The 115343-nt window shown below is 36.3% G+C and carries 110 protein-coding genes, 2 pseudogenes and 2 riboswitches (1 of these 114 cut by a window edge); of the genes and pseudogenes, 21 read left to right on the top strand and 91 right to left on the bottom strand.

The annotated features are described in order from the left end of the window. From uvrA to HNR27_RS02735, 3 genes are all read right to left on the bottom strand, one after another. Positions 1–1907: the 5' portion of an excinuclease ABC subunit UvrA gene (gene uvrA / locus HNR27_RS02745; RefSeq protein WP_429338659.1), read on the bottom strand. Its footprint begins 970 nt before the window's first position; 1907 of the gene's 2877 nt are visible here — the first part of the coding sequence; its start codon is at positions 1905–1907; the stop codon falls past the left edge of the window. A gap of 7 nt (positions 1908–1914) precedes the next feature. Next, positions 1915–3900, bottom strand: coding sequence for an excinuclease ABC subunit UvrB (gene uvrB / locus HNR27_RS02740; RefSeq protein ID WP_429338658.1), 1986 nt, complete (start codon positions 3898–3900; stop codon positions 1915–1917). A 169-nt stretch (positions 3901–4069) separates the two neighbouring features. Beyond that, positions 4070–5221 (bottom strand): MGDG synthase family glycosyltransferase, encoded by a 1152-nt coding sequence (locus HNR27_RS02735; RefSeq protein WP_429338657.1) that lies wholly within the window; start codon positions 5219–5221, stop codon positions 4070–4072. A 30-nt stretch (positions 5222–5251) separates the two neighbouring features. Here HNR27_RS02735 and HNR27_RS02730 point away from each other — a divergent pair, with 30 nt between their 5' ends. After that, on the top strand, positions 5252–6073 hold the full coding sequence (locus tag HNR27_RS02730) for a metallophosphoesterase (RefSeq protein WP_429338656.1): 822 nt from the start codon (positions 5252–5254) through the stop codon (positions 6071–6073). 10 nt (positions 6074–6083) lie between these two features. Here HNR27_RS02730 and HNR27_RS02725 read toward each other — a convergent pair whose 3' ends face one another. Together HNR27_RS02725 and HNR27_RS02720 are read right to left on the bottom strand one after the other, a co-directional pair. After that, positions 6084–6623, bottom strand: coding sequence for a YkoP family protein (locus HNR27_RS02725; protein ID WP_212919876.1), 540 nt, complete (start codon positions 6621–6623; stop codon positions 6084–6086). A gap of 196 nt (positions 6624–6819) precedes the next feature. Further along, entirely contained in the window at positions 6820–7995 is a 1176-nt protein-coding gene (locus HNR27_RS02720; protein ID WP_212919877.1) for a PDZ domain-containing protein, read from the bottom strand. A gap of 326 nt (positions 7996–8321) precedes the next feature. Between HNR27_RS02720 and HNR27_RS02715 the strand changes: the two genes are divergently transcribed. Beyond that, positions 8322–8600 carry a hypothetical protein gene (locus tag HNR27_RS02715; RefSeq protein ID WP_429338655.1) on the top strand — a complete coding sequence of 93 codons (279 nt, stop codon included), beginning with the start codon at positions 8322–8324 and terminating at the stop codon, positions 8598–8600. Positions 8601–8977: 377 nt separating this feature from the next. Here the strand turns inward: HNR27_RS02715 and HNR27_RS02710 are convergent, their stop codons facing one another. From HNR27_RS02710 to HNR27_RS02590, 25 genes are all read right to left on the bottom strand, one after another. Then, on the bottom strand, positions 8978–10441 hold the full coding sequence (locus tag HNR27_RS02710) for a S41 family peptidase (RefSeq protein ID WP_429338654.1): 1464 nt from the start codon (positions 10439–10441) through the stop codon (positions 8978–8980). Between the two features lie 256 nt (positions 10442–10697). Then, the gene (locus HNR27_RS02705; RefSeq protein ID WP_429338653.1) at positions 10698–12056 is read right to left on the bottom strand and encodes a murein hydrolase activator EnvC family protein; all 1359 of its coding nucleotides are present in this window, start codon (positions 12054–12056) and stop codon (positions 10698–10700) included. Between the two features lie 43 nt (positions 12057–12099). Beyond that, the gene (ftsX, locus tag HNR27_RS02700; protein WP_429338835.1) at positions 12100–12993 is read right to left on the bottom strand and encodes a permease-like cell division protein FtsX; all 894 of its coding nucleotides are present in this window, start codon (positions 12991–12993) and stop codon (positions 12100–12102) included. After that, complete coding sequence (gene ftsE / locus HNR27_RS02695; RefSeq protein ID WP_429338652.1) at positions 12983–13669, bottom strand: cell division ATP-binding protein FtsE; 687 nt, start codon at positions 13667–13669, stop codon at positions 12983–12985. The genes ftsX and ftsE overlap by 11 nt, the downstream gene beginning before the upstream one ends. Before the next feature lie 251 nt (positions 13670–13920). Further along, a complete protein-coding gene (cccB, locus tag HNR27_RS02690) occupies positions 13921–14265 on the bottom strand; it encodes a cytochrome c551 (protein ID WP_212919881.1) in 345 nt (114 codons plus the stop codon). A 164-nt stretch (positions 14266–14429) separates the two neighbouring features. Next, positions 14430–15528 (bottom strand): peptide chain release factor 2 gene (gene prfB, locus HNR27_RS02685; protein ID WP_429338651.1). Its coding sequence is split into 2 segments (ribosomal slippage): positions 14430–15464 and positions 15466–15528, totalling 1098 coding nucleotides; the frame shifts between segments, so codons are not numbered across the junction. Positions 15529–15705: 177 nt separating this feature from the next. After that, on the bottom strand, positions 15706–18225 hold the full coding sequence (gene secA / locus HNR27_RS02680; RefSeq protein ID WP_429338650.1) for a preprotein translocase subunit SecA: 2520 nt from the start codon (positions 18223–18225) through the stop codon (positions 15706–15708). Between the two features lie 234 nt (positions 18226–18459). After that, positions 18460–19005, bottom strand: a complete 546-nt coding sequence (gene hpf / locus HNR27_RS02675) for a ribosome hibernation-promoting factor, HPF/YfiA family (RefSeq protein ID WP_429338649.1) — start codon at positions 19003–19005, stop codon at positions 18460–18462. 221 nt (positions 19006–19226) lie between these two features. Next, the gene (gene fliT / locus HNR27_RS02670; RefSeq protein WP_429338648.1) at positions 19227–19580 is read right to left on the bottom strand and encodes a flagellar protein FliT; all 354 of its coding nucleotides are present in this window, start codon (positions 19578–19580) and stop codon (positions 19227–19229) included. After that, positions 19580–19981: a flagellar export chaperone FliS gene (fliS, locus tag HNR27_RS02665; RefSeq protein WP_429338647.1), complete on the bottom strand. Its 402-nt coding sequence runs from the start codon at positions 19979–19981 to the stop codon at positions 19580–19582. The genes fliT and fliS overlap by 1 nt, the downstream gene beginning before the upstream one ends. 30 nt (positions 19982–20011) lie before the next feature. Next, positions 20012–21547, bottom strand: a complete 1536-nt coding sequence (locus HNR27_RS02660) for a flagellar hook-associated protein 2 (RefSeq protein ID WP_429338834.1) — start codon at positions 21545–21547, stop codon at positions 20012–20014. A gap of 20 nt (positions 21548–21567) precedes the next feature. After that, positions 21568–21921 (bottom strand): flagellar protein FlaG, encoded by a 354-nt coding sequence (gene flaG, locus HNR27_RS02655; RefSeq protein WP_429338646.1) that lies wholly within the window; start codon positions 21919–21921, stop codon positions 21568–21570. 77 nt (positions 21922–21998) lie between these two features. Further along, the gene (gene csrA, locus HNR27_RS02650; RefSeq protein WP_212919888.1) at positions 21999–22220 is read right to left on the bottom strand and encodes a carbon storage regulator CsrA; all 222 of its coding nucleotides are present in this window, start codon (positions 22218–22220) and stop codon (positions 21999–22001) included. A gap of 2 nt (positions 22221–22222) precedes the next feature. Beyond that, positions 22223–22663 carry a flagellar assembly protein FliW gene (gene fliW, locus HNR27_RS02645; protein WP_429338645.1) on the bottom strand — a complete coding sequence of 147 codons (441 nt, stop codon included), beginning with the start codon at positions 22661–22663 and terminating at the stop codon, positions 22223–22225. Positions 22664–22684: 21 nt separating this feature from the next. Next, complete coding sequence (locus HNR27_RS02640) at positions 22685–23257, bottom strand: DUF6470 family protein (RefSeq protein ID WP_429338644.1); 573 nt, start codon at positions 23255–23257, stop codon at positions 22685–22687. Between the two features lie 54 nt (positions 23258–23311). Further along, positions 23312–24190, bottom strand: coding sequence for a flagellar hook-associated protein FlgL (flgL, locus tag HNR27_RS02635; protein WP_212919891.1), 879 nt, complete (start codon positions 24188–24190; stop codon positions 23312–23314). A gap of 7 nt (positions 24191–24197) precedes the next feature. Beyond that, entirely contained in the window at positions 24198–25673 is a 1476-nt protein-coding gene (flgK, locus tag HNR27_RS02630) for a flagellar hook-associated protein FlgK (RefSeq protein ID WP_429338643.1), read from the bottom strand. Between the two features lie 31 nt (positions 25674–25704). After that, a complete protein-coding gene (locus HNR27_RS02625; RefSeq protein ID WP_429338642.1) occupies positions 25705–26199 on the bottom strand; it encodes a flagellar protein FlgN in 495 nt (164 codons plus the stop codon). A 16-nt stretch (positions 26200–26215) separates the two neighbouring features. Further along, a complete protein-coding gene (gene flgM, locus HNR27_RS02620) occupies positions 26216–26479 on the bottom strand; it encodes a flagellar biosynthesis anti-sigma factor FlgM (RefSeq protein ID WP_212919893.1) in 264 nt (87 codons plus the stop codon). 85 nt (positions 26480–26564) lie between these two features. After that, complete coding sequence (locus HNR27_RS02615) at positions 26565–26987, bottom strand: TIGR03826 family flagellar region protein (protein ID WP_212919894.1); 423 nt, start codon at positions 26985–26987, stop codon at positions 26565–26567. 43 nt (positions 26988–27030) lie between these two features. Next, complete coding sequence (locus HNR27_RS02610; protein WP_429338641.1) at positions 27031–27711, bottom strand: ComF family protein; 681 nt, start codon at positions 27709–27711, stop codon at positions 27031–27033. Between the two features lie 2 nt (positions 27712–27713). Then, the gene (locus HNR27_RS02605) at positions 27714–29108 is read right to left on the bottom strand and encodes an ATP-dependent helicase ComFA (protein ID WP_429338640.1); all 1395 of its coding nucleotides are present in this window, start codon (positions 29106–29108) and stop codon (positions 27714–27716) included. 84 nt (positions 29109–29192) lie between these two features. Next, positions 29193–30035, bottom strand: a complete 843-nt coding sequence (locus HNR27_RS02600; RefSeq protein ID WP_429338639.1) for a DegV family protein — start codon at positions 30033–30035, stop codon at positions 29193–29195. 296 nt (positions 30036–30331) lie between these two features. Continuing rightward, positions 30332–31024, bottom strand: a complete 693-nt coding sequence (locus tag HNR27_RS02595; protein WP_212919898.1) for a response regulator — start codon at positions 31022–31024, stop codon at positions 30332–30334. Positions 31025–31114: 90 nt separating this feature from the next. After that, positions 31115–32260, bottom strand: a complete 1146-nt coding sequence (locus HNR27_RS02590; protein ID WP_212919899.1) for a sensor histidine kinase — start codon at positions 32258–32260, stop codon at positions 31115–31117. A gap of 198 nt (positions 32261–32458) precedes the next feature. Here HNR27_RS02590 and HNR27_RS02585 point away from each other — a divergent pair, with 198 nt between their 5' ends. Beyond that, the gene (locus HNR27_RS02585) at positions 32459–33109 is read left to right on the top strand and encodes a YigZ family protein (RefSeq protein WP_429338638.1); all 651 of its coding nucleotides are present in this window, start codon (positions 32459–32461) and stop codon (positions 33107–33109) included. 86 nt (positions 33110–33195) lie between these two features. On the opposite strand, the gene nagB is transcribed toward HNR27_RS02585, so the two are convergent. The 9 genes from nagB to HNR27_RS02540 all read right to left on the bottom strand — a co-directional run bounded on the left by nagB (position 33196) and on the right by HNR27_RS02540 (position 39346). After that, on the bottom strand, positions 33196–33924 hold the full coding sequence (gene nagB / locus HNR27_RS02580) for a glucosamine-6-phosphate deaminase (protein WP_212919901.1): 729 nt from the start codon (positions 33922–33924) through the stop codon (positions 33196–33198). Between the two features lies 1 nt (position 33925). After that, positions 33926–35107, bottom strand: a complete 1182-nt coding sequence (gene nagA / locus HNR27_RS02575; protein WP_429338637.1) for an N-acetylglucosamine-6-phosphate deacetylase — start codon at positions 35105–35107, stop codon at positions 33926–33928. A gap of 106 nt (positions 35108–35213) precedes the next feature. Then, positions 35214–35369 carry a hypothetical protein gene (locus HNR27_RS02570; protein WP_212919903.1) on the bottom strand — a complete coding sequence of 52 codons (156 nt, stop codon included), beginning with the start codon at positions 35367–35369 and terminating at the stop codon, positions 35214–35216. Positions 35370–35735: 366 nt separating this feature from the next. Continuing rightward, the gene (locus HNR27_RS02565; RefSeq protein ID WP_212919904.1) at positions 35736–36065 is read right to left on the bottom strand and encodes a helix-turn-helix domain-containing protein; all 330 of its coding nucleotides are present in this window, start codon (positions 36063–36065) and stop codon (positions 35736–35738) included. A gap of 80 nt (positions 36066–36145) precedes the next feature. Beyond that, positions 36146–36277: an anti-repressor SinI family protein gene (locus tag HNR27_RS02560; protein ID WP_212919905.1), complete on the bottom strand. Its 132-nt coding sequence runs from the start codon at positions 36275–36277 to the stop codon at positions 36146–36148. Between the two features lie 195 nt (positions 36278–36472). Next, positions 36473–37219: a hypothetical protein gene (locus HNR27_RS02555; RefSeq protein ID WP_429338636.1), complete on the bottom strand. Its 747-nt coding sequence runs from the start codon at positions 37217–37219 to the stop codon at positions 36473–36475. A gap of 4 nt (positions 37220–37223) precedes the next feature. After that, positions 37224–37814, bottom strand: a complete 591-nt coding sequence (gene sipW, locus HNR27_RS02550; RefSeq protein WP_212919907.1) for a signal peptidase I SipW — start codon at positions 37812–37814, stop codon at positions 37224–37226. A 49-nt stretch (positions 37815–37863) separates the two neighbouring features. Continuing rightward, a complete protein-coding gene (gene tapA, locus HNR27_RS02545; RefSeq protein WP_429338635.1) occupies positions 37864–38541 on the bottom strand; it encodes an amyloid fiber anchoring/assembly protein TapA in 678 nt (225 codons plus the stop codon). A 172-nt stretch (positions 38542–38713) separates the two neighbouring features. Continuing rightward, complete coding sequence (locus HNR27_RS02540) at positions 38714–39346, bottom strand: CalY family protein (protein WP_212919909.1); 633 nt, start codon at positions 39344–39346, stop codon at positions 38714–38716. Positions 39347–40194: 848 nt separating this feature from the next. Between HNR27_RS02540 and HNR27_RS02535 the strand changes: the two genes are divergently transcribed. Continuing rightward, a complete protein-coding gene (locus HNR27_RS02535; protein WP_212919910.1) occupies positions 40195–41142 on the top strand; it encodes an LCP family glycopolymer transferase in 948 nt (315 codons plus the stop codon). 66 nt (positions 41143–41208) lie between these two features. Here the strand turns inward: HNR27_RS02535 and HNR27_RS02530 are convergent, their stop codons facing one another. The 14 genes from HNR27_RS02530 to motA all read right to left on the bottom strand — a co-directional run bounded on the left by HNR27_RS02530 (position 41209) and on the right by motA (position 54439). Further along, positions 41209–41643 (bottom strand): IDEAL domain-containing protein, encoded by a 435-nt coding sequence (locus HNR27_RS02530; RefSeq protein ID WP_429338634.1) that lies wholly within the window; start codon positions 41641–41643, stop codon positions 41209–41211. Positions 41644–41780: 137 nt separating this feature from the next. After that, positions 41781–42215, bottom strand: a complete 435-nt coding sequence (locus HNR27_RS02525) for an IDEAL domain-containing protein (RefSeq protein WP_212919912.1) — start codon at positions 42213–42215, stop codon at positions 41781–41783. Positions 42216–42386: 171 nt separating this feature from the next. Beyond that, positions 42387–43436: a hypothetical protein gene (locus HNR27_RS02520; protein WP_429338633.1), complete on the bottom strand. Its 1050-nt coding sequence runs from the start codon at positions 43434–43436 to the stop codon at positions 42387–42389. Positions 43437–43624: 188 nt separating this feature from the next. Next, on the bottom strand, positions 43625–43807 hold the full coding sequence (locus HNR27_RS02515) for a cold-shock protein (protein WP_212919914.1): 183 nt from the start codon (positions 43805–43807) through the stop codon (positions 43625–43627). Positions 43808–43975: 168 nt separating this feature from the next. Then, positions 43976–45157 (bottom strand): MDR family MFS transporter, encoded by a 1182-nt coding sequence (locus HNR27_RS02510; RefSeq protein ID WP_429338833.1) that lies wholly within the window; start codon positions 45155–45157, stop codon positions 43976–43978. Positions 45158–45311: 154 nt separating this feature from the next. Further along, complete coding sequence (locus tag HNR27_RS02505) at positions 45312–45923, bottom strand: pyroglutamyl-peptidase I (protein WP_212919915.1); 612 nt, start codon at positions 45921–45923, stop codon at positions 45312–45314. A gap of 14 nt (positions 45924–45937) precedes the next feature. After that, positions 45938–46885, bottom strand: a complete 948-nt coding sequence (locus tag HNR27_RS02500) for a 5-oxoprolinase subunit C family protein (protein WP_429338632.1) — start codon at positions 46883–46885, stop codon at positions 45938–45940. A 6-nt stretch (positions 46886–46891) separates the two neighbouring features. Next, positions 46892–47662: a LamB/YcsF family protein gene (locus HNR27_RS02495; protein WP_429338631.1), complete on the bottom strand. Its 771-nt coding sequence runs from the start codon at positions 47660–47662 to the stop codon at positions 46892–46894. A gap of 6 nt (positions 47663–47668) precedes the next feature. Further along, positions 47669–48373, bottom strand: coding sequence for a 5-oxoprolinase subunit PxpB (pxpB, locus tag HNR27_RS02490; RefSeq protein ID WP_429338630.1), 705 nt, complete (start codon positions 48371–48373; stop codon positions 47669–47671). A gap of 14 nt (positions 48374–48387) precedes the next feature. Beyond that, positions 48388–49590, bottom strand: coding sequence for a CynX/NimT family MFS transporter (locus tag HNR27_RS02485; RefSeq protein ID WP_244853356.1), 1203 nt, complete (start codon positions 49588–49590; stop codon positions 48388–48390). Between the two features lie 377 nt (positions 49591–49967). After that, entirely contained in the window at positions 49968–50603 is a 636-nt protein-coding gene (locus tag HNR27_RS02480; protein ID WP_429338629.1) for a response regulator transcription factor, read from the bottom strand. A gap of 137 nt (positions 50604–50740) precedes the next feature. Continuing rightward, positions 50741–50825: riboswitch (cyclic di-GMP riboswitch) on the bottom strand. Between the two features lie 137 nt (positions 50826–50962). Next, complete coding sequence (locus tag HNR27_RS02475) at positions 50963–52657, bottom strand: methyl-accepting chemotaxis protein (RefSeq protein ID WP_429338628.1); 1695 nt, start codon at positions 52655–52657, stop codon at positions 50963–50965. 245 nt (positions 52658–52902) lie between these two features. Continuing rightward, on the bottom strand, positions 52903–53661 hold the full coding sequence (gene motB / locus HNR27_RS02470) for a flagellar motor protein MotB (protein ID WP_429338627.1): 759 nt from the start codon (positions 53659–53661) through the stop codon (positions 52903–52905). After that, positions 53648–54439, bottom strand: a complete 792-nt coding sequence (gene motA, locus HNR27_RS02465) for a flagellar motor stator protein MotA (RefSeq protein ID WP_212919921.1) — start codon at positions 54437–54439, stop codon at positions 53648–53650. The genes motB and motA overlap by 14 nt, the downstream gene beginning before the upstream one ends. A gap of 395 nt (positions 54440–54834) precedes the next feature. Between motA and HNR27_RS02460 the strand changes: the two genes are divergently transcribed. The 3 genes from HNR27_RS02460 (at position 54835) to HNR27_RS02450 (ending at position 59713) form a co-directional block, all read left to right on the top strand. Next, entirely contained in the window at positions 54835–55557 is a 723-nt protein-coding gene (locus HNR27_RS02460; RefSeq protein ID WP_429338626.1) for a GntR family transcriptional regulator, read from the top strand. A 109-nt stretch (positions 55558–55666) separates the two neighbouring features. Beyond that, complete coding sequence (locus HNR27_RS02455; RefSeq protein ID WP_429338625.1) at positions 55667–57124, top strand: APC family permease; 1458 nt, start codon at positions 55667–55669, stop codon at positions 57122–57124. Between the two features lie 138 nt (positions 57125–57262). Then, entirely contained in the window at positions 57263–59713 is a 2451-nt protein-coding gene (locus HNR27_RS02450; protein WP_429338624.1) for a YheC/YheD family protein, read from the top strand. A 252-nt stretch (positions 59714–59965) separates the two neighbouring features. Here HNR27_RS02450 and hag read toward each other — a convergent pair whose 3' ends face one another. The 7 genes from hag to HNR27_RS02415 form a co-directional block, all read right to left on the bottom strand. Continuing rightward, a complete protein-coding gene (gene hag / locus HNR27_RS02445) occupies positions 59966–60802 on the bottom strand; it encodes a flagellin Hag (RefSeq protein WP_212919925.1) in 837 nt (278 codons plus the stop codon). 268 nt (positions 60803–61070) lie between these two features. After that, entirely contained in the window at positions 61071–61640 is a 570-nt protein-coding gene (locus HNR27_RS02440) for a PilZ domain-containing protein (RefSeq protein ID WP_429338623.1), read from the bottom strand. Between the two features lie 106 nt (positions 61641–61746). Further along, positions 61747–61832: riboswitch (cyclic di-GMP riboswitch) on the bottom strand. A 205-nt stretch (positions 61833–62037) separates the two neighbouring features. Further along, complete coding sequence (locus tag HNR27_RS02435) at positions 62038–62889, bottom strand: ABC transporter permease (RefSeq protein WP_212919927.1); 852 nt, start codon at positions 62887–62889, stop codon at positions 62038–62040. Continuing rightward, positions 62873–63670 carry an ABC transporter permease gene (locus HNR27_RS02430; RefSeq protein WP_429338622.1) on the bottom strand — a complete coding sequence of 266 codons (798 nt, stop codon included), beginning with the start codon at positions 63668–63670 and terminating at the stop codon, positions 62873–62875. The genes HNR27_RS02435 and HNR27_RS02430 overlap by 17 nt, the downstream gene beginning before the upstream one ends. Positions 63671–63948: 278 nt before the next feature. After that, a complete protein-coding gene (locus HNR27_RS02425) occupies positions 63949–65013 on the bottom strand; it encodes an ABC transporter substrate-binding protein (RefSeq protein WP_212919929.1) in 1065 nt (354 codons plus the stop codon). 62 nt (positions 65014–65075) lie between these two features. Then, the gene (locus tag HNR27_RS02420) at positions 65076–66152 is read right to left on the bottom strand and encodes an ABC transporter ATP-binding protein (protein ID WP_429338621.1); all 1077 of its coding nucleotides are present in this window, start codon (positions 66150–66152) and stop codon (positions 65076–65078) included. 525 nt (positions 66153–66677) lie between these two features. Beyond that, a complete protein-coding gene (locus HNR27_RS02415) occupies positions 66678–67127 on the bottom strand; it encodes an AraC family transcriptional regulator (RefSeq protein WP_429338620.1) in 450 nt (149 codons plus the stop codon). Positions 67128–67402: 275 nt separating this feature from the next. Between HNR27_RS02415 and HNR27_RS02410 the strand changes: the two genes are divergently transcribed. The 5 genes from HNR27_RS02410 to HNR27_RS02390 all read left to right on the top strand — a co-directional run bounded on the left by HNR27_RS02410 (position 67403) and on the right by HNR27_RS02390 (position 72340). Next, entirely contained in the window at positions 67403–69475 is a 2073-nt protein-coding gene (locus tag HNR27_RS02410) for a methyl-accepting chemotaxis protein (protein ID WP_429338832.1), read from the top strand. Positions 69476–69767: 292 nt separating this feature from the next. Continuing rightward, a complete protein-coding gene (locus HNR27_RS02405; RefSeq protein WP_429338831.1) occupies positions 69768–70706 on the top strand; it encodes an ABC transporter ATP-binding protein in 939 nt (312 codons plus the stop codon). After that, positions 70706–71452: an ABC transporter permease gene (locus HNR27_RS02400; RefSeq protein ID WP_429338619.1), complete on the top strand. Its 747-nt coding sequence runs from the start codon at positions 70706–70708 to the stop codon at positions 71450–71452. Before HNR27_RS02405 ends, HNR27_RS02400 begins: the two co-directional genes overlap by 1 nt. A 26-nt stretch (positions 71453–71478) precedes the next feature. Continuing rightward, complete coding sequence (locus tag HNR27_RS02395; RefSeq protein ID WP_212919934.1) at positions 71479–71937, top strand: LytTR family DNA-binding domain-containing protein; 459 nt, start codon at positions 71479–71481, stop codon at positions 71935–71937. Then, entirely contained in the window at positions 71930–72340 is a 411-nt protein-coding gene (locus HNR27_RS02390; RefSeq protein WP_429338618.1) for a DUF3021 domain-containing protein, read from the top strand. The genes HNR27_RS02395 and HNR27_RS02390 overlap by 8 nt, the downstream gene beginning before the upstream one ends. A gap of 236 nt (positions 72341–72576) precedes the next feature. Here the strand turns inward: HNR27_RS02390 and HNR27_RS02385 are convergent, their stop codons facing one another. From HNR27_RS02385 to HNR27_RS02375, 3 genes are read right to left on the bottom strand one after another with little or no spacing between them, the layout of a single operon-like run. After that, positions 72577–73419: a carbohydrate ABC transporter permease gene (locus HNR27_RS02385; protein WP_212919936.1), complete on the bottom strand. Its 843-nt coding sequence runs from the start codon at positions 73417–73419 to the stop codon at positions 72577–72579. Between the two features lie 43 nt (positions 73420–73462). Beyond that, positions 73463–74356 carry a carbohydrate ABC transporter permease gene (locus HNR27_RS02380; RefSeq protein ID WP_429338617.1) on the bottom strand — a complete coding sequence of 298 codons (894 nt, stop codon included), beginning with the start codon at positions 74354–74356 and terminating at the stop codon, positions 73463–73465. Positions 74357–74414: 58 nt separating this feature from the next. Next, entirely contained in the window at positions 74415–75713 is a 1299-nt protein-coding gene (locus HNR27_RS02375; protein ID WP_429338830.1) for an ABC transporter substrate-binding protein, read from the bottom strand. Positions 75714–75970: 257 nt separating this feature from the next. Here HNR27_RS02375 and HNR27_RS02370 point away from each other — a divergent pair, with 257 nt between their 5' ends. Next, positions 75971–76783, top strand: coding sequence for an alpha/beta fold hydrolase (locus HNR27_RS02370; protein WP_429338616.1), 813 nt, complete (start codon positions 75971–75973; stop codon positions 76781–76783). 141 nt (positions 76784–76924) lie between these two features. Here HNR27_RS02370 and HNR27_RS02365 read toward each other — a convergent pair whose 3' ends face one another. From HNR27_RS02365 to HNR27_RS02305, 13 genes are all read right to left on the bottom strand, one after another. Next, on the bottom strand, positions 76925–77227 hold the full coding sequence (locus HNR27_RS02365; RefSeq protein ID WP_212919939.1) for a DNA-binding protein: 303 nt from the start codon (positions 77225–77227) through the stop codon (positions 76925–76927). Positions 77228–77598: 371 nt separating this feature from the next. Beyond that, complete coding sequence (locus HNR27_RS02360; protein WP_429338615.1) at positions 77599–78354, bottom strand: class I SAM-dependent methyltransferase; 756 nt, start codon at positions 78352–78354, stop codon at positions 77599–77601. Positions 78355–78399: 45 nt separating this feature from the next. Further along, the gene (locus HNR27_RS02355; protein ID WP_429338614.1) at positions 78400–79446 is read right to left on the bottom strand and encodes a serine hydrolase domain-containing protein; all 1047 of its coding nucleotides are present in this window, start codon (positions 79444–79446) and stop codon (positions 78400–78402) included. Between the two features lie 2 nt (positions 79447–79448). Then, the gene (locus HNR27_RS02350) at positions 79449–80402 is read right to left on the bottom strand and encodes a GNAT family N-acetyltransferase (protein ID WP_212919942.1); all 954 of its coding nucleotides are present in this window, start codon (positions 80400–80402) and stop codon (positions 79449–79451) included. Between the two features lie 64 nt (positions 80403–80466). After that, the gene (locus HNR27_RS02345; RefSeq protein ID WP_212919943.1) at positions 80467–81336 is read right to left on the bottom strand and encodes a MurR/RpiR family transcriptional regulator; all 870 of its coding nucleotides are present in this window, start codon (positions 81334–81336) and stop codon (positions 80467–80469) included. 27 nt (positions 81337–81363) lie between these two features. Then, a complete protein-coding gene (locus HNR27_RS02340) occupies positions 81364–82311 on the bottom strand; it encodes a GNAT family N-acetyltransferase (protein ID WP_429338613.1) in 948 nt (315 codons plus the stop codon). A gap of 1 nt (position 82312) precedes the next feature. After that, positions 82313–83233 (bottom strand): N-acetylmuramic acid 6-phosphate etherase, encoded by a 921-nt coding sequence (gene murQ, locus HNR27_RS02335; RefSeq protein WP_212919945.1) that lies wholly within the window; start codon positions 83231–83233, stop codon positions 82313–82315. 40 nt (positions 83234–83273) lie between these two features. Continuing rightward, positions 83274–84239, bottom strand: a complete 966-nt coding sequence (locus HNR27_RS02330) for a carbohydrate ABC transporter permease (RefSeq protein ID WP_429338612.1) — start codon at positions 84237–84239, stop codon at positions 83274–83276. An 11-nt stretch (positions 84240–84250) separates the two neighbouring features. Further along, positions 84251–85168: a carbohydrate ABC transporter permease gene (locus HNR27_RS02325; RefSeq protein WP_429338611.1), complete on the bottom strand. Its 918-nt coding sequence runs from the start codon at positions 85166–85168 to the stop codon at positions 84251–84253. 178 nt (positions 85169–85346) lie between these two features. Further along, on the bottom strand, positions 85347–86705 hold the full coding sequence (locus tag HNR27_RS02320; RefSeq protein WP_429338610.1) for an ABC transporter substrate-binding protein: 1359 nt from the start codon (positions 86703–86705) through the stop codon (positions 85347–85349). 76 nt (positions 86706–86781) lie between these two features. After that, positions 86782–87963, bottom strand: coding sequence for an anhydro-N-acetylmuramic acid kinase (locus HNR27_RS02315; RefSeq protein WP_429338609.1), 1182 nt, complete (start codon positions 87961–87963; stop codon positions 86782–86784). Between the two features lie 14 nt (positions 87964–87977). Beyond that, entirely contained in the window at positions 87978–89570 is a 1593-nt protein-coding gene (gene nagZ / locus HNR27_RS02310) for a beta-N-acetylhexosaminidase (protein WP_429338608.1), read from the bottom strand. A 5-nt stretch (positions 89571–89575) separates the two neighbouring features. Continuing rightward, positions 89576–90307, bottom strand: a complete 732-nt coding sequence (locus tag HNR27_RS02305; protein WP_429338607.1) for a PIG-L deacetylase family protein — start codon at positions 90305–90307, stop codon at positions 89576–89578. Between the two features lie 346 nt (positions 90308–90653). Here HNR27_RS02305 and HNR27_RS02300 point away from each other — a divergent pair, with 346 nt between their 5' ends. Beyond that, positions 90654–92195 carry a SpoIID/LytB domain-containing protein gene (locus tag HNR27_RS02300; RefSeq protein WP_429338606.1) on the top strand — a complete coding sequence of 514 codons (1542 nt, stop codon included), beginning with the start codon at positions 90654–90656 and terminating at the stop codon, positions 92193–92195. 236 nt (positions 92196–92431) lie between these two features. Here the strand turns inward: HNR27_RS02300 and HNR27_RS02295 are convergent. The 5 genes and pseudogenes from HNR27_RS02295 to HNR27_RS02275 form a co-directional block, all read right to left on the bottom strand. Next, positions 92432–92683 (bottom strand): annotated as a pseudogene (locus tag HNR27_RS02295) (ATP-binding cassette domain-containing protein); the annotation flags it as partial. 122 nt (positions 92684–92805) lie between these two features. Then, positions 92806–93318 carry an SRPBCC domain-containing protein gene (locus HNR27_RS02290; protein ID WP_429338605.1) on the bottom strand — a complete coding sequence of 171 codons (513 nt, stop codon included), beginning with the start codon at positions 93316–93318 and terminating at the stop codon, positions 92806–92808. Between the two features lie 20 nt (positions 93319–93338). Beyond that, on the bottom strand, positions 93339–93689 hold the full coding sequence (locus HNR27_RS02285; protein WP_429338604.1) for an ArsR/SmtB family transcription factor: 351 nt from the start codon (positions 93687–93689) through the stop codon (positions 93339–93341). A 168-nt stretch (positions 93690–93857) separates the two neighbouring features. Continuing rightward, the gene (locus HNR27_RS02280) at positions 93858–94070 is read right to left on the bottom strand and encodes a hypothetical protein (protein WP_429338603.1); all 213 of its coding nucleotides are present in this window, start codon (positions 94068–94070) and stop codon (positions 93858–93860) included. A 40-nt stretch (positions 94071–94110) separates the two neighbouring features. Beyond that, positions 94111–94818, bottom strand: a complete 708-nt coding sequence (locus HNR27_RS02275) for a GAP family protein (RefSeq protein ID WP_212919955.1) — start codon at positions 94816–94818, stop codon at positions 94111–94113. A gap of 86 nt (positions 94819–94904) precedes the next feature. On the opposite strand from HNR27_RS02275, the gene HNR27_RS02270 reads away from it, so the two are divergent. Further along, positions 94905–95498, top strand: coding sequence for a TetR/AcrR family transcriptional regulator (locus HNR27_RS02270; RefSeq protein ID WP_212919956.1), 594 nt, complete (start codon positions 94905–94907; stop codon positions 95496–95498). 572 nt (positions 95499–96070) lie between these two features. Then, positions 96071–96184: pseudogene (locus HNR27_RS02265) on the top strand (IS3 family transposase); the annotation flags it as partial. A gap of 211 nt (positions 96185–96395) precedes the next feature. On the opposite strand, the gene HNR27_RS02260 reads toward HNR27_RS02265, so the two are convergent. The 9 genes from HNR27_RS02260 to HNR27_RS02220 all read right to left on the bottom strand — a co-directional run bounded on the left by HNR27_RS02260 (position 96396) and on the right by HNR27_RS02220 (position 106568). Then, positions 96396–97268 carry a MurR/RpiR family transcriptional regulator gene (locus HNR27_RS02260; RefSeq protein ID WP_429338602.1) on the bottom strand — a complete coding sequence of 291 codons (873 nt, stop codon included), beginning with the start codon at positions 97266–97268 and terminating at the stop codon, positions 96396–96398. 30 nt (positions 97269–97298) lie between these two features. Further along, a complete protein-coding gene (locus HNR27_RS02255) occupies positions 97299–98252 on the bottom strand; it encodes an N-acetylglucosamine kinase (RefSeq protein ID WP_429338601.1) in 954 nt (317 codons plus the stop codon). Positions 98253–98264: 12 nt separating this feature from the next. After that, positions 98265–99137, bottom strand: a complete 873-nt coding sequence (gene murQ, locus HNR27_RS02250; RefSeq protein ID WP_244853363.1) for an N-acetylmuramic acid 6-phosphate etherase — start codon at positions 99135–99137, stop codon at positions 98265–98267. Positions 99138–99150: 13 nt separating this feature from the next. Further along, the gene (locus HNR27_RS02245) at positions 99151–100317 is read right to left on the bottom strand and encodes an exo-beta-N-acetylmuramidase NamZ family protein (protein ID WP_429338600.1); all 1167 of its coding nucleotides are present in this window, start codon (positions 100315–100317) and stop codon (positions 99151–99153) included. Positions 100318–100332: 15 nt separating this feature from the next. Then, complete coding sequence (locus HNR27_RS02240; protein ID WP_212919960.1) at positions 100333–101184, bottom strand: carbohydrate ABC transporter permease; 852 nt, start codon at positions 101182–101184, stop codon at positions 100333–100335. A 12-nt stretch (positions 101185–101196) separates the two neighbouring features. Next, on the bottom strand, positions 101197–102063 hold the full coding sequence (locus HNR27_RS02235) for a carbohydrate ABC transporter permease (protein ID WP_212919961.1): 867 nt from the start codon (positions 102061–102063) through the stop codon (positions 101197–101199). Positions 102064–102185: 122 nt separating this feature from the next. Beyond that, entirely contained in the window at positions 102186–103487 is a 1302-nt protein-coding gene (locus HNR27_RS02230; RefSeq protein ID WP_429338599.1) for an ABC transporter substrate-binding protein, read from the bottom strand. Between the two features lie 567 nt (positions 103488–104054). Further along, entirely contained in the window at positions 104055–104816 is a 762-nt protein-coding gene (locus HNR27_RS02225; RefSeq protein WP_429338598.1) for an acyl-[acyl-carrier-protein] thioesterase, read from the bottom strand. 258 nt (positions 104817–105074) lie between these two features. Then, positions 105075–106568, bottom strand: a complete 1494-nt coding sequence (locus tag HNR27_RS02220) for a peptide MFS transporter (protein ID WP_429338597.1) — start codon at positions 106566–106568, stop codon at positions 105075–105077. 308 nt (positions 106569–106876) lie between these two features. On the opposite strand from HNR27_RS02220, the gene HNR27_RS02215 reads away from it, so the two are divergent. From HNR27_RS02215 to HNR27_RS02195, 5 genes are all read left to right on the top strand, one after another. Next, on the top strand, positions 106877–107881 hold the full coding sequence (locus tag HNR27_RS02215) for a tetratricopeptide repeat protein (protein WP_429338596.1): 1005 nt from the start codon (positions 106877–106879) through the stop codon (positions 107879–107881). A gap of 103 nt (positions 107882–107984) precedes the next feature. After that, a complete protein-coding gene (locus HNR27_RS02210) occupies positions 107985–108557 on the top strand; it encodes a TetR/AcrR family transcriptional regulator (protein WP_244853365.1) in 573 nt (190 codons plus the stop codon). A gap of 112 nt (positions 108558–108669) precedes the next feature. Continuing rightward, entirely contained in the window at positions 108670–111132 is a 2463-nt protein-coding gene (locus tag HNR27_RS02205; protein ID WP_429338595.1) for a YhgE/Pip family protein, read from the top strand. A 138-nt stretch (positions 111133–111270) separates the two neighbouring features. Next, complete coding sequence (locus tag HNR27_RS02200) at positions 111271–111618, top strand: hypothetical protein (protein ID WP_429338594.1); 348 nt, start codon at positions 111271–111273, stop codon at positions 111616–111618. 386 nt (positions 111619–112004) lie between these two features. Next, positions 112005–114071 (top strand): thioredoxin domain-containing protein, encoded by a 2067-nt coding sequence (locus tag HNR27_RS02195; RefSeq protein ID WP_429338593.1) that lies wholly within the window; start codon positions 112005–112007, stop codon positions 114069–114071. 307 nt (positions 114072–114378) lie between these two features. On the opposite strand, the gene HNR27_RS02190 is transcribed toward HNR27_RS02195, so the two are convergent. After that, a complete protein-coding gene (locus HNR27_RS02190; protein WP_429338592.1) occupies positions 114379–115032 on the bottom strand; it encodes a pyridoxine/pyridoxamine 5'-phosphate oxidase in 654 nt (217 codons plus the stop codon). Positions 115033–115343: the final 311 nt, after the last annotated feature.

Raw genomic sequence — 115343 nt, 5'->3', positions numbered from 1 at the left:
ACAGTAAATAGACCAATTGGAATTTTTGCGGAAACATTTTTCAAATTGTTTTCCGATGCGCCAATTACCTCAATATATCGTTTATCCGGTTTTCTCCTTTTGGCTGGTAATGGAATAAACTTTTGTCCAGATAGATATTGTCCTGTAAGGGAAGCCTTATTCTTCATTACTTCCTCTGGTGTTCCACTGGCAATTATTTGCCCACCGTGCTCACCAGCACCTGGTCCAATATCAATTAACCAATCGGCAGCCATCATGGTATCTTCATCATGCTCAACGACGATTAACGAATTATCCAAATCTCGCATTTCCTTTAATGTATGGATTAAGCGATCATTATCCCGTTGGTGTAAACCGATAGAAGGTTCATCAAGAACATAAAGTACCCCTGTTAAAGATGAACCGATCTGGGTTGCTAATCGAATGCGCTGTGCCTCTCCACCTGATAAGGAACCAGCTGCCCTTGATAATGTTAAGTAATCTAGACCAACATTGTTTAGGAATTCCAAGCGATTATTAATCTCCTTCAATAAAAGCCTTGCTATCTGTTTTTCCTTCTCGGTTAGGTCTAAGCTATGGAAAAAGTTCATGGCTTCGGTAATTGAAAACTCTGTTACATTACTAATATGAAGTCCATTTATTAATACTGCTAGTGCTTCTTCCTTCAAGCGATTTCCTTTACAGGTTGGACAGTCTTTCTGCATCATATATTTTTCTAGACTTTCCCGAACATAATCTGATGAAGATTCCTTGTAACGGCGTGCAATATTATTTAGTACACCCTCAAACTCTATCATGCTATTTCGGACATTGCCAAATTCACTTTCATAATAAAAATGAATTTTTTCCTTACCACTTCCATATAAAATCTTATCCATTTGCTCTTTCGGAATATCCTTCACTGGGATATCCATGTCAATTTTATAATGATCGCATACACTTTTTAATAGCTGTGGATAATACTGTGAACTTATTGGTTCCCAAGCAGCAATCGCATGCTCATTTAAGGTCTTCGTCCAATCTGGAATAACTAGATCTAAATCGACAACTAAATTTGTACCTAAACCATCGCAACTAGGACAAGCGCCAAATGGACTATTGAAGGAGAATAATCTTGGCTCCAGATCACCAATGGAGAATCCACAAATAGGACAAGCGTGATTTTCACTAAAGACCAGTTCCTCTTCCCCCATTACGTCAACGATTATTTTTCCTTCACCAAGATTCAATGCGGTTTCAATCGAATCACTTAATCTTGCCTCGATGTCAGGTTTTACTACCACACGGTCAATAACTACTTCAATGGAGTGTTTTTTATTTTTATCAAGCTTAATTTCTTCTGTAACCTCTCGCATTTCTTTATCCACGCGAATTCGGACATAGCCTTCCTTCTTAAGCTTCTCTATTACTTTCACATGCTCCCCCTTACGTCCAGATATTACTGGTGCTAGGATTTGCATTTTTGTCCTTTCAGGGTATTCCATAATTCGGTCTACCATCTGTTGAACTGTCTGGGAAGAGATTTCAATACCATGCTTTGGGCAGGTTGGGTGACCAATTCTTGAATATAGCAATCTAAGATAATCATAAATTTCCGTAACGGTACCAACTGTGGAGCGGGGATTTCTGCTAGTTGTTTTCTGATCAATGGCAATGGCCGGTGATAGCCCTTCTATCGTATCGACATCTGGTTTATCCATTTGCCCCAAGAACTGGCGGGCATATGCAGATAAGGACTCGACATAACGCCTTTGTCCCTCGGCATAGATTGTATCGAAAGCTAATGATGATTTTCCCGATCCAGACAAACCAGTTATAACTACTAGTTTATTCTTTGGAATGGATACATTAATATTCTTTAAATTATGTGCTCTTGCACCTTTTACAGTAATCATTTTCTCAGCCATACATTGGTCATCCTTCCGCCTTAAGTTCAAACACGATATCACGAAGCTCAGCAGCTCTCTCGAAGTCAAGCGCTTTGGCAGCTTCTCGCATTTCTTTTTCCATGTTTTCGATTACGTTTTCCCGTTCTTTTTTGGTTAATTTTGAATAGCTCTTTGTCTTGCTTTCCAATTCTGGTTGTTCCTCTGCCACTGATGTTGCTCGAATAACATCACGGACATCCTTCTTAATTGTTTTAGGAGTGATATGATGTTCCTCATTGTATGCCATTTGTTTTTCACGACGACGCTCTGTCTCTTCGATGGCACGTTGCATGGAATCGGTTATCTTATCTGCATACATAATTACCTGACCGTTCTCATTACGTGCTGCACGTCCCATTGTCTGGATTAACGAACGTTCTGAACGAAGGAAACCTTCCTTGTCAGCATCCAATATAGCTACTAGAGATACTTCAGGAATGTCTAAGCCTTCACGTAGTAGGTTAATTCCAACTAATACATCATATTTCCCTATCCGCAAATCACGAATAACTTCAATTCTTTCTAGCGTTTTAATTTCAGAATGTAAATATGCAACTTTAATCCCAATGTCCTTTAAATAGTCAGTTAAATCCTCTGACATCTTTTTCGTTAATGTCGTAATCAGTACACGTTCATTTCGCTCTGTCCGCTTATTTATTTCTCCAATCAAATCATCAATCTGTCCTTCGATTGGTCGCACCTCGACCTTTGGATCTAATAATCCAGTAGGACGTATAATTTGCTCTGTCATGACTGGTGTATGTTCCAATTCGTATGGTCCAGGAGTTGCCGAAACAAATATGATTTGATGAACCTTTGATTCAAACTCCTCAAACTTTAAAGGTCTATTATCTAAAGCAGATGGTAAGCGGAACCCATGATCCACTAAAACCTGTTTTCTAGCTTGGTCACCATTATACATTCCACGTATCTGTGGTAACGTAACATGGGACTCATCTATTACGACGAGAAAGTCTTTTGGAAAGTAATCCAATAGTGTATAAGGTGTTGCACCAGCTTCTCTTAGGGTTAGATGTCTAGAGTAATTTTCAATTCCTGAACAAAATCCCATCTCACGCATCATTTCCAAATCGTAATTTGTACGTTGTTCTAAGCGCTGTGCTTCTAATAATTTATTTTGACTACGTAGTTCCTTTAATCGCTCTTCTAGTTCTTTTTCAATATTAGCGATAGCTAGCTTCAACTTCGCTTCACGAGTAACGAAGTGAGATGCCGGAAAAATTGCCACATGGTCACGGTCACCGATAATTTCCCCTGTTAATGCATCAACTTCTCGTATTCGATCTATCTCATCTCCAAAAAATTCAACGCGAATACAATGCTCTTCATGAGAAGCTGGGATAATTTCAACAGAGTCTCCACGTACACGAAATGTTCCACGTTGAAAGTCAATATCATTCCGTGCATATTGAATATCAACTAATTCTCGCAGAAGCTGATTTCGGTCCTTCTCCATTCCCATTCGAAGCGATAATACCTGGCTTCTATATTCCTCAGGAGAACCTAATCCATATATACAGGATACGCTTGCCACAATCAATACATCATTTCGTTCAAAGAGCGAAGACGTTGCAGAGTGACGAAGCTTATCAATCTCATCATTTATACTTGCATCTTTTTCAATAAACGTATCTGTAGAAGGAACGTATGCTTCTGGTTGATAATAATCATAGTAGCTGACAAAATACTCTACCGCATTGTTTGGAAAAAACTCTTTAAATTCACTATATAATTGTCCAGCTAGTGTCTTATTATGGGCAATAACTAATGTAGGTCTATTTATTTCTTTTACCACATTGGAGACAGTAAATGTCTTACCTGTTCCAGTCGCCCCTAATAATGTTTGATGACGTTGTCCAGCTAATATCCGTTCTACCAACTCATCAATTGCTCGCGGTTGATCCCCACGTGGTTCATATTTTGAAACTAATTCAAACTTGTTATTCTCCATACCTTCGCCTCCGTTCCTAAATCTTTTATTAGTTTATCACAGAATAAATCTATTTTAACATAAATACGAACTAACATTCGATTATTTTGCATTATATTCTTACTATTATTTTATCCAATCTTTTAAACACAAAAACAACTGCCAATACGGTTAGCAGTTGAAATCTTGACTACAGGCAAATTTCCTGCAATATTTCTGGTAAAGATTTTTTATCTAGATGACGATGAAAAACATTTACAGCTTCCTCATACAACGTTTTTGCTTCCTTATTTTGAAAGAAATCTTTAATATGTGATTCGACATTTCCTAATCCTATATTAATTGGATAGATTACTCCTAATTCTTTTAATTCAAGCTCATTCACCTTTTCCTGGCCTGGTAGCGCGGAGCAAGTGAAAATAGGTTTACGCTTCATCAAACACTCACTAACTGTCACCCCACCTGGCTTTGTAACAACGGCATCTACTTGATCATAAATTCCATTCATTTTTTCTTTATTTTCGATATAATTTATTGGGGTAATCAAAGGATCATTTTTTTGCTGTAATCTTTGATACAGTTTCTCATTTTTCCCACATAGAACGATATAGTGAATCGTTGGTTTCGTAGGAATTAGCTTCTCAATTGCACCCATTCCAAGACTTCCTCCTGTTATCAGAACAGTTAACCGTTTATTCCTTGAAAGACATTGGCTTGTTTTCTTAAAAATAGGATGGATAGGAATACCAGTAACGTAAATAGTTGATTCATCAACACCTAGTTCTAGTAAAAAATTCTTCATCCTTATAGAGGGTACTAAGTGATAATCAATCCCTGATATTCCCCAAACACGGTTAACAAAGAAATCGGTATATACATTTACAGTAGTCGCTTGCAGTTGATTTTTTTGCTTTAAGACACTTGCTAGATTGGAGGGGAGGGAATGGGTGCAAAAAAGAATTCTAGGCTGATTTTTTTCCATTAACCTCTTAAAAAATGAAGTAAACAATACTTCATAGACTAATTGTCTTGAACGGTTCGTTTGGTTGTTAACTGCAAGATACTGATACAATTTATCATAAGCTTTTGGCATTATCTTAATCCAGCTTATATAAGCTGTAGAAACAAGTCTCTCTATTGGTCCGTAACTATAAGAGAGTATATCTACCTTTTCACAATTCAGCGTTTGAAAGGTATTTTGTAATTCCTTCATGACAGCATCTGCCACATGATGGTGACCAGTAGGAAGCTTTAGAAATGGTAGGAATAGAGCATTTTCTTTTTGCCTAATTTCCATATTTTCAATCCCTTCAATTACCAATGCCACAAAGAACTTTAACATGTTATAATCCTTCTCGAAGGAGGATTACCAATGATATATATTATTTCTTTGCTAATATTGCTATTTATACTTTTGAGTATTTTCTTATATAAAGCTAATCAGAATACAAAGGACATAAAGCTCAATAAAATCCAATTATCTACCAAGCATTCATCCAACCATTCTTATCTATCTATCCTACATTTATCCGATTTGCATTTAGAGAATATCTCTATAACTGCTAATGAACTGGCAGAAAAACTTCAGTATGAAAAACCTGACATCATTGCATTAACAGGTGATTTTCTCGATCGAAAACGTTCCATCCCTAAGCTCGATGCTTATTTAAAGGTCCTACAACAAATAAAGCCAAAACACGGTATTTATGCTGTTCTCGGTAACCATGACTATGTACTAAATCAATACAATTTACAGAAGCTTATTCAATGCTTAACTCGATATGGCTGTCATGTGATGCAAAATTCGAGTTTAACGATTGAAATCAATAAACAGCTCATTAATATTATTGGAGTGGATGATTACAGTACTAATCGTAGTGACCTAAAAAAGTCTTATCAAAGTATCCAAGAAGGTATAAATCTTGTTTTAACCCATGACCCAAATTTAGTATTAGAAATGGATAACTATCCGTTTGATTATTTGTTAGCAGGTCATTTCCACGGAGGTCAAATTCGGTATCCAAAGGCCTATCATCTTGCTAAAATGGGTAAGCTGCCTCGCCTTAACATGATTAAAGGCATGCAGATGCATAATGATTCCCCATTTTACATTAGTGAAGGATTGGGCCAAACAGGAATTAATATTCGAGTTGGTAGCCGTCCAGAAATCACCTTTCATGAAATTGCAATTTAGTCCCTCTTTTTCATAATCCATATCTACTGATTAGCTCATCCTTTGACATAAATAAATAGACTGGCTCTTGATGAAGGGATGAGCTAGCAAGATAATTTATCGGTGAAAATGTTAGTCTTTTATAATTGCGATACAATGCGTTTGAAATGTTTACATTATCAAAACCGAGCCTTGCTGAACCCTTGTGTAAAGTTGTAATTCCAATGATGCCTTTAATTTCATTTGCTCGTTGATGATTATTTACGTACTCCGCGAGCATGGGAAGTGCTTTTTTCACCATGTGATAAATATACACAGCTCTTTTCGTATCACTAGTAACCGCATAAAGTTCATTCATTATTTTGACGTTATGTAGATGAATCTTAATCAATAGGTCATCTTTATAAATAACTGTGCCATCCTGTAGAATTGTACTTCTCCCTTTGTATTTTGTTAACCGCACGCGAAACAAGGTGCGTCTCTGTTCTTCATCCATAACATATCTTAGTCTTGTTAATGAATAATAAACAGGATCTAATACACGCCAAACCCCTAATAAATAGCTTTTCATTCATACGATTATCCTTCCTGTAAAAATTTACATATTTAGTTTGTGTGAAAAACAATAAATTATGACTAGAGGAGTACACAATTTAAAATCTTATCTATCCTTAAGCTTAATAAGTTTTATAGGAAGGAAAGCTATATTTCACTTTACTAAAAAATCCGTACCACAATGAATGTGGAACGGATTTTAAGAATTCTACCTACTTATTAAGTTTTCGATAAGGTTCTCCAGCAAAAATCAGCCCTAATTCATGATGATCGCCTTCATACATAGCACTTTGAACAAAGCGAATTTCTCCATCCAAATCAAATAGCTCCATTTTGAAAAATGAACCAGTTTGCTGTAAAGCTTCGTAGAGCTCTTCTTCACTTTGAATTTTTATACCATTCACTTTCGATATTGTTTCACCTATCAATATGTTTAATCGGTCTGCTGGTGAGCCTGGAATAATTCCAAGGACCCTTAAACCATCATTCGTATGGTTGAAAAAGGGACTTTTCTGAAGATCCTTCACACGTTCTCGATAATTAATCCATTCTCTTCCTACAATAGCTACCATAATTGAAACGCTGGATAACGCTGGGATAAAGATACTGCCTACTGCAATTCCGAAGACAACCATTGCCAAGCCCAGCATAGACATGGATAACTTTTGTGCAACCTTATGTGGGAGCCCACCTCTTATACCATGCTCTATTCCAAGTAAGAATGGAAAAAGAATTAGAGCATAATGCTCATCTCCGAATGAAAGATATGGCCAGTAGGAGGCAAATGGTTCAATGAGTCCGGTTGGAACTAATAAAAATACGGGTATTATAGCTGTTTTCTTGATAAAATGCTTACCAACCCAGCCTCCACGCTTTCCCTTTACAAGTGTTGGAAACGTACCATTTCGTTTAACCCTATTGATAAAATGGGCCTCTACAAATAAGAATAACCCTCCTAAAATAGCCAGTCCGATAAAATTAACCTCTCCATCCATCTGTAAGAAACGAAAATACTCTGGATAACTAGATATAATAAGTAAAACAACATAGGTTATCCCTATCGTATAACTTGGGGAAAGGAATGAAAATCGAAAAGATAGGCTAAGTAATATCATTACTACACTCAATATGAGAATCGTTTCATATGTAAAAACCATACCAAAACCGACAATAAGAATGGAGTATACAATCCCTATTAAAATTGAGAAACTCCATGTATCCTTCCATTCAAAAAGTATATCAAATACCTTCGTACCAAAGTACTTTCGCTCTTCTTTAATACGCTTTATCCCCGACAAAATTATAAAAATAATTGCCCAATAGAATAGTGGATTTACAAATAATTTACCAATCCCTTTTCCTATTTCTATTAACCACTCCTGTAACATAGCTAATCACCTTCCGATGTACATACCTAAACCTAATTATAACCCTATATATTCTCCATTTGTCGAATTTTTTCCTGCTTTTTTGGAAAAGATTTCGTACGAGATACTTGTTTGTATAGAGAATCGTTAAAAAATGAGTTGCCAGCCGAGTTTTTTTTCTATTGGATTTTCATTTATGATTACAATTTAAGTTTGTAAGTGATATATTGGTTTAAAACTGATTTTAGGCTATTGATATTGTTCGTGGCGCTTATTTTGGGGAGGTAAAACAGCTTTTCGTTACCGTTTTTGTTTGCGGTGCAGGTTTTCGGGAGCAATACGAGCTTTTGGTTACCGTTTTTGTTTGCGGCATATGTTTTCGGGCGGTAAAACAGCCTTTGGTTACCGTTTTTGTTCGCGGCACAGGTTTTTGGGAGCAATACGAGCTTTTGGTTACCGTTTTTGTTTGCTGTGCATGTTTTAGGGCGGTAAAACAGCTTTTGGTTACCGTTTTTGATCGCGGTGCAGGTTTTCGGGTGGCAAAACAGATTTTGGTTACCGTTTTTGCCAGTGGCACAGGTTTTCGGGAGCCAATACCAGATTTTGGTCACCGTTTTTGCCAGTAACACAGGTTTTCGGGAGCTAAAACAGATTTTGCTTACCGTTTTTGCCAGTAACACAGGTTTTCGGGAGCTAAAACAGATTTTGATTACCGTTTTTGCCAGTAATACACGTTTTCGGGAGCTAATACGAGCTTTTGGTTACCGTTTTTGATTGCTGTGCATGTTTTCGGGCGGTAAAACAGCTTTTGGTTACCGTTTTTGATCGCGGTGCAGGTTTTCGGGCTGTAAAACAGCCTTTGGTTACCGTTTTTGTTTGCGGCGCAGGTTTTCGGGAAGCAATACTACCATAGTCTATTGATATTACTCTCGAACTTAGTTATCAAGTAACTTAGTTTTAAAAAGAGACTGACCCCCCTGGGTCAATCTCTTGTCAATAAGTATTATTTATACAACTCTTGTTGTGCTTTTTCTAGTTGGAGGTCGTCTTCTCCGTTGCGGATTTTTTCAATTACTTTTGCTTCTATTAATCCGCCGGTTTCTTTGTCCACAGTACCTGTAACCTTCAGATTATTTTTCTTTTGAAATTCCTTAACAGCTTCTTCCGTAGATTTACTGAAATAGCCATCTTTTCTATCTGTCTTATATCCAAGACCATTTAACATCAGTTGTATATTTTTGATTTTAACATCTGACTCATCATATGCAAGTGGCTCTTCTATTTGTACCGGGTTTGTATAATAATATTCTGGTTCCTTTACTTTAACAGTTGGCTCGACACCTTTTTTATGAATCCAATTTCCTTCGGGTGATAACCATTTAAAGAAGGTAAGCTTAAGAGTACTTCCATCTCCTAGTGGTACTGTTTGCTGAACGGTACCTTTACCAAAGCTATTCATACCAACTATATCATAACCAACCTCTTTCATCGCTACTGCTAAAATTTCCGATGCAGATGCACTGCCCTCATTAATTAACACACTAATTGGGTATGATTTTTTCTTTTTCAAGTCTGAATAATAAGGCGTTTTATTCCCTTCTTGATCCTCTATTTGAACATATGGTACATCTTTCGGAATGAAATTCGATAAAATCTCTTCTACAGAGCTTAATAAACCACCTGGATTACCTCGAACATCAATGATTAACCCTTCCATACCATCATCTTCTAAAGCTTTTAATTGTGTATTAAAATCCTTCGATGTCGTCTCTGCAAAATTTGTAACTTCAATTATACCTGTCTTCTTTCCATTAATTGTTTCCATTTTAGAATAAACCGTTTCAATTGGAATAGTATCTCGTACAATTGTTACATCAAATGGCTCGCTTGAACCACCTCTTAAAATAGTAACGACAACCTCTGTGCCTTTTTTACCACGTATTTTCGAAACGGCTTGATTTAAATCAAGCCCCTCAAGTGATTTACCATCTACCTTTAATACTTGATCGTTTGGTCGTAATCCCGCTTTTTCTGCTGGAGAATCTTTTATTGGGGAGACAATTGTAACTACGCCATTAACCATACTTACTTCTGCTCCGATGCCTTCAAAAGAGGACTCAATTTGCTCATTAAACTGTTTCATCGTTTCGACATCCATGTAAGTACTGTATGGATCTTCTAAGGTCGAGAGCATTCCTTCAATTGCACCTGTCATTAGTTGTTGTTCATCTGCACCCTCTAAATAATTTTCTTTTATTAAGTTGTATGCTTGTGCAACCTTCGACCATTCTGCAGGTAAATTTGCGCTCTGATCAGTAGAATCCACCTTCTCTTTAGAAGAGCTATCCTCTATCTTCTGTTCTGCTTGATCTGGATTTGCTATAAGTACTCCTACATAGGCCCCTACAAATCCAAGTACAAGTGCACCGACTAATATGAGCACAATATGTATTTTATTTAATCTCATGCGATCACCCCAATGTTATTAATATGTGTCTGAAACGCTTTAAAACCCAAGTGAAATTAATGAAATCACCTTCATCGAAAATCTATTTACTCTTTTGGTCTTCTATAAAATGTGTATACACTATTCTATTATCATAACGAAAAATTCTTACTTACGCCAAATTTTTTCTCTTTTCATTTTTTTGAAAGCCCCCAAAAATAGGAGGAGCAAAGGAATTGCTTGTACTTGCAATACCTTTGCTCCATTCATTTAATCTTTATGGTAAATAATCTAACGGATTAACAACATTTGAGTTAGGTGGATAAAAACCATTCCAACCACCTTTATGTACTTCAAAATGTAGGTGAGGTCCTGTTACTCTTCCAGTAGCACCCATATAACCAATTAACTGACCTTGTTTGACTACTGTACCATCAGCAACTGCAAACCCACTCATATGGGCATATAGTGTAGTATAATCGACGCCATTAATTGTCGTAACAATTAATATATGGTTACCATATGTACTTGATAAATTTCCACGTACTGCAACACCATTAGTTGCTGCAACAATTGGTGTTCCAACAGGTCCTGAGATATCAACACCTAAATGGAAGCTCTTCGAATTATTAATTGGATCTACTCGCCAACCATAGTTAGATGCACGATACCCTGCTGCTGGCCAAATGAATCCTGTACTACTAGTACCTCCAGCGTTCCCGTTGTTGCCACTACTATTTGATAATTGGTCTAGTTTTTGTTTTGCAACCTCTTTTGCCTTGGCAACAGCCTGCTGCTGTGCACGTAGCATAGCTTGCTCATCCTCTAAAGTGAACATATACTCTTCCAAATGCTGATGTTCCTTTTCAAGCTTTGCTAGCAAGGTCTGGCGTTCTGCCATTTGATTATCCAGTTGACCTTGTAGTGCTAGTAGTTCCTGCTTTTGGCCCTCTAGTGCTATTTTCTTCTTTTCAACCTGGTCTTTATTTTCTTCTACTTTCTTTTTGTTACCCTCAACCGTTTGTTTTTTTGTTTCTACTTCCTTTTTATCACGAACTAACGAATCAATGATTGTCTTATCCTGGTCCATCATAATATTGACAGCTGCTGTTCTCGTAATAAAGTCAGAAAAACTAGTAGAACCTAAGAGGACTTGCAAATATACCATCGGTCCTCCACTTTTTTGAATCGCTCTGAGGCGCTCAGCAAGTAATGCCTCGCGATCCTCAATGCGATCTAACAGTATTTCAATCTCTTCTTTTAGTTGTTCAATCTCTTTTTTTAAAGCATTTATTTTTGCTTTTAAATCATTAATCTCATTATTAGTGGTATCAATTTCACCTTGCTTACTTTGAATCGATGCCTTCGTTTCGGCTAGCTTTTCATCAAGAGAATCAATTTGACTTTGAACAGATGCCTGTTTATCTAAATTTTCTTCAATTTTTCCTTCTGTCTCGCTTTTTGAACTCTGTATATCCTTATTCTGTTCCTTTAATTGTAACTGTTCCTTCTCTAAATCTTTTAATTCCTGCTCATATTCTTCCTTTGTCTTCGCGGACACATGGATCCCGTTAACTGGTACAGATCCTAGGAAGATAAGACCAATTAACATACTTATTCCTAGCTTCTTCCTCAATGAAAATTCCCCTGCCCTTCAAGTAATCTATCTATATAGTCTTTTAAACTTTAAGGAACTTACGAACACTCATGAGACTTCCCCAAATTCCAATTCCTGCACCAACGATTAAAATAATGGCAGATAGTTCCCAAGCGAATGGGTTAAACGGTAGTATTTCAACAAATCCTATCGAACTTACCCCAGTGATACTATTTTCAACCAATTTGTAGCCTGCGAGAACACCAACTATTGGTATGATGGAGCCTAATACTCCAAGCAGCAATCCTTCGACAAAGAATGGTCCACGAATAAATCCATTAGTTGCACCAACTAATTTCATAATCCCAATTTCTCTACTTCTTGCCATAATGGTTAGTTTAATAGTATTAGAAATTAAGAAGATCGCAGTTAATACTAGTCCAGCAATCAAAATAATTCCTATTGTTCTAGCATAACTCGTAAATTTAAATAAATTTTGGGCTACTTCTTGTCCATAGGTAACAGAATCTACATGGGCCAAATTTGTCACTTGTTTAGCGATGTTTTCTGTTTCCTGTGGTTTATCAGCCTTTACAATATAAGCATTATTGAGTGGATTTTCCTGCTCGTACAGCTTCCATACATCTCCACCTTGCCCCATGCTATTAATTAAACTTTGTAGCTCATCATCCTTGGAGGAGAATACGACTGTTTCTACCCCTGGTAGCTTTTTGATTTGATCACCTAGACTAATCACATCATCATCTGTTGCTGTCAAATCAATAAGAACCTTTACAACAACATCATCTTCTATTTTTTCTGCCATATGATTCAAGTTTAAAATTAAGCCTAAAAAGGCACCAACTAATAATAATGTCATGGTTACTGCACCAACTGAAGCTACAGTCATCCATCCATTACGGAATATGTTCCTAACACCTTCACGGAAATGTCTTTTAATTGTTCTAGCTCTCATATCCGTAATCACCTCGATGTTCGTCTCTAACAATTAAGCCATCCTCAATTGCAATAACACGTTTCTTTATTGTATTAACTATTTCTTTACTATGAGTTGCCATGATAATGGTTGTCCCACTATTATTTATTTCTTCAAAAGCGCGCATGATTTCCCATGATGTATCTGGATCAAGGTTACCAGTCGGTTCGTCAGCAATCACAATCTTTGGACGATTGACAATCGCACGAGCAATCGATACACGTTGTTGCTCACCACCAGATAACTCACTAGGGAAAAATCTTGCCTTACTTTTTAGACCTAATAGATCTAATACTTCCATCACACGTCTACGAATATTTTTCGGAGGCTCTTCAATAACTTCTAAAGCGAAGGCAACATTTTCATAGACTGATAGTTTTGGTAGCAAACGGAAATCTTGGAAGATAACCCCGATATTACGTCGTAAATATGGTACTTCTTTTTCCTTTAGTTCACTTACATCCTTATTACTGATAAAAAGTGTGCCACGAGTTGGCTTAATTTCGCGATACATTAATTTAATAAATGATGATTTACCTGCACCACTTGGGCCAACAATATACACAAACTCTCCCTGTTCAATCTCAACATTAATTCCATTTAATGCAGTAACACCATTTTCGTATGTCTTATATACATCCTTCATTAAGATCATAATTAATCACCTTTTAAATTTATAGTCAAAAAGTCTGAGTCTAGATACATTTCCTATATATTATAACATTATTCAACAATTTTTTTAGACATAATTATATTACAATTATATTTCAAAGGAGAAATATTAATGGGTTTTGTGGTTATTTGTCGAATTTTTTGAAAAGTGGGTAAAAAGAAGTGGGATTATAGTAGGAAAAAGGACAATCCCATGTATAAATCATACTGGAACTGTCCTTTTATTCAACCATATTATTTTTTTGCAGCTAACCAATCAGCAATCTGTTGAGCTTCATCATCAGAAACTCTATTACCTTGTGCTGGCATTCCACCTTGACCATTTAGAATGATATTTTTGATATCATCAGCAGAATGATCGGCACCAACTTTTTGAAGGTTAGGTCCTGCTGCACCAGATAAATCTGCACCATGACATGCTGCACAGTTTGCCTCAAATAAGTCTTCAGCTGCAGATGCTGTTTCGCCACCATTGTCACCTGTATTATTAGTTGCGCCATTGTCGTTATTATCATCGTTACCACAAGCACCAAGAACTAATACAGAGCCAAATAATACAGCAAAAAGCCATTTTTTCATTTGAAAACTCCCCCAATCATTGTAAAGTTTAGAACTGTCATATATAGTATATCCTTTACACAAAAATATAAAAGCCACAGAAATGCCACAATTTGGTTAAACATGAAGTATTATCTAGGTTCTTGGCACTTTTTGACAATTTCATTAACTTTTGAGGAGATATTTTAAAGCTGTGAACGAAGATATGCATCGATAAATGGATCTAGGTCACCATCCATCACTGCCTGTGTATTACCTACCTCTACATTTGTTCGATGGTCCTTAACCATAGAATATGGATGGAATACGTAAGAACGAATTTGGCTACCCCAACCTATTTCCTTATGCTCTCCACGTATTTCAGCTAGCTCTTGCTGTTGTTTTTCAATTTCCAGCTGATAAAGCTTTGATTTTAGCATTTTCGTTGCTGCTTCACGATTCTTTATTTGCGAGCGCTCATTCTGACAGGTCACCACAATGTTAGTTGGAATATGTGTAATACGTACTGCCGAATCAGTCGTGTTAACATGCTGTCCACCTGCACCACTAGATCGATACGTATCCACTTTAATATCCTCTGGACGGATTTCGATATCAACATCATCTGTCATCTCTGGTGTCACATCACAGGAAACAAAGGAAGTATGTCTTCTGCCAGAGGAATCAAAAGGAGAGATACGAACCAAACGGTGTACGCCCTTTTCTGCTTTTAAATAACCATAGGCATTATGTCCTTTAATCAGTAGGGTAACACTTTTTACTCCTGCCTCTTCACCTGGTAAGTAATCTAAGGTTTCGACGGTATATCCTTTATGATCCGCCCAACGTTGATACATTCGTAAGAGCATACTCGCCCAATCCTGTGATTCCGTTCCGCCTGCACCAGGATGTAATTCCAATATTGCATTATTAGCATCATATGGTTCACTTAAAAGCATTTGCAGTTCAAAGTCACTTATATCCTTTTTAAGGGCTGTGATTCCTTCTTCTAATTCTTCTGCTAGCTCAGGGTCATTTTCTTCTCTTGCAAGTTCATAGGTAACTTCTAAATCTTCATACCGATTATTAATCCCCTCAAAGCTATTCACAAAGCTTTTTAGTCCATTCGCTTCATTAATGACAGCTTGTGCTGCTTGTTGATCATCCCAAAATCCAGGAGCTGTCATATCATGCTCCAGCTCACTAATCCGAGCCTTTTTAGTATCTAAGTCAAAGAGACCCCCTAAATTCCGATATACGGTTATTTATTTTCTCTAACTCATTTTTAATTTCTGCAAACTCCATATCTTTCACCTCTATATAATATTATGATTCACTTTTTATTTTTCTCATCGTTCAAAACCAATGGGCTTTTCGAATGTCAATTAGTGAATAATGAACAGCTAAAGACATTTGAAAGACTTTTCCTTCACCTAAAAAGGTCTGACACCCAAAGGGGTCAGACCCTCCTAACTTAATTTCTTATTCGCTCTTTCCATGACAATTCTTATATTTTTTACCGCTTCCACACGGACAAGGATCATTTCGGCCAACTGTTTCCTTCTTGACATAAGGCTTTCGTTTTTGGGCTTTTTCTTCCCCACCACCTGAAACAGCTTGGGTATTTTTTGCAACAGCTTGTCGTTGCATATTTTCTCGTACTTGTGCCTTCATAATATAACGAGATACCTCGTCCTCGATGCTTTCAATCATGCTTTCAAACATGGCGAAGCCCTCAAACTGATATTCCCGTAATGGATCATTTTGTCCATAAGCGCGTAAATGAATTCCTTGACGGAGTTGATCCATTTGGTCAATATGATCCATCCACTTCGTATCAACGGTACGAAGAAGAATAACTTTTTCAAATTCACGGATATGCTCTGGAGAAATTTCCTGTTCTTTTTTATCATAGCGTTTCCGGACTTTTTCTAAAATTAGTTGTACCATTTCCTCTTGTTCTTTTCCTTGAAGATCCGAGATAGTCAGATCTTCTTGTTCAAGAAGATTACCATGGACATATTCAATGATCGCCTGTAATTCCCACTTATCTTCATCATCATCTTGTGTATGCGTATTAATTACTCGTTGTAATGAAGACTCGATCATTTTCTCAATTATTTCTCTAAGCTCATTTCCCTCTGAGTCAATAACTTCAAAGCGTTGCTTATAAATGATTTCACGTTGTTCCCTTAAAACATCGTCATAGGATAATACGTTTTTACGTGCATCATAGTTATTACCTTCAACTCGTTTTTGAGCTGATTCTACTGCTCGAGAAACAAATTTATTAATAATCGGTTGGGAATCATCCATACCCATTTTATCCATCATTGATTTCAAATTATCAGAGCCAAATCGGCGCATTAATTCATCTTCCATGGATAGATAGAATTGTGACATACCTGGGTCACCTTGACGACCTGAACGACCTCGTAGCTGATTGTCAATACGTCTTGATTCATGACGTTCTGTACCAATTACCGCAAGTCCTCCTAGCTCTTTTACACCTTCACCTAGCTTAATATCCGTACCACGACCGGCCATGTTTGTTGCAATTGTAACTGCACCTTTTTGACCTGCCTGCTCAATAATTTCGGCTTCACGATAATGATTTTTTGCGTTCAGTACATTGTGTTTAATTCCAGCTTTTTTAAGTAGCTGGGAAATTAATTCTGACGTTTCTACAGCAACTGTACCTACAAGTACAGGTTGACCTAATTTATGACGTTCTTTAATTTCTTCTACAACGGCAGTAAATTTACCATTCATCGTACTGTAAATCTTATCTGGATGGTCCTCACGAGCAACTGGTCTATTGGTCGGTATGGCAACCACATTCATATTATAAATTGCCCGGAATTCCTCTTCCTCAGTTTTTGCAGTACCAGTCATACCGGCAAGTTTTTTATACATTCTGAAATAGTTCTGGAATGTAATAGAAGCAAGTGTCATGCTTTCATTTTGAATTTTCAAGCCTTCCTTAGCCTCAATTGCTTGATGTAGACCATCACTATATCGACGGCCCTTCATCAAGCGACCGGTAAATTGGTCTACAATAACTACTTCGCCATCCTCAACGACATAATCTGTATCACGATGCATAGCAACATGAGCACGTAACGCCTGACCAATATGATGTGTTAATGTCACATGATCTAAATCAAATAAGTTCTCTACATTAAAATATTGCTCTGCTTTGTTGATTCCCTCTTCAGTAAGCTGAGTTCCTTTCGTTTTCTCATCATACGTATAATCTACTTCTCGCTTCAATGTTGTAACGAAGGAATTTGCCTGAGTATATAATGAAGCTGACTTTTGCGCTGATCCGGAAATAATTAATGGTGTTCTCGCCTCATCAATTAAGATAGAGTCAACTTCATCGATAATGGCAAAATTTAAAGGACGTTGAACCATTTGTTCCTTATAAAGGACCATATTATCTCGTAAATAGTCAAAGCCAAATTCGTTGTTTGTACCATAGGTTATATCAGCAAGGTAAGCTTCCCGTTTTTCTTCCTTGGTCGAGCCATTTGTATTCAAACCAACAGTTAATCCTAAATATTCAAATAACTGACCCATTTCCCTAGAGTCACGCTCTGCTAAATATTCGTTCACCGTTATAATATGAACGCCTTCACCTGAAATAGCATTTAAGTATGCTGGCATTGTAGAGGCTAATGTCTTACCCTCACCGGTTTTCATTTCTGAAATATTTCCTTCGTGAAGTACAATTGCACCCATTAATTGCGCCGGGAATGGCCGCATACCAAGTACTCTCTTAGATGCCTCACGAACAACGGCATAAGCTTCTACCAATAAGTCATCAAGACTTTCTCCGTTCGAGTATCGTATTTTAAATTCCTCAGTTTTCTGTTTTAGTTGTTCATTCGTTAGTTTTTCAATATCTGGCTCCAATGATTCGATTTGGTCAACCATACCTTGAAGTCGATTTAATTGTTTTTTATTACCATCAAATAATTTTTTAAGAATTCCTGCCATATGTTACGCTCCTCAATCCTTTAGTGGAACATGAATAATTGTTATTCGTACTAAACTGTTCACTAAACAAATTCATGAAACTCTTTCTACCATTTTTTACTTTTTTACATATATTAAATAATAACACTACTTAATTCGATATGCCAATATCAGATATATGCTATAAGTCTTGATTCCATGTAGGTTTACAATTCAAAGGCGACCTCATAAAAGAGATCGCCATAGATGGTGTTATTAATTATTTGGTTCAATCAAGCCATATCTACCATCTTTACGTCGGTATACAACATTCGTATCCCCTGACGTAGCGTTTTGGAATACATAGAACGCATGCCCTAGCATATCCATTTGTAATACAGCTTCTTCTGAATCCATTGGCTTTAAGTCAAAACGTTTTGTTCTTACAATTTCTATATCATCAGCTTCGTCAAAATCATTTCCTTCAACTTGTAGGTCCTCTATCCCTTTAGGAATTCCATTCTGACGAAATTTGCGATTTACTTTTGTTTTATATTTCCTAATCTGCCGTTCAAGCTTATCCACAACTAAATCAATTGCTGCATATAAATCAGTGTGCTCTTCCTCAGCTCTTAATAGAAGGCTAGTCATTGGTATCGTTACTTCGATACGCTGTTTTTCATTATAGACACTTAAATTCACATGTACATCAGAGGTAGGTTTACTCTCAAAATACTTATCTAGCTTACCAATCTTTTTTTCTACGTAATCCCTAATTGCCTCGGTAACCTTTAGATTCTCACCACGAATGTTGAATTTCATAAAGTGTCCTCCTTTTCTATCTTTATATATATTATACTATGTTTCCCTGCAAAATTCCTGCTTAAACGTTTATATTTTGTAAATACTTAGAAGAATATTCATAAAAGCTTCAATCAAGACATGTTTCGTCCCATAACTCATTATTTTTGTTGTGTAAATTAAAAATGTCTCTATAAGAGATATTCCCCTATAAAGACATTTTTATATCTACTATATATCTATTATTTCTTCTTATCCATAAACATACCGTCTATGGTATGAATATTTTCATATGGATTAATATATTTACGATTAGATTGCTTTTGTTTTTTTACTTGCTTCATTTCATCTTTTATTTCTGCAAAAATAGATTCCATTTTTCTTTCAATTACTTGATTAATAGATAATAGTTTTCTCCCGAGCTCCAGCTCTTCTTTTGTAAATGGTTCAGAAGCGTGCTCCATATATGTACCTCTTTCAAGCAATAGAGTGTTTATTTGATCAATAACCTCTTGTCGCATATTGGCAGAGATGTCACCTTCAAGTATCCTCTGTATTTTTATTGTAATATCATAAATTGGTTGAACTCGATTCATTATACATGCTCGCCTTGTGTATATTGCATTTGTCTCGTCTTTTGAATAACCTGTTTCCAAGTATCCCTGAATTCTACAACAAAGCCTTGAATCTCTTCTAAAATCGCGACATCATTCTTGATATTTGCTTCCATTAGACGGTGGTACATATAATCGTATAAAGGCAAAATTTGCTGTGAAATATCTACCTCTTGGTCTAGCGTAAGCATTAATTCTTGGATAATTGCTTGTGCCTTTTGGATATTGGTATTTTTTGCTTCCATATTTTTGTCTTGTATATCCTTCTGAGCATGCTTGATAAATTTTAAACAGCCGTTATAAAGCATAAGGGTCAATTCCCCGCCAGTTGCAGTATTAACTGCATTATTCTGGTATGCCTGAAATGGTTTATTAATAGCCATTTGGTAAAACTCCTTTATCATTTATTGGATTTACATTCCACCGCCAAATTGGGAAAGTAACTGAGACGATTGATTGTTTAAACGCGCAATAGCTTGTTCCATTGCACTGAATTGTCTCCAATATCGACTCTCAATCCGTAATAAACGATCCTCAAAATCAGATATTCTAGTATTAAGATCCTTGATACTCTTTCCTAAGGTATAATTTTCAAGTGTACTCGTAGTTTTACCGGCACGTTCTTCGATTTTTTTCATTGTTGATTCGATGGAATCTTCTAATCGATTAATTAATCCACGGCTCTTATCATTTTTATCCTCCGTATTATTAGAGAATAACTTATAAACTCCCTCAGGGTCATTTCTTAAAGCTTCTTTCAGTTTCTCCTCGTCAATTACAAGCTTTCCACCATTCATATAATCGGCTGATGTTTTTATACCTACTTGCGTAATCGAAGTGATTTCCCCACCTGTTTCAATCTTGGAGAACCATGATTGTCGCATATCAAAGAGACCAGAAGATAAAATTGAATCACCACGTAGAATTCCACTTTTTGCTTTTTCTTCCCATAGCTGGATTTCCCTATCTTCCATTCCCTTTTTCTGAAGATCTGTTAATGGCTTATAGTCTCGATATCTTTCTTCTGTTTGTGTCTTATTGATCATTTCAACTATTTCGTTATATTTGTCAACAAAATTCTTGATGGCGTCAAATGCGGCATCGACATCATTGCTGACTGTTAAATTCACGTTTTGACCGTTGGTAACATTTTTAAATTCAAACGTTATTTCTCCTAATTTATAACTATTAGATTTTGAAGTAAGGGTGAGACCATTATAAACAAACTCAGCGTCTTCTCCACCCTTCTCCTGGTCAACTTTAAGCCCTAATACATCTGTAAAAAAGCTATTAGAAGTATTATCAAATCCGATTTCAGCCCCACCAAATTCTGTAGTAGTATTGTTGTTTCCCGTTTTGGTAGATTCTAAAATAATTCGACCTGAAGTATTATCATATAAAGCTCTTACATCACCATCGGCAGAAATTTTCTTTAACACATTATTTAACGAATCGCCCTCAGCAATTGAAAATTTATGTGTTTGCTTTTCTCCCTTTTCATTCCATGTATAAAATTCGTAATCTCCAGGAGCAAAAGCATCACCATTCACAAGATTAGCTTTCTGCTCACTTAATGGCTTACTCGGATCAAACGTTTCCCCAGGCTTAACGATACTGCTTTCACTAGAATTGATTGCTGCTGTAGCTAGCTTGTTTACCTGAATACTGTAAGTCCCATTAGAAGCACTAGAATTAGCCGTAGCTGTAACTGCATTCTCCATAGAAGAGCTAACAAATTTTGGCTTATATGTACTACTCATTTTCATGTTTAAAAACATATTAGTATCCATGTCATACATTTTTTGATAGATTTCTCTAAATCCATCACGTTGCCACTCTAAAAGGGTACGACTCTGCTGCATTCGGTCAAGAGGCAGTCTTTCCGCTGACATTAATTTTTCTATTAACTCATCTGTATTTATACCGGACGCTAATCCACCTACACGCATTACCAATTTAACTCACCTCTTTAAATCTTTTTATCAATCAAAAAACCCATATAGTCTGCCATAGCTGCATACATATCCAACATTTTCTTAGGAGGTATTTCTTTAATTACCTCATTTGTAATTGGATTCACTATCGCAACATAATACTCATGAAGCTCCTCATGAAATTGGAATTTTAGATTTGTTTCTAATGGTTCAATAAAGTCATTCATTTTTTTTATGGCCGTTTCCACCTTTGAAACGGTTACTTCTTTTGGATTACCTTCTTGTATTTGGTATGAATCTTGCACAACAGTTCTATTCTCTGTTAGTAATCTATCGCTGTTGCTGTTTTGCAAGGTCTCTATTCCAACTGAAAACGAATCAACTCGCATCCAATTCACCCCTTACAAACATTTTTTTTTATTATCGGCATAAAAACCAAAAAGTTTAGTGATAGATATGGTCTACTCTATCCATTTTTCTTTAGTATTTTTAATAAATCGAAAGGCATATTTGCGGCTTCATTATTTTGATTTTGAATATCTTGATAAATTTCCTTACGATAAATCTCTACTGACTTTGGGGCATTAATTCCAAGTTTAATTTGATCTCCTTCTATTGCCAGCACTTTTATTTCTATTTCATCCCCTACTTGGATTGCTTCATCGAGTTTACGTGTAAGTACTAGCATCACTATACCCCTTTCCCAACAGTAGGTTTGATCGAAGCCTTACTTGGATATACATCCGTGTTAAGTATATATTGTTTACCAAGCATTTTCTTTTGATTAATGACTAGAGGTGCTTTTAAATTGATTGTACTTGTCTCAAATGGATCCTTCAGTGTAACAATACTTACTATTAAAACATCGTTCACACTTTTAATTTGTAGTGACTCTAATGTCCCCTCATCTAGTTCAAAAGAATAGTCCTGATAAAAATGGTATGGATTTGTTACAACGAAAGCTAATGGAACTGTATTTACTGATTGTAAAAACTGAAAGACTGAATTTCCTGGTATATCTAACAGCACAAATTCGGACTGTTCCAAAAATCCAGGTATTCCTCCTGGAAAGTGAATAATCATTTCATCATCAATTGTAACTTCACCTAAGTATTTCGTTTGTATGTTCATATCTGTCACCCTAACATATAATTATTTTTCTTCCGGAAACAGATTAATAAAGTCTATCTCTAAGCTCTGATATTGCGCCATAGATATATCAACAGAACCTGGGACATAAGTGACTTCCGGTTTGTTTGATTGAGCATGAATAATCGGCTTTTTAGGTTGTATATCTATCTCAACATTAGATGGTTGATAATGAGTTTTTACTGAAAACGGAGATGGTACAAACTTAATTCCTAATTCCCGCATCGGCTCATATGCATTTTGGAACGACTGACTTATTAAAGGTTTACCCTTGTTTTCAATTTTCATAAGTTCCGTACCTTGGGAAGACCTTCTGCCTATTCCCTCTAAAACAGCCTGTTTTCCATCCTGGGCATATTTTTCATTTAACCGTTCCACAGATAGTAAATTCATTTCTTCCCATGCCCGTGTTTGATCAATGGTTAATTTCGCTGGGATAGTCCTCATCGAAATTTCTGCATGTGGCTGCTGAATGGATAAATCTGCTTTTGGTTGTCTAATCGCTTGTCTGGCTGGTTGAGAAACCATATAGATTTTTGCCATTTGAGATTGCATTCGAATTTGAGGTAGCTCCATCCCAATCCCCCTCTAAAGAAAAATCCCTGAACCCTAATTCGGGCCAGGGTCAAATTAACGTAGAAAATCTAATAATGTTGGCTGAATAATTCGTGATCCAGCTGATAATGCTGCACGATGGATACTTTCTTGGGTAATCAATTGTGTAATTACCTTTTCATAATCGATGTCTTCATTTTTAGACATCATATCTGTAGCAGAAATCTCCTGTGAATCTAAACGGTTTTCTATTAAGTCTAGACGATTCATTCTTGCACCAAGATCCGCACGAGCGTTTAGGACATTATTAATATTCCCATCAATTGCATCGATACTTGCTTGAATAGCGCTTTGATCGTCAGAATCTAAAGCACCAAGTAGATCATCGATATTGTTAAAAAGATTACTACTAGGTCCAAAAATATTTTCTGCATTGACATTTGCCTGAATTTGTATTCCTGAAGAAACTTCAATATTCACAGGACTTTGATTGAAGCCTGTTATGTTATCTGGATCAGTAATTGGTGGTGTGTCTGTTTGTGTTCCATTAAATATATATCTATCATTTACCTTCGTGTTAGCGATATCAACTAAATGTTGTTTTAATTGCTCGATTTCTTCTTTTATATTTTTTCTTTCCGTTTCATCGTATGTGTCGTTACTTGCTTGAACTGTAAGCTCTCTAATACGTTGAAGCGCTTTAGTAGCTTGGTCAAGTGCATCATCTGTATTATCCATCCAATTATGCACTTCACTTGTATTACGCTTATATTGTTCTACTTGTAATACCTGGCTTCGATAATCCATCCCTTTAACTGCAACTACTGGGTCATCTGATGGACGGTTAATTTTTTTGCCTGTTGTAAGCTGGTCCATATATGTACCTAGGTTTTTGTAGCTATTCGATAGATTAGTTAGCATGCTATTTGATAACATAGACTGTGTTACACGCATCTACATCCTACCTCCCAACAATTCCCATACTGTTTATAATTTTATCAAGAATCTCATCCATTGCAGTCATGCTTCTTGCAGCCGCATTATATGCATGTTGAAATCTAATCATGTTCGTCATCTCTTCATCTAGTGAAACAGAGCTAACTGACATACGCTGTACCTCAACCTGTGACTTTAATACTTCAGTATTTGCAGCCATTCTATTTGCTTCTTGTGCGGCAACTCCAAGCCTTCCAATTAATCCCTCGAAAAAGTCTTTAATGGAAGTGTTATCGAGACCGCCTAGTTTATTTTCAAATACATTAGCTAAATTCAATGCATTTTTACCATTACCTTTTGCATTTGCATCATCACTAGCGGCAATTAAATTTGGATTATCAACTATAGCTGAAGAGACCACCATATTACCTTGACTATCAAATTCAAAAAACACTTGACCTGGATCTCCATTGAAATCAAAGCCTAATGTATGAACTCTATTAAATTCGTCTACAAATTCTCTTGCCAGTTTATTCATATCTTCTTGTACATTTGCAAAAGAAACTTCCTGATTTCCATAGACTTTTAATAAAGAACTTAATGAACCATTAGTAGAAGAGGCTACAAAGTTTTCATTATAATTACCAGCTACACCAATTTTAATCTGGTTCACATCTGTAGCAGTATCATCTAAATAAAACTGTTTATAACTAGGGTCATCTAATGGACTTATCAAATCTACAGTTGTTCCATCATCATTCACTAATGTAATCTTAGCTAGTCCACCAGCAATATCTAGCGAGCTCTCAGCACTTTTTACTCGTTCTACCTTTATATTTACAATCCCTGAAAGTTTATCAATCAACATATCACGTTCATCGTACAAATCATTAGGAAGTAAACCATGAGGTTCCACTCTTTTAATTTGTTCATTCAAGTCATTAATGCGCCTTAAAATTGAGTTTGCATCGTCAATGGTTACATCGATTTGCTTTCGAGTATCTGATTGCATCTTTTCAAGATTATTTCTTATATAATTGAATGTATCTGCTACAGCTTGCCCCCGCTGAACAACTACTGATCTAGTTGCACTACTATCTGGGTTTACTCCTAAATCTTGAAGAGATTGCCAAAGCTTATCCATCGTATTGGCTAATCCACTATTAGATGGTTCATTAAGTAAACTTTCCATACGATAAAGGGAATCAGCCATGGTTTGCCAGTAGCCATTCTTACTATTCTCCGCGCGAAATTGTAAATCTAGAAAACTATCACGAATACGTTCCACTGTTCCAGCCTGAACACCTTGACCAATTTGTCCGGGTATTTGTGGACGATTACGTGATCCCGCAGGGTATGCTGGTAAAGTTTCAAAATTAACACGCTGTCTAGTATACCCTTCCGTATTTGCATTTGAAATATTATGACCAGTTGTATATAGTGCAGATTGTTGGGCAAATAGCGCTTGCTTCGCCATTTCTAAACCATGGAATGTACTCATTGATTATCTCCTTCTCAAAACGTCTTATCATTTATGCCTTCGAATCGAAAAGAGAACGATTCGCTGATGATTTGTCCATATCTGTTTTATTACTGTAGTTAATATTTGCTAAGGACGGACTTAATAAATCAATAGAAAGCTGAACAAATTGCATGGATTGCTGAATTAATGCAACATTTAACTGTTCTTGTTGTTTTAAGTTGATGAGTGCCTCTGCTAAACGTACTGCACTTGCTTCAAGTGCTTGCTGTTCTCCCTCATCTTGTAAATGCTGTAACATAGTAGTAATAGTAGTATCATCTAGTGACAGCCCATTATCGATAAACCACTTTTCTACTTCTTTTTCCCGCGCTGCTTCTGCCTTTTCTAGTTGCTGAACAAGTTTACGCTCTTTGACTAAATGTGACTGTAGTTTGTCAACTTCACCATTTTTTACTATCGTTGTTTTTTCCAATGAAAACTGGATTAATTGTTGATGAATTTCCACCAACTGTTCTAGCTTATCTATAATCGAATTTACGGACACGAGTGCCGTCCTCCTCCTAATATCTTGACCAAAAATCAATCATTTTCTGTGCTGTTTTTTCGTAATTAATTTCATATTCACCAGTTTCAATACGGTTCTTAATTTCCTGTACATAAGCATCTCGCTTCGCATTGGATTTCGTATTCTCTTGTAGCTTTAATGCCTGTGACGAGATTTCTAATTGGTCCTGCTGCTTTAGTGCTTTTTTATATTCCGCTTGTTTTTGAATTTGGTTTTTATATGGATTAAAATTTGCTTGATTTGGACCATTAATTTTCATGAGATCACCTCTATTTCAAACAAAAATTTCTATTCGTACATCGTTCTATAATTAATATCGACAGGTTTTCACTTTTCTGTAGCATTTATCTACGATGTTTATCAATTGCGTAATAAATTTCTTTTTTGGACTCAACCTCTTTATTTCGTGCGTTTACTTTTTCAATTTCCTTTAGCATAGTTAAATCCTGCTGAATTTCATTTGCACAGTTTCCACAAAGTTTACCAGTTACAATAGTAGATCCACATTTTTCACATGGATACCCTAATTTTGGGAACATTGATGTACGGAGGCGGCGTTCCTTAATGAACTTTGTAATAAGCGTTTCCTCTACACCAGTTGCCTCAACCACTTCCATTAATGTGGCTTCTCTATTTTTCTGTTGCTTTAAAAAAGCATATACGATTTGAAAATCGGCTTCTTCCTTTTTATAACAATCTTGGCATACGTCTCGTAAATGTTTCACAAAAACCTTTCCACATCGTGAGCAATTTGCTAAATCCGCCATTTTCGCTTCTCCTCTTTAACAAATTAATTGATAACATGAATTCTTACCCTCGTACTAATGTATACGAAAACACCCTTGGACAGCCATTCATTTGTAATAGCTTAGCTGCGTGGCGTAATGTCGTACCTGTTGTATATATATCATCGACAAGAATAGCATATTTGTTTAGATTTTGTTGGATAGAAAACGGATTCTTTGAAATTATCCGCTCTTGTCGTGTCTTTTTTGACTGTTTCTCCCCGTGAACTCTTGTTAAAATATCTACTTTAGGAATTTGCAGGAAGTCAGCGAGCATTTCAGCTTGATTGAAACATCGCTCTTCTAATCTTTCTCTACTTAGAGGGATTGGGACTACTACCGCATTCTTAAGATGACTAAATTTTTTAAAAAACTCTTGTTTAAATGTCTCATTGAAGATGTTTCCTAGTTCGTAATCACCACGATATTTCCACTTGGCAATGATTTTTTTGATATGTTCATTATACTGGAAAATAGAATAATTAAATTCAAGTACATCATTACCCTGATAATACTTTTCCCATTTGGTACAATCCTCACATACTTCGATATTGGCTATTCTACTACATTTTCTACAACGTTTTCCATTAATTTTTTCAAGATTGCTTGCACATGTATCACATAGATTACGAGGTACAGATGGAATTAGTATATTCAACCAATTTACATCTAAGATTATCGCTTCATGACACCAAAGACAATTCATAATCAAAATCCCCCTCTCCTGTTCATCATTTCAATAGAACGAACAGCACTAGCCATAGCTTCCGTTTTGCCATCATGAAGGAAAATTACTTCTCCAGTAGGGTCAGCGGAACTTCTTCCTGCCCTACCAGCAATCTGTACTAGTGCAGCTTCATCAAAAACAGTATGTCCGGCATCCACAATAATGACATCTACGGATGGAAATGTAACGCCTCTTTCTAATATTGTCGTTGTCACAAGAAGGTCAATTTCTCTAGAACGGAATTGATTAATCTTTTCAATACGTAAAGGATCTTCCGAATGAACAGATGTTATCGAAATAAAACCTAGTTGTTGAAATTCCTCGTGCTTTTCCGCAAAAGCATTCGCTAATGAAATGGTTGGAACAAAAATAAGCACCTGGCGGTTAGGATTCGCCCTTAACGTTAACCATTCTTTCAATATTTCTGGTATCTGGTTTTGTTTTAAATCTTTTTTTAGGGAAAAACATAACCTAAGCTTTGGGACTGGCAATGGCTTCCCATGGTATCGAACGGGTACAAATATATGTGGTAATCTGTGGAAGGCTACTTTCATCTGAAGATTTTTTCGTGGAGTTGCAGTTAGATATATCGTTGTACTTTTTTCTTTTTTTGCCCGGTTAACAGCGAATAGAAGCGTAGAATCATGATGATAGGGAAAAGCATCTACCTCGTCGATAATCATGATATCAAATGTCTTAACGTATCGTAAAAGTTGATGGGTAGTGGCTATAATTACTGGTGCTGACCCCGCTCTTTCATCACTTCCAGCAAATAAGGCCTGAACAGGCACCTCTTGAAATGCAGCCTGAACCCGTGGCTTTAATTCCCGAACTACATCTGCCCTAGGTGTTGCAATACAAATTCTTTTTCCTTGTTTTAGACCTGCTTCAATCCCATGAAACAGCATCTCTGTTTTTCCAGATCCACAAACTGCCCATATGAGGAGTTCCTTCTCAAGATGATTAACGGCTTGTACAATACGCTTGGAGGCTTCTAGTTGGTATTTTGATAAGGTCCCCCTCCAAGTTAAAGGAGAACCGAAAACGGGCCAGATGGGCTCTTTGCCTATCCAATAATAAAGTGGCTCACATTCTAGCACTCTACCCATCTCGATACAATTACGACAATAGGAATGTATTTTATTACAGCCTGCACAGGGAATTTTTCCAAATAGGTGGGATTGACGATTGCCACAACGAAGACATTCTTGATAAAAAAGAGCACGTTTGATAGAAGGAATTTTCGTGAAGTTTTCCTGCAATAGTGGAGTATTAAGAGGAAGCTCTTTCGCAAGTAACAGTTTACCAGCATATTCATATAAAACCTTTGAATCTAACCTTGATGGAATATATGGGATATTATTCGGTGGGGACATTATCTCACTCACTTTCCAAAATAATAGTTGACTGCCAGGTTTTTAAACTGACAGTCAAACAGAATAATAATAAATTATAATTGCTTATTTATAGTACCAACAAACTCCGATTGCACCTTCCCCAACATGGGTACCAATAACCGGACCAAAATAACTAATTAATGCTTCTGTATCTGGATATTTTTGCAGAAATTCATCTCGTAGATCCAACGCATCTTGTTCATGGTTAGCATGTACAAAAACTACCTTTGCAATCTTGCCTTCTCTAGCATCTTCCTCCAGCATACCCATAACTCGATTAATAGCTTTTTTGCGCGTGCGAATTTTTTCAAAAGGAACAATCACTTTATCTACAAAATGAAGAACAGGCTTTACTTGCAGAAGACTTCCTATAATTGCCTGTGCACCGTTCAGTCTTCCTCCACGATGAAGATTAGTTAAATCATCCACAACAAAATAACCATGCATCGTCTTTTTAATTTCATTTAGACGTTCCATTATCTCTTCAGGTGATTTGTTTTCCTTTGCCATTTCAGCAGCCTCTAGCGCATAAAACCCTTGTGCCATACAGCTTATTTCGGAATCAAACGCAAAGACCTTGATTCCCTCAACCATATCCCCTGCACTAACTACTGCTTGATATGTTCCACTAATACCACTCGATAAATGAATGGATACTACTGCATCGAATTCTTTACTTAGTTCCTCTAATTTTTCCGTAATTAGTCCGATAGCAGGCTGTGAAGTCGTCGGAAGCTCTTTCACATTTTTAATTTTTTGGTAGAATTCCTCTGTTGTAATGTCGACTTCCTCTTGATAGGTTTCGTCCTCAAAGTTAACACTAAGAGGAATCATATGTATTCCATAAGCGTTCCGCATATCCACCGGGATATACGCCGTGCTGTCTGTCATTACAGCAACCTTCATGAATACCTTCCTTTCTCTATTTATTTAACTGTTGATTCAAGCATGCTTCTTTATATTTTACATGAATGTTATAAAAAATGCACCCTCCTAAGTGGGAAAGTCTTATCGTTAAGTATAATTACACAACATTAAGCAATCTCCCATTCCCCTATATTGGAAGGGTATTATAACATTGGTGGAAAAATCAATTGAAAAATAAACGCTAACATAAAGACCACCTTTACAATAAAATAGAGGCAAGAATCAGTCCCTCCTATTCCTGGTGAGGTACAAGATTCTTGCCTCTATTTATGTGCTTATAGTACTTCAACCCACCCTTTACGTATAGCGGAAACGACCGCTTGTGTGCGATCATTTACATTCATCTTTTGTAAAATATTGCTCACATGGTTCTTAACCGTTTTTTCACTTATGTAAAGAGCTTCTGCCACGGCACGGTTACTTTTTCCATCTGCTAAGAGTTGTAGCACTTCACATTCACGCTTCGTTAGCAAATGCAGTGGACGATGGTATTCAACACGGCTTCCTCCACCAACTGTAATTGCTTCTTTTGCAAGTCGTCGGTATTCCTGAACTAGATTATGTGTAACTTTAGGATGAAGATATGAACCACCTTCACTTACAACCTTGATAGCCTCAATAAGTGAATTAGAATCCATTTCTTTTAATAAATAGCCTTGAGCACCTGTCTTTAATGCATGGGTTACATAGCTTTCATCATCATGAATCGATAAAATAATAACCTTTGATTTTGGGAAATTACGAACTAACTCTGCTGTTGCCTGTACACCATTCATATTCGGCATATTTATATCCATTAGTACAACATCAGGATTATATTCCTTAACTAGCTGTGAAGCCATAATGCCGTCGTCACCTTCTGCAACTACATTGAAGGATGGCTCAAATTCCAAAATACGTTTAACCCCTTCACGAAAAAGCTTATGATCATCAATTAGTACAATCGATATGGTAGTATCCAAATTCATGACAATTCCTCCCCAATACGTAATATCTTAATCTATATCTATTTCCCCTATTACGTTCAAATGATAGACCGACTTTCTCTCTCTATTATATTAAACAAGTGCCCGCTTATGGGGAACTTGGATAATGATCTTCGTTCCTTTTCCGATAGCAGAGTCTATTTCCATCACGCCATCGAACATTTCAACACGCTCGCGCATCCCCATCAATCCAAACGACTTATCTCGTTTAATCGTAGGATCAAAGCCTTTTCCATTATCCTGAATGATTAAATTTAAATTTCGTGTACAAATTTCTATCTTTACACTAATTAATGTTGCTTCTGCATGTTTGATTGCATTTTGAATCGCTTCTTGAGCTAATCTAAAAAATGCAATCTCGTACTTTTGATTTAATCTTTTAACCTCACCGATAGATTTAAAATCTATTTTAACATTATTGTACTCAGCTGTTGTCGAAATATATTTTTTAATAGTTGGTATAAGCCCCAAATCATCTAACGCCATTGGTCTTAAATCATAGATAATACGTCTAACCTCATATAGAGAGCCACGTACCATCTTACGAACATTTTTGATTTCCTCTAGTGCATCTTCTGGACTGCCTTCACGGAAAGTACGATCAACTAGTTCAGACCTCAGTAATATATTGGCTAGCATTTGCGCAGGACCATCATGAATTTCTCTGGAAATACGTTTTCTTTCCTCTTCCTGAGCTTCGATTATTTTCAATCCAAATTCTTGCTTTTCTTTGGCTTCTTCAATCATTTCATTTACTTGTCTAAAGTCATCTGTTAAGTAAGTTAATATTACTGCTATTTTATTTGCAAGGTTCTCCGCGCGTCTAATCGTATGTTCTAAATTCTGTAGTCTTCTTTCAAGTTCATCTCGTTTAGTACGCAATATTCTCTCTTCTTGCCTAAGCACTGCTAGTTTAGTTTGTAGCTCATGAGTAGATTCATAGACTTCCCGTATCTCATCTTCCGTGTAGCGATCAAAGTATTTACTGACCTCAGATAAACGTCTTCTTGAATAGCGAACATTATGTTCAAGCTTGTCACCGTCTTCAATATACTGTAGCACTTTCGCCTTTGTATATTCTAGCTCACGTAGCAATTGTTCATGTTCGGAACGAGCTTCTTCACTAATATTAAATATTTCGTCTTTACTATTCTCAACAACGTCAACCATTTCATCAAGTATGTAATCTAAATCTTTTTCCCTAGTTTTCACTACCATTAGCACTCACCAACCTATGGTATAATTATACGTGCTCAATCTTTATTTTTATAGGGTTTTAAAGAAATATTTCCTAAAAATTCTTCATTTGATACTATTTTATCAATATTTGTTAGTTACTTCTACCCATTATTTACTTTACTCAAACCTTCTTTTTACTTATTATATACTAAAACAATCTCTAGAGGGGGAAAAGCCATGTTATCTAGCTATTTTACAGTCAATCAAGATTCCGGCTCCCATGAAATAGTCATTCAAAAGTCTAGGTTCATTGGCACTATCAAGCGAGTTGAATCGGAAACCGAAGCACAGCAATTTATTCAAGGTATGAAAAAGAAATACCATGATGCTACTCATAATTGTTCGGCATATATTATTGGTGAACATGATCAAATCCAAAAAGCAAATGACGATGGTGAGCCAAGTGGAACAGCTGGAGTACCTATTCTAGAGGTTCTAAAAAAGCAACATCTTAAAGACACAGCTGTAGTTATCACACGATATTTTGGAGGAATTAAGCTTGGTGCTGGTGGACTAATACGCGCCTATGGAAGCTCAACAACTGAAGCCTTAAAGGCGGTTGGAATTGTCAAGCGCCAATTAATGAAAGGTTTTTCTGTGACAGTAGACTATTCTCTTTTAGGAAAATTTGAAAATGAACTAAGAAATTCTGAACATATAGTAGAAACCATAAACTACTTAGAGAACGTTGAATTTATCGTTTATGTAGAAGCTGGTACCGAAAACAATTTCGAAGAGTGGATCATCAACCTCTCAAATGCGAAAGCAACCGTTCTACCATTAGAAGTAAAATATATCGAAATTCCAGTAGAAAGTACAAAAGAATAGAGAGTAGAATAAAAAATAATCGAAAGCAGCCATCTTCTATACTTAGAAAAAACTGGCAACCGTACGGTGCCAGTTTTCCCAACATGCTAATTTAATTTAGAAAGTGCTGCCTCATCAGCAATAATCGTAACATCTTGATGTTTTTGTAATATCGAAGCTGGAAAATCTTCGGATACTTCACCATTCACCAATCTTGCTATGGCATCCGCCTTATTCTCACCAGAAACTAACAAGACTATTTTCTTGCTTTCCATAATCGTTTCAATGCCTGTAGTAATAGCTTGTGTTGGTACCTCATCCATGGATGCAAAAAATCGAGCATTCGCACTTCGAGTAGATTCATCTAGCTCAACAATATGAGTACGACTTGTAAATGGTGTACCAGGTTCATTAAATCCAATATGACCATTAAGCCCTATTCCAAGAATTTGCAAATCAATCGACCCATGAGAACGTATTAACTCCTCATAGGAAGCACATTCTTCTTCTAATTTAGCAGCAACCCCATTCGGTACAAATGTGTTTTCTTTGCTAATATCGATATGATTGAAGAGCTTTTCATCCATAAAATATCGGTAACTATTTGGATCATTGGCAGCTAGACCAACATATTCATCCAAATTAAAGGTTGTCACATTCTGAAAAGAGACTTGTTTATCTTTATTGTTCTCAATCAAGCATTGGTAAAGTCCTTCCGGTGTAGAGCCTGTAGCAAGTCCTAGTACTGGCTTTTCCAATTCTTTTACTGTTTTCACGACTATCTCACTAGCCTTTTTACTCATTTCCTGGTAGTCTTTCACAGAGATAATATTCATTTTATTCCTCTCCTTCATACGCAATTGTTCCACGACACAATGTATATTTTATAGTAAATTGATCGTCTACAACTAATAAATCGGCATCTTTTCCAATTTTTATACTACCTTTTCTATCAAAGACACCTATTTGTTTAGCGGGATTCATACTAGCCATGGCTATAACATCCTCAAACAATACGCCATCAAGTTTTAACATTTGCTTTACGCCATTACCCATTTTCAAAATGCTACCTGCTAGAGTTCCATCTTCCAGAACAGCTCGAATCCCATCTACGAAAACATTTTGGCCACCAAGATCATAGTTCCCTGCCTGTAGACATTTAGCACGCATCGCATCAGTAATTAAAATTAAACGTTCACTACCTACATTTTCATAAATTAGTTGAAGCATTTCAGGTGCAACATGAATACCATCCGCAATTAATTCTGCACGTAGCTCCTCTAATAGAAAAGCTGCACCAACAACTCCAATATCACGATGATGTATTCCTGACATAGCATTACATAAATGAGTAACTTGTCGAACTCCGCGTGATACTGCTTCTTTCATGCCAGCAAAATCTGTTCCCGTATGACCAGCAGATACATTTACTCCTGCATCCGCTAAATGACGAATAAAAGAGCCATCCTCATCATGCTCAGGTGCCATCGTAATAGTCTTTATTTTATTATTGGAAAGTGCTTGCCACCTCTCGAAAAGGTCAATATCTGGTTTTTTAATATGCTCTATTGGTTGAGCACCTTTTTTACTTGGCTCAATAAATGGGCCTTCCAGGTGCACCCCAATAATATCAGCAAAACCATCCTTATTTCGGTAACTTGCAACATTCCGAAGGGCACGTTCAATATTCTCAGTAGACTGTGTAATCGTAGTTGCCAAGAAACTAGTTGTACCCTCTTTCGGTAGAACCTTCGCTATCTGATCCAGCGCTTCTTCCGTAGCATCCATAACATCGGAACCATTTGCTCCATGGATATGACCATCAATAAATCCGGGGACAACATTTAATCCTTGTCCATCAAGAATTTTAAATCGACTAGGGTAGCTCTCTGGTTTTTCTTTATCAGTAAAAATTTTCGAAATTCTACCTTCTTCGATCATTAAACCGCCATTTTCTATCATCCTGTCTTCTGCATATATTGTTACATTTTTAATATAAAGTGATAGTTGATTATTCATTGATGTAAGTTCACTTCCCTAACTATTTTATATAATTTCAAGTTAGCACAAGGAAATTTTTATGTAAAGAATTAGAGGGTGTCCAAAATGTACCCTCCTCCAATAATCAATTCGCAATATGTTTGTTTTTCGTAATAATATTTTGGTCGTTTATTTCCTTTATAAGCGTTTGAATTAACTCATCAGATGAGCGAATCTTATTTTTTTCAGTATCATCAATTACCCTTTTCATCATATTTTTAAATAACTCACGTTCAACCATTTAATTACCGCCTTGATTTAGTATTTGGTTTGTACAGCCTATCATATCATAATTTTTAAAATTTGCATTTTTAAAATCACATTACAAGTTTATATCGCTCATTATTACTTAGACAATGATATATAGTGAACCTGCTATATTATTATATTCGTTGTTATACATCCCCAAAAGGAGGCGTTAATTTGATATTAGCTTAGAATATATCCATTTGTAGTAGCATATGTCGTAAGGAAACAAAACGATTCGATTTCCAATTGAGTGATGTAATAACCTCTAGAAAAACTGTTTATTGCTTGTCCATAAAATATGAATTCGTATTTCTTCATTACTTTTTTCTGGCAGTAAAAAACCGTAGTCTCCTACGGTCTAGTTTCGTTGTTCATTTCTCCATTTATTAAATTCAAGATATTCTTTAAATTGCTCCTTTGATACACCTGATTCCATAGCTTCCTTCACTATTTGAAGCCATTCCCCATCTAATTCTTCTAGTCCTTCATTTGCATCGGCATTAACAAGTTCATTAACAGAGACACCTAATACAAAACTAATCTTCTCAATAAACTGGATCGATGGATTGGATTGGAGGTTTCGTTCAATAGAACTTAAGTAGGACTTTGCAACATTTGCTTTCTCTGCTAATTCCGAAATAGACATCTTGCGTTCCTGCCGTAATAGTTTTATTTTTTCACCGATCAAGTTGTCTCACCTCTTTCAAGCGAATTATATCACAAACAGGTGAGCAGTTCTATATAAAGGACACTTTTGCTACTAAAGTATTATGTATGCTGTCTTGCCTCAAGAAGGAAAAGGCGTATTTCCTCAATCGACATCCCAAGTTTCTTCGCTTCTATAATTAAAGCTACCCATTCGTAATCAAGTTCAGTCTTACTTACTGTTTTATTCAACATTACGCCCCCATTCCTAATATACACTAATTTCAACCACTAGCTCTCTTTCTCCATATAGTATGTCTATTTCTTTATGGAATTTATTTCAAGTATAATTATACTAAATATCTAAGACACTTTGTGTGTCTTGTTTTGTCAAAACGAAACTAGTTTTGTAGGAGAAAAGTACTAATATTATCGAAAATAATAATATGTTCATTTTCGTATCCATTTTATATTTTTGTTAGTAGTTGTTTGTTTAGCCAATAGTATAATTAGTGCACCAGTAATGATTAATGTTACGCCAATAAATAAGAAATTGAATAAGCTTGTAGCAGTACTAGGAAGGGTGGAACCACCTTGGGAATTACTCCCACTATCAATAATCCCTTCTACCACTTCTTCATCCTTTTCACTAGAGTTTTCATTTTTAGGGTTTTCTTCTTTATTATTCTCTTCTGGATTTTCACCTCCAGGATTTGAGGTTATATCTTCAGCAATAAACAAAAAGCTGAAGTTCGAACCTAATCCTTGATAGTCATTACCCAAATGTTCGGGGAATCGTATGGTTATAGCTAAGTCTTCTTCACCGTTTCTATATAATTTTCTTTCAGGTAGCATATCAAAATCTGACAACTTACCATTGTAGATAACTATATTTGCATCCTTTATCTCTAATAATAGTTCATTAAAAAGTTTATCTATGCCTTTATTTTGGACTTTCATAGTATAGGTAAAATCTCTCTTACCTACATTTTTGACTGTGATACTTCTTGGCGCCCAATCTCCAGGCTTCATATTTGATACATCAAATAAAGCTTCTTTATGTGAGATCTCAATATCTATCTCTTTAACTGAATTAGCAAAGGTAGTAATAGTAGTTAAACTTAACATAACAAGAATGGTAAAAAAAATTAGAATTAATTTTTTCAGATTCAATCTCTCCTTTACTTTCTGATACATCTCCCTATACTTTGGATGCTAATTCCTCTTTATTTGTTTTATCTTTTGGATTCCCATACGTATTAAGTGATGCCAATGTCCTCCAAATAGAAATAATCGAAAAAAGAAATATAACAATACCCGGGATTAATAATAAGAACGCGCCATTTTTTGACTGCGCAAAGTTAGTGAAATATCCAGCAAATGGTATGGTGATACCCGTATATTCAGCAACTACGTTCTCTGAAAGAATAGGATTAATATCTGCTGTATTATTATTATCTCCTTTCGTTCGATATAAAACTTTATCACCACTATGAATAACCTCTATGATTCTATGTGTTATTAATTTTCCATTACTTTCCTTATAAGTAATGACATCATTCTCCTTAAAACGGGTCATATCCCCTCCAGGTTTAACTGCAATGATAGATCCTGTTTGAATCCCTGGCTCCATGGATCCCGAGAGTACCGTTTTTAATTGATATCCAAAAATCTGTGGTTCCCCACCTGAAAGTTTTGTTACCAATACCATACTTCCCACTATTACTAATAGTAAAAAAAGCATTCCAGTCAGTATATTGTTAAACCATTTAAAGACTTTCTTCTTATTCATTTTCTCCACCATCCTGAGCATATTCTTTCTTTAATCTGTCCGTAGATTTTCAACTGCCATCATTATTTATATCTGTTTCCACTTTAGATTTTTCTTGTTGCTCATTATCTATTCCTTCAGATTCTTGAAGTTTGTCTTGCCCATCTACATTTGAATCTTCTATATTGGAGGAGTCAGATTCACTCTCCTTATTTTCACCCTCATCCTTGTTAGGTTCCTCTGAAGTTTTCTTTCTTCCATTACTACAATCCACTGTTGTACTCTTACTTGTTATATATCCCGACGTCTTATTTCCAGTCGTAAAATAGTAAGTCCCAGATTCACTAGTCACAAATCGTAAATTTATCTTTTCACCCTTTGCTAAAGGTGGGACTGTACCAGTTTCAACTGCAGAGCCTCCTGCTGTTGAATAGACTTCATACTTAATTTCATCCTTTAAATTCTCTTTTCCGTTGTTTTTCAAGGTAACAGATACAGTTGCAGGACATGTTTTAATATTTTGTTCTCCAGTAGGGAGAAATACTAAGCCAGATAAGTCTGGTTCAACACTCCATGTTCCTGATGAAACGGTATGATTAACATTTCTAGTAGTTGTAAAATACGCAGAAGTGCTTTCACTAATCTCCCCAATAATGTAAACAAATAAATAAAAGCAAAGTACAACTTTTACAACTAAAAATAAATGATTGTTCTTTTTTCTATCTCTTCTTATTCGTGTACTTTTCAAGAATAGCTCCGCCTTCCTCAATAATGATATCTATAGATAATTTATATGCATTTACAAACACAGAAGAATTTTCATGCTTGAAAATACATATAAAAGAAGGGAGAAAAGAGATCTTCTCCCTTTTAGCTAATTAAATTTACACTAGGTGAATATAGAATCTATTAAACCAGTACTATCTCAGTTCACCTTCTGTTTGATGGGCATTGAATGTCCAGGTAAGTTGTAGGGCATCACCTTGGAATTCATTTTGGTCTTTCCCATTATCTACAAATTCAAAAGCTACAAACATTTGATCACTATCACCTGCTTGTAAGCCACTATCTTCGCCACCTAAACCTAGTAACCAAGTCCAGAAGCTATTTAAATTCTCAACTGCATCTGGAGTCATATTTTGCAGATCGTACAAAGTAGTTTCCGAAATTACATCATTATAATCCCCAATAACCCATCCATCACCGGTTTTGTCTGCATTTTCAAGAAATAATACTTTAATATGTTTACCAAAATCATCTTGGTTATCTCCTTTTGCATCATCAACAGTATATGAAGTTGATAAATCAATGGAGGAGATATCTAACGACCCATTGTTAATTAATTCGAATGCACGAACAACAGTATCTCCTGGCTTTAAGTTATCGACATTAACAATAGTTGTCGGATCAACACTTAAATCTAATGTACCTGCAGCAAACGTATTGTTCGTTTCTTCAGCATCACTAAAGTACGCAAAAGTTCCTCCAGCAATTAATGCAAGCCCTAATCCTGCTGTTGCTAAACTCATACCTAATTTCTTCTTGATTTCCATTTCTCCTATTCCTCCCCAAAAAAATAGATGTAACGCTCTGCACTTTTAAATCTGCGCATATTTAAAAGTGCCCTGAAGGCTAATTCTCTATAAACTATGTATTCTGCTATGATCAGACGAAATATCTTCGTTTTTGCTAAAAAGGCTTTCTATTCGTTGTTTCGTTCATTTAACCTTCATTACCTATGTATCTAACTAGTTAAACACAAATGTACTAAGAGCATGTGTTGTTCTTCATTAAGAACAACACATTTGAAGTATAGGGTATTTGAACTAGAAAGAAAAACCTCAAAATCGCTCATTTTTTCGTTATTAAGAACAATTATCTCGTTTTTACTTAGAAATTCTTTAAATTACTTATAAATTCTATTTTCAAACACATATCTTTCTTTATAATGAACACAAGAAGCTATAATTTATATGTTTATTCTTTAAAAGAAATCGGAGATACTAAAAAAATAATACATTTTAATGATGATAAGTAATGATTTTTAAACTTATCTACCAGCAACTGAAGACAAGTAAAATCAATCTGAAGGTTTTGCTTAAGTATAGTTATATAAAATAGGTATTTCTTTAAATCAACGTATTTAGGGAATGAAATCCAGCAATACTATTCAGACAAACCTTTATTACTTTAACTTTCCTAAAAAGTAACCCCTTAAAACCTTTAACGGATGAAAATTATTGATGCTGCTCAGTACTGGCACATATTCAATTCCATACCTATTAAAATTAAATGAGTAATTTCTCCTATTTTGAAATAGACTATGGACATGAGATTCGATATAATTATTTCAACTAATTAACAAGTCTTACCATTCTAGAAATTCTTGAGGAGAATAAATGTGGCTGAAACAAGAGAGGAATATAAAAAGAGAGTAAAAAAGAGAAAATGGCCATACATAGTTGGAGGAATTCTATTATTTATCCTGCTTATTGGTGGTGGCTATGCATGGTATATATGGGATAAGCTGCATGAAACAGTTAGTAACATGCATGATCCATTGGAAAGAGATGAAAATCCAGAGCGTCAGGAAGAATTAAAGGATATTTTCAACAAGAAAAAATCACTGAATATCTTATTATTAGGTGTGGATGAACGCGCTGGTGACAAGGGACGTTCTGATACGATGATACTCATGTCCTTAAATCCAAATACAGACTCTATGGTTATGCTGAGTATCCCGCGTGACACCTATGTCAATATTCCAGGATATGGAATGGACAAAATAAATCATGCCTATGCACGTGGTGGTGTCGAATTATCCGTTAAAACTGTTGAAGAAGCTTTTCATGTACCTGTTCATTTTTATGGAAAAGTGAATATGGAAGGTTTTGAACAGGGGGTAGACTCATTAGGTGGGGTTACTGTTACAAATGATTTAGCATTTACTCAGGATGGTGTACACTTTCCTACAGGAGAAATTCATCTAGATGGGGAGGAAGCTCTTGCTTATATACGAATGCGTAAAAGTGATCCAAGAGGTGACATGGGTCGAAACGAAAGACAGCGTGACGTTATTTCCGCCGCTCTAGAGAAGGCAGCGAGTTTCTCAGGTATTACGAAAATAGGTGAAATCTTAAATATTCTTGGTGATAATGTTAATACAGATCTTAATATGAAAAACATCCAGAATCTGTTTACCAACTATTTAAGCACGAGAGCCAATATTGAAATGATGGAAATCACCGGTAGTGGACAGATTATTGGTGCCGTATGGTACTATATCGTACCTGAATCAGAGTTCGATCGTATATCAACGGAAATAAAACAGTTTATGAAAGAAACCTAATAGCCGCGCCAGTGCGTGGCTATTTTTTAAACAAAATTGACAACTTCTATTGGATTCATCAACAAACTACAGTAGTGCTATTAAGTCATAAAAGGTCTCTTCATTGCGCTCATCTAACGCTTTATCAATAAGTCTCTTCACGTTTAGACGTTCTAATTCATCCATAATGACTTCAATATCATCATTCATATTTTTAACTTTCATTTCTTCCAAATGTGGTTTTGTAATAAAATATAGCTTTATCAATACATCAGGAATATTAATGAGTTTATTCATTGGAATATATAATAAAGCATTACCCTTTTTAAAAGCAAAAGTAGCGTCTAAATTTTCAATTTTCTTTGTAAAACGGTTGATGACAAATTGTTTACAACGTTCTGGTGTAAAATGATATATTTCATTTTCAATCGAAATGGTAAAATGCTCTTGATCTAGGAGAACATAAATGTTTTCATTATCAGTCTTAATGAAAAATGGCTCAAATTTTTTAACGGTTAACATAGTTTCTCCCCTTTTACAGCTACGATTTATTATGAAATACCCAGATTTTCCACCACTTAAACTTATTTAAATAAAATAGACCAAAAGGAGTATGTCAACCTAATACTATCTAGGTATAATGACATACTCCTTTTCGTTTATAATAACCTTACTAATTCTCGAAAAGTGTTCTCATCTCGTTCGTCCAGTGCTTTATCTATTAAACGTTTAATATTTAATCGTTCTAATTCCTCGAATATAAGCTTGCTTTCAAACTCCTCATCGACTTCATAATCGATTCCATAATATGGTTTAGCAATATGATGCAATTGCGTCATAAAATCGGGAAGGGAAATGAGTTCAGTCATCGTTAGATATATGACATCTTTTCCTTTTTGAAAAGCGAAACGAGACCCAACATTCTCAACTTTTCGTGTTCTGCGATTGATGCGAATTTCTTTTCCCTCAATCGGGATAAATTGAAATACTTGTTTATTAATTACTACGGAAAAATATTGATACGCTAAAATAATCCGTACAAATTGATCGTCCGCTTTAATATAGTATGGTTTAAGCATCTTTACAGATATCACGGTATCCACCTCCCATTAATTTAATATACTCTTAATTTTCAGTTAATTTATTTTACATTATTTACAATCAAAAAACAAGTGAAAAAATATGGTAATCGACCATTTGATACGAATATCCTACTATGTGAGAAAAGTCCTGCAAGTATTCTTTAAGACCTTGCAGGACGTAAGTTATACGAGGATTCTCCCTAAAATAAATGATTTAACTTTCTCTATTTCGCGAGAGTCCACTATAAATTGTTCTTCCACCTTTTGAATAATTTCTCCTGCCTGCTTTAATTCCTGAATCCCCTTTTTCATAAAAGATTTATAGCGTGAGTTTAAGTTCTCTATTTCATATGCATATTTTTCATCTGTACCAGGGGTGACAGCCTCTTCGTATATATCAATGATGATTTCATTCGAACTTTTCGGGAAAAATTCATGAGGGTCTGTACTATCAAATATGCAAAAGCTTAAATCTCGAACTAAAACCATATCAACACTCTTCGGATCAAAGCTACAGTGGTAAAGCTCAACATCATATCCGTATTCATGACATGCTTCCATGACCTTCTTCATAAAAGTCGATTTACCAGTACCAGCTCGCCCTTTTAGAAAATATTTGGTATTTAATTGCTTAAGGATCTCTGGAACAACATTTACAACTCCATCTTTCGTATTCGTTCCAAATAATCGTTTCGTGATAGTAGGCTTCTTATCCTCCTTCTTCGGCACCTCGCCCAATAATGAAGTGATAAAATTAGTGAATAATGTATCAGCTTTCGCAAAATCCATTTCTTGAATATATACCGTCTCTAAATCATCATGTATGGAAAGACCAGTGGCAAAATGATTATATGCCTGTTGTGTTAACCTTATTAATTCAGTATTTTCCTCTGAAATATTAGTCGATAGGTCCTGTGCGAAGAATAAGGTTAAATCTAACTCAAATGCCCCATTTAGATTAGGGATAGCAATTCGCTCATCTATTACCGCTAGCTTTTTATCGCGGATAATAACACCTTCCAAAAATTCTTTTCCAACCGAGCTATAAAGAACTTCTATCGTAAAATCATTTTCATATTCACAGATAATTTCCTGCATAATAGCTGTTTTTATCTTATAGGATGGATGCTTTAAGATGATATGGTGATGAAAATTTGAAGTATTAGAGGATAAGAAATTCACAAAGCCCTCAGCAGTATTTCCACTGACATAATACCCTTGTTTATTTGGCAAAGAGACACATCCTTTTTTAGATTTTATTAATTAAATTATGTTAGAACTAGCCCTTAAGTGAAACTTAAGGCCTTTCTATTTATATTTATTTTATGAACATAATATGATGTGTTTTGTTCACTTCATTTCCATAACTATAACGAAACACTCCCTGCAATGGGGAGTGTTTGCCTCATTTATAGTTATTACTACTTTACTTCAGGTAGTGTCCGTACCTCTTGAATCATGGATGAATGGCATAATGGGCATTCTGGTTCCTCTTTAAAGCTAAATGACTCACGCATCCAGCCATTACAGTCTTCACTAGTACAAGCCCATACATTTGTTTCAACTTCCGGGACTGGCTCCTTAGGTCCTCTTGAGAAAGACATGACAGCATCCCCTTTCATCGTATGTATTTCTATTATACCCTTTTTCGAAACACAAAGAAAGTGACCTTGGTATCATCCATGAACTTCAAGCACTTTGCTTAGACCAAAAGAAAAAGCCCTTGACTCCTAATTATTACTTCAATTAGAAATAAAGAGCTTTATTATACCTTATTTGTCAATGGCTTTCTCATACTTAATTCCTCTATCATATAGCGTAGTCGTAGCAAAAGGAATAAATAATAGTGCAATAAGGATAAAGAATAGCACTTGAATATTAAAGAAATCAACTAGCATACCGCCAAGAAATGGCCCAAGCATTCTCCCCGCAGCTGCAACACTATTTACAAAGCCCTGATAAAACCCTGCACGTCCATGTGGCGCAAGATTATTGGCAAGTGTAGGAATCGCTGGCCATATAAGCATTTCTGCTGTCGTTAAAATGACCATTGCTGCCGCAAACATCGTAAATTGTTCGGCAAACATTGCAACAACAAACGATAATAAAAAGATCACAGATCCTACATAAATATGAGTCTTTGAGGAAGTAACTCTGTCTGTAAACAATTTTAATAAGGGTTGCCCTAATACAATCAAAAATCCGTTTATCGCCCATAGTGAGCTATATTGCTCAAGGGGGACACCGATATCCTGTGTATAGGATGCAATAGTTGATTGCCACTGACTATAAGCGAACCAAGCTACAAAGAATCCACTACTCAAAATTAATAACGCGATAAAGGCAGGCTTATCTTGTATTTTTCCACTCTGCTCAATGACTGTCGTATGCATTTGACGATTCTTCTCTTCGTCCATTCCCCGAAAAGCAATTAGGACAAAAATGAAAAAGACAATAAACAACGAAGCATTAGCGATAAATATATAATTAAAGGAAATACTTGCAACATATCCGCCAATCATTGCACCTAAAGCAACACCAAAGTTTTGCGAAACATAGATTGCATTAAATGCACGTCTGCCACCCTCAGGCCAGACAGATCCAGCCATTGCAAACATTACTGGCCATGTCATACCAGAGCCAAGACCAATAAGAATTAACATAATAGAATATGGAACGATTTCATGATTAAAAGATAAAAATATTGCTGCAAACAAGGAGAGAGATGTTCCTAATAAAATAGTCTTATAGGCACTGTATTTATCAAACAATATTCCACCAACTAAGTTCCCTACAATATTTGCACCTTGGTTAAACATTAAAATAAAGCCAGCAAATGCCAAGCTTTTTCCGAGTTCATTATGCATATAGATAGTATTTAAAGGCCATAAAAATGAACCACCCGTTACACTAATGGTAGTTGCAATCACAAGGAGCCATATAAACTTCGGCATGGTTTCATCATCTCGCATTCTTGTTTACTCATTAACTAGGTAATTTTAATATATATAGAAAAGGAAAGCAATGGCGCGATAAATTTTTCTATAATTCAGATGAGGGGCGATTGCCCCCTAAAAATAGAAAGTAACTGCAATCAGCTCGGCTTTTCTATCTCTCCATCTCAGATAGACTTGTTAATGCTAGCTTTATGCCACGAAGTAAATCCGATTGAGACCAGCTTGGCATTGGTTTTTCTATGGCTAAGGCGTGTGATGCTGGTATATGAATAAAACCTGCTGGTAGATCAAGATTATGTTGAGCTAAATAATGAAGAACATGATACATCACATTATTGCAAAGATATGTTCCAGCAGTATTCGAAATTTTTGCTGGAAGTCCCTCCTTTTTTAGTTTATCTACCATTTCATAGATAGGTAGTTTCGAAAAGTAAGCATCTTGGCCAATTTCGAATATCTTCTCCCCATTAGGTTTATGGCCTTTATTATCAACTGGGCCATCATTACAATTAATTGCGATACGTTCAGGGGTTATACAATTTCTACCTGCCGCAAGACCTAGCGATACAATCGCATCTGGTTGATGCTTTTCGATCAGCTCTAAAATTTGACTACCAGATTGATGAAAATCAACGGAAAGTATCTCGCCAATAATTTTGTAACTACCTATTAACTCACCATTTAAGTAGTTAGCTATTTCTGTTGTTGGATTTATAGGAAAATCAAGGAACGGTTCAAAACCAGTAAGTAGTAGTTTTTTCATTTTTGCACCTCTATTCAAGTTATATGAAATCGAAATGTTTCTAGTGTGGACAGAATCTGTTCTCTTTGCCTATAACGAGCTTGAGCTTCCTCAATTGTAACAGGATAAAACCTTAGCTTTCCATTTGGAATAAGCTGGGAAAGCTTTGGAATATCGGTAGTCATCACCGCACCAATTCGCGGATAACCACCTACTGTCTGCCTGTCCGACATTAAAACAATTGCATCACCATTTGGCAAAATTTGAATCCCACCTAGTGGTACAGCATCCGACCAAATATTTGGGAGTTCCTCTTCTAATATTACATCACTAGAACTCAGTCGATATCCCATTCGATTGGAATTCGGTAATACGATAAATTCTGTTTGAAAAAACTTTTCTCGAATTTTATTCGAAAAAAAAGCAGTGTGTGGTCCTTCCAATACCCCAAGCTTCAGTTCAGTTGATATGGTTGGAATAAATTTCGGATGAAGCCTTATTCGTTGCTTCCTCTTTATTGGTAGTCCCAATACAGTGTCATCCCTCCATAATTCTCTACCTAAACCGCTTTGAATATCAGTCGATTTACTATGGAAATAAGAAAGCGACCCAACCCCCCCTGCGACAGCAATATAGGCAAATAAACCGGATTGATGTTTTCCAAAAGAAAGGGAGTCTCCTTCATTCATTCGTATTGTACTGTACATTGGTACCGGTATGTCATTAATTTTTGGGGTAAAGTTAGCCCCTGTAATAGCAATTGTAAGCTGTGTCTTTGCTACTAACTCTGGACCAATTAATGCCACTTCTAAGCAGGCTTCATTCCTTCGATTTCCCACTAATATATTCCCTAGCTGCATTGCATAGGAATCCATTGCACCTGAAACAGGGATACCAAATCGCTGATAACCTTTTCTTCCAAGATCCTGAATGGTTGTTCTTAAACCTGGTCGAATAACCCGAAAGATTTCCGTTGAATTCATAAAAAGTCAACACCTCTCTCTAATGGGCTTAACAGCTAGTCCCTCGTTCCATAATGCTTCATTTAGTCTTTTCGCAAAATGTACGGCCTGTGGATGGTCACTATGAATACAAACCGTATCCGCTACAAGGGGAATCAACGTTCCATCAATGGCGCAGACTGTACCTTTTAATACCATTTGTTTCACCTGTTCCACTGCTTGCTTTGGATCATGAATCAAGGCATTATGATGTGATCGTGGTGTTAATGAGCCATCAGGTTGATAAGTCCTATCTGCAAAAACTTCCGAAGCAACTGCTAATCCATACCTTTCCCCTGCTGCTACAAGCTCACTGCCAGCTAAACCATATAAAATCAGTGTTTGATCCAAATCCTTAATAGACTTCGCAATTGCATCTGCTATTTCACGCTTTTTTGCAGCGGCATTATATAGAGCTCCATGTGGTTTTACATGTGTCATTGGTACTTGGTGTATTTGACAAAATGCCTGTAGACTACCTATTTGAAAAATCATAAAATGATAGATTTCTTCTGGTGTATATTCTACATAACGCCTCCCAAATCCCTCTAGATCTGGATAACCAGGATGTGCCCCAATAGCAAGCCCATGTTCCTTGGCAAGTCTTACTGTACGGTCCATTACATTTGGATCGCCTGCATGGCCTCCACAAGCTATATTTACCGAAGATATGGCCGTCATTAAATCCTCATCATAGCCAAAGGAAAAGTGTCCAAAGCTCTCTCCCATATCACAGTTCAAATCGATGCTCTTTTTCATTTACAATCACCTCACTATTTTTACTTGAAAGGTGCTATCTTGAATTATTTCTTTATATTCGCTCTCTGTAATACGATAAAACTTCACCCAATCACCAGGCTGAAATAAAAAAGCCTTTTGCGCTTGAGCTGGATTATATATCTCAACAGGTGTCCGTCCAATAATATTCCAACCTCCAGGAGAATCAATTGGGTATATTCCTGTTTGTCCATGCGCTATACCAACAGAACCTGCTGGTACTATAGCCCTCGGTTTTTCTAATCTAGGTGCAGATAATCTATGATTAAGACCTCCTAAATAAGGAAACCCAGGTAAGAAGCCAAGCATATAAATGAGATAGGTTGGTTCTTCGTGGAGGGCAATGATTTCTTCTTCCGAGATGCCCTTCGAATTAGCGAGTTTTTGTAAATCTGGTCCATGTTCTCCCCCATACAATACTGGGATAAAGATGGTTCTTTGATCTATTGGGGAATCATTATCAGTTTCCTGTGCAAGCAAACTGATTCTTTCTACTAATTCCTGATATAGAATAATACTTGGATCGTAATAAATCGTAACCGAATTATACGAGGGAACCCATTCTACTACTCCTTTTAAGTTAGAACTTTCAAGTTTCAAGCAAAATTGATTTATCTTTATATTCGTTTCCAGAGAAACATCTGCCGAAAATTGAATGATTACAGCCTGATCCCCATTCGGTTGAATTTGCATGACTATTCCTCCACTTACACAAATTTGTTACGACCTGCCCCTAATCCAAAAGTAATAACTAAAACCGTAATAAATATTAATGTTATTAACGGAAGAGTCCAGGCATGGGTAATATCAAATAAAAATCCAAATAACATCGGGCCAATAGCTGCCAATAAATACCCAAGCGACTGAGCCATTCCAGATAAATTAGCAGCTTGACGAGCATTTCGAGAACGGAGTCCTAATAATGTAAGTGCTAATGGAAACGTACCACCCAAGCCAATACCTAAGAATACAATACTGATAAACATGGCCATATGCGAATTACCAAGTAATAATCCCAAATAGCCACAAATTGACGATATGCCTAGCAGTACGACTAGCAACCGTTGGGAAGAATATTTTCCAGCTAATACCGGAACAAAAAAACTTGCCGGCAGACCGATGAATTGCATTAATGATAGCATCCATCCCGCAGCCTCCATACTAACACCTGTTGCATGCAAAATTTCTGGCAACCATGAAATCGTCACATAAAATAGAAATGATTGTAATCCCATATAAAAAGCTATTTGCCATGCTAATGCATTACTCCATAAGCTATGGGAGTTATCTGCAAAATTAAGAGAATCAACGTTTTTATTTCCGTTTTCTTTTCTGGCAAGATAGAACCATATTACAATACCAAGTAGTGTTGGGATAACCCACACGAAAAGTGCAAGGTTCCATCCTAATTTGAACCCACTGGCTAAAGGCACGCTTAACCCAGAAGCTAGAGCGGCAAAGGTTCCCATTCCCGTCGAGTACACACTGGTCATCAATCCAACCTTCAAAGGAAATTTTTCCTTAATAACCCCTGGTAATAGCACATTACACACTGCAATACCAATACCAACCAGAATCGTTCCAACGACCAATAAAAAAATCATGGATATTGATCTTAAGGAAATTCCAATTGTGAGAATCATTAAGCCCCATAGCATTGTACGCTCATTTGAGAAACGATTGCCTAGCTTAGCTGCAATAGGTGACATAAACGCAAAGGCAAGTAGAGGCAAGCTAGTTAACAGACCTGCACTCCAATTTGTTAATCCTATATCATCCCGAATGGTTGTAATGAGAGGTCCAACAGAAGTAATTGCCGGACGTAGATTAAAGGAAACAATAATTATTCCTGCAATTAACATAAATTTATATAGCTGGTCTTCTTGTACGTGCTGTTGATTTAAGTCCAAAAGTTGTTACCCCCTCCGATATATTGCTTCATTTACTATAGCATATTGGATAAGCTATAGGGAAAGATGGCGGATTGGAATTTTTGAAGAAATGAGTATTAGAAAAAAAATCAGCGTTATTCATTACAAAAAATTGGAGTAATACATCTTTAGGAAGCAATGAAGATATTTCCTCGGAAATAATCCTTTAATGTCAAAAAATGACAAAAGCTTATTAGGCGGAGTTTCTTAATTATTATGGAAATTTATGAAGATTTTACAATTGCGTTTAAAAAAGGTCGATTTAGACTATCTTTCTATCTTTTCGTACAGCTTATGTAATCGCTAATTTCTCCTTTTAAAAATGGACAGAGTTAAATCCTCTGTCCATTTAGATACTATAGCGTTATCCACTTATTTTTAATGGCCTTAATCACTGCATTTGTACGATCAGAAACATGTAACTTTTTTAGAATGGAACTTACATGATTATTAACCGTTCTCGTTGAAATAAACAATTCTTTAGCAATGCTACAATTGTTAAGCCCTTTCCCAAGCTCTTCAAGAACCTTCCATTCCTGTTCAGTTAATATCCCTTTTGGTCTTTCCGGTTCTTCGCTAGTGAGTTTAACATAATCCTTTAATAATACAGCAGATAGTTTAGGATGGATATACTGCTGATCTTGCAGTATGGAATTAATAGCAAAGATAAGTTCACTTAATTCCATCCCATTATAAAAATAACCATTCAAGCCATATCGAAAAAAGTCTCGTAATACATTTTGATCGCCCTCAGTTGCCCAAATTGCAATTCTGGTACTGTGACTACGACAATCTTCTATAATTTTTTTACAATCTACATTTGCATGTATGTCCACTAAGAGCAGATCAGTTTGATACGTACAAGTAGTTTGTTTCTCAAGCTCCCTTGAGCTTACTGCATTCCATGAGTGCTCTGGCAATTTCTCTTGTAGTTTTTCTATTATGATATCCCGCACTAAATCTTTTTCTTTAACTACTGTTATCACACTCATTCATTTATCCCCCATCCAAGTAACTGTATTGCCTTGTACCTAAATGGCGCTATGTATAGACTCCCCATACTTAACAAGAAAAAAAGCTATTCCAAAAAATAGAATAGCCGGTGTCAATATCATATGGATACATCCATCTCGGCAACCAGGCTATCATAGTCTTTCAACCTTAGACCCTAGGCTTTGCGTCCTACCTTTTCAGATAGTTTGCCTTTTACAAGTGTTCATTTTTGATTTAAAAACACAAAGTCAATGTTATCGAACTTCTTATAAAAAAGCAACCGAGAGATATTGGAAATTTAATTCGCTCTTAAAAAACCAGTTATTTTGGAACAAAATGGCAATAACTGGTATATATGTTATAGTCTGAACTTACGAATGAGTTGATTTAATTCTTCTGATTGCTCCGCTAATTGCTCGGAACTAACTGCTACTTCTTCCATAGAACTCCTAACTTGTTGTGCAGAGGCAGTAGTTTGCTCTACTCCTGCAGCAGCTTCCTCAGAAATAGCTGCTATCTCCTGGATAGAGCCATTCATCTCTTGACTATTAGCTGCAATAGTTGTTAGATTATTCGTTATCGTAGAAATACCTTTAGCCATACTTGAAATAGCTTGATTGATTTTAGTAAAGGTCTCATCTGTTGCTCCAATGTTTACTGTTCCAACCTGAACTTCTTTATACCCTTCTTGTAGGGACTCTGTCACAATTGTCGATTCGACTTGAATATTAGTCACAATTTGCGTAATATCGCTAACTGATAAAGAGACCTGCTCTGCTAGTTTTCGAACCTCATCTGCAACTACTGCAAATCCTTTACCATGTTCGCCAGCCCTTGCTGCTTCTATTGCTGCATTAAGTGCTAATAAGTTTGTCTGATCAGCAATAGCTTTGATCACTGAAACTAGATTAGATATGTTTTGTGTATGTGTATCTAAACCTTCAACCTTCTTGACAGCATCATGAACAATTTGATCAATTTTATACATTTGCTTGGTTGAAGATTTCATTAAGCTACTCCCTTCATCGGTTAGCTGTAATATTTCTTTTGAATCTTTTTCAATATGTTTGCTTTTCTCATTCGCTTCTTGTACACGAACTGAAAAGGAATTCATCACAGCTGATAGATCTCCAGCACTATTCGCTTGGTTTTCTGTTCCAGAAGCTAATTCGTCCATAGTGGATGCAATTTGCTCTGCACCCTCACGTACTTCATTGGCGGATTGTGTTAACTCTATACTCTGACCAGAAACCATATCTGAAACTACATTAATTTGGTTAAGCATCGCTCGCATATTTTCATGCATTTCATTTGTAGCAACAACTAATTGGCCTATTTCATCTCTTGTGCTTGTAACCAATGCATCTTGATATAGATCCCCCGAAGCCATTTGCTTCATTTTGATCATTACTTTTTTTATAGGAGTGGTAATTGTTTTAGAAGTGATAATTGCGATTATCACTCCTAAAATAATCACCAGTATTGAAACTATAAAGCTAGTAACCGTACTTAAGGTTCCGTTTTTAATGACTTCCTGTCCTTGTTCAATAATAAGCTCCTCTCTCAATTTAGCGGAATCTTTAAACCCATTGATTATCTCACTTTCTAGTGGGTTTACTTGATCCTGCATAATTCTTAAGGCTGCTTCTTTATTTCCACTGTCATATTCTGAAAAAGCTTCATTGATTAATGTTCCCCATTCAACCTTCTTATCAATTAATGCCTTAATATCCTTTGAATCACTTAATTCCATGATTATATTTTCCAGATTGATACTTTCCTCTATTTGCTCTTCAAATAAGTCTCTAGCATGATAATCATCATATAAAAAATATGATCGAACTAGCCCAGCTCGATTTACCATGTTAAAGGAAATCTCTTCATCAGCAATTAACAAAGGTACTTGTTTATTAATCATTTCCTTTGTATTCTCAACAGCTTTATTTATATTCGTTAAGATGAATAATGCCAATAGTAACACTAGAACTATTACTGCTAAAAAGCCAAATAAAACCTTCGTTCTCACACTCTTAAAATTAAATAAATTCTTCACCTATAGATACCTCTCTTCTGTAGTTTTCCTTAATGACGAGACAGAGGTTATACGTTAAAGGTACTGCCCACACTAAGACCTATCCTCTATATCGAGATGGATTGCACGATTCTTAATAGTAATTGCTAAGAGATTACTTGGTAATATTATCCAAGAAAACACAAAAAAGAGTAGCACCTGCAATATTATTACAAGGAGCTAACTCTTTTTGTAAAGTATTACTGAATGGATAAATGAAGTAATTTTTATTTTTCAATTTTACCTGCAATATCGTAATTCGGTAAAATTAACACTTCAACACGACGGTTTTTGGATCGATTTTCCGTACTATTGTTAGGAACAATAGGTTTATATTCACCATATCCCTTTGCACTAAATTTATCTGGATCAAGTTGCTTATTATCTAGAATTAATGTCATAAAGTTAACAGCTCGCATTACACTTAGTTCCCAATTAGAACCAAACTTTGCGTTATTCATCGGAACGTCATCCGTATGACCACTAATGACAACCTGATGTGGAGGATCGGTGATCAATAGTTGGGAAATTTCTTTGGCGATTACCTTACCATCCTTATTAACATCAGCACTTCCTGGTTCAAAGGTAACATCATTCATTATCGATATCATCAGTCCTTCTTCGGAAAGCTGTGTTGCTAGTGATTCTGTTAAATTATTTTCGTGAATATAGTTATTAATTTTTTCTTGCAATTCCTGTAGATTTAGAACCTCTGTAGTTCCTTCATCAGGCTTTTCTTCCTCATTTTCTTCCTTTTCTTTGCTATCATCCTCAACCGGTATAGGTTGTTCCATGATACCAGGACTTCCACTAGAAAATTCTGTTCTAAATACAGATGCCATCTCTTTGAACTTTTGAGTATCAATCTCACTCATTGCAAAGAGAACGATAAACAATGCTACAAGTAGCGTCAATAAATCGGAGTAGGGGAGTAACCACGATTCATCAACATGATGATCATCATGTTTTTTCTTATTCTTCCTCATTACCCTGCTCCTGATTTAACATATCAAATTCTTTTGATGTTAGATAAGAACCAAGCTTATCCTTAACAATTTTAGCTGACTCCCCAGTGGCAATGGATATAATACCTTCGATCATGATTTCTTTAACTTCAATTTCTTTTTTAGACTTTTGCTTTAGTTTGTTTGCAAAAGGATGCCAAAGCACATATCCAGTAAAAATACCTAATAATGTAGCAACAAAGGCAGCTGCAATAGCGTGACCAATTGCATCTATATTTGTCATATCTGCAAGTGCGGCAATTAGACCAATAACAGCACCTAAAACTCCTAATGTAGGTGCATATGTACCAGCTTGAGAGAAAATTGCTGCACCCTCTTGATGACGCTTGTCCATTGCATCTATTTTCTCAAGAAGGACATCACGAATAAATTCTGGTGTCTGACCGTCTACAGCTAGCTGTAAGCCAGATGAAAGAAATGGGTCATCAATTTTATCTAGTTGATTTTCTAAAGATAAAATCCCTTCTTTACGCGCTTGATTCGCCCATTCAGAAAATAACTTAATTAGTTCTGCAATGTTTTGCTCCTTCTTTTCAGTAAAGATAATTTTTAAAAGTGCCGGAATTTTTTTAAGTGTGCTTAATGGGAAAGCTACCATGACCGAAGCGATTGTACCAGCTATAATGATTAGAAATGCTGCAGGGTTAATCAATGCATCGAGGCCAACACCCTTTAAAACCATCCCAACTCCGACAGCAATGACTCCTAGTATAATTCCTAATAATGATGTTTTATCCATCTGTAGACCCCCAATGATATTCTTCTCTTATTCATAAATTAAAAATAACTATCCCAACACCATTGGATAGCCAAAAATGGTTGTAATTTAGACCTACTATTTATATCGTACAAAAACAGATAGTTTAAAGGGCTTTTTTAAAATTTTTGTTAGTTGCCTTTTTTCTTGCCATCTAATCATAGATTTGTCTGTAAATTAATCGCAAAAAGAGACTTTCCGATTATGTATCATTAACGACAATAATTTCTATTCCAGTTCAAGGCCAATCTTTAATTAAATGCCTCTTGACTCCGATATTATTGTTATCAAATGCTTCACATTGCAAAGTGGTATTATTAATAGTATATTTTCTACATAAAAGTTTTGAAGGAGAACGTATTTCATGGAGGATATCAATGTCATTAAATTACACTAATTCCATTCCACTACATGTTCAATTAAAAGAAAAAATTGAAGAAAAAATCTTTACTGGTCAATATAATGATAAAATCCCAAGTGAAAGAGAATTAATGGACGAATATTATGTTAGTCGAAGCACTGTTAGACAAAGCATTGAACAGCTTGTCAGGGAAGGTATATTAGTAAGAAGGCCTGGGAAAGGAACCTTTATTGTCCTTAAACCTATCAATGATTGGTTGGGTAGCCTCAGTAGTACTTCAGAAACGATTGAACGAATGGGAATGCAACCAGGTGCAAAGCTGATAAAAGCTGAAATTATTCCTTTAAACAAAGATATGAAGGATATCTCAGGGCTTGAAAAAGCTTATTATTTTGAACGAGTTCGTTATGCTAATAATATTCCTGTAGGTGTTGAAAGACATTATTATCCTATTCCAATTGGGGAACAGCTTATTAAATTTGATTTAAATAAGGAAGCCTTCTATGATCTCTTAGAACGAGAACTTGGGGTGAATACGTTTCAATCAGAACAATACATTAAGGCAGGTAAAATTAGTAAGCAAGATGCACTATTACTTAATATTTCCCCAGCATCTAGCATTTTAATTGCTGAAAGAAAGATTACCGATATTAAGGGGAACTTTGTAGAATTTGAAATTGCGCATTATCGATCAGATATGTATTCCTTTAAAATAAATCTATCAAGAAAATCTTTTTAAACTATTTCCTCCACTGGTACGAACATTATGACATTATTGCTAAATGGCTATTGTAAAAATTAATATTATAGTAGCGAAAAAACGGTAATTTAGTCGGAGGAATAATAGAATGAAAGAAAGAATCACACTCAAAAAGTCCTATAAACAGCACTGGGTATGGGCAATTGCATTAGGCTCTTCTATCGGTTGGGGTGCGTTTGTCCAGCCCACAAACTGGATCGCTACCGCAGGCCCTGTTGGAGCGATGGCAGGTTTTGGTATAGGTGCTTTACTAATGATGCTTATTGCAGTAAGTTATGGGTTCTTGATTAGGAGTTTCCCGGTTTCGGGTGGGGAATTCGCTTATGCATTCATTGGTTTAGGTAAGGTACACGCCTTTATTTGTGGTTGGTTCTTAGCACTTGGTTACATATGTATTGTAGCATTGAATGCTTCTGCTTTTGCTTTAATGTTTAAATTTATATTTCCTAGATTCATAGAAAATATCCACATGTATCAAATTGCCGGTTGGGATGTATATGGTACAGAAATTATCTTAGCTACCTTTGTTCTTCTAATATTCGGTTATTTTAATATAAGAGGAAATGGATTTTCTGGAAAAATACAATTCATATTTTGTGTAGTTATGGTTTTGAGTGTAATAATCCTGACCTTTTTAGTAGGCGTACAGCCTGAAGCTGGACTAGCCAATATACACCCACTATTTCCAGTTGAAAAAACAGCTCTTGCTGCGATTATTTCAATCATAGCTATTGCCCCTTGGGCATATGTAGGTTTTGACAATGTTCCACAATTGGCAGAAGAATTTAGCTTTTCCTCAAAGAAGGCATTTAACCTTATTATCATTGCCTTATTTTTTGCGGGTTTATTATACATTCTAATGATTCTAGCAACCTCGATGGCACTTCCATGGAATGATTTCATATCCAAGCAGCTATTGTGGGGAACTGGTACTGTAGTAAAAAACCTATTAGGTAATTTTGGTCTAATAATTTTAGTGATAGCCGTTTCGATGGGGATTTTTACAGGGTTAAACGGATTTATAGTTTCATCAAGCCGGTTACTATTTGCCATGTCCCGAGCAAAATTTGTGCCAAAAATATTTTCTAAGCTTCATCCTAAATACAACACACCTTATATAAGTATCCTTTTTACCATTCTAATTTCTTTGTTAGCACCATGGTTTGGGCGGCAGGCATTAACATGGGTAGTCGATATGTCATCGATAGGGGTTACAATTGCTTATTTCTATACTTGCTTTACGGCCTACAAATTATTTAAGTGGAATATGGGACCAGATTATCTTCCATCGCTCCATGAAATTTCACCTATTAAAAAAGTGCTTGCTGGTATAGGAACAATTGTTAGTATCCTGTTTTTAGGTTTACTTTTAATTCCTGGATCACCTGCCTTTTTAGGCTTTGAATCCCGCGTCGCATTAGCAATTTGGATATTACTAGGCATCGGATTTTACCTAATAAAAAGAAGAGATCTTAATACATTATCAGAATCCGATTTAAACTATTTAATACTTGGTAAATCAGATTTATCTCAAAAAAATAGCTAGCTTTTATGATTAACCTGGGACATAATTATTTCGTTCTCCAGGTTATTTTTTTGGTTTACGTTTAATTTTCCACCTGATAAAGCCGATATAATTACTGTAAACTTAAATTTTAGTAATCATACATTAGGAGTGTAATACATGTCTAATAGAAAACAGCTAATTCAGGTTAGTAATATTTTTAATACTTTACTTGAAGCAACAGAGCATTTTCATCAACTAATTAAACAAAAAGAATTGAACCAGAGCATTTATATTTTTAGTTCTATAGTTGATGGTTTCACTGCAGTTGGGAGTATGGATACATTATTTAATCAAGCAGATTGGAATGAACAAAAACAGAAGGCTGAAAGGTATCTACTAGAAATTGCAGAATCAATGGAAAAAGGACATTTTATAAAAGTAAGTGAGATTCTCCAGTTTTCACTCCTACCTTTATTTAGAAAAATAAACAAAGGGATAGAACTTGAATTAGGTGGTCAAATACAAGATAAAACATACTCAATAGGAATATTTTCTTCCTATAAAAATCCACGAGAGATATATCCTAAGGAACGAATCGAAGCATTAGTCAGAGAAAGTAAAAAACAAAATACAGAATTACTTTTCTTCAGTAAAAATGATGTTGACTTTGCAAATAAAACTGTTGCTGCCGATTTCTATAATAATGGAAATTGGGAACGTGTAATTAAGCCCTTTCCTGATGTTATTAATAATGTCGGTAGTGTAAAACAAGCCCATACAGAAAAAAAGCTTAGAAGATTTATTCCATTCACAAGTTTCTTTGTCGGAAACAAATTGTCTTTACCAAAAAGAATCGTACAGCATAGAAAGTTTATTGAGTTATTAGTACCGTTTAGAGTTTGTAGTGACGAAGAAAAAATTTATGACTTTCTTGAGAAAAACGATAAAGTAGTATTTAAATATTTATTAAGTAATAGAGGAGAAAATATTTACTTTATTACTAAAAAAAATAACAGATTTATATTATTGGATCATAAAAAAGAAAGAATCTTGAGTAACGAAGCATTTGAACAATGGATAAAATCCGTAATACTGAAAGAAAAGGATAGCTATATCATACAGAAATATATCCATACACGCACAAAGAATAATGAGCCCTATCACATACGTGCACATGTTCAAAAAGATGGTGAAGGAAAATGGGTATTAACCCATATATATCCTCGTGTTGGGAACAAGAAAAGTAACCTAAGTAACGTTGCTACAGAAGGAAGAGTAGAAAATCTTCATGATTTTATGGTTCATGAATATGGCGAAATAACAGGCTCAAAATATGAGCAAGATATCCTTCGACTTTCTATTGAAGTAGCCCAACACTTAGATAAATTATATGATCTCGCTTTAGACGAGCTAGGTATTGACTTTGCTATTGATGAAAATGGTAAGTATTGGATGCACGAAGCGAATAATGGCCCACAAACTGCCTATCATGAAGAGAAAAGAGCTGTTAATACAATTGCATATGCAAAATATATAGCAAAAAACGGCATTTTCCATACGAACTATTCTCAAAAAATGAAGGCTGGATTCTTTCAATCTAGAACTTCAAGTCTACCTATAGCAGATTTAAATAAAAATCGCACAATAGGAATTTTAATGGAAAAGATTCTGAATGATAATTTAACAGTAGAAATTGTTCACGCTGCACAAAGAAGTAATTTTAATTCATACTTCTTTACACCAACTGACATCGACTATGAAGAAATGGTTATAAGGGGATACTTTTATGAAGATGAAGGGCTTGTCCCAAAACAGGTTCAATTTCCAGATGTTATATTTGATCGTCTAAAGCTACGTGGAGTAGAAAATGCAAATTGGGTGTATGAAGAACTTGAAGAAATTCCTTTTACCAATGTTTGGTCGCCACACAATTACAAGCGTCTTAATTTGTATGCAATACTAAAATCTGATAATAGTATTAATCAGTACCTTTCATTTTATCAAGAAGTAAATCGGACACGAGATATTTTCCAATTCCTCGAAAAATATAGTCGAGTAATTTTACGTGAAAACAAAGCTGGATTTCCACTTTATATTTCAAGGCTATTAGATGGAAAGTACTTATTTACTAATTCTAAACCACAACAGCTATATAACGAAATTCAATTATTAAATAAATTAAAAGAGTTAATTGACGAAGGAAAGTATATTGTGCAAATGGATGATCGTTTAACTGATAATAATGAAGTCTCCTACACTATTAATCTACACATTATTAAGGATGCTACAGCGAATTGGAAGAGTTCTAGTATATATTTGGAAAGAGAAACAGACATGTTAGAAGAAATGTTTGAAGACAATATAGACATAATAATTAAGACTATTGAAGATATGTATTCCCTGGATGCAAGCAGCATTCTTTCTGATGTCAGGGATATATCTGAAAAAGTTGCAAGAAAACTTGATTCGCAATTTAGGAATATATCGGAGCTAAATATCACTTTTGGAATACGTAGCAACAGTGAACTCTGCATCTTAGAGGTTGATCCAAGTGGCCCAAATAAAATCTATCATGCAATAGAATTAGCCGAAAATATTATGCTACTAGCTGACAATGCTACTAGCTGACAATGCTACTAGAATTAATCCATAATAATTAGGAGTGTAGACGAACGAATTAGAAAGAGATGTATACTCTTTTTCTTACACAGTTTTGTTTACACTCCTTTAACTATCTAAAAAGTAGTACGTGATTCACGGAATCCATGCTGTATAACCTACTGAATGATAATTTATAGATTGGAAGGATCCTTATACTTCCTCTTTATGTAAAAAGCGAGAAGCCATATACATAGCTTCTCGCTTACTCATATTATGAAATTAACGAAGTAATTGTAATACTCCTTGAGGCTGTTGGTTAGCTTGAGCTAACATAGATTGTGCTGCTTGAGTTAGGATGTTATTCTTAGTGAATTCCATCATTTCTTTTGCCATGTCAGTATCTCTAATACGAGACTCTGCAGCAGTTAAGTTCTCAGCAGATGCACCTAAGTTATTGATAGTGTGCTCTAGACGGTTTTGAATAGCACCAAGGCTAGAACGCTGTGTAGATACTGTGTTGATAGCATCATCAATTGCTTTTAATTGAGTGTCGAAATCAGTTTCTTCGAAAGCTGTAACATCAATTTCGTTTACTCCTAGAGCTTCTGCTGACATATCACCAATTGTAATATTTAATTGTTGACCACCATTTGCTCCAATTTGTAAAGTACCTTCAAACGTACCATCTAGCAATGCTTTACCGTTAAATTCAGTACGGTCAGAAATACCTTTAGATCCAGCTTCTCCACCTAGTTCTTCAATAAGTGCAGAGATTTCTTTTTGAATTGCTGCTAGATCTTCTGGCTCTTGAGTACCAGTGTTACCAGCTTGAACAGTTAGTTCACGCATACGTTGTAGGATTGCATGAGTTTCGTTTAAAGCACCTTCAGCAGTTTGGATTAAAGAAATACCATCTTGAGCATTCTTAGAAGCCATTTCTAAACCTTTAATTTGTCCACGCATTTTTTCAGAGATTGCTAGACCTGCAGCATCATCTCCAGCTTTGTTGATACGAAGACCTGAAGAAAGTTTTTCTAGTGAGCTTTGAACTGCACCAGTGTTAACACCTAATTGACGGTGTGCGTTTAACGCAGAAATATTGTGATTGATAATCATAATTTTCTTACCTCCATGTAATTGTTTTATTTTTTGCGAGTCACATCCTTATGGCTCGCATGTATAACAACTCATCCTGAGTTATTATCAAATTTGTTTTCTAAATGTTTGGCCTAAACATTTACATTCATCATGATGATGTACCATTTATATCGGCACAAAAAAAATATGTTTAATCTTTTTTGAAAAAAAATTATTATTTTTTGTAGAATCATAGAAACTCACAATAAAAAAAGAAAAAATTTGAACAAAAAAGAGTCCACGGTACTTAAACCATAGACTCTTCCCCAATCATTCCTACTTTTATTCGCTTTTTTCTACGCTCTGCCATTATCTGATTCAATAGTTGATATAACAGCTCTCTATCTTCGTCAAACAGATTGGTGAACTGAACCCCATATCCAAATCTATCTCTATCCGGATATAATTCCTTCCTAACAATTCTACCTTTGACAATGAACATACTATCCTTTAAGGAAAACCGCAGTTTAATCCTAATTTCTTCCTCAATTGGATATTCAAACTCCCCAACAACCTTCACACCACCCACGCTTATGTTCTTCAATACACCATTAAAGAATTTTGGGTTTAATGCTTCATTCTCTATGTCGAGAAATTCTACAAAGCATGGAACATCATCTAAATTTACACGAAAATTTTCTCTAAGGTTTATGCCAGTGAAAGTTGGGTAAGCTGGAGGTTCATTCTTATCCTGGGTAGTTGTGCTTTCCATTGTTAAATGAGGTTTTTGGGATGATTTACGTAATAATAAATATAAAGACAGTATTAATAGGAATACAACTCCCAACAGAATATAAATCCATACTGTGTAATCCATTATCTCACCTCACTTTAATTAAATTTGCTTTCGAAAATAGGTGTGAAGAGTTAATGAAATTTAGGAGAACCCAAGTAGTATCTCCCTAACTATAGTTCCGGCTTTCTTCGGTAGCAAGGCAGCCATCACTCAAACGGTATTAGGCCCTTTGCTTTGCGTCCCTATCTTTCGATAGGTTTGCCTTTTTCGAAAAATATATCTAGTGCCATTATACTATAAATATTTCCATAATTCGACAAATTTTCTATTAAAAATACTAAATAACCATAGCAATTAATAAAAATAATAGAAAAGACCTATTCCATAAGTCCTCTTTAATGGTTAAAGTGTCCCCGGATTATTTTTGAATCTTTTTCTTTCTCTAAACAAAAAAAGCATGCAACAATGCATGCTTCCATTATGTTAAAAGCTTTCGATCCTTCCGATTTGTAAAGCGCATAAATAACATCAGTGATAGTAATACAAGCACCATCAATAATAACGACAATGCTGCACCAAGCTGCCAGTTCATCTCAACTAGGAATGCATCACGAATTACATTTCCAACCATCAACAGTTTACCGCCAGTAAATAAATCCGTTACGACGAATACACTTATTGCTGGTACGAAAGTAATGATGAATCCAGCCAGAATACCAGGGAAAGTCAACGGTAGAGTAACATTCAGGAATGTTTTTATCGGTCTTGCACCGAGATCCTCTGATGCTTCTAAAAAGGTTTTATCCAACTGTTCAATCGATGAATAAATGGGTAATATCATAAATGGCAAGAAACCATAAACTAAACCGATGATAACTCCACCTGGAGAGTACAGCAATGCTAATGGCTCTTTAATAATACCTAAATCCATTAATACATTGTTGATAACCCCTTTATTATTCATTAAGATAATCCATGAATATAATCGAACAAGTAAGTTCGTCCAGAACGGTACCATAACAAGTAAGAGTAATAAGTTTTTCCACTTACCAGCGTGTGCGATAAAATATGCAAATGGATATGCAACAATAAGGCATACGATAGTTGCTACTAATGCCCACCAAATGGATTGCCAAATAACTTTGGCATAAAGTGAGCTGAATGCAGAAGCGTAGGCTTTTGTACTAAACTTATAGATAATAGCACCAAAATCACCATTGGTTGTGAAGCTGATTACCGCAATAAAGATAACTGGTACTACTAAAAATAATGTTAACCAAAACAGACTGGGGGATAACAGTAAATAGGCTTTTTTAAAGCTTTTTCTCATTTAAATTTTCCCCCTTCCTCATTCTTAGTCCTACCACTACTACGACAATTACCATTAATAATATGATGATCGTCGATAATGCGTTAACCTCTGGTGAAACGCCTAGACGTACCATCGAATAAACAAGTACCGGTAACGTATTACTACCAGGCCCTAAAGTAAAGAACGAAATGACAAATTCATCTAATGAAATGGTAAATGCTAACAATGCTCCAGCCATTATCCCAGGAAAAATGAGTGGAAATGTTACTCTCCAAAAGGTCTGCCATTCGTTTGCACCTAAGTCCTTTGCCGCTTCTTCAAGTGAACTATCAAAGGAGGATAATCTAGCTAAAACGACTAGCATTACATAGGAAATCGTGATGGCAACATGACCGGGAATTGCTGTATTCAAGCCTAAAGACATATTTAGTAGTCCATAAATTGCAAGCAATGCTACCGCAACAACAATATCCGGAATAACAACCGGAATATAAAATAGAAACTCAACAGATTTCTTACCAATAAAGGTATAGCGATGTAATGCTAATGCTGCAAGAGTACCTAAAATGGTAGCAATAATAGTGGTAATAACCGCTATATATAAGCTACTTAATGTCGCTCCAATTAGTTGGCTGTTCTTAAATAATGAACCATACCATTCTAGGGTAAAGCCGGTCCAAACCGTTCCTAGCTTAGAATCATTAAATGAAAATATAATCACAAATAAAATAGGGATATAAAAGAATAAAAAGACGAGTAGGGAAAACGAAAATAATATTTTCTTCGTTCTAGCTCTCACATTTTCCACCTACCTTCCTATTAGAAAAGCATAAGACGCCCGGGTATAGACGTACTAACTGTGCCTGGCAATGCCAGGTGGGTCGACGTTGGCCGTAACGACCGATTTTAGTCGACATTCCTTTTATCAAAAGTTAATGTAGAATTATCTTGAACTGAAGGAGTCCGCTAGTGATTGACACATGAAGCTAGACAACTTCGTAATAAACATATGAGAAGAGGATGTCCTAAGTAAGTAATAAACCTTAACTTAAGACAGCCTCTCTATGAAATTCTGAATTATTCAACCTTAGCTTCCTGGAATAAACGGTTCATGTATTGTGTCCGCTCTGTATCAAGTGGAAGGTTCCACTTCGCATTTTTGATGACTTCATCAGGGAATTGCATTCCAGGGCTATTTTTAATTTCATCTGGTAAAATCTTCAATGCTTCATCATTCGGATTTCCATAAGGGATAAATTCCGAAAGCTTTTTACTTACTTCTGGACGTAGCAAGTAGTTAATAAACACTTCAGCCGTGTATTTATTCTTAGCTGTTTTTGGAATTGCCATAGCATCTAGCCACACAATTCCACCCTCTTTAGGAAGAACAAAATCGATGTTTTCATTCTCTAACCAAGCAGTAGATGCAGAACCAGAGTATGCATGTGCAATCCATACTTCACCACTAACTAATCGATCAGATGGTGTTGCATCAAATGCTAATACATTTGGAACTACTTCTTTTAATTTATTAAATCCTTCCTCTAGCTGTTCTTTAGTAGGATCATTCATATCATTACCTAATAGCTGCTGAAGCATATTTGATACTTCTTTAGACTCCTCTAGTAGTGCAACTTTCCCTTTATATTCTGGGTTCCATAGGTCTGCCCAGCTTGTAGGAGGTTCTTTAATGAATTCTTTATTATAAGCAATTCCGTCATAACCGTACATAAATGGTACGGAATATTTATTGTCTGGATCAAATGGCATATCATGCCATGCATCTCCAATATTTTTATAGTTAGGAATATTATCAAAATCAATTTCTAGCAGCAAATCATTATCAACCATTTGCTTTACATAATAATCTGAAGGGAAAACTAAATCATAAGCAACAGTTCCACTTTGTACCTTTGTAAGCATTTCATGGTTAGAGTTATAAGTAGAATAAACGACATCTACCCCAAATTCCTTTTCGAAATCATCTAGTACTTCTTGTGGAATGTACTCACTCCAATTAAATACATACAGCTTATCACTTAATTTCTTTTCCCCACTAGCGTTGTCCTCTTTATCGGAGCCACATGCTGCTAGAAATAATATCATCATACTTAAAAGTCCAAATAGAAAAAGCTTTTTCAATCCTTCCCATCTCCAATCAATTAAATTAGGTTACTGTCATAGATGGACAGCATTACTATATATTATTTTATAAGCATAACTGCATTTTCAGGGTTCCAGCTTACATACACATCATTATTATTCGTTAATTCCGCAATATTTTCATGAGACTCATTGATCGTGAGTTCTTTACCATCTGATAAACGAACAACAATCTTCGTAACGGAGCCAACGTATATCTTCTCCTTGAAGGTACATTTTAAATTTATAGGACCCTCAATTGGAGTATTACTAACTTTCATTTTTTCTGGTCGGACAGAGAGGAATGCATGCTCCTTCAAAGCCACTTCGGACGAATTAGGAATTTCAATCGTTTGATCTGCTAGTTCCAATGTTGCCATGTCACCATTTACCGCCGAAACATTACCGTCTAAGATGTTCGTTTGACCGATGAAATCAGCGACAAATCGCGTTCTCGGTTTTTCATATATTTCACGCGGTGTACCTATCTGCTCAATTTTCCCTTTATTCATAACTACGATACGATCAGACATTGTTAATGCTTCTTCTTGATCATGTGTTACATAAATAAACGTAATATTTAGTGTCTGTTGCAGATGTTTCAATTCCAGTTGCATTTGTTTACGTAGCTTTAAATCCAGGGCACCAAGTGGCTCATCAAGTAAGAGCACCTTAGGATTATTCACAATTGCTCGGGCAATTGCAATACGTTGTTGCTGGCCACCACTAAGCTGCTTTGGCTTACGAGTCCCATATTCTTCTAATTGTACAAGCTTCAGTGCTTTGGTAACTCGCTCTTTAATCTCTTCCTTACCGACCTTCTTCATTTTCAATCCGAAGGCGACATTATCGTATACATTCATATGAGGAAATAGAGAGTAGCTTTGAAAAACAGTATTGACTTCCCGCTTATATGGCTCCATATCATCTACTTGATTACCATTTAAAAGAATCTTTCCAGAAGTCGGCTTTTCAAAGCCAGCAATCATCCGTAATGTGGTTGTTTTTCCACATCCTGATGGGCCGAGTAAGGTTAAGAACTCCCCAGCCTTAATATCCAAGTTCAAGTCATCCACTACTGTTGTGTCGTCAAACTCTTTTGTTACATGTTCCAGCTTTACCATTTGAACACCCAACATGCTTCCCTCCGTTTCCTTTATTTCTTTGTTTCCTATGAGGTAAGTGAATTTTCTCCACTATTCGCGCCTGCAATTTTGAAGCATTGCGTAATCATTACTTTTTCCTTGCTGTGTTTTGCTATTCAAAAACAGAGGAAAAAAGTACTGTTTTTTGACATTTTTCATCGTTTATTAGAGAAAGAATGACAATCAGTCATAATTTTTGGCATTAAAAATACACCCTTCTCTACCAGGTAAAGGCATCGCCACGCGATTTTTCCTTCCCCGTTGGGTGCGTACTGTTCGGTGAATCTATTCAACATTACCAAAAATCAACAACTAATTTTTTATAAAAGCTACTATCCTTTCCCCAATAATGTATGCATTACTATTATCAGACATGAAAAATTTGCAAAGCTCCATATCTATTCAAATAGATTTTATTACAATGCTAAAAAAAATATAGCACGATTGGGCATGCTATTCAATAGTTTTTTTATATTTATTTTATTATTTTTTATATGGGAAAATAGAGTAATCAAATCACTAGGGTTTAATCGGTACACATATTTCGCTAAAAGGGTTATCGGTCACTTCAGCAATGTATCTTTCTATAATCGGTTTGTTTTCTAACTGATAGCCATTACTAAATAAAATTGGAAAAATCTTAGTGTATGCTTCTTGAATCGCTTTATCTGTATGTTCCACTTCAAAAATAAGATATTTCCCTCCAGAGAGTTCCCCCTCATGGATTGAATCGTCTAGTTGATAATTGTCTGGAAGGACAATACAAGCATCAAATCTACAATGTTCAGGTTTTGTTGTTTTCGGATCATCTTGTGAGATTGCTAGTATTGCTGCGGATTTAAAAAGACCTTTCTCCTTCGCCCACTTTTTCAAACGCTCCATTACCTCGCTATTTGCTGGACCATATGGACCAACTCTCCGCATATAAGCTATTCGATGGTTTGGAATGACTTCTTCTCTAAACTTCATACGACTGTTTCTTCCCTTCTTTATTGATATTTGTTGTTACATTTCGTAATGTAACATGTTATAAAAATTTTTACAGTATATTTTTAAAAATATTCAATTAATTCGTTAACTATTTCAAATAATTGAATGTAGGAGGTAACTAATGGTATCTCAATATATTAGCTCTATTTTTTTTAATATCATTCAAAAATATGTTAATTTAGCCGATAAACCAAAAGTGACCTTAATGGGAGAAAGATGAAAAATGTTCAACAGGGGAAAACAACGAGGTGAAAATGATGGAAAAAGGTAGGGATAGTAATACAAAAGGATTTGGTAGGATTCGAAATAGTATCTCGATGAAGGTAGCTTTCATATTGCTGATGATGATCGTCGTTATTTTTTCTATTACAGGATCGATAATTTTTTCGTATACGAGATCATTGTTAGTAAATAACGTAGAAACAGAACTATCAACGAAGAGTGAAGCGATTGCAGCCCAAGTTGATAGCCTTTTTGCGGAAAAAGGGGCTATAATTAAGCAGTTTGCTACAAATCAAGAAGTAATCAGATTATTAGATACTGCAAAATCAAGAGATGACGTAAAAGACAATTCATACTTTGATGATGTGTCGAAAACACTTGATGAAATAGTGAAAAATAACGATTCCATTGCAATGGCTTGGGTAGCCAGTAATAAAGGAAATTATTTGATTGGAAGTAACAATGTATTATCTGACCCTAGCTTCGATATTGCTAGTCGTCCATGGTATGAACCTGCTTTAGCTAAAGATGATGTGTACTTCACCGAACCGTATATGGATGAAGTATTTGGCAAAATAATTTTAAGTGTGATGCAACCTATTAAAGTAGATAATCAACCTATCGGCATTGTGGCAATCGATATATTTCTAGATGGACTTCCAGAGACAATGCAATCATATAAATTAGGAGAAGGCGGCTATTCCTTTTTATTATCAAGTGATGGTACCATTCTTTATCACCCAAACAAAGAGTTAATATTACAAGAAGAGCTGCAAAATATGTCAGGGGACTTAGGGGAAATAGGTACTCAAATGATTGAAGGCGAAAAAGGGCTACGTTTAAGTGAGGTCAATAACCAACAGGAATATATAGGATATGCACCAGTATCTACAACTGGATGGTCAGTTGGAACGTCAATTCCTGAAAAGAATGCCTTGGATATTCTTCATTCCTACACGATAACTATGGTAATGCTATTCGGAATAGCATGCGTTATTTTAATGATTGTAGTATTTATCCTAATAAAACAAATGCTTAAGGCAATACCTCATATTACAGAACGCATGAAATTACTGGCATCTGGCGACTTAAGTCAAGAGGAACTACAAACTAAATCTAACGATGAAATTGGTCAGTTGGTTCAATCGATAAACAAAATGAATCATTCGATACGAGATTTACTTTATAAGATTAGCTTGGTGTCGGATACGGTAAGTACACAAAGTGAAGAATTGACTCAATCAGCGAATGAAGTAAAAGCAGGTTCTGAGCAGATTGCCACAACCATGCACGAATTATCCTTAGGAGCAGAATCACAGGCAAATCAGACTAGCGAGCTCTCCAATGTTATGAGTACATTTGCTAATAGGGTACAAACTGCGGATGAAAGAGGAGAACGAATTAACCTCTCATCCAAGACCGTTCTCAACTTGACAGATAAAGGTAGTAATTTAATGAAAATGTCCTCTGAAGAAATGGTTAAAATTAACAAGGTTTTCCAAGATACCGTTCAAAAGGTAGGATCATTAAATAAACAATCTCAAAAAATATCTAATTTAGTCTCTCTTATAAATGATATAGCTGAACAAACAAATCTACTTGCATTAAATGCCGCAATTGAAGCTGCAAGAGCCGGAGAACATGGAAAGGGATTTGCTGTTGTTGCTGATGAGGTTAGAAGATTAGCAGAACAAGTATCCAACTCCGTTTCCAATATAACTGATATTGTTGAGGATATTAAGATGGAATCAAATTCCGTAACAATAGCTTTACAAGATGGGTATAATGAGGTAGAAAAAGGTACAAACCAAATAAAAATGACTGCTGAAACTTTTAATGAAATACAAAAAGCTATCAATGAGATGGTTCATCATATACAAGAAATTTCAGAAGCTCTAACTACAGTTGCTACAGGTACACAAGAAATGAATGGTGCTGTACAAGAAATTGCTGCTATTTCAGAGGAAGCGGCTGCAGGTGTTGAACAAGTATCTGCTACATCAGAGCAAACCTCTAGCTCTATGGAGGAAGTAGCAAGTAGCTCTGATCACCTTGCTAAATCTGCTGAAGAGCTAAACGATTTGATTCACCAGTTTAAGCTTTAATTGTAAATATTCACGAGTAAAAATTCTGCATAACTTACTTTCTTTCAATATTAATTACGAAAAAAGTTATAAGTAGACGGGCATGATGAATAGCTATTCATCATGCCTTATTTGTGTGTCAAAAGAGTTATGAGATCTGCCTTCACTTACATTATTATATCCCCATTTAGTAATCCACTTCATACATTACTTCCGTTATTTTATTCCATATTAACGACATATCATTCCTTTTATCTTAAAGGGTAGTTATTCACTGCCATAATGAAATAAAAAGGCGGTGATTTTATTGTTAGTGATTCATGATGTAACAAAATATTATAGGAATAAGTTGGTACTGGAGCATATATCTTTAGACATTCCATCAGGTAGCTGCATTGGACTGGTTGGACCTAATGGTGCTGGAAAATCTACTTTACTAAAGATTCTTGCCTCTATCATTCAAGATTATCAAGGCAAGGTTCAGCTGAATAATACTAAGAGTACTTTCCAAAAGAAAGTACTTGGATATGTTCCTCAAGAAATCTGCTTGGAACAAAGCATATCAGCTTATAGTAATCTTTGTTTCTTCGGAAAACTGTATGGACTAATCGGAAGACAACTTAAGAAAAGAGCGACGGAAGTGTTAGAAGAAATTGGCTTATCTAGTCATGCTAAGAATAAAGTGTTGCATTTCTCTGGGGGAATGAAAAGAAGATTGAATATTGGATGTGCACTAATGCACCAACCAAAGCTTATTATTATGGATGAACCCACTGTTGGGATAGATCCACAATCTCGAAGGCATATTTTCGAAATGATTCGACACCTACAGGAGACAGGTTGTACGATCATCTATGCTACACACTATATGGAAGAGGTGGAACAGCTTTGTAACAAGGTTGCCTTTTTAGATTGTGGAAAAATTGTTGAACAGGGGGATATTTCCACCTTGATCCAAAAATATACTACCCCATCAGTTTTTGTAAAAGCAAAGAATCTCCAAGTAACAGCATTAGATAAACTCGGCCAAATCTCTGCATATAGGCAAGGATTCTTAATCAAGACCGAAATGCCAATTGCTGTCATGAAACAAATCTTATTGATGTACCAGGCAAACACAAGCGAGCTAGAGAGACTTGAGCTTGTAAAGCCTCGATTAGAAGATGTTTTTTTCACGTTAACCGGAAGTGAGCTAAGAGAGGGAGTACATTCCTCCTCTAAGGAGAGTTCAAAGATAGGAGGGGTGTCTTAATGAGAGCTATGTTTTTATTAGAAATGAAGAAAAATTTACAGGATCATGGTCTGTTATTTTGGATGCTTATTTTACCGATTGCTTTTATTATTCTAGCGACTGCAATATTTACATCAGGATCAGATGAAGCTACTAAACAACAGGTGATTATGTCTATTATACCAGGATACGCAGTAATGTTTGTATTTTTCATCATGATTTCCATGGTTACGACATTTCTAAAAGATAAAGATACAGGGATGACAGCTAGAATTGCTAGTACACCCATCACTCCAAAATTCTATTTGCTTGGAAAATGGATTCCATATATGGTTATAGTATGGATTCAAATTGTTATATTGCTAGTATTCGGAAAACTAGTTTACCAAATTCCAATAGAGCAACCTTTCTTGCTCCTTTTCTTATCACTAGCCTTAGCGTTCACTGCTACAGGATTTGGGCTTTCACTAGCATTGCTTGTCAAAACTGAAAATATGGGTATTGCCCTTACACAGGTGATTGGGCTTGGTGGAGCAATGCTTGGAGGTCTTTGGGTTCCACTTAAATTTATGCCTGATTTCCTGCAAACGATAGCACATTTTCTGCCACAGTACTGGGCTCATCAAGCATTTCAGGATGCATTAAATGGAGTATTAATTCATAAAGATTTCTTACAAGCCGTCCTTATCATTATGGCTTTTGGATGTGGCGGTTATTTACTTGCTGTATTACGCTACCCTAAATTTTTAAAGCAAGCTCGTGGTTAACCGGATATCTTGTTAGGGGGAATAGAATGAAGGTAAACATTGATATTGATGAGAAGCATGAAGAAACGATCGTTACCATTAAAACCAATAATTGGTCTGAAGAATTAGAAGAACTTATTAATCTTTTAAAGAAGCAAAAGCCAAAGCGATTGTTTGGAGTGGCTGAGGATCAAACTGTATTACTTGATCCAAAAGATATTGATTATGTCTATGCGGAAAAAAGAAAGGTCTTTGCCGCAATCAAGGAAATGAAAATTGAACTTAAAATGAAGCTTTATGAAGTAGAAGAAATATTAATCCCCCATTATTACATGCGATTCTCCAAATCGGTGATCGGTAATTTAAATCAGATACAACGATTCGAATTATCCTTTAACGGAAATCTATGTGTTTACTTTCATTCTGGAAATAAAGAATATATTACGCGAAGTTATGTAGCTAAGGTGAAGGAAAAGTTATTGATGGGGGGACAATTAAATGATTAAAGAAATCCTACGAAGGGGGTTATATGGGATTGCATTTGGTGGAATCGCCACATTTATTGCCCTTACCATTATAAAGTTTGCTCATTTTGAAGAAACTGCTGCTGAGGTTTGGAATCATATGCTAGCAAGCTTTGGACTAGGGATTTATTTTGGGTTAGCTTCCTATATTTTCGAAACCGAAAAATGGAGTCCATTAAGAAAAACGATAACCCATTATACTCTCTCTATTTTCGTATATATTTTAATTGCCCTTCCGGTTGGTTGGATCCCGTTTAACTTTAAGGCTGTTGCAATTGGAATATTACTATTTACAGTACTGTATTCTTTGTATTGGACAGGTTTTTTTATTTATTACAAGAGGAATGTGGATTCTATGAATGAACAGTTGGGTAAAAATAGATAATTTAGCGGAGTTTTATATCAGAAGGTTATATCATTACTGCTTATATGCTATAAGATAAGAAAAACCGAGTGGCAGCAACCACTCGGTAGATTATAAACCGCATAAAGGGCGGTTGACCTGAGAATATGTTGCACGAGACTAGAAGTAAGGTTATTTTCTATTTACCATGACAATTTTGTCAGCTCAGTACTATTATTTTCACTTTTCTTTTGACATAGGGAGTAGCAGTAGCCGCCTCACCCTTTAATGGCTCCTTCCGTCATGCCTTTTGCGATGCGTCTTTGGAAAATAATGTAGAGGATGATCACAGGGAGAATGGCGATGACTAAGCTTGCGAATAGTGTTCCCCAGGCGTTGGTGTATTGAGCTTCGTTACTGATGTAGTCAATTGCCAATGCCAGTGTGTAATTTTCTTTTGTTTGCAGAAAGATTAGTGCCATGAAGTATTCATTCCAAAATTGGATGCAATTCATGATGGAGACTGTAATAATTCCAGACATCGTTAGTGGTGTAATTACTTTAAATAGAATTCCATAAGGAGACATCCCATCAATTGCAGCTGCTTCTTCTAGTGACTTTGGAACAGTACTCATAAAGCTAGTTAAAACAAAAATACTAAATGGTAATTGACTAACTGCATAAACAATCGAAAGCCCTATTATACTATCCAATAGATTTAATTTAGATAGTAAAAAAAACAAAGGGATCCAGCCTAATACCATTGGAATCATCATTGCTGAGATATAGATTGTAAACAGAACCTTACTACCGCGAAAATTTATCCGTTCAATCGCATAAGCGGTCGGTATAGCTAAGACAAGTGTAAGTACAGCACCAATTACCGTAACAAATAAACTATTAAACACACTCGTGTCGATATTATAATTCGACCATGCTTGGGAAAAATTATTAAAATTAAATACTTCCGGCCATCCCCATGGATTACGATAAATCTCTGCATTGGATTTAAATGAACCTAAAAACATCCAGAATATCGGATACAATACCGCAATCGTCCACAAGATTAATGGGATTCGAATACCTGTCCTTCCGAGAAATTGCCCTACACTTTTTTCCATACATATCCCCCTACCGACATGACGGGTAAATATCTCCTACTCGCTAATACTCAACCTTCTCCCGTCGCATTAAAAATTGTAATAGCAAAACAGTTACCAATGATAGAATTAGAATCATAACACCAATAGTTGCACCATATCCGAAGTTGTATTGCTTAAAGGCTTGCTGATATAAGTACGAGCCCATTACATGCGTAGCGTTATTTGGTCCCCCACCTGTCATGACCTGTACGAGTATAAACGATCCATTCAGTGTTGTGATAACAATATACAGAATAGAAACCTTTATTTGAGGCCAAACAAGTGGTAATGTTATTTTCCAAAATTGCTGCCATTCCGATGCCCCATCTATCCTTGCAGCTTCATAATAGCTTTTCGATATGTTTGCAATACCTCCCATAAGCATGAGCATAAATAGTCCAATCCCAGCCCATATCGCTGGTACCATGATACTTGGAAGTGCCCATTTTTCATCACCAAGCCAAGGTTTTGCAAGTGACTCTAAGCCTAAAACCTCTAAGCCAGAATTAACTAGTCCTAAATTAGGGTTAAAAATAAACGTCCATAATATCCCAATTACTACAACAGACATAATATTTGGAAAGAAGAACACAATTCGGTAGAAGGGTGCTTCTTTTATTTTCAATTGTGTCAATGCTACTGCAAAAAAGATGGCTAAAATCATGATTCCAATAACTTTTGTTACGACTAAGAAGTAATCGTGAATAATTGTATCTGGTATGACGGAATCCTTAAACAATTGCACATAATTGGCAAATCCTATGAATTCTTTCTTACTGGATGATCCTGACCAATCGAAAAACGAATAATACAATCCACTAAACAACGGATACAAGGTAAAAACAGCAAATAAGATAAATGTTGGTAATAAACAAAACGCTAAAAACAGATATTTTTGTTTTTTAGTCTGTACCATGCCATCACTCATTTCTTTATCAGGGGCAATTCCTAGAACCGCCCCTATAAATAATCCCTTAATTTAATCCGGCTCGGTATTCCTCTGCAGCCTTCTCTGCTTCGACTACAAATTCTTCAGCAGTCATGTTTCCTAGCATTAAGGAAACTAATGCATTACCTATCGGTGTTTCGAGATCCGCACTCATTGGATGTGGCTTTTCATAAATTTGAACAATATCCGGATCATTGATCATCGCATTCGCATTCATTAAATATTCTGGGACCTTATCATTCTTCGTCAAATCTACTCCTGTTAAGTTCATGATGGCCCCAGTATGCTCACTGAAGGCACTGGCATATTCCCTTGTAAATACAAACGCAACAAAAGCCTTGGCTGCTTCAGGATTTTCTGCCCCTTCCGCGATTGCAAGTGGGCGTAAATCTGGCACAATAGCATACTTTTCATCTGTAGCATTCATAGGCGACGGAATAAATCCGAAATCAAATCCTTCTGGAATATCATTTTTCATCTCATTTGGTAGCCAGAACCCCACTGGGATAAAGGCATTTTCATGAAGAAGGAAATTCATCTGTGACTGTGTATGATTCAGCGCACCTAGACCGGAATCGAACATTCCTTCATCTACCATTTTTTGCACCCGTTTCATAATATCTAATACTTGTTCACTGGACCATGCACCTTCCTTACCAGTAATTACGTCTTCTAATAGCTCTTCCCCACCCGCTGCTGCAAACGCAGGATACAGCATGCCACGCAAGAAATAATACGGATGCTGACCAGACGTCACAAACGGATCAATCCCCTCACCATCTTTAATTTCTTTCATGGAATCTATAAACTCATCAAAATTTTTAGGAACAGTATATCCCTTTTCTTCAAATAGCGCCTTATCATACCACGTTCCCCACGTATCAAAAACTAGTGGTAATGAATAGATTTCCCCATTATAGGTGGCTGGTTTAACAATGAAACTATCAATCAGTTTATCTCCGCCCTCTAATTCAATTCCATTGACCCATTCTGTTATATTCATAAGCTGCCCGTCCTCGACCATTTGTGTTTCACTAGAACCGGCACCATCAATATAGACGACATCAGGCGGATCATTGGATACCCATCTTGAACGCATCTCCTCGTTAATATTGGGACCGGCATGTTCAATGACATTAACATCTGGATATACTTTTTTAAAGTCTGCTATGACCTCCTTCCACCAAGAATCACCATAGCCACCTACAAAATATTGAATCTCCAAATCTCCGGCAATCTCACCATTCTTGCCAACAGTTGAGCTAGAATCCTTATCCTTAGAACAAGCTGCCACTACCAACAACAGGACAGCCATCATCAACATCAACCATAATCGTTTTTTATGCTTCACCAATTAACCCCCTCTTTATCCAAAATTCATAAAACAAGGTGGATAGATGTATTCAATTAACTAGAGAAAAGAATGACTGCTTTCCACCTATCTTTCTATTAGAAATATATGTACAGCTTTTGAATTCATGCTTCAGAAAAAATACTTTTACCTCATGTACTTCTATCGGAATGAATGGCTAGAATTCATAATATGCTATGGTAAAAAAGTAAATTTGGGGGTGGATTCATATGCCTGGAAAATATGTAGAAGTAGATCCTGGTGTTGAATTGTTCGTAGAGACTATTGGGGAAGGTGATGTACTAGTTTTCATTCCAGGGTTCACCTTTACGACGGAAGTTTTTGAGAAACAAGTAAACTATTTTTCCAAAACGAATCAGGTTGTTGTAATAGATCCCAGAAGCCATGGGAAATCAACGATTACTGTACACGGAAATGATTATGTTACACATGGAAATGATTTAGCTAAAATTTTACAGTTTTTAAATATTCATCATGTAACATTAGTAGGATGGTCATTTGGCTGTCTCACCGCTTGGGAATATATAAAGCAAAATGGAATACAAGACATAAAATCACTAGTAATGATTGATATGCCACCGAAGTCATTATCCATTAATCAAGATGATTGGGTTGAGGGTCCACTTGATGATATCGCTTCTCTTTATAACACGTATTTAAGAACTCCACAGGGCCATAGAGATTTTATTACAAGTTACATTACTGATGTGATGGTACAAAAGAATTTGTCTGAAAAGGAACTTAGATGGCTTGTTGAACAATCCATGAGAACCCCCTATTACATAGCTAGTAATCTATATGCATCTGGTATGTTTTCTGATTACAGACAGATAGTAGAAGAGACAAGTAAAAAGATTCCAACCTTAATGACTGTAGCAGAGCATTGGGCCCAATCGGCGATTGAATATCTATCAAAAATATCACCAAACACAGAACTGGAGGTACTAGGCGGGCATATGATGTTTTGGGAGCATGATGAAGAGTTTAATACAATATTGAAACATTTTCTTAGCAGCCATTAACATATATAAGATGAACGGGATTTATGAAATCAGTAATAACATAAACCAATATTCCATAAAAAAGCATGAGACAACAAGTCTTCATGCTTTTTTCAGACTATACTTTGATTTAGTTATAACAACAAATTTATTTAGTAAATATTACTTCTCATCTCCCAAGCTTAAAAGCCATTGACGTAATTTTGCCTTTGGATAGTACACTTTTTCGTTAATAACGATATGGGGGATATCTGGATATTCCTCTATTAGTGATTTTGCATCTTCCTTTGCTATTCCCATGAAATAGTGTACTTCATTTTCTTTAATTAACTCATGTTCGTCATCTTCATCTAAAAAATCTATCGGATTTTTCGCATTAGGATTCTTGAAATTTTTCAAGCCTTCTCCTATACAGTATCCGGCAATAGCTATTCCTAATGCCAACCAAAAAAAATCAAAATCCACAACACTTCCCTCCTTAATCGATGTTCGTTTCTATTTCCGATTTAATTTCTCTAATAAATCAATTATTTTTTGGTTTTGCTTCACTTGTACGTCATTGCTGACTTTTATTTGGTAAATCCAAATTAATAGAAACACAATGAGTGCTATAGGTACTAGCAAAGGAATTAACGTTAGTACTAATCCTGGTATTCCAATACTACTCAGAAAATTCTCCTCCTCTGCACCATTGAATATGTATTATGTAGTACGTCTAATCCTACCATTAGGTTCCATGAATAAAACTCTATACACTTTAGCTTGTAAATATTTTTTTACTGTATTTTTATACTAATTTCCAGAAATGTATTTTTATATAATCAACCTCTAAACAATTACACTTCACCCAAATAGCTTTTTGTACTAGTTGGAATAACTATTTGCCCATTGTCGCTATACTTTTCAAATACTTCTGTTAATGCAGCAATGAAGGGTTTATACTCCTTGTCGGTCTTTTTCGGGGAAAAGGAAGCAGATAAATACCTCCCCAAAAATCCAATTAAATTAAATTGCAAATCATTGCGAAAATGCTTAAAATAATATTTTCCATCTTTAAAGAATTGCTGAAATGCAATCGAAGTTTCCTCCATTCCTCCACTAAAACCGTTAAAATTGGGACAGTACTTTTGGCAAACATTAGCACATTCCTTGTTGATATCACTTGTCCCATCCCTACTATTCCATACAAGAGCTACCTTCGCATCTTGTTTTAAAATCCGCTGACATTCCAATCTGAACTGCTCCATATTGAACCAATGAAATGCCTGTGCTACTGTTATTAAATCTACACTATTGTCTTTTATTGTTGTATTTTCGGCCGTTGCCTTGACGGAAATAAATCGGTCATCCGAATTCAAAGCTTGTTCCGCTAATGTTCTCATATCATCATTTGGTTCCACTCCGATTACAGTAAATCCTCTTTCCAGAAGCTGTCTACTTAATATTCCAGTCCCTGAGCCAATATCTGCAATTATACACTCCTCATTAATACCTGTTTCAGCAATTAAGTAATCAATATATTTAATAGGGTAATTAGGACGATATTTTGCATATACCTTAGCCTTGTCTGTGAATTTATTTGTGGATTTCATAAAACCACCTTCTCTTTTTGTAAGAAACTTACAATAGTTCACCCGCTAAAAATGCGATCGTATCAAATTATGCAATCTCGGTCTCAATCTTAGAATAGGAGGTTTTCTTCCAAAATGCACTCGATTCGTCAATAATATCACATGTAAATCAATCTCTGGATCAAACCAAATACTTGTGCCAGTAAATCCAGTATGGCCATAAGTAGAATTCGAGAAATAATCACCACATGGAGAATACATTGGGCTCTTTAATTGCCAGCCAAGACCACGGTATTCATCATCAAAAGGGGTATGGTTTTTCCTAGCTAGACGTAAGCCCGACTCCGATAGAATGCATTTTCCATTGTACACGCCGTGATTCTCAATCATCTGGGCATATTTAGCGAGGTCATGAATTGTTGAGAAAAGTCCAGCATGGCCACTGATGCCACCCATTGATTCAGTATTTTCGTCATGAACAATTCCTACTTTGAATGCATTTAGCTCCTCACTGTATTCTGTTGCTGCATAGCGATTATGTTCAAAGCTTGGCTTATAGCTTGTTTCATACATTTCAAGAGGATTAAAAATTTCTCTACTTAAATATTCTTCAAAACGCTCTCCAGTTACGATTTCTACTATTTTATATAAAGTTATTAGTCCTAAATCACTATAGACTACCTTTTCCCCTGTCTTAAATTCTAATGGTTGTTCGTAAATACGCTCTAATATCTGTTCAGTATTCAATTTCTCCAAAAAATATGGAATATGAGATGGTAGACCTGATGTATGGGTTAATAAATGTCTTAACGTAATATCTTCTTTTCCCTCATTTCCGAATTCAGGTAAAAAGAAGGATACACTGTCATCTAATCGAATCAAGCCAGCATCTAAAAGCTTGAGTATAGCGGGCAATGTCGAAACGACCTTTGTTAGTGATGCTAAATCAAATACCGTATCAAGCTGCATTGGTGCTACTTCTGGGTATACAACTCGATTACCGATTGCTTCCTGCATCAGTACCTTTCCTTGATGGGAGACATGAATCACAGCCCCAGGTATATGCTCCAATTCAATCTCTTGCTGTAAAAACCCCAATACTTTTTCTCGCATGATTATAGCTCCTTTTTATAGCCTTCATAGCTCTTCCAGCTTTCAAAGCCAAGTTTTCGGTAGAAATCCACTAATCCTGTCCAGTCAATAACGATTCGAGTAATGCCACGTTCACGAAGAGTAGCAATTCCAGCCTTAACTACCGCAAGTCCATAACCATTTTTACGTTTTTCAGCATCCACACCAAGTGGCCCAATACCTCCATATGACCCATTAAACAATGGTGACCAGTTAATATTTCCCATTATGATCGGTGAATTACCATCATTAACACGACAAAATCCGATGATTACGTCATTCTCCTTTAGGACAACAAATTCTCGTCCTGTCCCGCCTTTTTGGAAGTAATGAACCGCTTCATATTCCCATCTTCCTGGGAAGCAACGATGTAAAAATGCCAGAAATTCTTCTTTCTCTGTCTCTTGTAAGATAGAAAATTCAACATTCGGTATTACCGGCCAATCAATAGGTTCTTGTACCTCATAGCTTCTACTTAGATCTGTTTCCGTTGTTAGATGTAGATAGCCACGTTTCTCAAACCAACGAGCTGTCTCTTTATCTTCACTTGGGACTCCAGGAAAATAATGATAGGGATCTCTACCCAACAGTATTTCCTTTACACCCTCTTGTTGTAAAATTGACTCTGCATGCTGTAATAGCTGTGTACCGATTCCCTGGTTACGGTAATTAGAATCAACTAACATCGTTTGTATCCAGCCAACTCCATCTCCCAATTTTATGGGAGTATTTTCTTTAAAATGCTTTGCCACAATAAAGCCAACAACTTTATCATTTTCGTTTACTACCATTCTTGATCCTTCATAGGAAATGTTTTTATCTAAAAAGCTGTTTTGCTGAAATAGTTCGAAGCGCATTGGAAATCTTTCCTGTAATTCTTGATTCCATAACGCAACAAGCTCTTCTAATCTTTCTTTTTGCCAAGGCATAAATTTCATAACGATTCCCTCCAGTTGTCCTAACAAGAATAAGCCAACCCTTCTAGAGTTAGCTTTCTATATATTACTTTTTCTTTCCTTTATTACTTATAAAGTTAATAGCGTCTCTTGTTACATCAATATATGTTACAGTCTCATCATATTTCAATGTTGCCACACGCATGAAAAGAATATCAATCACCTGTAATTGTCCAATACGAGAAAGGGTAGCACCACTTCGAAAAGTCGGCTCCTTTGTTGCAGATGTATACAGTCGAATATCTGACTGTTCTGTTACTTTGGAGCTTCCATATTTCGTAATACTGATTGTCTTCATGTTTTTCTGCTTTGCAAGCTCTAGAATTTTCGCAACCTCAGGTGTTTCCCCAGAAAAGGAGATCCCAACAACGACATCATCCTCATCACCATTTGCCACAAGTGTGGCCGCCATATGAATATCAGAAAAAGCATAGACGGTCTTATTAATACGTAAAAACTTCTGCTGTGCATCCTTTGCAATGATTCCAGAGGCGCCCACTCCAACAAAATGGATTTTCTTGGCATGGAGAAGCAGTTGAACAGCCTTTTCTACCTCTTCAATATGTAACAATTCGGCAGTTTCACGAATGGTTTGAATGGTATTAGAGGTCATTTTATCAATGATTGACTTTAGTCCTTCATTTGGTTTAATATCACGAAAGCCTTCGTCAGATGTTTTTTGTAAATCACCAGCAATACGAAATTTTAGATCCTGAAAACCTTTAAGATCCAGTGATTTACACAATCGAATAACTGCAGCACCACTTGTATCGCTTCGTTTACCAAGCTCCTGTGCTGTAAGCTTTATCGCTTCTTCTGGCTGTTTAATAATATAAGTTGCAATTTTTTTCTCGGAGGGAGGTAACAATGGTAACATTTCCGTTAGCATGGTTAGACCACCAGTCATATAAGACATACAATTTCAAACCTCTTTCTATCAGGTTCAAATATCCTTTTTCATGACGTGAAATTTTCGGGTTATTTGAAAACCAGTTTTTACATATAAATGTCCAGCAGTGCTCTTCTCACCTGTCCACAAGAACCAAGCATTATGAAGCCCCTCTGCTTTCATATGGAACAAGCACTCATGAAGTAACAACTTACCAAGTCCCTTTCCCTGTTGATTCGGATCAACACCAAAGGGACCAAATCTTTCTGCTATTCCCTCATATCCTCCATATAAACAAAATCCTACCAATTTTCCATGGTGCCTGGCAATTAATATACGCTCTAGCGGTAAAACCTGAAGGATACCCTCTCGAATAGCTCTTCCCCAATCTGGATTGAAGATTGTAGTGGCAAATTGTATAACCTCGTATAAGTCCCCATTATTAGCAGTCGTTATCGTATACCCTTCCGCTTCTCGTTCCATTTTTAATTGCTTAATTTCATCTGTTTTATGGAAATCTATTAAACTCCTGTCCATTGCCACAGGTGAATATAAAGTCTGAAATCCATACTTTTGTAAAAAACGAAAGGCTTCTGGATAAACATTTTTATCAAGCCCTGGCAAAATATAGTTAGGAGCATAGGAAGCAAAAAGTAGCTGTTTTCGGTTAGCTGCTTGGAAAAATTGGATCACCTGATTCAATAATTCAGATCCAATTCCTTTTCTTTGATAATTAGCATCTACAAAGAAAAATGTAATCCAACCACTCTCTTCCTCAAGCTCCGTTCCTATCATTGGTAATAATCTTCGAACGCCATACATGCAGCCAACTAATTTTGCCTCATCAAAAGCTAACAGTAGTCCATTGGGATCAAAATTGGCATCTAGTAATACAAGATTTCGAAATCTAGAAGCTGTAATCGGATCCTTCGGTAAGCAGCTATTCCACAGATTGACGATTTCAACTTCATCACCAGATTGATAGCTTCTATAAGTTACCATACTAATCTCTCCCTTTAGTTGCAAGTTCTATTGCCTTTCTAACGTAGCCATTTGCCTCATATATAGCTTTTTTTGCTTCCTCAAAGGTGATATTCGCTTTAAGCATAACAATCGCGGGCTTAACCTCCTGATTTGTCTCGTCTAATGTATCCTTAGCACTTTCATAGGATACCCCCGTAATGGTCGATACAATATTAATCGCACGTTCCTTTAGTTTATAATTACTTACTTTTACATCGACCATCAGATTTTCATAAACCTTACCAATTTTAATCATCGTTGTTGTCGTTAGCATGTTCAAAATAAGTTTATGTGCAGTAGCAGCCTTCATTCTAGTAGATCCAGTAATAACTTCTGGACCTGTTTCAACCTCTATATTGACCTCTGCAGCTTGACTAATGGTAGCATTTTTATTACTTGTAAGACTAATTGTCGCAGCACCGTTTTTTCTAGCATAATTAAGTGCTCCAAGAACATAAGGTGTACGCCCACTTGCAGCAATACCTACTACAACATCCAATTCGGTTAGACCCCGGTTCTTTAAATCACTTGCACCTAGTTCCTCACTATCCTCTGCACCCTCAACTGCCTGTTCAAATGCATTAAAACCACCGGCTATAACAGCCTGAATCAAATCTGGAGGGGTGCTAAAGGTAGGAGGACATTCAACTGCATCTAGGATTCCTAGTCGGCCACTTGTACCTGCTCCAACGTAAAATAATCTACCGCCTCGCTTAAGTGATTGATAGATTTTCTCAACCGCCTGTTCAACCTGAGGTAAAACCTCCTGAACCTGCTGGGCAACCTTCATATCCTCTTGATTGATGACCGATAAGATTTCCGCAGTCGACATCGTATCAATTGTCATCGAATGCTCATTCCGCATCTCTGTAACCAAAGCTGATAAATTATTCATGCACATACCATCCTATAATGTTTTAGGTTTTAACTTAAGTCATTCTCTATTCCTTTACACCACCCAAGGTTAATCCCTTTACAAAATGACGTTGGAATAGAAGGAACACAATAATCATTGGAATTGCTGCAATTGCTGCTCCACTCATTAGTAGCTTGAAGTCTGCAAGGTTTGCATCCTGTAATGTTTTTAGACCTACTGGGAGAGTATATAGTTTAGCACTATTCAACACAATGATCGGCCATAGGAAGGAATTCCACACATTCATAAAGGTGAATATTCCAAGCGCTGCTAGACCTGGCCTTGCAAGTGGAAGGACAATCTTCCAAAATGTTTTCCATTCGCTTGCCCCATCAATTTTGGCCGCTTCGATTAACTCATCAGGAATTGAGAACATAAATTGACGCATTAAAAATACTCCAAATACCATGGAGAGGTCTGGTAAAATTAATGCCCAATGTGTATCCATTAAACCTAAATCTCGGACCATAATAAACATCGGAACTAGCGTAACCTGTGAAGGAATCATCATCGTAGAAATGATCAACCAGAAGATAAAATTACGACCAGGGAATCTCTTTTTCGCAAGAACATAGCCCGCCATCGAGTCAAATAATAGGATTCCGAGTGTCACTACAATCCCAATATACAAACTATTAAAGAACCATAATCCCATACTGTTTTGTTGGAACAATTGCCTAAAACCAGAAAACATATCGGTTACAATATTATCCATAACCTGTCGATGATATGCTTCCTGTTCACTATCCCCGATTTTTTCAGCATCCCTTGCTTTCCCCCAATGCTCAAAGTATTCCGTAATACCTACCGGAAACATTTTTGGTGGGTTTGCATTAACATAGGAGGTTGGCCTCTCAAGATCCTCGTCCTGATAACTTTTAAGCTGTAGAGAAGTACTAAATACCCAGTATAGTGGTAAAAGGGAAATAACTGCAGCAACAGATAACAACAAATATGTAATTGTTTTTTGAATACTAAACCGCTTTTTCATGTATTTCCCTCCTAGTTCCTACGATTTAACACTCTGTATTGAAACACAGAAATGACGAGAATAATCAAGAATAATACGACAGACTGTGCTGCTGCTAATCCAAACTCAAAGTCTCTAAATCCAGTTTTATAGATTAAATGCACTAAAGTTTCCGTTGCATAACCTGGACCCCCACCAGTCATTAATATAATTTGTGTAAATACCTGGAAAGAACCAATAGTACTAAGTAGCGTTAGATATACTGTTGATGGGGTTAGCATTGGAATCGTAATTCGAACCCATTTTTGGAAAGCATTTGCACCATCAATTGTCGCTGCCTCATAAAGTGATTCAGAAATCGAGCTCATGGAAGCTAAATATAAAATAATTCCAACACCAAATGGAATTAACATTTGCATAATAATAATTGCCATTAATGCAGAATTCGTTTGTCCCAGCCAGTTAATCGGCTCCATACCAAACCAACCTATTACATAGTTAAACAAACCAAATTCGTAGTTATACATCCAACGCCAAACCATCGCAATAATTACCATGGAAGTAACTGTAGGTAGATAAAATGCAGCCCGGAAAAAGTTCTGAGCAAACCTTCCAAGTGAATGTATTAAGGATGCCGCAATTAACGCAGTGATAACATTAAACGGAACTGTCACTACAGTATATATCGTTGTATTTAGTAACGCTTCTCTAAATGCCTCACTTTCCAACACTTGCTTATAATTGTCTAATCCTGCAAATATATTAGACTCTGTAATGCGGTACTCTTGAAAAGACAGAACAAATGCCCACACAACTGGAATAGCTATAAATAAAGTAAATAAGATCAATTTAGGAAGTAAGAAAAGATAGGCTGCATAATTTTTGCGAATTTGTTTACCGGTTCTTTTCAAATTCTTTCCAGTATTTTTGAACGCCCCTGATATTTCCAAAGCTTTCCCTCCCCGCTGTTTGTTTTAAATATGTAATATTACAAATTAGTAGATCTTATGTGTTACTTATTGTTGTGAATTTTTTACGCTTTGATTTTCTACAGTCGAGCAACATCTTCTCAGCTATTAAGTAATCCAGTAGACTTTTATATACTGCAGCCTACTGGATTACCCATTATTATTTTTGCAGTAATGCTTCTACCTCTGGCTTCGCCGTTGCCATTGCTTCTTCAGCGGTTTTCTCACCATTAAATACAAGCTGTAATTCACGTTGAATGATTTCGTCTATTTTCTTCCACTCTGGGTGACGTGGAAGCATAACAACCTGTGAAGACATTTCTTGTGCACGTGCCATTTCTGGGTTGTCTGCGAAAGGTTCCTTCTCAGCAGCACTGATTCGTGCAGGGAAGATACCATATTCTTTTGACATTAGATATTGCTCATCCGTTGAAGAGATGAACTTCATAAATTCTGCTACAACTTCCTTCTTAGCATCACTCTCTTGATGGAACATTGTCCAGCCGCCAACACCACCAATGGTTACAGGCTCTCCGGTGGAACCAGTAGGATAATTAGCAACCATAAAGTTCGTTGGATAAGACGACTGAGTCGAGGTGATTGCCCAGGTTGCCCAAGGCTCCATTGCTACAGTCCGTTGTTCTTCATTTGCCCAAGCCTGGAACGTACCACCTACATCAGCACCACCCATGGATACAGGGGCTGCTTCTTCTACTAGCTTTAAATCTGCTAATGCTTGAATGGATTCAATAGCTTCAGGTGAATCAAATGTGAATTCAGTTAAGTCATCACTTAAAGGCTGAGCTCCATTCATATAGAAGAATGGCCATGCCTCATAATATCCAGGCAGGATATAGGTAGAAAATCCGTATACATCTATCTTTCCATCACCATCACGGTCAAAGGTTAATTTTTTGGCTGTATCAAGAAATTCATCCCATGTCCATTCGCCATTAGCTGGTGGCTCCACACCCGCTTCCTTAAATAGATCAAGGTTGAGTAACATGGAGTGAACGGTTAGTGAGTTTGGAATACCATATAGTTTTCCATCATAGGTGTATGCATCTAATGCATTTTCGTAAAAATCTTTAAGCTCATCTTCGGTAAAGAAGTCATCTAAGGGCTCGATAACACCTTGATCAATATGATCTATACTTACAGCACTACCACTTATATCTACTGGAGCAATATCCGGCCAAGATTGACCAGCAATATTAACACCTAGCTTATCTGGTAACTCTGCCCAAGGAACTTTAATAAGCTCAATTTCAACACCTGGATGAGACTTTTCAAACGCTTCAATTTTTCCTTCTAGCCAAAAATATTGATTTCCTTTCCCTTCTTCGCCAGAAGTGTCCCCTTCTTGTGCCCATCTTGGACCATCCCAAATCGTAATTTTCCCTTTCCAATTACCGTCTTCATCTGTCTCCCCTGCTGAATCTTTTCCACATGCACTCAATATGAATACAAATGTAGAAGCAAATAGCAACATAAAAACTAACTTCAACTTTCCTCTCATTAAATACTTCCCCCTAGCTTTTAAGTAATCGATAGTTAACATTTAAATCATGATTGCGAAAAACTATTTCACCTCCTTAGCTTCCCCAGGCTACCTTACCCATCATTACTTTCTTAGTAGCACCTGTTGCGGATGGTAAATTATTGGTTCTCTTATTTAAATATTGATACCCTAGTAATGCAAAGACCATTGCCTCCTTTGCATCAGCCGATACACCCAATTCATCCATTCTTCGTAAGGTTACCCCATTAGGTAAAGCGCTTTCAATTTGTTTCATTAAGAATAAATTGTTACTTCCTCCACCACTAATGTAAACTTCACGAATACTTCCTTTCGCCATATGACGGTCAATTTCATTCGTTATTGTTTTTGCCGTTAAGGTTGTAACGGTTGCAATGCGGTCTTCTTCACTTATACCGAGTCGATTCGCTTCATCCCATAGTTTACGTGCATACACTTCCCCAAAAAGCTCTCTACCCGTTGATTTGGGTGGAGTTTGACTGTAATAAGGCTCACGTAACAACTCTTCTAACCATGGTCCATGAACTTTACCCGCACTAGCAATACGTCCATCCTGATCAAATGAACGCTTTCCATGTGTAATTTGATTTGCAAAATAATCGATAATCATATTCCCAGGGCCAGTATCATAGGCTAACACATCTGATTCTTCGGCATTAGCCGGGAGTACTGTCAAATTAGAGATTCCTCCAATATTGACTAGTACTCTACCAACCTCCCTATGGCGAAATAATAAATAATCAGCATACGGTACTAGTGGTGCCCCTTGTCCACCAACCGCCATATCTCTAGTGCGAAAATCCCCAACTGTTGTAATTCCTGTTCTTTCAGCTATCATGCTAATATCGCCGATTTGTAATGTAGAGGTAACTGGATGTTTGCCAATTAGCTGTGGTTCTGGTTGATGAAAAATAGTTTGGCCATGAGAACTGATAAAGGAAATATCTTCTGGTTGAAGTCCTGCGTCCTGAATAACCTTCCTTACAGCATCTGAAAAAAGCTCACCAAGAAGCATATTCATACCCGAAATCATCTCAATTCTAGCTTGCTTTGGATTACAAAGTGCTAGGATTGCATTCCGTATAGCCGCTTCATATTGGATGGAATCAAAATGCACTAGTTCCATACGTATATCATCATTCTCATAAATTTTTACGACAGCAGCATCAATTCCATCTACAGAGGTTCCAGACATAAGTCCGATAGCGTAGCAAAATTCTTTTCCAGAAAACATCATCCTCATCCCTTCTTCTATGGCAAAGTTACAGGTAATTTCCCTTTTACCTTCTCTTTTCCAAATAATGCATCCACAGCAATTTGTAATGCTGGTGTAGTAAATTCATAGGTAGCAATATAGGCAGGAATATCTGGTAAATAAGCAATATCATATGGACTTCTAGTTGCAATGACCGCGATTTGTTTATTTTCCTTATATAATGCCTCTACTAATCTTACTTGTTGATCATCGGGCATAACGGTTAGTGTGCCTACAATAACAGCCTCGAAATTCTTAGCGATTTGTTGTACTTGTTCAATTTCTTCAACCTTTGGTGGGTTTGATAATTCAACAACTTCTGTGTTTTTGTGTAATTGTCGAACCGCTTCACCAAGTGAAAAGGTTGCATATCTTTTATCCTCTACTTGCATCGCATAACTATTCTCTGGGTAAACTACTAAAATTCGGTCGGCATCCTCTAGTTGAAGAGGAAGTAAATCTCCTTCATTCTTCACGATAGTAATTCCCTGCTTATAAATCTCACGAGCCTCTACCTCATGTAACTTACTCCCGACAACTGGAGGAACTACTTCCATTGAATCTAGTGAAATATCGTCCCATGCTAAATACTTTTCCTTCAAGACCATAACCCTACCGTAAGCAGCATCAATAACCTCTTCAGCGATTTCCCCCGATCGAACAGCTGCCTCAACTAGACTTAATGTTTCATATTGTCGCGACTGGAGATGAGAAACCATAATTAAATCAACTCCAGCTTTTAATGCTTCAACCGCTCCTTCAGCCGTTCCAATCCCCTCGGAAATAGCATTCATTTCCATACAGTCTGTCGTGATGACACCTTGATAGCCTAATTTTTCACGAAGTAGTCCTGTAATGACTTTTCTAGATAAAGTAGCTGGTACATTTTCACGGTCCTCAATTGCTGGGAAGTACACATGTGCAGACATGATTGTGTCAGCGCCTTGCTTTATCACCTCTCGGAACGGTTTTAGCTCTACTTCTTCTAGTCTTTCCATTCCATGTGAAATAACAGGTAAATCAAGATGGGAATCGACACTAGTATCCCCATGACCTGGGAAATGCTTTATTGTTGTTATTAATCCAGCATCCTGCATTCCCTTCACAGCTTGTTTTCCGAATTCAGCCACTATCTCTGCTGATTCACTATAGGAACGAACACCAATTACCGGATTATTCGGATTATTATTGACGTCTAATACGGGGGCTAAGTTCCAGTTAATCCCTAGAGCCTTTAATTCTCTACCTGTTAATAATCCTGTTATGTAGGCATTTTCACTTCGACCAGCAGCACCTAGTAGCATAGAACCTGGAAATATTGTCGCACCGTCGCCAAGTCTACGAACTACACCATTCTCCTGATCGACGCAAATCAACAGTGGCTTTTCATGTCCTGCTTCCTTTGCTTCCCGTTGAAGTTCCTTTGTCAATGCAAGTACTTCCTCTGTCGTTCCAATGTTTCTAGCAAATAAAATAATGCCACCAACCTGATGCTCCCGTATAAGTTTTTTAATCTCAGGCGTAGCAGTCTTCCCTTTGAATCCAAATACCATGAGCTGTCCGATTTTCTTTTTTAAATCTTTTTCCATCTTAATCACTCCATTGTTGTCAAAATTTCAAAGCCTGGGATTGATTTCCCTTTTCTTGTGTTTGCACCAGTCGGGAATTTTAATGTTTGTGCATAGGTGGTTCTCGCTAGGCAACCTCTCATTGTTCCTAATGCCTTATAATAGTCATAGTAACGAAAGGAACTAGAATTCATAATAAACCAATATTGGGATAATGCCTCTAAGTATGTATCAAACTCCTCTGTGACATCAACATAAACATCTGGCACATACCCTTCCATATCCTCCCAGTTTTCACTATGGAACATTCTCGTAATCGAATGAGGTTCTAGTCCCTCTATATTAAAACCAGGAAGTGCTGCTTTTAGCCAGGCAGACTGTACTATTCTTGGACAAAGTGCATGGTCTGGATGCATACTGTTTTCCCAATGTGTAATGACGACATTAGGCTTCTCTTTACGGAAAATCTTAGCAACTTCTGTAATCGTCTCATCATCTTCTTTCAATTCGGCATCTTTATAGTCTAAAGTAATACACTTCCCACCAAGTATTACGGCTGCCTTCTCTGCTTCTCTTATTTTTTGTTCACGATATGCTTCTACTGAAAGATGTGGAGGATTTCCTTTTTCTCCTGCAGTTAAATGTAAAAAAGTAACCTTATGACCTGCTTTGGCATATTTGTACGCAATAGCCCCTGCTTGAATTTCAGCATCACCACAGTGTGCTCCAACTATCATGACATGATACTTATCACTCATCACAACACCTCTTTTAAAGAATTTTTTAGACTAATTCAAATTTGATAACGCTTACATTACCCTTTAAAAGACGAAAAAATATATCTTTGTACTATACATATTGCTATGACTACTTTTCAGAATTATAAAATCACTACTATTATACATGAAAACGAACATTTTGAAATACAAATTCATATTTTTTAACAAAAAAATGTATTTTAATTTCAGTAAATTATTGGCAGATTCATACTTTAAGCCTACAAAACTATGAAAAAAAGTTCTTTTTCCTCATAGGAAAGAAAGAGGAATCCTCTTGTCCGTGTTGAATAGTAAATGTAAGTGCTTAAAAATCGGAGGTGAAGTTGTGATTAAAAAGCTTGGTAGACTTCTAGGCTGTGGCTTGATTGTCTTATTAACCTTTCTTGGAAACTCTATTACTAGCTTCGCAGACACCCAGATTCAAATGATTCGAATTGGTGTTGTACCATCCGCTGAATCAATTATTATTGGCGGCAAGCAAGATTTTACTATTATGAACAAAGATACTGGTGCGATTATTTACACTGGTGTAAATAATACCGTAACAGTAGAACTGTCCTCTTCGGCAATAATTGAGACGAATTATCGACTTCAGACTGGCTGGACCACGAATGAAGCTAATATGTTGGATTGGGTAAGAAGGGCCGAAACAGCTGGCTATGAAACCTTTATTGAGGATTATAATGGTGGCTGGCGCATGCTAATAGGAAAATTCCCTGAAAACGCGGGATGGGGAGAACGAGAAGCGTTTCGTCAAGAAGTTATCAGTAAAGGGCTTGCTAGCAGTGATTCCTTTTGGAGACTAATTACTACATCAAGCGGGGAAGAAACGGTACTAGTAAGAGCTGACGACATGGAGGAAATTGTCCAAGGAGCTGTACAAATAAAGTCAGAAAATGGATTCATTACGATGAATGGAAAGCAATATCGCGGTATAGGTGAAGTTGGTTTTAACAGTAGTGGTACATTGGCTGGTATAAATGAGCTACCGTTAGAAGAATATTTATATGGTGTAGTTCCTCTTGAATTATCACCATCACCCTACAATGAGCTTGAAGCACAGAAGTCACAGGCAGTAGCTGCTAGGACATATGCCATATCTGGACTAGGTAAGCGCAGTGTTGATGGATATGATTTACTTCCAACTACAGCTGATCAAGTATATGGTGGATATGATGTAGAGCAATCTCTTTCTACTCAAGCTGTACAAGAAACAGAAGGCATTGTTGCAACATATAACGGAGAATTAATCAACGCGGTTTATCATTCAACTAGCGGGGGTATCACTGCTAACAATGAGGATGTCTGGTCCTCTGAACCAATCCCTTATTTACGATCTGTACCTGTCTCCGAGCGAGTAACCATAAATGAAAAAGATCAATCACAGAACGCAAATCGAATTAAAAGGGGTATTGAATTTGAAAAGGATTGGTCAAAATATTACCGCTGGAGTCATGAATGGACAAGTGAAGAGATGAGGTTAGTCGTGAGCGACTATTTCAGTACGAATATCAATGAGGTCTATGAAATTAATGTGTTGAATCGCTCCAATGGTAGGGTGCTAGAAATTGAATTCGTTACTGATAAAGGCAACTTCTATGAATATAAAGATCGCATCCGTTGGGCACTAAAATATATGAACGAAAATGGTGACATGAGCGTATTACGTAGCACATTATTCCATATCGAGCCAATCCTCGATGAGGAAACTAACTCTGTAACCGGATTCAAGGCTGAAGGCGGTGGCTGGGGGCATGGTGTCGGAATGTCTCAAGTTGGTGCAATGGGGATGGCAGTATACGGTTATACTTATGAGGAGATACTAAAGCATTTCTATACAGGAATTGAGTTAGAGAAGCAATATTAAATTGGAAAAGTAAAAATAGGGTCAATCGGAACCGCACCCTAAAAGTTAGAGTAACCAATCTAACTTTTGAGGTGCGATACCCTTGCCCTTCCCCTAGATATAAAAGAGGATAAAAAGCTCTTACTTGAAACAAGAATCACAGAAGTTCTCAGTAGATTGAGTATTAACCCCACAGAGAAATTAGAAATAGAATACCAAAACCTAATTAAGCCTGACTTATTCTGAATGGTTTTTTAAATAAGGGTGGTCTTACCTGCACCGTTAGAGCCGATAATTGCCAGCTTATCACCACCCCTGACATTAAAACTGACTGCCTTTCATAATACCCGTTTTACACCAGAAACATCTTCAACACGGTATAACTCGTTTTTAAACGTTTCTGAAATCAATAAATCCATTTTAAGTGGAGGGAGTTCATTTGTTTTCTCTTCCTTCTCGAGCTTATTCAATCTAGTATCTAAAGCTATTGCCTTTTTCCGTAACTTCTTCTATTTATTTGCGATCCCTTCAAGATGTATTAAAAGGCGACTAACTACTTTGGTCAATCCCATTGTGAATATTTTTCATCATGTTAAACTCATATTAAATTATCAAAGTCTTGTCCCCTACGTTAATTTAAGCTCCCAACCAGTGCATCTAAACTATCCCACGTTTGTTTGATACCCTCTAGCAATCCCATGTCCAAAACAGCTTGAAGAGAATCTGCTGAATCGAATTCAGAACGACTGACCAGTTTCGTTTGACTGCCTAAATCGATGAATTCCATCGTGACCTCTGGAGATGGCATAGACTCATTGATATTACCTTCTGCGTCTGAAAAATAATCGTTATAGACAATCTTTTCTGGCTCAATAATTTCTTTATAAATGGTTTTGTTCCAAGATTCCATTCCATATTCTTCTTGACTCTTATCAACACATTTCATGCAATAGTGCCATACACCCCCTGGACGAAAGTCCATGTTACAAACTGGTAGTTCCCAACCGTCCGTACTCCACCAGCGCTTTAAATGCTCTGGTTCTTTAAATAATTGAAATAGTTGATTACGTGGCATATCATAAACGCGCTCTAAAACTAGAAACCTTTCATTCTCTACTCTTGAAACCATCTTGTTATTTGACATAATTTTTCCTCCTTATTTTTTCACTCATCTCTTTTTCGATCGTTTTTCAATTCTTGTACATAGTCGTCCAAGTTGTCGAGTCTCTTTTCCAAATGTGTTTGAAAGGAAGTTGCCCAATATTCTATTACTTGAAAGGGCTCAAGTCGTAGCTTGTAATATCGACGATTAGCTTCTGGCTTTACTTCTACAATTCCATTATCACTCAGCACCTTTAAATGCTTTGAAGCATGTGGCTGGCTCAGTTCCAGCCGTTTAGCGATTTCTCCCACCGTTAGGGGTCCATCGCGAAGCAACTCAACGATTGCCATCCGTTTAGGTTCAGCCAATGCGCTCAGCATAGATATATCTATGCTTTTCAGTTTACCCATCAATGTTGTTCACCTCATTAATTCAATGTCTATTTTCATCGCATCCCCTTCCCGATGTTTGACATATTCATATTATCGAATATAACACAATCGGAATATAACTGTAAAGTTATATTCCGATTTAAAAAAATTTTTTGAATGAAGTCACTAAAATCTTGAAGAGATAATAGGTTAGTCATCTCTATTTTTTATTTTGAGAGAACCTACACCAATAATTGCTCCCAGTATAACTAAAACTATACTGGCAATGATTTCATATCCTTGCAAAGCGTCAATGTAATTTACCAGAAACCAGCTTGGCCCTCCATTTGTTAATCGGTTTATGATACCTCCAACTCCTTGAATAAATAAAAGTATACTTGCACCGCTTACAATCTCTTTCATAACACTATATCCCCTTTCAAAAAATTAACTCCTGAAATCATTACAAAATCCCCCTAATTCCAATATTGAATAAAATCGCCCCAATAACTGCCACTGCCACTAATACAGAAGACAATGGAGCTTTTACTAATTTTTTTCTTAGTCTTTCGAGCTTGCTCTGTATCCAGCTTCTAAATAGTATATAAATGATCAATAGTAAGATTGAAGGAAGTACCATAATTACGTTATAACCAAATAAAATACTAACAGACATCGCGGTATTAAAAGCTAAACCATCCATTAATAAAATTGAGTAAAAATACGGTAAAGCAGTAGCAAACTCGATCGTAAACACAATGATACCAAGTATAATCATCGCCCTTAAAGATACTTGATTTGGTAACCATTCCATAAATCTTGATTCCATTCCTTTTTTAGGCTTATAAAAGCTAATCAGTACAAGTGCGGCACCAAATATCGTATTAAACCAACTTGAAATTTGATTCTTGGTCATACTTTCTATAAAACCAAGAATTGGTCCAACTCCTAGGTAAACTAAAATCCCCATCGTAAAATAGCAAAATTGTAGCGATAATAAAAAAACGAATAAACGCGATGTCAATTTTTCTTTTTGTACTAGAAGGATATAAGCTGTAATTGCCAAAACACCGGGACTTAAGATATCAATGAAAGCACAGAGCACAATAATGAGAAGTGCTGTTGTGAAATCTATGTTGGTAGGAATTAATGTTTCAATGATTTCAAGCACCTAAACATCCCCCCTTATTTATTTCACACACTGTGTTAAAATAAATAATAACACAGTGTGTGAAATAAAAACAAGAGGTGATTTGAGTGCCTAAAAAAGTTGATCATAATCACAAAAGGAAAATTATCGTTGAAACAGCTTGGAAAATCATAGAAACAGAAGGCATTGAAAAAGTATCTATCCGAAGAATTGCATCTGAAGCTGGAATGTCTACCGGAGCACTAAGACATTATTTCTCAAATCAAGATGAATTACTATTATTTATCATGGATTATTTTCTTGCTCGTGGGAAAGAACGGTCGGAGAATAAATCATGGTCAAAAAATCCTCTTATTGCGGTACAGGAAACGTTGTTAGAATTGGTTCCTGTGGATCAGGATAAACAAACTGAAACTAGCGTTTGGCTAGTTTTCGCCATTCGCTCACTTACAAGTGTAGCTTTGAACACAAAAAAAGATGAACTAACTGAAGGAGAATATATTTTAATGGAAGCACTGCTTGAAATATTGATTAAAGCAGGCTATATAAGAAAAGACATAAATATTGAAATAGAAAAATTAAGGCTTTCGGCAGTCATTGAAGGTTTATCCATACATGCTCTATTAAGACCGGATATATTCACAATTGAAAAAACAGAACAAATTATTACTCACCACTTAAATGAACTTTGCAACCAATGATATATTAGTTAAACACTTGTTTTCTAATATAAACCCTGTGGAATGAACCGACAATGAAAGGAAGTAGGATCCTACCATAAATCCGAAGAGCAATTTTAAATGTGATTTTAAAAGTAATAAAATATAAAATTGCTAACTGACGGAATCAATACGAAAGCTTAAAAAGTACACATATTAAATAAAGGATTTAAGTTGATAGTTAAAGCATGCTTTCCACATACTAACCCGAATACCTAAAATCTTTTGATTAAGGTAGAAAAGCCGGATTTATAGAGGCTGGCACATAACAAAGAGATTTATTTTAAAAACGAACAATGGCCAAATTAGCTTCGGAAATATACGTAGACTCCTGCGGGAGGAGAGGCTACGGTGAGACCCCGGAGTGCGTAGCACGAGGAGGCTCACCAGCCGCCCGCGGAAAGCGAAGTATATTTCCGAAGCGGGTTTACGCTGTAACTATATGAATTGTTCGATTTTTATTTTCAAATAAATTCTTTTGTCCCAGCCTCATATAAACTGGGCTTCCCTAGTGCCAATCATGTTATTTTTTAATACAAATCACAATGTAACCTAAACAAAGAGTCGAAAACTATATTTACTGCTACAATAACGAACGTAGCAGAAGAAAATTGGCTGGTTTAAGTCCAGTGCAGTACCGAACTCAAACCAGCCAATCGGTTGTCTAATTAAAACTCTAACTATTGAGAGTCACTACCATAAAACTGATCCTTTTTGACGCTTCAGCCATTAGTTCTTTATAACCTGTCACAAGGATAAATAAAATCCTCACATTATTTTAGACAATAATCTTATCACACTTACATTCCAAACAAGTGAGAACTTTATAGCATTAGAAGCAAAAAACTACTCGTTATCAAGTAGTTTTCTTTTGAATATTTATTTCTTTGCGACCATCTGATTTTTAAAAAAGGTAACTGCTTCCAGGGTTGAATCAAGGTGTTCCACCGTTTTTTCATACTCCTCTGAAGCTACACACATAAATAATATATCAATTAAATGTAGCTGTGCTATCCGTGACGATGTTGCACCACTTCGAATGACAGCCTCTTTTGCTGTTGATGTAAAGAGATTAATATCTGCATAGCTTGTCAATAAGGAGTTACCATATTTCGTAATACTTATTGTTTTAACTCCTCGCTTCTTCGACAGCTCCAATAATTTTGCAACTTCTACCGTATTCCCCGAGAATGATATACCAACAACAACATCTTTTGTTCCTTTATTAGCGATAGCGGTTGAAGCCATATGGAGATCTGAAAAAGCATGGACATGCTTATTAATCCGGAGGAACTTTTGCTCTGCATCCTTTGCTGTAATAAATGATGCGCCAAAACCAATAAAAATGATGGACTCTGCTTGAATTAATGTATGAACAGCCTCTTTTAGCCGTTCAATATTCATCATCTTAACGGTTTCATTTATCGTTTGCATCGTATTGGCTGTTACTTTTTCAATGATTTTCATATAATCTTCATTTGGCTCGATATCACGATAATCCGTCATATTTCGTTCCTGTAGGTCACCTGCAACACGTAGTTTCAGCTCCTGAAAACCATTGAATCCTAGGGATTTACAAAGACGAATAACAGTTGCACCACTTGTTCCACTTTTTTTACCAAGAGCTTGTGCAGTTAGTAGAATCGCATCTTCCGGCTGCTGTAAAATAAATGCAGCTATCTTTTGCTCAGAATTTGGCAGACTGTCAATCATTTCCTTCATAATAATCAATCCACCTTTTAGATTTGCCATATTGACTTCACCTCCTATCATGTTTCTATATTATTTCGATGTGTATTTTAACCTTGCAATAACATCACTTGTTAGCTCACCTTGAATAGCTCCTGCTAATGATCCAACAACAGGTGGTACATCAGGTAACAAGAAAGAAAAATTCCGTTGACATTTTTCCACTAATAGATTCGATAAAATCGAGCTATTTTGAAATAGTCCACCACATAGAATAATAGGAATCGAATCCTCTGTTGAAAATAATCTATCAGCTAATGTTTTCAGACTATGATAAATCTCGTCCGCGACCTGATGTAAAATAGTTGCTGCCACCTGATCCCCTTGCTCAAACGCTTGAAATACTAACGGAGAGACTGGAGAAATTGTCAGCTTTGGACTTTCAGACTGATAAACCTTGTCAATAAGCTGTCTTCCCGTCTTGGCACCAAAATGTTCATGGAGTAAATCTAGAAGTATTGTCTTAGGTCCACGCCCATCTTCATATTGGAGTGCTGCCATTATTCCTTTTCTGCCCAGATCATATCCACTACCTTCATCACCAAGAAGGTAGCCCCATCCACCGACACGATCCTGCACCTGATGTTGATTAATTCCATATGTAATGGAGCCAGTTCCACATATTTGGACAATTCCCGGTCCTCCAAAGGTTCCAGAATATAGTGCATTAAGGGCATCTGGCTCAACCCTAACTATCGGAGCATTTGAAAAGGAGCCTTCTATTAATTCTCTTAAATAGAAGGCGGAATCGGCACTACCTGCACCAGATATTCCCGCAAAAACAGAGTTCACCTGTTCCAGACTATTAGGAATTTTTTCTTGAATATCCTGAAACATTTGCTGAAATAATTCCCGTAAATACTGCTTTGAAACAGTATTCGGATTTGTCGAACCATATTGTTCATTGGTCAAGATATTACCATGTTGATCAGCCAACATGACTTGTGTTTTGGTACCTCCACCATCTATACCAATAACATAATTCATCCTATCATCACCTTAAACAGCATCTTTTGTTTCTAAATATTCAATCGATTCTCTTAGATTATCGTCATAATCCTTAAGAATTTCAAATGCTTCCATTGCAGAAACGTGAAATTTACTAACTAGTACAGCTGCTTTTAATCGATAATTACAAGCTAGCAATGAGTTTTTTGCTGATTCTTCATCCACCTTTGCAATGTCACAAATGATTTGTATTGTCCGCTCTCTTAATTTAATATTGGAAGCCTGCACATCAACCATATAATTATCATAAACCTTTCCAAGTTTAATCATAGTGATTGACGAGATCATATTTAACACAAGCTTCTGTGCTGTACCTGATTTTAATCTAGTAGAGCCAAGGATGAACTCTTCTCCCACTATTAATTCAATTGGGTTATCTACAATAGCAGCAATTGGAGAGCTATCTCTACAAACAATTCCAGCTGTAGGAATCCCTAACTCCTTTGCTTTATTAATTCCACCAATAACATAAGGAGTTCTTCCACTAGCTGCAATTCCAATAAGTACATCATTGCTTGTTGCAATTTCCGCTAACTCCTTCGCACCTTGTTCTTCATCATCTTCTGCATTTTCAACGGCTTGACGAATTGCACGCTCGCCTCCCGCAATTAGTGCCGTAAATAAATCTGGACTCACACCAAAAGTCGGTGGACATTCTGATGCATCTAGAACTCCCAGTCGTCCACTTGTTCCTGCACCCATATAAATTATTTTTCCACCATTTTGGATTGCCCTTATACACGATTCGATTACTGGCTTTATTTGTGGAATAGCTTTCTCTACAACGGATGGTACTGTTTGATCAGTCGCATTCATTTCTGCTAGCAGCTCTTCCACAGTCATCGTATCTAATTTTCCTGCCACACGATCCACTCCCTCATGCATCATCTTTAGCTGTGTATAGTAAATATTTTATTCGTTTTTCTTCAAACTGTTTTATAGCTTGAGGTAGTTGATTTAAAAATGCGTTTGTTTTCCCTTTTGTAATCTGCTTCCGTAATTGGTCAGTTCCTGCTAACAAATCTAAAAAGTACCGTTCCTCTTCCCCAGATTGTATAAATGTAATGTCATTTGGATAAAGACGATAGATCGTCTCCAATAATAAGACACCCACCTCAAAAGCTCGTAGCTTATCACGATCTGAGACATGGAGCTGAACTCCTTCACACACTACTCCTTCATGCTTTTGGTACATAGGTTTAAAAACTGTTGGCCGAAATAATACTCCTTCAAGCTGTAAAGCATTCATTTCGTCTGCTAATTTTCGTCCATCAATAAATGGTGCTCCAATAACTTCGAAAGGCTTTGTGGTACCTCTTCCCTCTGAGAGATTAGTTCCTTCAACTAGGCAAGTTCCTGGATACAAGACACACATATCCATCGTTGTTGTATTTGGGGTTGGTGAAACCCAGAATAAATCCGTTTGGTCAAAGTACATCTCTCTTGACCAGCCCTCCATCGGAATTACCTCTAGTTCACAATCCATGGAAAATTCATGCTGGAAAAAAGTTGCTAATTCACCTATTGTCATCCCATGCCGTACTGGTATCGGGAATTGCCCAACAAAGGAAGTAAAGGAACTTTCTACGATATTGCCTTCAACGGTTATACCATTAATCGGATTAGGTCGGTCTAATACGACAACTTTCTTTCCAGCGATACCGCACATTTGCATCATATTTGCTAACGTATAGATAAACGTATAATAACGTGTACCAATATCCTGCAGGTCACAAAATACAACATCAACATTCTCAAGCATTTCGAGATTAGGCTTTTTATCTTTATTATATAAGCTATAAATTGGCACTCCTGTGTAGGAATCAACACTCGAATCAATAAGCTTTCCTTCCTGCACTTCCCCTCTTAGTCCATGCTCAGGCCCAAATAATGCAGAAAGAGTTAGATTAGGATGGTGATGAAATAAGTCAATGGTTGCTTCTAGTTTTTTATTTACACCTGTTAGGTTTGTTAATACTCCGATTTTCTTACCAACATATGCTTCTGTATGTTTCTCCAAAAAGACCTCTAAGCCAAGCTTCATCGTCATTCCTCCTGCCTATTCCTTTACTGCACCGCTCATTGCCCCACCAATAAAGTGTCGTTGTAGTAATAGGAATATCGTGATAATAGGAATCATCGAAATAATCGCACCAGCTGCAATTAAACGCCAGTCAGATGTGAACGTTCCAGAAAGCATGTTCAGACCAAGTGGTAATGTAAACATTTCCTGTTCATTGACGATAATCAATGGCCATAGGAAATCTCCCCATGCTGACACAAACGTAAAGATGGTTAGTGTTACCATTGCTGGTTTCACAAGCGGCATTAAGACCCGGAGCCATATTTGAAAACTATTTGCCCCATCCATTCTCGCAGACTCGTCAAGCGACTTCGGTACAGTCATAAATGCCTGGCGCATTAAGAATACACCAAATGCGGTCGTGACATGTGGTAAAACCATCCCTAAATACGTATTTTGTAGTCCAAGCTTTAATGAAATAATATAAACTGGAATCATTAATAATTGGAAAGGTATCATCATCGTCGTGATAATTAGTATAAAAATTATATTTTTCCCTTTAAAGTTCATTCGAGCAAGCGGATAAGCCGCCAGTGAACAAAAAAGCACGTTTAAGACAACTGTTAATACAGATACCACAACACTATTAAACAAATATCTCCAAAATGGGAATACTTCCATTACCTTTGAAAAATTTGATAATGTAGGGTGTTCTGGTAATAGCTTTGGTGGATATTGAAAGATATTCTCACTACCAGCTTTTAACGATGTTGAAAGTAACCATAGGAAAGGTCCAATCATAAATAAGGTGATAGCGATTAATAGAATATATGAGGATATCTTTTTCACTATTTGTCGATTAGAAGATAATTTCTTTTGCTTAGCCATTTCGATTCCCCCTTATTCTGAGTTGTCCTTACCCATTACTTTTAAGTTAATGAGTGAGAATACTAAAGTTAATAAGAATAGAATTACACCAGCAGCACTAGCATAACCCATATTTAGGCGGTCGAATGCTTGGGTGTAGATGTAAAATACTAAAGTTTCCGAGCTATGAAGTGGTCCCCCACCTGTCATGATATAAATCTCTTCAAACACCTTCATTGCTGCAATTGATGACATAATTGTAACAATTAAAACAAAAGGCATAAGCATTGGTATCGTTACACGAGTCATCTTTTGCCACCAGTTCGCGCCATCAATATCAGCAGCTTCATATAAGGATTCTGGAATTGATTGAAGTCCTGCTAAATAAATGATCATATAATAACCTAAACCCTTCCAAACGGTCACAAGCATGACCGCAAATAATGCAGTCTGTGTTTGGGTTAACCATGGAATTGGTTCAGAGATAATATTCAACAAATCAAGAACATAATTCAAAAGTCCATTCTCTTTATATACCCAGTCCCATGCAATTCCTGCAACAACTAATGAGGTCACAACTGGAATATAATAGGCACTTCGGAAAAAGCCAATCCCTTTTAATTTCTGGTTTACTAATACTGCTAAAAATATCGGTAATACAACAAGAGCAGGTACAACACCAATTAAGTAAATTAAGGTATTCTTTAAGGTTTTCCAGAATAAATCATCCTGGAAAAGATCCTTATAGTTATCTAATTTCACAAACGATGGATCGGTAACCATATTGTAATCGGTGAAACTCATCCAGATCGCTTGCAACATTGGATAAAAAATAAAAGCCCCAAGAATGATACATCCGGGAAGTAAAAATAAATATGGTGTTAGCTTATTCGTTCTCAAGGTTTCACACCCCATTCTCTATTTGAGGTTTATTATTATTTCTAGTAAAATTCCATTTTAAAACCATCTTAATAAAATACAACCTAATAATAAGAGAGAGGGGTAATCCCCCCTCGTCTTCATTATTTTGCTAAAATGTCATTCCATTCTTGTTCTGCTTGGTCAAGTGCCTCTTGTGGAGTCATTTCTCCAAGCATAGAAGCTGAAATAGCGTCGTACATTGCTTGTCTTAGTTCATCATAGTTTTTCATTGGAGGAACTAATAGCTCAGCACTATCTAATTGTGATGCAGATACAATTCGAACTAAATCCGTTGGTTCTGCATCGTCACCAGCTTCTGTGAAGTATGGATCAGCTAGAGCTTCTACGTTAGATGGTAGAATTGGTGTTAGTTTCGAGAATTCTAATTGGTTCTCTCCATTAGTTAGGAATAAAGCAAATTTAACTGCTGCTTCCTGATGTTTTGTTTGCTTTGGAACTACAACGTTTTGTACTGACATTGTTTTCTTACCAGATTTACCTGTAATTGCTTGTGAAGGAATTGTGTTTGCGTATAGATCTGGAGCATTTTCTTTAACTTGTACAATAAATTGAGAACCGTCAAAGAACGCTACTTGACCTGCTTGATACATATCAATTGTAGAACGTTGGTCTCCAGTTAAAGCTTCTCTAGGAATTAAACCATCTTGATATAGTTTTGTGAAATATTCAAATGCATATAGACCTTCAGGTGAATTAAATGCAGCTTTTGTTCCATCTTCATTTGTTAAATCTGCACCCATCATTACCATATGTTGAAGTACTAAAGATAGATCCATTGATGGGAAATATCCATACTTACCAGTTTTTTCTTTAATGATTTTTGCATACTCAGCAGCTTCCTCATAAGTAGTTGCTGGTTTTTCTGGGTCTAATCCTGCTTCTTCGAATATTGCTTTATTATTTAATGTTACAGAAGTTGATAGATACCAAGGAATCGCAAAGGTTGTACCATTGATATTGTTTGCTTCCCAAGCACCTTTTACATATAAAGCCTTGTCTTCATCAGATACTGCTTCATCCATATTAACTAGTGCATCAAGTTCAGCTAGCTGAGATGCAAATGTTGGGTTTAGGTTTACAACATCTGGAGCTGTGTTCGTTGTAACTGCAGATAGAATTTTCTTACTTAAATCTGCTGCCGGAACATCCAACCATTTAATTTTAATATTTGGATTTTCTCCCTCAAAGTCCTTAATAATACCGTTAATATAATCTGTGAACGTTGGCTGTAACTGCATTGTCCAGAATTCTAATTCGATTTGTTCATCTCCTGAAGCATTCTTAGAATCCTTTGATTTACCTTCATCCTTGCTTCCACATGCTGAAACAACAAGCATCGTAATAACAAGTAATAAGGCTAAGAAACCTAATTTCTTTTTCATTGTTTTTCCCCTTTCTGCTTTCACCTAGTTTGTTTTTGGATTACAGAACCCATTTTTTTCTATCTATCCGAATTCTAGTAATCTAGTAGCTTAAAAGCACCTTAATTTGTAAACCCTTTCAAATCACAACCTAAGTATATTAAATTATATTCCGATAGTCAATCTGTTTTTTTGAAATAAAATTTCAGTTAGTTAGAAGTAATCCCTCATTACATGTGGATTAAACAGTTCTATTTTGGTTTTACATAGAAAATTACTATAAATTCCATTTCCAAAATTAATAAATATCTTGAAATATATTTTCAAAACAAGTGCTGGTATAAGCTCTTCTCCTTAAGAAGGTTTTTCAATGTCGATCTCGAATGGCAAAGGGACCCTCAGAATATATAGGAGAATCCGGGAACTTAGCGGAAAAAGATATCATCTAAATACATAATTGTATTTATCACTCACTTATTAATTGAGCTAGGTTCCTGCTAGATCTTTAGTGTAAGGAGAAATAAACCTATCTATAGACAACTACCCACGTGTTGCTAATAAAAAAACAGGGATGAGTAATAGCTCTTCTCATCCCTGTTTTTTTATTATTTTCACCTGTGAGCGAAAGACCATTTTTTCATTTTCGCTTCGAATCCCTTCGACAATTACAGTATTATCATTAAGATTGGATAAGTCCTTATTAAGGATTATCGTATCACCTGGTAATGCCTCATTTAAATAGTTTACCTCTATTGTATGTATTCGATAGTTACGGTGCTGTTCAATAGAAAAGCAATCCATGATATAATCTACATACCTTGAGTTATTTAAATGACCATTAAAGTCTATATCACTATATCCAATTGTCTTATGATAGGTAGTTTCTAGGTTTTCTCCAGCTCTTAGTTTATCTAAAGAACCTTCGATTGCTCTCTCAGTTATTATTTCCGGATAGACGAGATCAATCGAATCACTTCGCTTTAATCTACGTTTTCTCAAATCCATTAGTACCCAAACTGACGTTGCCCGAACAATAATATTACCATCTTTGTCTTTAACAATAAAATCACGTTCGAATTCAAGCTTTCCAGGCTCGAGTGGCCAGGTTACTATTTCTATCTCTTCATCTAATATAGGAATCCGAATCACCTCTACCCTAATTCGCATTAGGACAAATGCCACTCCATAATTTTTATCAAGTGCCTCAAACCCTACCCCAAGATTATCAGAAGCAAGATTCGCTACATCCTGAAAGAAACCAAATAGTGTACTTAACTTTAATTCCTTTTTAAAATCAACATCCCTTAAATCGATATGATAGTCTTTTTGGAAGCGAGTTACAGGTTCCATGTTATCTCTCCTAGTTCGTTTCTAACTCTATATACTTACTTTATCATATGTATCCATTATTTTTTATACATTTATTTCCCTAATAGCTTGTGCTAACTCTTTTTCCTCTACTCTTCATCCTAATTTAAAGTATAGATAGCCACAGTCTATGACCAGTTTTATTAAGACTTTGGATGAGCAAAAGCAGTAGCTTAAAAGGGCATAAAAAGCTGACCTTACACCATGACAGGGTATTAAGGCCAGCATATCTTCTTACTATTATTTTATACCTTTCATGAACTCTTTCAATTTCGGAGAGAACATAAATAAAATGATACCCAATACAATTGCAATACCACCTATAACTCCAAAGTACATTACTTCGGTATCTGCTGTATAAAAGCGTACCACCTGTGCATTGATTGCTTGTGCAGATGAATTCGATAGGTTCCATAAGCTCATCATCTGTGCAGCAAATGCTGCTGGTGCTAGTTTAGTTGATGCAGATAGACCAACTGGTGATAAGAGCAATTCGCCCATAACAACCAAGAAGAAACTAAGCACTAACCATAGTGGACTTACTAAGGATTCTGTTCCATTGAAGTATGCAGGGAACATCATCACTATAAAGGATAAGCCAGCAAAGATTAATCCAAATGAAAACTTCTGTGAAACTGTTGGTTGTTTATCGCCAAGTTTTGTCCATAATCCCGCAAAAATTGGAGCAAAGATAATAATAAACAAAGGATTAAGTGATTGGAACCAAGAAGCATGGAGTTCTATTCCCATGAAATTCAAGTTTGTACGCTCATTCGCATATGTTGCTAGAATGGTTGAGCCTTGCTCTTGGATAGCCCAGAACATCATAGCTGCAACGAATAGCGGGATATACGCTAATAAACGAGACTTTTCATCTTTCGTTGTCTTAGGACTACGAAACATAAAGATAAAATAAACGGCTGGGATGATTACCCCAAGAATACTAATAAAGAAAATGACACGATCTACCGTTAGCCATCCACCAGAAACTCCTATCCAGCCAATTATTCCTAGAACAAGTAACGCTAGGATAATAATGGTTGCCATGCGGCCTTTTTCTTCTCTTTTTAGTGGGTTTGGCACATAGGAGCCTGCAAGTCCTAGGTATTTTTTTCGAGTGATTACATACACAACTAAACCAATAAACATACCAACTGCTGCGAAACCAAATCCTAAGTGGAAGTTTACTTCCTCACCAAGTGTTCCAACAATATATGGAGAGATAAAAGCCCCCATATTTATACCCATATAATAGATACTGAAACCAGAATCACGACGAGGATCTGTTTTACTGTACAGATCACCCACCATACCACCAACATTAGGTTTTAGTAATCCTGTTCCGATGATAATAAACGCCATGGAAGCGAATAAGGCTGGTGCTCCTAGTGGTAATGCCAGGATCACATGACCAAGCATAATGAGTACTCCACCATAGAAAACGGTCCTTGCTGTTCCCAATATACGGTCAGCAATCCAACCACCAATAATACCAGACATATATACAAGCGAACCATAAATCGCCATGATGGAGTTCGCAGTTGTTTGATCAATACCAAGTCCGCCTTTAGAAACTTCATAATACATATAGAACAGTAAGATTGCTCGCATTCCATAGTATGAGAAACGTTCCCAAAATTCAGTAAAGAATAATGTAGATAAACCTTTTGGATGACCAAAAAAACCTTTTTGCGGAATGGTTTTCAGAATAGCATCCTTATCGTTTGATTTCATGATCTGCCTCCTGTTGTTTAAATTCCGTAAATAAACTGAAAACTCTAATGAAGCTAATGGAACCATTTTAAGGGAATTTTTAATGGACGTAAAGGGATTTTAAAGAAGTGAAACTCTTCCAAAATGTATTAAAATAACGAATCATCTTTATGTAATCGCTCTAGTAACTAGTATTGCAACGATTGATGTTTTTAACATTAGTTAAAAATTGGTAATTTCGATAAAAATTTCATTTCAAATTGATAAAGGTGCATCCGTTCTTAAATTATGAGATACTCTAAAAAAAGCTACATAAGGATGTATGGCAATTGAAATTTGATTATTTGGTAATTGAATTAGAGAAAAAGGGTTATACAAAGGCAGCAAATTTGCTTAAGAATATCCAATCCAGTGAATACTTTTTACAAGACCTTGCACTTCTATTATCCGAATGCTCAGCTGCAAAAAGTACACTTCCTGATGATTTATATATTCTTTATACCCAACTAAGCAAAGTTTCAATCTTTCAGGAAGATTACAAATTTATTATACTTCGTGACCTAAGTACTATTTTATCAGCGTATATTAATCCTTCCGCTGATGCAATCGAGATATTCATGGATAAGGATGAAATGTCAGAAGCTGCATCTCTCTATCAGGAGGCAGTAAATGGAAATAGTAAGGCGCAAGTTGAATTAGGCCTCTTCTATAAAAGTGTTCATCGTGCAGAATGGGGATTTGATTGGTTACGACTGTCAGCTGAGGTAGGAAACGCTGATGCGTTATATTGGCTGGGAAATATATATTATGATGGAACGATAGTGGAGCAGAGTATGCAAAAAGCATTTAATTGCTATAAACGTGCTGCCGAACTAGGTCATGCTGATGCATTAAATAATTATGCGGATATGTATTTGCGAGGGGAATATGTAGAAAAGAATGAAAGGAAGGCACTTGAGCTTTTTACACAGGCTGCTAATAAAGGGGTACCAGAGGCTATGTATACACTTGGATATATGCATAGCAATGGTGTCGGAACAATAGAAAATAAGGAAGAAGCATACAACTGGTTTAAGAAATCTGCACTGGCTGGTGACGTTTTTGCTGCAAATCGCTTAGGGCATGAAGCTGTAGAAAATGGACATGGAGAAGAAGCGATCTCCTGGTATAAGCTGGCTGCAGAGCGTGGCGATTCTTATGGTGAATTTAATCTTGGACTTTGTTATGAAAATGGGATTGGGACTGTAATCGATAGAAAAAGAGCAAAGTATTGGTATCAAAAAGCTGCATTGAAAGGAGATATACAGGCAAAGGAGAGGCTGAAGGATTTATAATTTTTCATTGGTAAAAACTTGACTTCCTGTTTTATTAATTGTAATCTATATTCTGTACGAAATGACTGAAATGTTCATTTGGTCAATCAGAGGTGGTGAGAAGGTGGAAATCGATCGAAGAAGGAATATTGTAGAGGCTGCAGAAAAATCCTTTTCCTTATTTGGCTACAAGGCAACAACGATGGATCAAATCGCTAAATTAGCTAATGTTGGTAAAGGAACGATTTATACATTCTTCAAAAATAAAGAAGAGCTCCTTCAATTTATCATGGAAGAATTAATAAAGGAAATGAAAACAGCCGCAGAAGAGACATACGATAAAAACATTTCTTTTCACAAGTTTGTTCATCGCGCCATCTACAAAATGCTTGAGTACCGGATGGAACATCAGCTAGCCATAAAGCTTTTTGAAGAAGGCAAATTTGGCACGCCTGAAGTTGTTGAAGCGTTAAAATACTTTGAGGATGCAATTGTGAACTATATCAGTCACATTATCCAAGAAGCAATTAACAAAGGATTTATTCACCCATGTGACCCAAAAATCACAGCCTATATCATTTTGAAAATGTATGTTGCATTAATCTTTGATTGGGAAAAAAATAATCCTTCCCTTTCAAAAGAAGAAATTGCTGATTTAATGAATTTGTATATTTTCAAAGGATTAGCAGTATCCTAATATTTTTGCGGGATCGAACAGGATTATCAACGTAACTGATAGTCCTATTATTTTTCACGTCAATGACCGAAATACCAAAATGGTCATTAATTCAACAAAGGAGTTTTGATACATGAATGGTTTTAAATTACTTGGTAAAGAGTTGCAACGAATTGCTAAAAATAAGAAATTGTTAATCCCAATCATTGCAATTCTAATGGTTCCATTAATTTATGCTGGTATGTTCTTATGGTCCTTCCTTGATCCATACGCGAAAATGGATGAACTACCAGTTGCAGTCGTCAATAGTGATGAAGGAGCAACATTAGAAGGTGTAAAATTACAACTAGGTAAAAATTTGGTTAGGAATTTAGAGGATAGTGATGCCTTTGACTTTCATATAATTTCTGAAAAGGAAGCCATGCAAGGGCTCGATGACTTAACCTATTATATGGTGATTAAAATTCCTAAAGACTTTTCCGAAAATGCAACAACATTATTAGATAAAAATCCTAAAAAGCTTCAACTACAATACATTTCGAATGACAGCTATAATTTTCTAGCTAGTCAAATTGGTGAAACTGCTATCAGCAAAATCCAAACAACAATGGCAACAGAAGTATCAAAAACATATGCAGAAACCTTATTTTCAAAGGTATTCGAAATGAAGGATGGCTTACAGGCTGCTAGTGATGGTTCAGGAAAATTAGATTCAGGGGCTAGTGATTTGAAGGACGGTGCTAATGAATTAAAAAGTAATTTAGAGGTCCTAGCATCGAAGTCTATCGAGTTTCAGGATGGTATTCAAACCGCTCAATCCGGTGTTGATGCATTACATGATGGCTCTGGAGAATTAGCAGCAGGATTAGGCCAATTGACAGACGCTAGTGGACAATTATTAAATGGTTCTAAGGATTTGCAGTCCGGTTCCAAAACACTTATCTCTGGAATTGCAGAGGCAAAGAATGGAACTGAAGCATTGAATCAAAATATGCCACTACTCGTAAATGGTACAAAAGAAGTGCAAGCTGGTTTAAAGGAATTTCAAAAACAACTACCAAAACAGTTGGCTCAAAGCTTTAGTAGTCAATTAACTGGTTCTTCCGGTGGTATGAGCAAAGGCATTAACCAATTAAATGCATCGATCGATTCTGGACTAACTGACAAACTCGCGCCTCAATTGACTGAAGGCTTAGCACAAAACACAGCAAGTAAAATTTCAGAGAGCATGGTTGAAAGTCAACAACAGCAAATCAATACCTTAGAAAAACTTCTAACTGATTATGGAGTTGAGGACAAGGATGCAATATTAGCTGCCCTAACCAAAGACGCTCCTTCCCAAGAAGTTTTACAACAAAATTTATATCAATCACTGCGACCAAGCTTTGAAGCAGGAATCAATAATGGAATACAGCAAACCGTATCAGAAATTGATGCCGGCTTTGATTATTACCAAGAAGAATTAACGAAGCAATTAGCGGCAACTTCTATGGAAAAACAAATTGCCGATGCTGTTAATCCTGTTTTCAACAAACTTTCAAGTGGTCTTCATGCAGTTAATAATGGCCAGGAAAAAGTTCAAAGCGGGGCAGAACAATTAAATACCGGACTAAATCGTTTATATGCCGGTGCACAAAAAATAGGTACCGGGCAAGAAACATTCGCTTCTAATATGGAGTTATTCACTAAAAAGCTAGGTGAAGCAAAAGCAGGCGCCAACAAACTTGATGATGGTACGAACCAATTAGCGACTGGCATGAGTCAATTAAATGATGGAGCCACACAGTTCTCTGACGGTTCAGCCAAGCTAGCAGAAGGGTCTGTACAGCTTTCAGATGGAACGAATGAACTGCAAAAAGGAACAGATGAATTACATTCTAAACTCGGTGATGCAGCTGATCAAATTAGCTCTATCGATGCTGATCAAGATACGTATGACATGATGGCTAGCCCAGTGGAACTAGATATCCACCATGCTAATAAAGTGCCGAATTATGGTACTGGTTTTGCACCATACTTCATTTCATTAGGTCTATTTGTCGGTGCATTACTATTAACAATTATCTTCCCACTAAATGATACTGCAGGTATTCCTAACAACGGAATAAGTTGGTTTATGAGTAAATTCGGTGTTATGGCGTTAGTAGGAATTATTCAAGCCATCCTTACAGACATTATCATTCTATATGGGTTAGATATAGAGGTTCAAAGTGTACCATTATTTGTCCTATTTACCATAATTACAAGCCTAACATTTATAACATTAATTCAATTCTTAGTAACATTAGGTAATAATCCAGGTCGATTTGTTGCCATCATCATCTTAATTTTGCAATTAACTAGTAGTGCTGGTACATTCCCACTTGAGGTTATTCCGAAAGCCGTACAATGGTTTAACCCATTATTACCGATGACGTATTCCGTACAAGGATTTAAAGCTGTCATCTCAAATGGGGATTATGGATTCATGTGGCATAATGCAGGAATATTATTCGCATATATTGCTGGTTCCATTATTATTACAACAATCTACTTTGTTTGGAAACATAAGAAACAATTTAAGAATGAAAATAGCTTGAATGAACAAACTGCATAAATTAGTTGGTGTCCGTAACCTATGTTGCGGACACCTTTTTATTATTGAGATAATGCTTATAGGCAAAACGGATAATACTAAGATTCAGCTATGATATAATGTCAACATAAGTATTAAAGAAAGAAGGCTCCAAACTTTATGGACACTACTAATGTAGCTGAACTTATTGTAGAACAGGGAAAAAACACGATCACAAGCATGCAGAATTTGAAAGGTAAAGCTAATAAGCAGAATAAGGAACGTGCTGACTTATTTGAAAAGTTCTGTGCAAATGCACATTCTTTTCGGGTGTATACATATATGGATCCTAAGATTGGACAATTAGAAGTGGTTCAATCATTCATGAAAAAGGTTGAGATGTTTGGAGAACTATTTACTGGAGTAAATATAGAATTCGAAACAACTGTCGATAAAACTCGAGTAACAGAAGCCTTCCAAGAGGCTATGGAAGCTTATAACATTTTGCTAAATACCCTACAACATTAAGGGAAATGGAATTGAAACATTATATGTCATGTAAAAATGTGTAGAGGCTACAAGTTAATAACCCATATAATTAAAAAGTTACAATGTAAAACCCTTCGGAAATATGCTTCCCTTTCACTCCCAGGTCAAGATATTCACTCACTGACTAGCAGTATATTTAAAAACAGAGAAATGGTGTTCGATGTAATCTAACTATACGGCCTTATTACTATAAAAAAGATTTGCATTATCAAGATCAGGAAGATTCATAAAACAGAACTATTTAAGGGCAGTTAACAGGAGAAACTTTTCTGTTCTCCACTACATAAAATGGTATCGCCTCATATATTTGGATAGTTGTGGTAAAGTAAAATAGGTGAATTACATTTTGGAAAGATGGTGCCCTTATGAGTCATAAACATAGACACAACAATTTAATCAATGAAAAATCCCCCTACCTACTTCAACATGCACATAATCCAGTTAATTGGTATCCATGGGGAGAAGAAGCATTTGAAAAGGCACAACAAGAGAATAAACCAATCTTCCTTTCTATTGGCTATTCCACTTGCCATTGGTGCCACGTTATGGCCCATGAATCCTTTGAGGATGAAGAAGTCGCTAAGCTTCTAAACGACCATTATATTGCTATTAAGGTTGACCGTGAAGAACGCCCTGATATCGACTCGATATACATGAAAGTGTGTCAAATGATGACAGGACATGGTGGATGGCCATTAACCATATTTATGACACCAGAGAAGGTACCGTTTTATGCTGGAACCTATTTTCCGAAAGAAAGTAAATATGGAAGACCTGGATTACTGGAAGCGTTGGAACAATTACATCAAAAATACACCACCGATCCAGATCATATTTCCGAAGTTACCCAAAGTGTTAAACAAGCATTAGATCAATCCACTAGAGAAAAAAGCAAAAGCCGTTTAACAAAGGAAACAACAGATCACGCATACCAACAATTAGGAAGAGGATTTGACCATACATATGGTGGTTTTTGGGAGGCACCGAAATTTCCACAGCCACAAAATTTAATGTTTTTGCTTCGTTATTATCATTTCACTGGCAAACCTGCTGCTCTAGAAATGGTTGAAAGGACTCTCCAGAAAATGGCTACAGGTGGAATCTATGACCATGTAGGATTTGGTTTTGCTCGATATTCAACCGATGAAAAGTGGCTTGTTCCGCATTTTGAGAAAATGCTTTATGACAATGCCCTATTGCTGATGGTCTATACAGAGAGCTATCAGCTCACAAAAAATCCATTCTATAAGCAAATTGCTAAACAAATCATAGAATTTGTTGAACGGGAAATGACCAGTAAAGAAGGAGCCTTTTATTCTGCTATCGATGCCGACTCAGAAGGTGTGGAAGGAAAATATTATGTTTGGGAGAATGAAGAAATTTATGACATCCTTGATGAGGACTTAGGGGAGATTTTTTCGACAGCATACGGTATTACTCCTTATGGAAATTTTGAAGGAAAAAATATTCCTCATTTAATTGGTGTGAAGCTTGAACTTATTGCCGAGGAGTTTGAGCTTTCCATGGATGAATTATTGGAACGGCTTGAAATAGCAAGAGAAAAATTATTGAAGGCACGTGAAGAAAGAATTTATCCTCATGTGGATGATAAAATCCTAACCTCCTGGAACGCGATGATGGTTGCTGCATTAGCCAAGGCTAGCATCGTTTTTCAAGAGGAAAGCTATTTACAATCTGCCAAAAAAGCTATCCAGTTTATAGAGTCTAGGCTTATTCAAGAAGGTAGGATAATGGCGAGATATCGTGAAGGTGATACAAAATATAAAGCCTATTTAGATGATTATGCCTACCTAAGTTGGGCGTATTTAGAGCTTTATAATGCTACTTTTTCTTTAGATTTTCTAGTAAAGGGTAAACATCTTGTTAATGAAATGATTCGTTTATTCTGGGATGAAAAGAATGGAGGATTCTTCTTTAGTGGTGCAGATAACGAGAAGCTAATCTCCAATGATAAGGAAATCTATGACGGTGCCATCCCCTCTGGAAATAGTGTTGCAGCTGTAGTACTTGCACAGTTGGGATATACAACTGGTGAAATGAGTTACTTAGATAAATTAGAGGAAATGTACTATACATTTTTTGAGGATATTAATCGACAGCCTTCAGCTGGAGCATTCTTCCTCCAAAGTTTATTACTTACGGAAAACCCGACAAAAGAAGTAGTAGCTCTTGTTGAAAACGATTATTCTCGCATGGAAGTCGTAAAATTAATTCAGGAAAAGTTTACACCAGATATATCACTTTTGGTTGCTGAAAACCCTGAGCAGTTTGCTAAAATTGCAGAATTTGCTACTGATTACAAAAAGTTAGATGAAAAAACTACTATCTATGTTTGTGAAAATTTCGCCTGTAGACAGCCCACCACAGATATTGAGGTGGCGATATCAAACATATTTTCAACTGAGAAGTAGGTATAGAAATATAGAGCTAACTGCAGAACTAATAAAAAACCGTATGAAATCAAATTGGTTATCACTTAGCTTCATGCGGTTTTTTTATAAAAATGGAATCCATTTTTCTTATGATGAGGTGTAGCCTTTAATTTAGGATTTTAAAATCTTATCTGTTGTCTTTTCTAAAATAGAATTGATAAACCATCTGGTATTTCATACCAAAGCTTACCTATTACAGGATTATCAATTTCTTTTCCTGATTGGTGGTTAGTTTGTTTCTTGATGAAGAGTACCTCATCCTACCAAATCATCTATTTATTAGTGACTATGGCCAAAGAAGTTCTTTGACCCAATTATTATTTTCCTTTCGATACAGAACGCGTATATGTTTTCTGTCTATGTCCCCCTGCCAAAATTCCACCTCACATGCAGTTACCTGATATAGACACCAATTAGGGTCTACTAAATTAGGATTATTTTCGACAAGCTGATAATTCTCTAGAAAAGATCGCTCAAAATCAGCATTGCTAGGCATCACTTCACTTTGCTTACCAATTAGAGCTATGGCTCGTGCAGTTTCTCCTCTTCCTAAAAAGTCTTTAGCACTTTGCTCTTTTCCTACCTCCGATGCAGTACCACGTATTCGAACTTGCCTGCCGATCAAGGACCAATAAAAAGTTAATGTAACATTTGGATTCTCCTTTAATTGCTGTCCCTTTGCACTATTAATGCCAGATGCAAAGTACCACCCTTCTTCATCCATATCTTTTAGAATGAGTACTCGCGCATCAGGATTCCCAAAACGATTGATGGTAGAAAGTGTCATGGAATGTGGTTCATGTACTCCATTTTTTATTGCAATCTGAAACCATTCTTGAAAAAGCTTATGAGGACTTTCCGGAACATTGGTATAATCAAATTTCGGAAATGGTCCCTCCAACGCTTTAAGGTTACTAAGTAACTTGTGAGGACTGTTCATATTCATGCTCCTTTTCTTAAAGGATCTTTTAAGCAAAGTATATCATTTTTGAATGTTAATGAGCATTTTTAGTAATCTGACATAGTTACAAAACAGGCTCATGTATTTATATTCCAAGACCAAAAATTGTAGCAACCGGCAAATGTCTGTAGTTCGTAATGTCTACTCTTCAGTCGTGCTCCCCGTGTTTTTCTGTATTAGATGACTTTTATTAGACTTATTTAACTTGTTCTCCGATTTTTAGTCTATTAGAACGCTTCTATTAGACTGATTCGCCTTGTTTTCCGATTTTTAGTCTATTAGGGGGCTTC

It is taken from the genome of Ornithinibacillus bavariensis (genome assembly GCF_050433565.1).
Lineage (GTDB): Bacteria > Bacillota > Bacilli > Bacillales > Amphibacillaceae > Ornithinibacillus > Ornithinibacillus bavariensis.
The sequence above is the reverse complement of the archived record's forward strand: the minus strand, read 5'-3'. Positions and strand labels throughout refer to the sequence as shown.

Bases quoted from the DNA above. Each gene is read 5' to 3' on its own strand.
- uvrB (WP_429338658.1), bottom strand. From the start codon at position 3,900: ATGGAGAATAACAAGTTTGAATTAGTTTCAAAATATGAACCACGTGGG.
- HNR27_RS02735 (WP_429338657.1), bottom strand. From the start codon at position 5,221: ATGTTAAAGTTCTTTGTGGCATTGGTAATTGAAGGGATTGAAAATATG.
- HNR27_RS02730 (WP_429338656.1), top strand. From the start codon at position 5,252: ATGATATATATTATTTCTTTGCTAATATTGCTATTTATACTTTTGAGT.
- HNR27_RS02725 (WP_212919876.1), bottom strand. From the start codon at position 6,623: ATGAAAAGCTATTTATTAGGGGTTTGGCGTGTATTAGATCCTGTTTAT.
- HNR27_RS02720 (WP_212919877.1), bottom strand. From the start codon at position 7,995: ATGTTACAGGAGTGGTTAATAGAAATAGGAAAAGGGATTGGTAAATTA.
- HNR27_RS02710 (WP_429338654.1), bottom strand. From the start codon at position 10,441: ATGAGATTAAATAAAATACATATTGTGCTCATATTAGTCGGTGCACTT.
- ftsX (WP_429338835.1), bottom strand. From the start codon at position 12,993: ATGAGAGCTAGAACAATTAAAAGACATTTCCGTGAAGGTGTTAGGAAC.
- ftsE (WP_429338652.1), bottom strand. From the start codon at position 13,669: ATGATCTTAATGAAGGATGTATATAAGACATACGAAAATGGTGTTACT.
- cccB (WP_212919881.1), bottom strand. From the start codon at position 14,265: ATGAAAAAATGGCTTTTTGCTGTATTATTTGGCTCTGTATTAGTTCTT.
- secA (WP_429338650.1), bottom strand. From the start codon at position 18,225: ATGGCAGGAATTCTTAAAAAATTATTTGATGGTAATAAAAAACAATTA.
- hpf (WP_429338649.1), bottom strand. From the start codon at position 19,005: ATGAAATTCAACATTCGTGGTGAGAATCTAAAGGTTACCGAGGCAATT.
- fliT (WP_429338648.1), bottom strand. From the start codon at position 19,580: ATGAATCGAGTTCAACCAATTTATGATATTACAATAAAAATACAGAGG.
- fliS (WP_429338647.1), bottom strand. From the start codon at position 19,981: ATGGCTATTAATAAACCATTTCAGGCATACCAGAATAATGCAGTTAAT.
- HNR27_RS02660 (WP_429338834.1), bottom strand. From the start codon at position 21,547: ATGCGTGTAGGTGGATTAGCGTCCGGTATAAATACAGATGAGTTAATA.
- flaG (WP_429338646.1), bottom strand. From the start codon at position 21,921: ATGCGAGTTGATTCGTTTTCAGTTGGAATAGAGACCTTGCAAAACAGC.
- csrA (WP_212919888.1), bottom strand. From the start codon at position 22,220: ATGCTAGTACTTACACGTAAACTCGATGAAGCAATCCAAGTAGGGGAT.
- fliW (WP_429338645.1), bottom strand. From the start codon at position 22,663: ATGAACATACAAACGAAATACTTAGGTGAAGTTACAATTGATGATGAA.
- HNR27_RS02640 (WP_429338644.1), bottom strand. From the start codon at position 23,257: ATGGAGCTACCTCAAATTCGAATGCAATCTCAAATGGCAAAAATCTAT.
- flgL (WP_212919891.1), bottom strand. From the start codon at position 24,190: ATGCGTGTAACACAGTCTATGTTATCAAATAGCATGCTAACTAATCTA.
- flgK (WP_429338643.1), bottom strand. From the start codon at position 25,673: ATGAGTACATTCCATGGTTTAGAAATGGCGAAGCAAGCGCTATTTGCC.
- flgM (WP_212919893.1), bottom strand. From the start codon at position 26,479: ATGAAAATTAATGGTCCAAATCAAGCAAATTTTAATCCATATAAAAAC.
- HNR27_RS02615 (WP_212919894.1), bottom strand. From the start codon at position 26,987: ATGGCGGATTTAGCAAATTGCTCACGATGTGGAAAGGTTTTTGTGAAA.
- HNR27_RS02610 (WP_429338641.1), bottom strand. From the start codon at position 27,711: ATGAATTGTCTTTGGTGTCATGAAGCGATAATCTTAGATGTAAATTGG.
- HNR27_RS02605 (WP_429338640.1), bottom strand. From the start codon at position 29,108: ATGTCCCCACCGAATAATATCCCATATATTCCATCAAGGTTAGATTCA.
- HNR27_RS02600 (WP_429338639.1), bottom strand. From the start codon at position 30,035: ATGAAGGTTGCTGTAATGACAGACAGCACGGCGTATATCCCGGTGGAT.
- HNR27_RS02595 (WP_212919898.1), bottom strand. From the start codon at position 31,024: ATGAATTTGGATACTACCATATCGATTGTACTAATTGATGATCATAAG.
- HNR27_RS02590 (WP_212919899.1), bottom strand. From the start codon at position 32,260: ATGGTAGTGAAAACTAGGGAAAAAGATTTAGATTACATACTTGATGAA.
- HNR27_RS02585 (WP_429338638.1), top strand. From the start codon at position 32,459: ATGTTATCTAGCTATTTTACAGTCAATCAAGATTCCGGCTCCCATGAA.
- nagB (WP_212919901.1), bottom strand. From the start codon at position 33,924: ATGAATATTATCTCTGTGAAAGACTACCAGGAAATGAGTAAAAAGGCT.
- nagA (WP_429338637.1), bottom strand. From the start codon at position 35,107: ATGAATAATCAACTATCACTTTATATTAAAAATGTAACAATATATGCA.
- HNR27_RS02570 (WP_212919903.1), bottom strand. From the start codon at position 35,369: ATGGTTGAACGTGAGTTATTTAAAAATATGATGAAAAGGGTAATTGAT.
- HNR27_RS02560 (WP_212919905.1), bottom strand. From the start codon at position 36,277: ATGTTGAATAAAACAGTAAGTAAGACTGAACTTGATTACGAATGGGTA.
- HNR27_RS02555 (WP_429338636.1), bottom strand. From the start codon at position 37,219: ATGTATCAGAAAGTAAAGGAGAGATTGAATCTGAAAAAATTAATTCTA.
- sipW (WP_212919907.1), bottom strand. From the start codon at position 37,814: ATGAATAAGAAGAAAGTCTTTAAATGGTTTAACAATATACTGACTGGA.
- HNR27_RS02540 (WP_212919909.1), bottom strand. From the start codon at position 39,346: ATGGAAATCAAGAAGAAATTAGGTATGAGTTTAGCAACAGCAGGATTA.
- HNR27_RS02530 (WP_429338634.1), bottom strand. From the start codon at position 41,643: ATGTTAACCGTTAAAAAATTTGAGCCATTTTTCATTAAGACTGATAAT.
- HNR27_RS02515 (WP_212919914.1), bottom strand. From the start codon at position 43,807: ATGTCTTTCTCAAGAGGACCTAAGGAGCCAGTCCCGGAAGTTGAAACA.
- HNR27_RS02510 (WP_429338833.1), bottom strand. From the start codon at position 45,157: ATGCCGAAGTTTATATGGCTCCTTGTGATTGCAACTACCATTAGTGTA.
- HNR27_RS02505 (WP_212919915.1), bottom strand. From the start codon at position 45,923: ATGAAAAAACTACTACTTACTGGTTTTGAACCGTTCCTTGATTTTCCT.
- HNR27_RS02500 (WP_429338632.1), bottom strand. From the start codon at position 46,885: ATGAATTCAACGGAAATCTTTCGGGTTATTCGACCAGGTTTAAGAACA.
- HNR27_RS02495 (WP_429338631.1), bottom strand. From the start codon at position 47,662: ATGAAAAAGAGCATCGATTTGAACTGTGATATGGGAGAGAGCTTTGGA.
- pxpB (WP_429338630.1), bottom strand. From the start codon at position 48,373: ATGCAAATTCAACCGAATGGGGATCAGGCTGTAATCATTCAATTTTCG.
- HNR27_RS02480 (WP_429338629.1), bottom strand. From the start codon at position 50,603: ATGAGTGTGATAACAGTAGTTAAAGAAAAAGATTTAGTGCGGGATATC.
- motB (WP_429338627.1), bottom strand. From the start codon at position 53,661: ATGAGGAAGAATAAGAAAAAACATGATGATCATCATGTTGATGAATCG.
- motA (WP_212919921.1), bottom strand. From the start codon at position 54,439: ATGGATAAAACATCATTATTAGGAATTATACTAGGAGTCATTGCTGTC.
- HNR27_RS02460 (WP_429338626.1), top strand. From the start codon at position 54,835: ATGTCATTAAATTACACTAATTCCATTCCACTACATGTTCAATTAAAA.
- HNR27_RS02455 (WP_429338625.1), top strand. From the start codon at position 55,667: ATGAAAGAAAGAATCACACTCAAAAAGTCCTATAAACAGCACTGGGTA.
- HNR27_RS02450 (WP_429338624.1), top strand. From the start codon at position 57,263: ATGTCTAATAGAAAACAGCTAATTCAGGTTAGTAATATTTTTAATACT.
- hag (WP_212919925.1), bottom strand. From the start codon at position 60,802: ATGATTATCAATCACAATATTTCTGCGTTAAACGCACACCGTCAATTA.
- HNR27_RS02440 (WP_429338623.1), bottom strand. From the start codon at position 61,640: ATGGATTACACAGTATGGATTTATATTCTGTTGGGAGTTGTATTCCTA.
- HNR27_RS02435 (WP_212919927.1), bottom strand. From the start codon at position 62,889: ATGAGAAAAAGCTTTAAAAAAGCCTATTTACTGTTATCCCCCAGTCTG.
- HNR27_RS02420 (WP_429338621.1), bottom strand. From the start codon at position 66,152: ATGTTGGGTGTTCAAATGGTAAAGCTGGAACATGTAACAAAAGAGTTT.
- HNR27_RS02415 (WP_429338620.1), bottom strand. From the start codon at position 67,127: ATGAAGTTTAGAGAAGAAGTCATTCCAAACCATCGAATAGCTTATATG.
- HNR27_RS02410 (WP_429338832.1), top strand. From the start codon at position 67,403: ATGATGGAAAAAGGTAGGGATAGTAATACAAAAGGATTTGGTAGGATT.
- HNR27_RS02400 (WP_429338619.1), top strand. From the start codon at position 70,706: ATGAGAGCTATGTTTTTATTAGAAATGAAGAAAAATTTACAGGATCAT.
- HNR27_RS02395 (WP_212919934.1), top strand. From the start codon at position 71,479: ATGAAGGTAAACATTGATATTGATGAGAAGCATGAAGAAACGATCGTT.
- HNR27_RS02390 (WP_429338618.1), top strand. From the start codon at position 71,930: ATGATTAAAGAAATCCTACGAAGGGGGTTATATGGGATTGCATTTGGT.
- HNR27_RS02385 (WP_212919936.1), bottom strand. From the start codon at position 73,419: ATGGAAAAAAGTGTAGGGCAATTTCTCGGAAGGACAGGTATTCGAATC.
- HNR27_RS02380 (WP_429338617.1), bottom strand. From the start codon at position 74,356: ATGGTACAGACTAAAAAACAAAAATATCTGTTTTTAGCGTTTTGTTTA.
- HNR27_RS02375 (WP_429338830.1), bottom strand. From the start codon at position 75,713: ATGTTGATGATGGCTGTCCTGTTGTTGGTAGTGGCAGCTTGTTCTAAG.
- HNR27_RS02370 (WP_429338616.1), top strand. From the start codon at position 75,971: ATGCCTGGAAAATATGTAGAAGTAGATCCTGGTGTTGAATTGTTCGTA.
- HNR27_RS02360 (WP_429338615.1), bottom strand. From the start codon at position 78,354: ATGAAATCCACAAATAAATTCACAGACAAGGCTAAGGTATATGCAAAA.
- HNR27_RS02355 (WP_429338614.1), bottom strand. From the start codon at position 79,446: ATGCGAGAAAAAGTATTGGGGTTTTTACAGCAAGAGATTGAATTGGAG.
- HNR27_RS02350 (WP_212919942.1), bottom strand. From the start codon at position 80,402: ATGAAATTTATGCCTTGGCAAAAAGAAAGATTAGAAGAGCTTGTTGCG.
- HNR27_RS02345 (WP_212919943.1), bottom strand. From the start codon at position 81,336: ATGTCTTATATGACTGGTGGTCTAACCATGCTAACGGAAATGTTACCA.
- HNR27_RS02340 (WP_429338613.1), bottom strand. From the start codon at position 82,311: ATGGTAACTTATAGAAGCTATCAATCTGGTGATGAAGTTGAAATCGTC.
- murQ (WP_212919945.1), bottom strand. From the start codon at position 83,233: ATGTGCATGAATAATTTATCAGCTTTGGTTACAGAGATGCGGAATGAG.
- HNR27_RS02330 (WP_429338612.1), bottom strand. From the start codon at position 84,239: ATGAAAAAGCGGTTTAGTATTCAAAAAACAATTACATATTTGTTGTTA.
- HNR27_RS02320 (WP_429338610.1), bottom strand. From the start codon at position 86,705: ATGAGAGGAAAGTTGAAGTTAGTTTTTATGTTGCTATTTGCTTCTACA.
- HNR27_RS02315 (WP_429338609.1), bottom strand. From the start codon at position 87,963: ATGATGTTTTCTGGAAAAGAATTTTGCTACGCTATCGGACTTATGTCT.
- nagZ (WP_429338608.1), bottom strand. From the start codon at position 89,570: ATGGAAAAAGATTTAAAAAAGAAAATCGGACAGCTCATGGTATTTGGA.
- HNR27_RS02305 (WP_429338607.1), bottom strand. From the start codon at position 90,307: ATGAGTGATAAGTATCATGTCATGATAGTTGGAGCACACTGTGGTGAT.
- HNR27_RS02290 (WP_429338605.1), bottom strand. From the start codon at position 93,318: ATGTCAAATAACAAGATGGTTTCAAGAGTAGAGAATGAAAGGTTTCTA.
- HNR27_RS02280 (WP_429338603.1), bottom strand. From the start codon at position 94,070: ATGAAAGAGATTGTAAGCGGTGCAAGTATACTTTTATTTATTCAAGGA.
- HNR27_RS02260 (WP_429338602.1), bottom strand. From the start codon at position 97,268: ATGGCAAATCTAAAAGGTGGATTGATTATTATGAAGGAAATGATTGAC.
- HNR27_RS02255 (WP_429338601.1), bottom strand. From the start codon at position 98,252: ATGAATTATGTTATTGGTATAGATGGTGGAGGTACCAAAACACAAGTC.
- HNR27_RS02245 (WP_429338600.1), bottom strand. From the start codon at position 100,317: ATGAAGCTTGGCTTAGAGGTCTTTTTGGAGAAACATACAGAAGCATAT.
- HNR27_RS02240 (WP_212919960.1), bottom strand. From the start codon at position 101,184: ATGGCTAAGCAAAAGAAATTATCTTCTAATCGACAAATAGTGAAAAAG.
- HNR27_RS02230 (WP_429338599.1), bottom strand. From the start codon at position 103,487: ATGAAAAAGAAATTAGGTTTCTTAGCCTTATTACTTGTTATTACGATG.
- HNR27_RS02225 (WP_429338598.1), bottom strand. From the start codon at position 104,816: ATGGAACCTGTAACTCGCTTCCAAAAAGACTATCATATCGATTTAAGG.
- HNR27_RS02220 (WP_429338597.1), bottom strand. From the start codon at position 106,568: ATGAAATCAAACGATAAGGATGCTATTCTGAAAACCATTCCGCAAAAA.
- HNR27_RS02205 (WP_429338595.1), top strand. From the start codon at position 108,670: ATGAATGGTTTTAAATTACTTGGTAAAGAGTTGCAACGAATTGCTAAA.
- HNR27_RS02200 (WP_429338594.1), top strand. From the start codon at position 111,271: ATGGACACTACTAATGTAGCTGAACTTATTGTAGAACAGGGAAAAAAC.
- HNR27_RS02195 (WP_429338593.1), top strand. From the start codon at position 112,005: ATGAGTCATAAACATAGACACAACAATTTAATCAATGAAAAATCCCCC.
- HNR27_RS02190 (WP_429338592.1), bottom strand. From the start codon at position 115,032: ATGAACAGTCCTCACAAGTTACTTAGTAACCTTAAAGCGTTGGAGGGA.